Below are 112,621 nucleotides of genomic sequence, written 5' to 3'. Positions count from 1 at the left end.
GCGTCGCTGCTAAGTGAAAAGGCTGCACCTTATATTCTCAGCAGCGATTTCCGTCTTACGGAGATGGGCTGCGGTTACGCTCTGCTTCACTATCGGACGTTTTACGCTGATGGCAACCATCATGCATTACGTTCCTCTTGCTGGATTTGTGCGGATGAGGGCCAGTGGACTCTGTTTTTTCACCAGGGAACGCCGGCTGCAGGCAATGCCGGGGTTCAGGGTTAAGTTGCACACTTAGGACAGAGAGAATGTGTTTATGCGGAAGATTATTGTTGTGCCATACGTTGATAGATGGCCTGAGATGTTTGAAGCTGAAAGTTTACTGATAAAAACATTGCTCGGTGGAATGGCTAAGGATGTCCATCATATTGGAAGCACGTCAGTTCCTGGTCTCTCAGCAAAGCCTGTAATTGATATGCTACTTGAAGTTTCCGACATCAATGAACTGGATAAGTACCATTCAGCAATGGCCCACGCCGGGTATGTTGCTCGCGGTGAGAACGGGATTGCGGGGCGCAGATATTTCATTAAAGGTGGTGATCAGCGTAGTCATCAAGTTCATGCGTTTGCAGTCGGAGATATGCAGGTATTGAGACATCTTGCTTTCCGTGATTATCTTCGAAGAAACAAAGACATTGCAGAAGAGTATGCTGAGATAAAACACGCAGCTGTATTAGTCAGCAGGAACGATGCTCATCGCTATAGCGCCCTCAAAGCGAAATTTATAGAGCGTCATCAACAACTAGCGCTAGCTGTCTGAGAACGATTGAGATTGAGTTCGTTGCCGGGAGGGTATGTTCAATAACGATGAATTCACTGAGTAGTCATCAGTCAACGTCTGCTGTTCGCTGTGAGTTCAACGGGTCGATGCAACGCTATCCCTAATCAAGGGGGGCGTTTCCATGAAACGAAGAACTCGGATTAACTACACGCCAGAGCAGAAGGCGATTATCTGGGACAGATATAAGCAAGGTGATTCCCTGCATGATATCGCCAGAATGTTCGACAGATATCATTCTTCTATTATGCCCACTATCCACCAGACTGGTGGATACCGCCCCCCTGTCCGAAAGCGGCATCCGTTAGCGCTTTCACTTGATGAAAGAGAGGAAATATCCAGAGCGCTGGTAGCAAAATCAGCATCAGGGCGATCGCAAACAAACTATCGAGAGCCCCCTCAACGATTAGCCGGGAGATAAAGAGGCACGGTGGTGCAAATCAATACCGTGCATCAAAAGCGGATACTGCTGCGTGGGAAAATGCTCTGAGACCAAAACCTTGCAAGCTAATTGAAAGACCCACACTGTGTAAAATCATCGCAGAGAAGATGCATCAGGACTGGTCGCCGGAACAAATCGCCGGTTGGCTGAAAACGCTGTTATCCGGATAATCAGGAAATGCATGTGTCACACGAAACGATATATAAACGCTTTTTATACAAACCCGGGGTGCATTAAAAAAAGAACTGCAGCAATGCCTCAGAAGCGGAAGAGTCGTGCGTAGATCCAGAACATCATCGCTTAAAGGGAAAGGATTAGGGTCAATCCGGGATACGATCTCTATCAGCGAAAGACCACCTGAAGCCGCTGACAGAGCCATACCCGGTCACTGGGAAGGTGACCTGATCCAGGGCTCTAAAAACTCCTATATCGTCACCCTCGTAGAACGTCATTCCCGTTTTGTTATGCTGGCCAGGATCAGGGACAACAAGACCATAACGGTTATATCTGCACTTATCAAACAAGCCCGGGAATTACCTGCTGAGCTTTATAAAACATTAACATGGGACCGGGGCGCTGAAATGACCAGCCACACCCGGTTTACTGTAGCCACAGATATCCAGGTTTACTTCTGCGATCCTCAATCCCCTGGCAACGCGGCTCCAATGAAAATACAAACAGATTGCTTAGGCAGTATTTTCCAAAAGGAACTGACTTATCGGTTCACAGCCAGCAAAGACTAGACAGTGTTGCCAGGCAGCTCAACGAGAGGCCAAGAAAAACGCTAGACTATGAATCACCCGCAGAGCGTTTTAACCAATGTGTTGCATCTATCAGTTGAACTCACAGCCAGAAGCGGACATTTTTGCTAAAGGTGATGAGTTACTGGGTCAGGCTGTGCAGAGTAAAAGCAATGAGCAACACCCCGCCGGCAATGTTGACGTATTTTTTGAGCATTAATGGATTTGTTTTTTTTACTGAAAATATAAGTGTTTGACTGACAGCGAAAAGCCAAACGCTCATGACCACGACATGTACTGTTGCCAATGTCAGATAGTTGTAGACGCCTCCCTGTATCCCTGCGAACTGCGAAACGACTGTCAGATAAAAAATGATGGCTTTAGGATTCAAAATATTAGCTATCCAGGCCTCTCTTAAAGTCACCGAATGTTTCGTAACAGCAAGCCCGCTGGCATTTGACCTTATCCCGCTGCGGATGAGCATTGCTCCTAACCAGAGCAGATAGGCGGTTCCGAAAACTTTCAACACCGCAAAAGTTGCTGGAGACGAGATGATCACAGCGGTTATACCTAGCCCTATGAGAACCGCATGTGTGTATATACCCAAGGCTGTTCCGGCAAGCGTTCTGAATAGTCCTTTGTAACCGCCAGCCAGAGCTCCATTCATAACAAGAGTGAAGCTTACTCCGGGGGACAGTGCAACAGGGAGTAGTGCTGGCATAAAGCCATAAAGGTTTATTTCCATAGGTTTTGGATATTAATTGATGCTCTACTTGATTTCCATTAAGGCGCTTCGCCAGAAAGTGATATTTAAAGCAATTGGAATATATAAATCTTTGCCAAAAAAGGTCCGCTCTTCGCTCATAGCGGTCATCCGCCCTTTTCAGCAGGCAGTTTTTTACCAGAAGCGGAACTTGCTTACATTGCTTTGTCAGTTTGCTGGGAGCAGGTCAGATAGGTTTTTATGACCTTTTCAGACAGGGTCGTATCAGGATTAATTTCTGATACTGACAGGCGTGGTTTTTTACATCATTGAACGTCAGACTCCATCAACCAGGGAGGATGAATCCTCTCTTTTTTATTACGTCAGCTGCACCCAGTGGCACGCCACCTGATGGCCGGGGCGCATTTCGCGCAGTTCCGGAATTTCTGTGCGACAGCGTACTGTTGCCTGCGGGCAGCGGGAAGAGAAGCGACAGCCAGAGGGCGGGCGCGAAGGATCCGGAATTTCCCCCTGCACCACCGGCACGGATAAGCTTCCAGGGGCAAGCGTCGGCACCGCCGCCAGCAGCGCCTGGGTGTAGGGGTGAAGCGGCTGGCTGAACAGCGCATCGCGGCTGGCAGTTTCCACCAGTTTCCCCAGATACATAACTGCCACGTCATCACACAAATGCTCCACGACACCGAGATCGTGAGAGATGAACAGGAAGGTGACGCCATGGTCATCACGCAAATCGGAAAACAGGTTAATGATTTGCGCCTGAATAGAGACATCCAGCGCCGAGATGGGTTCGTCGGCAATAATAAAATCCGGGTTGAGAATCAGCGCTCTGGCGATGCCGATACGCTGGCGCTGGCCGCCGGAAAACTCATGGGGAAAGCGATTGTAATGCTGCGGCGCCAGTCCACAGATTTTCATTACCTCCAGCACTTTGTCGCGCAGTTCTTCTTTGCTGCACAGCGTGTGTTCCAGCATTGCTTCCCCAATTGCATCACCTATTCGAATGCGTGGATTCAGCGAGCTGTAAGGATCCTGAAATACCAACTGGATTTTCGGGCGCAGCGCGCGCATCTGTTTCGGCGTCAGATCCTGCAACTCCTGACCACGATACTTCACGCTACCTGCCGTTTTGTCATAAAGCCCCAGCAGCGTGCGTCCTACGGTGGTTTTACCGCTACCGGATTCGCCCACAAGGCCAAAAATAGTGCCAGGTCGAATGTTAAAACTGACGCCGTCCACAGCGCGTAGCTGTCCTGTTTCCTGACCAAAAAGCCCGTCGCGTAGCGAGAAATGCTTTTTCAACTCGTCCACTTCAATAACATATTGCTGGCTCATGCGATCGGCTCTGCTAACTCACTGTGAATACATGCGGCTTGCCGCGTATGCCCGATCAGCGGCGGAATGACCGCGTGGCACTGCGCGGTTCTGCGTTCGCAGCGATCATAGAACGCGCAGTACGGCGGCAGTTCGGCCAGGTCAGGCACCTGTCCGGGAATGGAGTAGAGGCGGCGTCGGCGCTCGCCCGGAACAGGGCGCGATGCGATAAGCCCTTTGGTATAAGGGTGCAGTGGGTTGTGTAGCACATCGGCAGTCGGGCCTTGCTCAACGATGCGCCCGGCGTACATCACCACGACATGTTCCGCCATCTGCGCGATAACCCCCAAATCGTGAGTGATCAGCATCAGCGCCATCTGCTGCGCCCGCGCCTGGTCGCGCAGTAAGCGCAGGATTTGCGCCTGCACGGTGACATCCAGCGCCGTGGTTGGCTCGTCGGCAATCAGCAGCTTCGGCTGGCAGCTTAACGCCATGGCAATCATGATGCGCTGCAACATGCCGCCGGAAAGCTGATGCGGATAGCAACCCATCAGACTCTCCGCACGCCCGAGTCCGACATCGGTGATCATTTGCGTGGCGTGCGTCCAGGCCGCTTTTGGTGTTTCGCCGCGATGGCGTATCAGCGGTTCACAAAGCTGCTCGCCAATGGTCAGCACCGGATTGAGCGCTGTCATCGGCTCCTGAAAGATCATCGCTAATTGATTACCACGCAGATCGGCCATTTTCGACGGCTTCAGAGCAAGCAGATCGGTGCCCTCAAAGCGGATTTCTCCGCCGTCGATACGCGCAACCTGCGGCGGTAACAGTCCCATCAGCGACATGGCGGTAACGCTTTTGCCGCAGCCAGATTCACCAACAACGCCAATGGTTTGCCCTGCCTGAATGGTAAAGGAGACATCCTGTACAGCGCGCACACGCCCCTGCTCGCTGGCGAAGGAGATGGATAAGTTATTAAAGGTAATTAGCGGCTCGCTCATTTCAGGCTCCGTTTCATCTTCGGATCCAGCGCATCGCGCAGGCCATCGCCCAGCACATTAATGGCGATGACGGTCAGAAAAATGGCAATGCCCGGCGGCATCCACAGCCATGGGCGACGCTGAAAGTCGATCAGGCTGTTGGCCGCGTCCATCATATTGCCCCATGAGGGCGTTGGCGGTACGACGCCAAGGCCGAGGTAGCTAAGCGCGGATTCCATCAGGATGGCGTTGGCCACCGCCATGGTCGCCATCACCACCAGAATGGGTATGGTGTTCGGCAACAGATGACCGAACAGGCGGCGGCGCGAAGAGAGGCCCAGGACCTGCGTCGCCAGCATAAAATCACGTTCGCGCAGTGACAGGATTTGCCCGCGCACCAGCCGCGCCAGCTTCGGCCACTCCAGCAAGCTAAGCATCACTACTACCATGTAGATGCGCGAATCAGACGAAAAATCCAGCTCAGACAACATCGCTCCGGCAACAATCAGCAGCGGCAGGCTGGGGATCGTCATCACCAGATCCGCCATGCGCATAATCAGTTTGTCCGTCCAGCCGCCGGCATAGCCGGATACCGCACCCAGCAGGTAGCCCAGAGCCACCGAAAGTAGCATGGTCATCAGGCCAATAATCAGCGAGATACGACCGGCAAGCAGCAGGCGGGTATAAATATCGCGGCCAAGAAAATCGGTGCCCAGCCAGTGTTCTGCGCCAGGCGGTTTGTTGATCATCAGCGCATCGGTGGCGTCATCTTTCCACGGCGACCACACCGGGCCCAGCACGCACCAGATGGTCATGATTACCAGCAGAACCAGGCACAGCATCGACAGATGATTGTGGCGCAGCGCTTTCCACGCCTGGTGCCACGGAGAAGGTGTGGCCTGCGCCATCGCCGGAATTACCGCCTTGCGTAAGCGGCGATTCGTAGAGAAAAGGGAACCGAACATCACGACCTCACGCGAATGCGCGGGTCGGCCCACGCGTACAATATATCGGCAATCAGGTTGCCCACAATGGTTAATACCGCAAGAAACAGGGTGAACCCCATCAGCACCGGATAATCGCGGGCGGCCAGAGAATCAATATGAATATGCCCTGCGCCCGGCCAGTTAAACACCTTTTCGGTGATGATCGCGCCGGAAAACAACCCCGGCAGCTCAAAACCTAACAGGGTGATGATTGGCAGCAACGCATTGCGCAGCGCGTGTTTAAGGATCACTGTGCGTTCGCGCAGCCCTTTAGCACGCGCGGTGCGGATAAAATCCATCTTCACTACGTCAAGCATGCTGGCACGGAAATAGCGCGTCAGGCTGCCCGCCTGCAACATCACCAGCGCCATGACCGGTAACACCAGATGCGCCGCAACCTGCATCACCCACACCCAGCCGTTATCGTCGCTGCCGGTGTTGGTCATGCCGCCCACTGGCAACCAGTGCAGATCGACTGCGAACCACTTAATAAGCAACAGGCAGAGAAAGAAGGTTGGGAAAGACATGGCAGCAAACACCGACACGCTCACCAGATGATCGAACAGCGAATTGGGTTTCAGCGCCGAGGCAATGCCCACCGCAAGCCCGATGCTCCAGTAAAACACCAGCGCAACGCTTGCCAGCAGGAACGAGTTCCAGATGTACTGGTTAAGTAGCTGACTCACCGGAATTTGGTATTGCAGCGAGAACCCCAAATCGCCGCGCAGCAACTGGCCGAGCCAATGCAGATAGCGGGTAAGGATCGGTTGATCGAGTCCATAAATAGCTTTCAGTTCGGCGGCGCGGGCAGCGGTGAGGGTAATGTTACCGTCGATAAAGTCGCCTGGCGTTTTCGCGAAAAGCATAAAAATAATCAGTGATGCGAGCAGCAGCATTGGCAGGGTTTGCAGCAGTCGCCTGAGGATAAAATTTCGCATAGCTTTCTCATGACAACTGCCGGGAGACCCGGCAGTTGTTACTGTTATTTAATGATTTTCACATCCGGCAGGCTACCGGTCAGCCCGTTGTAGATATCTGGTTTAAAGCCGGTGACGCGGGCACTACTGGCCGATAAAATCTCGCGGTTACCCAGCAGAATCACCGGCGGATCGTCCGCCAGCACTTTATACAGCTGGTGATAAATTGGTTTGCGTTTTTCCACATCCAGCACCGCATTACCTTCGTTGATCAGCTTATCAACCTGCGGATTGTTATAGCCGGACTCTTTCGCCTCCGTGCTGTAGTAATCCCACACGCCATCATGTGGATCGTTGAGTGTGCTGGTGCTGAAAGAGGCCAGGTCATAGTTACCGGCTTTACGCTGTGCCATGAGGGCGTTGAAATCCACCACCTGCGGCTTCAACAGCACGCCAATCTGCTGCCAGTTCTCTTTGGCGATGGGGATCAGCGCATCATTCAGCACTTTCTTGCTCACCAGCAGCGTCAACTCCAGACGTTTACCGTCCTTCACGCGGATGCCATCAGGCCCCGGTTTCCAGCCCGCTTCATCAAGAAGTTTCTTCGCCTGTGCCGGGTCAAATTTGTATGGATTCACGCCATCTGTGTTATACGCCCATGAAATCGGGGCAATAGGTTCAATTGCCATTTTTCCATAGCCCTGATAAACCACATCAATCAACTTCTGGCGGTCGAGACCATAAATCAGCGCCTGACGCACTTTCACGTCCTGCAACGCCGGGCGACGTACGTTGAATTCCACTTTGCTGTAGTCACTGGAGCCAAACAGGTTGATATTGGCGAAGCCCAGCATTTTCAGTTGTTCGATATCATCAGGGCGAGAAGTAAACGAGTCGTAATCGGTTTCGCCGGTCTGGAACAACTGGAAGTTAGTGGACGGGTTGGTTACGCGGTAGATAAAGCGCGGCGTCGGTGGTGTGCCACGGTAAAAATGGGTATTGGCGTGGAAACGAATCTCCTGGCCCGGAATATATTTGTCATAGACATACGGTCCGTTGCCCAGCGGTTTACCGTGCAACATGCGCAGATAGTCGAGATTGCCGCGCTGATACCCTTTCCCATAATACGCTTTCGACAACACCGGGCCGCCAATTTTCGCCAGCGTTGTCGCGCCAGGCTGCCCGGTGGTGACCTGTAATGTCAGCGGGTCGATCACTTTCAGGCCACTGACGCTATCAGCTTTTCCGGCTTTATACTCCGCGCCGCCCACAATGTTGGCGAGGGTGATGTCAGTATCGCCATCATATTTCGGGTCATGCAGCACGGTCAGGGTAAACGCCACATCTTCGGCGGTGAGGGGCGAGCCATCGCTGAAAGTCAGGTGTGGGCGCAGCTTAATGGTATAGACATTGTTATCCTGACTAACGCTCCAGCTTTCGGCCAGGCCTGGCACCAGCTTACCGTGGCTATCCCAGTCAATCAGACGTGAGAAAATCACGTTGGTGACGTTTTCGTCCCAGCCGTTAACAAAGAAATAAGGGTTAAAAATACCCTGCGGTTCAGAGATACCAGCCACCACAGTGTCTTTACGCAGCTTAGCCACTGCCGGAATCTGGCTGGCATCGGTGGCTGGTGTAATGCCCTCTTTTAAGGGTACATCGGCGAAAGAGGCTGAAGAGAAAGCCACCATACTGCTGAGTAACGCGATTTTAAGCGCCAGAGTAAAACGCGTGGGTTTTGTTTTTATGCTTTTCAGTAGGATGGACAAAATGGCTCCCTCATCAAATGTTTGTATGGAATTTACAAATCATGACGAAAGATAAAAGCCGCACCGCACCCTGTCTAACAACGAAACAATCTGGCTTATAGCAAATTATCATTAGTAGATTTATAAGAAAGCAATGCTTAATTTTATCTAAAGAAGATGAGACATTACGCGGGGCAGTCGAAGAGTTCTGATATCGTAAGGGGTTTGACAATCAATAATGTGAAAAACCACGCCAGTCAGTATCAGAAATTAATTCTGACAAGACCTTTTCTCAAAATGACCATACAAACCTATCTGCTTTGCTCCCCGTTGATACTTATATCCGGCGGTTAGGAATGTTCGCTTTTTGCCAGAGGCAGACCCTGAAACACTACGACCGTATCACTCTGCATATCAGACTGACCCGATAAAATTTTGCTAAAAAAATGGTCGTCTGATTTTCGGTTGTGCCGTTTTTGCTGAATGCTTAGATTCATTTTCAATCTAATTGAGAGGATATGGATATGAACTTCGCAGAACTCCACAACCAGTATGCGCCCCTTCTTATCGCTAACGTCTGGGATGTCGTCAGTACTGTCGCAGCGCAAAAAGCTGGCTATCAGGCTCTGGGAACGTCCAGCGCAGCAATAGCGGCCACATTGGGATATGAAGACGGCCAGGGCATGCCGTTTGATGAATTATTTTTTATTGTCACTCGTATCCGGGCAGTTAGCAGCCTGCCATTAAGTGTTGATATGGAAGCAGGATATGGTGATTCAGCCGAAGAGATAATAGTCAATCTCAAGCGCCTTGCTCAGATAGGTGTATCAGGCGTTAACCTTGAAGACAGCAGAGTCATTAATCGGGTTCGACAGCTTGATGATGTGTCTGAATTTTCGCGTAATCTGAGAGCAGTATGCGATGCGCTGAGAAGTGATGGTTATAACCTGTTTCTGAACGTCCGGACTGATGCTTACCTGCTCGGGCATGAAAGAGCGTTAGAGGAGACATTATTACGGGGTCAATATTATAGAGCTGCAGGTGCTGACGGCCTGTTTGTTCCCTGTCTGACCTCAGAGAAAGATATCAGCCTTATTGCAAATGCTATTGATCTGCCTCTGAATGTCATGTGTATGCCCGATCTTCCCTCGTTCGATAGACTGAAACTGGCCGGGGTAAGCCGCATTTCTATGGGTAATTTTGTTCATTCGGCCATTCAGTCAAAGCTGACTGATTTAATGCATGCGATCCGGTTGCATCAGACATTTGAAGGACTTTTTGTTAATGAAGGTTATCGATAAGAATCTTTGTGACGTCTGGTATCAGGCATTACTTGAACGCGCTTCAGAATATACGGGTGTGTTTTTTGCTGGCGTCAGAACGACTGGCGTATTCTGCATTTCGATATGCCGGGCGCGAAAGCCCAAACGTGAAAATGTAGAGTTTTATAAAGATGCCAAATCTGCCCTGGCGGCCGGCTTTCGCCCCTGTAAAGTCTGCAGACCTGCTGAAAACGCGCACAGCGCGCCATTATTTGTCGAACAGGCGCTTGCGCTTGTCAGGCACGATATTAAATCCCGTGTATCCGACGCGGATCTTCGTCAGCATGGAATCAGCCCGGAGCGAGTGCGGCGATGGTTCCTGCAACATCACGGCATCACTTTTCAGGCCTTCCAGCGAATGCAGCGGGTCAATATTGCCCTTCAGGAGCTGAAAAGCGGACGTGCAGCAACTGACGTCGCGCTGGACAATGGCTACGAATCCCTGAGCGGCTTTGGTTACATCTACAAGCGGCTAACTGGCGCAGCTCCGACTCGAACCACTCAGGTAATAGTCATTCACCGGTTTACTACTGCGCTGGGACCTATGTTTGTATGTGCCACAGAGCAGGGAGTCTGCCTGCTGGAGTTTACCGATCGCCGGATGTTAGAAACTGAATTTCGCGACATTCAGCGTTTACTTAACGCCAGGATTGTCACAGGAGAAAACAGTCATACCCGGCAGACAGTAAAAGAAATCAGCGAATATTTTGCCGGAACACGTCGTCACTTTGATCTCTTACTGGACGCCCCGGGCAGTAATTTTCAAAAGTCCGTCTGGGATGCACTACGTACTGTTCCTTATGGGGAGACCTCACACTATCAGGATATTTCGCTGCGACTGAATAAAACTGGCGCTGTACGAGCAGTTGCCGCTGCGAATGGTGCCAACCGGATTGCGATTGTGATTCCGTGCCACAGAATTATCGGTAAAAATAGCCAAATGACCGGATATGGTGGAGCCATATCGCGTAAAGAGTGGCTTATCGAACATGAAAGAAATCAGAGTTAAGTGAGTCAATACAGAATGCTTGCTGTATGAAACAGTCTTTTTCCGATCCTGTTACTTTTTACATGCAGTTTTAAGGTATTTGAAATCCCCACGTCCGCTTTTCGCTCACAGCGGCCGCTCATTTTTGTGACCAGTGATGATGCCGACACCAGTCGGCTTCATGGGTTGATCTAACCGCTACTAACTCACCCCGTGGCCCTTGCGCTTCCGGACTATCAGCCGGCTCTTCCTGTTGGCCAGCAGCCCGAATGGCAACCAGTCGACATTAATTGCAAAAATGCAACTCACCTGAAAACCCGCTTGAATCGAACCTCTCCACTCATTTGCATTTTTCAACCCTCCGGCGTCATTGTCCCCCTCCTTCAGCTATGCCTCCGCTGAAATATCGTATCAAGCATGAAGATCACCGAAAAATTAACCTAACAAGTGTTAGACCGGTGTTGACGTGTGTTGATTTGCCCGCTAATGTTTGCCTACCTAACGTTAGTTAGATACCCCAACCATCAACCTGTAGGATCGACCATGACTGCTAAACTTCAGCTTTTTACATCACCTTCGGCCTTTCCTAATCCACAGCGCCTGCGGCTTTTCATGCATGAAAAGGGCATCGCTGACCAGTTTGCCGAGACAATCTATGACATGTCTCCTGGAGGAGAGCAGCGTGGCTGGCGACATTTGAATATGAATCCGTGGGGCGAAACGCCTACCCTTGAACTGGCTGACGGGAGTTATATTTCTGAAACGGCTGCCATCGTTCGCTATCTTGATCAGGAGTATCCGGGCCGCAAGATTATGGGAGAAACCGCACTGGAACAGGGTCTGGATAATATGTGGGATAACCGGGTGTGGGTGCATATCCTGTACCGCATCGTTACAGCGTTCCACGTGTTGCACACCGGCCTCGGCTTTAAGCTGGAATTGACCAAAAATGAGGCCTGGGGTGAACACTGCCGTAAAGAAGCTTTGGCTCACGCCGCGCTGGTTAATCGCCATCTGTCAGACGGCCGCGAATGGCTGCTCGGCGGCGATGCGCCGACCTTCTCGGATATTACTCTGGCGACCGCGATCGCCTTCTCGAAATTCCCGGTCAATGCCACTCCACTGGACGAGCGTTTTGAGTTCTTAGATGCGTACTGGCAGCGCTGGACAAAACGTCCTGCCTTCCAGGCGGCCTACGCCGATCGCAACAGCGGCATTCCTGAGCTGGATTCGCCAGCCCGGTAATAGCGCCACTCGATGTAAACTCCGGTACGCCGGGTTCGTTATCTACTGACTTTCCCGGTGACCAGAGTGCTTATGATAGCGTCGGCTGTCGATGTTACTTGCTAAACCATGATGCAATGACGTCTGCCTGAGCACCCTGGATGCATTGAACTTACTGTTTTCCATGGCAATCACCCTGTCACCCGGTAAGCGTTTGCTGTAAATTAGCATTCTCTATTTAAGAGATCATCCCAATACCAAAGGCATCAAGATGAGCGTCAACACCAGGGAAGCCATTTTGCAGGCGGCCAGGAAAATTGCCCAATCTCAGGGCTATAACGGTTTGAATTTCCGCGACCTCGCGCAGGATGTGGGTATCAAAGCGGCGAGTATTTACTACTATTTTCCAGGCAAAGCCGAGTTGGGTATTGCCGTTGCCAGACGATACTGGGAGGACGGTGCGCTCGCACTCGAGATGATCGAATCAGAAAGCCCATCACCCATTGACGCGCTGCGTCGCTTTCCTGAAATCTTCCGAAGATCACTTGAGGCCGAAAATCGTCTCTGCCTGGGCAGTTTCATGGGCGCTGAAAAAGATACCTTACCTCCTGAAATGAATGCAGAAATACAGAAGTTTGCTGATGTGAACATTGCATGGCTGAACAGACTGCTGGTGGCTGCGAAGGTGTGCGATTCAGGTGAGAGTGAATCCAGAGCACGTGCAATTTTCACGGCCATTGCCGGTGCCCAGCTTATCGCCAGAAGTCGCTCAGATATCTCGCTTTTTGATTCACTGGTGGATTCATACAGCGCCTTCGGACCTCTGCCAGAATAGCAACTGCCCGCAATCCGATTCAGCGAATGGGCGATTTTCTGCACGCGCGCCCAATGCGGCGCGGCGTCCGGTAGCGTATGCGCTTTTCCACTCAGGAACTCACCCCTTTGAATCAATGCGCGACGGGCCAGGGTAAAAGTATTACGCCGTGTCTCATCATCACCTGCAATAAAGGAGTGAAACCTCGGTTCATGAAAGCGTTTATTTCAGCGGTTCAGGCAGCTAACAATCCACAATTTGCTGTCCGACTGCGGTTTCTTTAGCGGCTTCTGGCCAATAGTCGTGGCAATCAGCTTATCATCAACCGTAAGCGTCCCCTGCTCGGTCACCCGATAATCTTTACGCTTCTTACCTTTCAGCAATGCGGGTGATGCGGTACCCCTGAGAATACAGCAGTAAAGCCTGGCTACGGGGATCGCGTTCATCGGGGGCGGATGTCATGTTCATGCAGCACAAATACGGCCGCGACACTACTTGATCACAATAATGCGGCAGATTGCGCAGAGTTCCCCCCTCGCCTTTGATTTACGCTGTTATATCCAGGAAAAGATGTTTACATTTGTTCAGCAAAATTATCGGCCGCTTAGCAGAGCGTCACTGACCGACACGCGGATTGAACGCAGGGAAGAACAGTCGTTAACTTCATCATCAAAGTCATACCGCTAACAGAGGCAGGGAAAGAATGAGGGAGCTTGCACCCGATGGCATCACCGGGATGCCGTCACGGACGGCAGAGTATCTTTGTCGCCAGATCGCACGCCTGCTGAAAGGAGGAAGCCTGACCCCGGAAACCTGCCAGCGTATCTTTGCTTTCTGTGGAATCAGACCGTCAGATGCTCAGTGGCGTCAGTTTCTTATCCCGGTTCTTTCCTGTCTGGGATTACTGTCTCTGGTTGCCGGAGCGGTGTTCTTTATTGCCTGGAACTGGGCCTGGCTGCCGAAAATGGCGAAATTTGCCCTGGCTGAGCTGTTGATCGTCGCGCTAGCGGTGATTGTCTGGTGGCGCTGGTACAGCACGCTGGCACGCAACGCATTACTGGCGACAGGGCTAAGCTTCGGTGCCCTTTTTGCGCTGTATGGACAGATTTATCAGACCGGTGCTGACAGCTGGGAGCTATTCCGGGCCTGGTTATACGTTCTTCTGCCGCTGGCGCTGATTGCCCGGCAAAACAGCCTGTGGTTTTGCAGCTGGCTGGTCGCTAACCTGGCGTTCCAGCTCTATTACAACACCCTGCCGTCGTCACTGCTGGATCTCGCCGCGTCTGACAGTTTAGCCAGGCTCCCGACCACTGTGCTCTACGCATATCTGGCGTTGCTGGCAGCCTGCCTGATTGTCAGGGAAGCGCTGGCGTGGCGCGCGATAACGCATCAGCCCGAGAGCTGGCTGGCAAGCCGCTGGTTCTCGCGAATCATGGCGGGATTTTTACTGCTTCAGCTGACCGCCATTGTGGCCGAAAACCTCTCTGACTGGGGCGGCGGTGACCACCTTCCTTATATCACCGGCGGTTGGGTGATCACCCTGCTGGCAGGTTATTACCTGTACCGTTACCGCTATCCGGATCTCTGCATGCTGACGCTGGGCATCGCCAGCCTGACCGTGGTTGGCTGTGCGCTAATCATGCAGTTATTTCTTTTAGCCTACGATACGGGTGATCTGTTTTTGACCGGCATCCTGATGGCGTTCTGGGTGGCGGTAAATGGTTCAATTCTGCTGAAATGGCAACGCAAACTGGTTGAAAAGGGGCCAATTGATCTGGCTCCGGCCAGGCTGACCTTACTGACAGACACTTTGCGTCAGCAGGGTTTGCTGAGCGCCTCGCAGGTTGAGGAAATTAAGCAGCGCGGTCACGCATCCGACCTGCCCTGGTATCTGAGGCTGGCGCTAAGCGTCGGAGGCTGGGTGGCAGCGATCATCATTCTGTTATTGATGATACTGATGCTCTATGCCACTGATCTGCTGGAAGACCCGAATGCTGCCACCCTTATTATTCCTTCGCTGCTGCTTGCCGCCATTGCACGTGGCCTGTTAAGCAGTCAGCGTGACGGTAAACATCACCTCGGGCTGGCATGGGCGATTGCGGCAACGTGCGGGCTGATAACCGGTGTTCTGCTGCAAATTCAGAGCAATGACGTCAGCTTTATTATGCTGAGTTCACTGACTGCCTTGCCGATCCTGGCCGCAATGGCGATGGCGATGCCCGACCGCACTTTTCGGTTTATGGCCATCACTGCCCTGACCTTTTTCCTGGTGCTGGCGGGCTACTCTCTGGCCCGGATCTGCCTGTCTCCGATGGCTGCGCGACTTGCTGTGTCCGTACTGGTGGCGGCGGTTATATTTTTGTGGATGTGGACTGTCAGTCATCAGTTGAGGTTACAGGCAGGGCCGTATGCTGACGCGGTACATTCTCTGCTGTATGGCATCCCGTGTGGTCTGATGTTGCTGAGTTTCCTCGGTATAAACGCGGCTTATCTCACGGATTTCCTCTGGTCAGCATCGCAATTTTCCACGCTTCAGTCTGGGACCGGCACAGGGATCGCGGCTGGCTTAGTGCTGAGTGCGCTCAGTCAGAAAAGGCACAGAAGACAGCCGCTGTTTTCGATTATCACGCTGCCCGCTGCACTTATCTGCGGGGCTGCCGCCCTCTATGCACCGGGTATAGGGCTGGGATTGTGGTTAATTCTGATGGCACGTTATCAGGGAAGTCTGGGTTTGCTGGTGATGAGTGGCGGTTTCATGGTGCTGTATGTCATTGGCTGGTATTACTTCCTGGAGGTAATTCTGGTGCAGAAATCCCTGCTGCTGCTGGTCAGCGGTCTGGTTTTACTGGGGCTGGCATGGGGAGTCAAAAAAGTATTACCTGCACAAATCGGAGGTGCCAGTGAAAATGCATAAACAGAGCCGATGGCTGGCTGGCGCTGTGATAGCGCTGGCGCTGATAGCCGTCAATGTCAGTATCTGGCAAAAAGAGCAGTTGCTGAAGCAAGGCGCGGTCATGATTTTACCTCTTGCCCCGGTTGACCCGCGATCCCTGATGCAGGGTGATTACATGGCGCTGAATTATGCCCTCACCCGCCCGCTGGAACTGACGTTGTATCAACAGGCTGAGTCCTGTGGCGCGACCCTGTCAGCGCCATGCCTGCCCACCAGCGGAACCCTGATTGTTGACCTCGATGCGCAGCGTCATGCGACTCAGGCCCGTTTTGATCAGGGTGAACCTCTGCAGCCGAATCAGCTACGGGTAAAATACCATCAACATTATGGCTCGCTGACCGTCGGTACTAACGCTTATTTCTTTCAGGAAGGTCATGCCGACAGATTCGCGCAGGCGCGTTACGGGGCATTTCGGGTGGGAAGCGATGGCACAGCACTCCTGACGGATCTGCTTGATGAGCAGGGTAAAGCGATTCAGCCTTAAGGATGCGAGACGCTCACTGGCCTGGCGCTAAATACCCTGACAGGCGGCCTTAATGTCCTTATTGCCCGGATGCCCGTCACAGGTCGGCAAAAGGATGCTGCGCCGGAAGCCTGTTTTGCGATCAGGCCCGTGCCGAAAATTTAAGCGAGTAAGCTGCATCAATATAGCTGCTCAGACATAGAGAAAATTATGCCGAACATTATTGACGACAACTGGATTAGGATATCTGTGATATCAGCAATATTTAGTAGTGTCGTGGGTTCATTACTGGTTTTAACCTATCTTTCCTTGGGAAAAAGCAGTACACCCGTAATGGGTTTAATTTTTACTTATTTTTTCATCGTTATGGTGAGTATTATTTGCACCACGATGGGCTCAATGATAATCGGCATGCCATTAGCGATGATTTCAAAGCGATTTTATCCTGACGCTGCCCTGAAGGGGAGCTTTTTTATCGTGTGCTCTGCGCTCTTCATGTGGCTGGTTGTACTGGCATGGCCTGTTATCAGGATATGTGAAACGCCTTATTCGGATATTTTGCTTTTAAGCCCCTATGCCTTCTGTTCAGCTGCCGCACTTGCTTATCTGGTTTACTGGGATTAATGCGTATTATATCAATCAGGATCGGGGCAGTAGGACCGTTAATGAAAAGAGCTACTGGTATCATTTTTCAGCCAGACATATAGAAACAGGTGAGTCCAGGGTGTCGGAATTCCGATGCCCCCCTGTGAGCAGTTTTAATTACAGACTCATCTGGATGTTAATTAGATAATGTTTACGTGACAGCACATGATCACATTTTGCCTGCCAGATAATCATAGATTCTGCTCGAAATACTGTTTATCCATCTCGACAACTTTCTTTTGTAATCCTGTCTCACCTTCAACCACTTCGTGAAATTTACTGTAAGTATACAGATAAATACGCTCGGATGACGCAAACATAAACATGTCTGGTGAAGCCATATTTGAGAAGCGACTTATCACTTCGGACTGTAAAAAGATGACACCATTCCCAACCTGAGGAGTATTTTGCCACTGAATAAAGATAGCGCTTTTCTATTTACCCCATTTACATCGGCTTTTCCGTTAAAAAACCCCAGGAGATAATAGTATAAATTAAACCTATAGTATCTTCCGTGCCACAGATGCAAAGAGCGTACTCATAATTACTTTTACTCGTCCAGTAAATTACCACCCTATCAACTTGCATTGACTGAATTCAGTCCTTGGTACAATGAGCGCCATATGGTTTTCTGCCATGCACTGTTTAAAAACCTGCTCTTTGTAACGTCCCGCCTGTAAACCCAGCATGGTGCCGGACCGTTCCGCTGCGTTATTTTCAATGTAAGAGCCACAATTATCTTTGAACTCCTGAGGATTATCGCTATAAGACATCGACCATTTCAGCTGAGCTTTAACTGAATCATCTGATTGATGCTGGGGGACGGCTTTTACTGGTTCCAGGCCAGAATAGAGTGGATTGCCGAGTAATTTCTGTGCAAATCGTTGATTTTCTGCGGTTAAACGTCCGGTTTTACACATCTGCATATAGATCTGCGAAAGGCGTTGCTCCTCAGCATCGGCAGCATGGGTGCATTCCTCCAGGACTTGTTCATTAGTCTTAGCCGGATTTTTTTCAGTAGATCTCCAGTAACTATTTTTCAAGTCCGGAATCGTGCCTTCAGTGGTGCCAAAAGGGCAAAGTGCACTGGCGCAACCCACTAAAAACATGGGCACACACGTCAACGTCAGAACACGTAACAGGGAAAACGCTTTAAGACTGCTTTTGTTCATTTTATTTTCACTTTAGTCAGCTGCGGATATGGGGTCTGAACAATGTCATTATTTTTAATGTTCCGCTTTTCGCTCATAGCGGAAATTAGCCTGACGTCAGTCTTCCCTATACCAGCAGCGTAGGTTCGCACGCCATTAGAGAATAGCTACGCTGGGCACTCGTATGCGCTTCACTGGCAATCTTAATTGCGGAAAATGGCCAGGGAAGAAAATCCGCCCCGGCCATCTGATTTAAGCCAGTTGTAAGTGAAGATTATGTTGCATCAGGATATCAGCCAGCGAACCTTCATGGCTGGCAGAGGCATTGTGATACAGGTCGTACTGCTGACCGTTACTAATACGCTGCCCATCCTCGCTCCAGACGCCGCCTTCAATGTTACTTAGCGTAACCACATTGCCGTCCGCGTCTTTTATCGTCGGCGCCTCACTCGCATTGTCGTTCATTGGCAACGGCTCTTTTTGCCCCAGATTGACACTATTACTGCTGAAAGCGCCCAGATTAATGACCTCAGCGTTGCCTGATCTCAGCCCAAGCGTGGCAAAATCAAACGCCTCATGCGCACCATTCAGCTGAAACGAATCGTCATCGGCAGCACCGTTCAGGCTGGTGTGCAGATTTGAATATAAAAGCGAGAGCGTTTCACTGTTTACTGTTCCAGAGAGATGGAGATTGTCAGCCATATCAGGATGAAGAGACGCGTGCTCCAGTGTGATAGCACTATGGCTTTCCGAATTGCTGCCATCTTCTGTGTTGCTGCTGATCACAGTTGTGGCATTGATCAGGTTGTCCTGCGCTGCGGTTGCAATACTCAGCTTCGGCTGCGGCTCGGCCATATAAAGCTCGACGTTTTGCGAAACGTGGTTAACGTTTCCGGCAGCATCACGAATAGTTGCGGTAATCCTGTGCTCGCCCGATTCAGGCGTGAGTGCGTCCAGCGTTTCAAGCTGCACGGCCCACGTGCCTTTGCTGGTCACACTGGTTTGCCACTCGTGGTCGCCAGGCCTGACAGTAACAATATCACCGGCTTCACCCGTACCTGATACATGCTGATCATGGCTGGAGGCAAGGTTGATTTGCTGCCCGTCTGTGAGCTGCCCGTCTGTGAGGTGAGTAAAAGCGATTTTGGGTGCGCAGACATCCACCTGATAGCTGGTCGTTATCGTAGCCGTATGGCCAGCCGCGTCGCTAGCAGTCACGACAATGTCATGCTGCCCCTTGCCGAAACCTGTTTTCATCGTCCCCGGCGTCAGTGGCAGGCTCCAGTGACCGTCGTCGCTTACTGCCGCATTGTGATGTTTACCACCAATAATCACCGATACCGTCTGACCGCTGCCGGTGACGCCCGTTGTGCCGGTCAGCATCGAGCCCTCTTTTTTCTCCGCACGGTTCAGCCAGCCGTCACCAAATGGCGTATCAATTTCAGGTGCAGGCTGACCTGGAATATCGACCACTGGCGTAGTATTGCTTCCATCGGTGGGATTATCGGGGGTGACCGGTGGCAACGGATCGCCGCTGTTATCACTGACCGGAGAAGTCAGATCCGCTGTGACGTAACCACTCTGTTCAAACCAGTTTCCGGCGCCATCCAGCACGCCAAACGACAGGAAGTTGCCGCCCTGGGAAAGCTCCGACGCGCTGATTTCCGCGCGCCAGCTGCCATCTGCCTCTACCACGGCATAATTCCAGTGGAAGGTATCAGAAACCTGCACCGCAAAAGTCTTAAGCGGCAGCGGCGCTTCAAGTGTGCCGCTGATAACGTACCAGGTCTGACCGTCATGCTGTACCGCATCCGCCAGCGTAATGTCGTTAACGGTGACTTTCGGGTTGCTGCTGTTGTAGTGGGTAATCAGCAGCAGATTCTGGCTGAGGCTGGTACTGTTTCCATTCAGATCCGTTGCGCTGACCTGAATGGTGTGGTTGCCGTCCTTGATATTTTTCACATCGCTGTCAGAGAGCTGAACCTGCCACTGATTCTGATAGACACTGCCCTGCCAGGTTCTGCCGTCAAGGGTCAGTTCAACCGGCGTGCCGGAGGGAAGATGAGCGGCGGTGCCGGTGAAGATAATGCCGTATATCCCCTCCTGGTAACTGACCGCATTGTCGCCGGTGATCGGATCAAGAGTCAGCTGCGGCAACGCCTCAGTAGCGAAGATTTGCACGCCTGCTGAGGCATAACCTTTGTTGCCCGCTTCGTCGGTTGTTTCAGCAATAGCACGGTAGCTCCCTTCCTCCATTCCCTGCAGCGTTTCCGCGGGAACTGAGAACTGCCACTGGCCATTTTGATCGACGATGCCGCTCCAGTGGGAGGCCCCAAAACTAACTTCAATCGTGCTGCCGGCTTCGCCTCTGCCAGAGATCACCAGCGGGCTGCTGATTTCATGACTGTCGATCACCCCGTCCCCTGCCAGTGTATTAATCGTGACAAGAGGATCCTGCGTATCGGTAATAAACGTCGTCTCCGTGATACCGGACTGGCCCCAGCGATCGGTGGCGGTCAGCGTAACGGAATGACTCCCCTCGGCTAAATCTGCTTCCATCAGCTGCCCGGTGGAGAGTGAGACAAGCCAGTTGCCCAGACTGTCCACAGCGCCCGCATAGTGAACACCATCTATGGTCAGATCGATCTTCTGGCCCGCCCCGGTCACACCAGTGGAGCCGCTCAGCGTAACAGGCTCGAAGCGTTCATGTGCGTTCATAAACCCGTCGACAAACGGCGTGTCTATAGTCGGCTGTGGCGGGATAGCGTCTGATGGCGGTGCTGACGCCTCTACGGTAATGACTTTGTTTGCGGTGGTCGTACCGCCAACGCTGTTTTCAAAGGTTACGCTGATGTGGTTAGACCCTACCGGCAGCACCTGCAGATCGGCAGACGGCAGGGTAACACTCCAGCTGCCGTCAGCGGCCAGCGTTGTGGTATAGGTCTGACCGTTCAGCATTATGGTCAGCGTGCTCTCTGCGGCGAGGTTCGCTGTGGTGCCGCTGAACGTCTGTGGGGAGAGCTTTTCCTCAGCGCTTAACACGCCGTCACCAGTAAAACTGTTAATGGTTAAAGAAGGGGGCGTGCTGACAGGCGGAATCGGCGTGCCACCATCGGCGGGTGGCGTATTGCCACCATCCGTTGGATTGTCATCGATAACCGGCGGAACCCCATTGCCGCCTTCAACGGGCGTAATAAGGTCGGCTGTGACATTGCCACTCTGCTCAAACCAGTTTCCGGCACCGTCCAGCACGCCAAACGACAGGAAGTTGCCGCCCTGGGAAAGCTCCGACGCGCTGATTTCCGCGCGCCAGCTGCCATCTGCCTCTACCACGGCATAATTCCAGTGGAAGGTATCAGAAACCTGCACCGCAAAAGTCTTAAGCGGCAGCGGCGCTTCAAGCGTGCCGCTGATAACGTACCAGGTCTGACCGTCATGCTGGACCGCATCCGCCAGCGTGATGTCGTTAACGGTGACTTTCGGGTTGCTGCTGTTGTAGTGGGTAATCAGCAGCAGATTCTGGCTGAGGCTGGTACTGTTTCCATTCAGATCCGTTGCACTGACCTGAATGGTATAGTTGCCATCCTTGATAGTTTTCACGTCGCTGTCAGAGAGCTGAACCTGCCACTGATCCTGGTAGACGCTGCCCTGCCAGGTTCTGCCGTCAAGGGTCAGTTCAACCGGCGTGCCGGAGGGGAGATGGGCGGCGGTGCCGGTGAAGATAATGCCGTATATCCCCTCCTGGTAACTGACCGCATTGTCGCCGGTAACAGGACCAAGAGTCAGCGCCGGTAATGGAATGGCGCTGGCCTTCATAGCGTCGGAGGTGGCGAGGGCATCTGAAGCTGTTGCTGACTCAACCTGGGGCGTAAGCGTTATGGTTGAATCGGCTTCGCTGGTCGTCGCCCTCAGGGCGACAGCTGCTCCGTTTAACGGCGTGCCTGACGGGATCAGAATCTGGCTTTGTGTAGACTCTACGACTGATAACGCGGGATCTGACTCTGGACTGGCAGGGAATGGCATTGGAGATGTTGCAGAAGCTGGAGATTGCCAGACAGGTGTCAGCGTGGTGACAGTCTGAGCATCGCCGGAAACGTCTGTGCTGAACTGTGCCTCCTGAAATAAACTTCCCTGCTGGAAAAGCATTTTACTCTGCTGGCCTGCAACCTCAGTAAAGAAATTCTGATAGCGAAGCGTATCGCTCTCGTGCAGGTTAAGAATGAGATCGTCACCCTGTTTCTGAAAAGAAGAAATCTGAGAAGGTGAGCTTTGCAGCGTGATAAGAGCGGGTTCGCTCAGAATAGATTGTGATTTTCCTTCAGTGGACTGAGACAATGGGTGACCGCTTTTCAGCGATATGACCGTGGCGCGGCCCGTTCCTGAAAATGCCATGGAAATCTCCTTATATACCAGTTATTAAGTAGGCAATGCCATTGGAAATAAAGCGACGCTTTACTTATTTCAGGCACGCAACGGCCAGCGCCAATAAAGGTGCTGAGGCAGAGCCGGCACTCAACGCATTAAACGCAATTCGTAGCAACAATAAAGGGCATAACCACAGCCAGATTAAATATTCGGTTTTGAAAACAGATTATTTCTGCTGGCAAAATAAAAAGTACCATTCTTTGCAAGAGTCCGGGCATCAGCTCAATTAACCTTTACTGACTTCAACGACGTATTGTCAGGAAAAAGTGAATAGTTGATGCTGGATAGACATAAGCTAAACTTCGTTTTCATGTCTGGCTACCAGGTAAAATCTGGAAATGTCCCCTGTTAATAGCAGATGCTTCCTGATGATTTAACTGCCCTGCTGTCTCAGTTTAGTAACAACTTCCCCATCCCTGTAAGAGCAATGATGATGCTATTGCACCATTTTAAGTGGCAGGTGGGAAATTGCATTACCGATATACGTGTCCGCTTTATGCTAAAAGCGGACACTTTAATTTAAACAGGAATAAGTCAGCGTCAATCCTTATTAATCAGGTAACGACTGAACCAGTTACTTCACCACCGGGTTCTTTTTAAGTGAAAGCATGTTCATAAACTCTTCATCCAGATGCAGGTGTTGCCGGACAAGTTCAGGTGGTGTACTGGCGAGCCACTGGTTAAGCGAAATATCGGCATAGTAATCACTTTTAAAAAGCTCAAGAAAACGCAGTGGTCCCTTACCGGTGTTTTCGATGTAGTGTCCCATAGCAAAAGGAACATATCCCAAATCGCCGGCGCGGTAGTCAAAAGTCCTTGCCTGACCGGATGATGCAAAGACCCCCATCCGTCCCTCTCCTTCAAGGTAATACTGCCATTCATCATTGTTAGGATGCCAGTGCAGCTCGCGCAGTCCGCCTGGCTCAATTTCCACCAGTGCGGCAGCAATCGTTTTTGAAACCGGAAAATTGGATGAATCCGTAATCCTGACGGTTCCTCCCGGCGCGCGTACCGGATCCTGAGCCAGCATCTTGTGGGTAAAGCGGATTTTCGACTTCACCCCGCCTTTTATACTGTCTGATTCCAGGCTGCCCGGAACGTTGCCGGCAAAAATGTACTCATCATCAGGTGAAGGCAGGTGAGAAAATGAAGATACCGGAACCCTGAAGTTTTTGGCGAGAATTTCCGGGGGAATATGCCTGAACCAGTCTGACAGCAGAAAAGTGCTATCCTCATCAAAATTTCCGTCGTCAAAAGCCAGTAAAAATTCACAGCCGTCGGGACCGAGGCCCTGAATCGAATGGGGAATACCGGGCGGAAAATACCATAGGTCACCTGCAGCGATATCATCAACAAACCATCCTCCGCTGGCGTCAAAAGCGGTAATCCGCGCGTTGCCATAAGTCATGTAAGCCCACTCCCCCTCTTTATGCCAGTGCAGTTCGCGAATACCTCCGGCATTGAGGCGCATGTCTACACCCGCAATCGTCGTAGATACGCCCAGCTCCCGCTGCGTCACCTGACGCGTCCAGCCACCGCTTCCCTTGCGTACGTGCGCATCACTGAAAGAAAAGCGAAGGTTTGGCAGCGTTCCGCTGTCGGTAACGGGCGGATTTACGATGTCCGGACTTTCTGCCTCACGAATAGGATCATGTGGTCCGGGATCTCGTCCTCCGCTCCCTGCCGGAAACGTCTTTACGCCGTTGTCATGTGCCATGGCCTGACCCGCCGCAAGCGCGACCGTTCCTCCTGCAGCAAAAGCCATAAAATGTCTTCTTGTCAGTGTTTTCATATTCATCCCTCTTAAGAATCTTTTTATAAACGGTATTATTTTTGTTACCGCCATAAAGTTATAAACGGGCTGAATGCGGAGGGAAAAACAACTTTGTAACACTGTGGAAAGAGTGCAAATTTCATGCAAATAGTAAAGGCATGTGAATGTATTAAGAAAGATTAATGTTGTTTAATCAACGTATAGTTATAAAGGGATTATCCTGTGCATAAGCGCACTAATCGTCAATTAATGTGGGTCTTATTGATTTTCATTTACCCGGTGATCGGTAACTGCTGATAAGAATTTTTACGAATTGAGGGGTTTAACGAGGCCTGAGCCTTTGATCCGTGAGCTTTCACGCACGTACTCAGATAGACGAGGCGTATGTGCAGGGCCGCTCTGTTACGCCTCATTAAGCCCGAAGCATAAAGTCCCCTTCTCGCTCATAGCGGACATAGATAAATCCGCCCTGGATCACCTATTTCAGTCACTATCACTGGCACTGTTGAAACCGGAGATCAAAGTCACCCCCGATTTACTACGCTGGTTACAAGACAACATTCAGAAGCCGTTCAGCGCTCAGCGTCCAAACATGCCCTTTAGTTTTTGCTTCATGCTCCGAACATAGAATGGCGTAAACTGCGACCTGATATGTGAGTCCAGACCTTTGTCGTTCTGGCCAAGGCGCATCAGATCCACCGCCTGCCCATCCGGAGAGGTATCCGCTGCGACAAGACCCGCACCACGCATCACCTCTTGCACATCACCGCTCATTTCCACCCCCACCAGATAATGCGGTTTATCATCGACTGACGGGTCGTGCATTAAAACCAGGAATGCACGGCTGACCCCGGGACATTTTGCAAACCAGGCTGATAACTCTTTCAGAAGCCTGTCCGGAACAACGGCAGGTACTCCCACTAATACCTGTGTTTCTTCCTCAACCACCCTTGTCTGCGGCAGGCGACCCGTTCCTTCCGCCAGCATGGCTTCTATTTCTTCCGGCACAAACTCCTTTCCGTAATCCGACCTGGGATTAAGAAACACACCCTCTCCCCGCGTCATTTCAAAAAAGGCTCTGGCAGGCAACTTCATGTATTTACTTTCCTGGCTGATGGCGCGCTGCAGGGTGGCAAGCGAGCTGAATACCGGAATGACAGGCGTTCCATCCGGTTTTTCCCAGTGCTGAATCGAGATATTCTCACCCGCCTTTAGTTCGACCTCACCATCACCCGTTGCCCCTCCGGAACTACCCAGGACGTAAAGCGATGAATCTAACAGTACCCGGTAAAACTCAGGTCGTTCTGCTGGATGATCGGCCGCCAGTTTTAAAGCAGTCTCCAGTTTGATTGCCTTTTCGTCAGACATTTAACCACCTTAGGCAGGATTGGATTAGAATCAATTTAACAAGGGTTTATGAGCATAATATAGATAATTTCTACTCGCCAGATTCCTGCACGTACCGGGGGACTGCCTTTGAGGGCTCGTTATTGCGATTAAGGACATGCGTTTGAATGGGTAAATGGCAGAACAGGCACGATCTTTTCCGTTTTCCAGACGCTTCCCTTAAACTACACCGCACAGGCCTCAACTATTAAGCTTACCTGACTAACATCCTGTTCTATAAACTAGTGAGTCAGAACCGTTACCAGCGTGTTTATCAGTGTTTGTTTAAAATCATGCTCACGCTGACGTGCCTGACGGATCCAGAGAGCGATGTAACTTCAGCAAATAAAACCAGGAAAATAAGATGTTTTTACCGGAAGCACGATTCACAAAAATCTTTCTTCACTTCTCATTCCAGGCATGAGTCGTCAGCTGTTTGTTTCTCTGGATGGGCCCAAGGGAACCGGTAAAACCACCCTGCTGGAGTCCATTACGCAAGTGCTAAGAGCAGATAACAGGAAGGTGATTCGACTTAGCGAGCAAAAAAGCGATCCCTTCAGGGCGGAAACAATGGCGCTGGTTAACAGGCTCGCCAGAAATCCCTCCGTTGATCTTGAACGGGATATTTGTGAACGCTTTGCCGTTAGCCGTGCCTGGATTTCACAGAATGTACTCACTAAACAGCCCGGGAACTGCATTATCCTGATGGATCGCTGGTATCCGTCTGATGCCGCGTTTCGGCGGATGATGCCCTTTGCAGAGATTTTGCAGCGAAATATTGAACTCAATGTGCGAGCGCCAGATCTGCATGTCGGGGTGGTCACGGCACCTGAGATTTCATGGGAACGAGCCGCGGCACGATCGCGTGGGCTGGGGAGTACAGTGATTCACAAACTGGAAGAGCATGTCGCTTGCACCAGAGCGTTCGAGCAGGAGATGACCAACCACGGCTGGTTTTTATGTCGCAATGAAGGAACCATAGAAGAGGCAACGATGCAGGTGATTGCTGAAATCTATAAAACGCTTTGATGCCCTACAGTTATCCGTTTCAGGGGCTGATTCGCACTCGAAATTGCCAGTTAACAGCGCGACCTGTTCCATTTCGCTCTCCCCCGCTCGCGCTTTATGAATACCGCTTTGCAGATCACTGGTTTCGGTCTTTGACACCAGCAAATAAAACACATAACAGTCGCGTTATAATCTCTTCTTCGAAAATTCGCGCCACCTGTGGTTGTTAACTCAAAAATCTTCCACCCGAATTTTACTTGTCTGAAATCAACAATAGTCAGATTACCGCTGGCACAGATATCCCGCTTTAACTTATAAAATTGCTTTATTTTTCAGATAAGGGCACAGGGAATTGCGCTACGCATCGATACCATTTAATCACAATCAACTGGGCTGGCCTGCGGGTGAGCATTGTTTTACACCGCAGCCCATGCTGCGAGAGGATATCACTGCCGACTGGGTTATCGTCGGCGCGGGATTTGCAGGTGTTGCCTTTGCGCGCCGCCTGGCTGAAATCAATCCTGGCCTGAAAATTATCATCGTCGACGCGCACAGCACACGTGAAAGCGCATCGGCACGTAATTCCGGGTTTGTTATCGGTCTGCCTCATAATATTGGCAGCTCCACCGCTGAATTAAAAAAGGCCAACGCTTACCGTAACCTGCTTCAGGAAGGCATTCGTCAACTGGAGCAGGTTATTTCTCAGCATCATCTTCAGTGCGACTGGGAACAGGTTGGTAAATATCACTGCCAGGCTGAGCGTGGCAACGATCGCATTTTAAAGGAGTACGCCAGCCACCTCGATTTAATGGATGAGCCATGGCAGATGTCAGACAGCGAGGAGCTTTACCTTAAACTCGGTACGCGCTTTTACAGCAAAGGGATATACACATCAGGCTGTGTGCTGGTTAATCCGGCGCAGTTGGTCGCCGGGCTAAAACACTATTTGTCTGAAAATGTTCAACGCTTCGATAACACGCCAGTGCTGGGGATTCGCTACGGCAGCATGGCTGAAGTGCTGACACCGTTTGGCATCATCAAAACGCCAAAGGTGATGCTGGCCACCAACGCATTATCGCCAGAGTTGCGACCAGGACTTTCGCGGCAGGCTGCAATGGCGACCTTCGCCAGCATCACCGATCCGCTGACCGATGAACAACTGGCTACTCTGCCCCTCATGCAGAGCTGGGGGCTTACGCCGGTTAATGCGATTGCCGGAGCAACCTTCCGTTTTACCTCAGACCGCCGTTTCCTGATTCGCCAGCACGTGATACCCGCACTCAGCGGTCAGGTAAATGCCGCAGAGACCTGGCAGGCAACCCAGCTGCATCAGCGCTTATTTCATAAAGTCTATCCGACCCTCAGCAGCGTAAAGATAACCCACACCTGGTCCGGCACCATCAGCGTTACGCGAAACAGCGCGCCTGAATGGGGCATGCTGAACAAATTTATCTGTACGGCGGGTGGCTGTAACGGCGCAGGTGTTTCAAAACAGACCGTAGCGGGCAGTCTGCTGGCAGATTACATGATGAAACAGGACAACCCGCATATCGCGGATATGCTGTCGCTGGGCAAGGCCAGTTTCATGCCGCCATCGCCGGCGCTGGATATCGGCATAAAACTGTCACTGATGAAAGAGCGTTATCTGGGCCGTAAAGAGGTCTGATAATCCGTAACTGTAATGGTCGACACACTGGATATTGCAGAAGTGGCGGCGATTGAACTGATAAGGCGCGACCAGGCCAGCGAAGAATTACCGGTCGAAACGCTCAATCTCGTGGGGCCGGATACGCTCAACGGAGAAGAGGCAGCAGCAGCCTGGCAACAGCTTCTGGGCCGTCCGGTAATTTATGGCGGAGATAATCCGGATGCATTCGAAGCCAATATGGCGGAGTTTATGCCGCGCTGGATGGCGTATGAAATGCGGCTGATGGCTGAACGTTACGTCAGTGATGGGATGATTCCACAAGAGGGCGACCGGGAACGTCTGGTCACCCTGCCTGGCCGCCCACTGCATACCTATCGTGACTTTATTACCGCACTCGCCGGAGAGTAATCTGGATCTCTCAGGCTTAAGGACAAGCCTGCAGAGCAATACCGTGGACCAGATGCCTGAGCCTGAGCCAGAGCCACTATGCAAAAATATTCTCAGAACAATCTTTATCCAGAACTTCAATGCAGACAGATTATCCTTGCCGGGCGATTTAAACCGGCCAGTTTATGGCACGGTTGTTTTCGATAATATCCTGATGAGAGGGTGCATCACCCAGCGTCGCGAAACTGGCATAAAGCTGTGGCAACCGAGCCTGACCTTCTCCCTTTCTGGCCAACGCCAGAGCTCGCAGCATCACGGGCGCTTCCCAGTCACAGCAGTAACAAGGTGTGCAGGGCTGCTGACGCCATGATTCAGCGATAGTCCCAGAGAACACAGGATCAAAACCGGTGTCGTTAACCAGTGACATGGCCGTCTGCACTGCTTCAGGATGATCTCCCGCTACGGCAACCGCCAGACGACCCCGACTTCCCTGCGGCTGGCCCAGATCGGCGAGCGAGTCGGCAAGGATATTATTAAAAGCTTTAACCACAGGGTGTCCGATTTGCTCCTGAACCCATTCGCTTTCGGTCTGCCCATTATCCAGTGCAGTAATCGGTGCGTCACGCAGGCCAGGATAGTAATTGCTGGTGTCGATCACCGGGACATGGGGTGGCAGGTGATCGAAAAGCCCATCAGGCAGGCTGCTAAGTGCCGGCAGCGGAATGGAGAGAATCACGGCTTCGACGTCTGTAACCGCTCCCCTGATGTCTGTGGGTTCTGCATTAATTTCACCCGCAAAACCACGCACGCCATCAACTCCGCGTGAATTAGCGATTTTTACCTTGTGCCCCGCTTCACTGAGCTTCCGTGCCAGGGTACCACCGATATTACCTGTGCCAATTACGCCGATTTTCATATTTCGCTCCTGATTCTGTGTTGAAGTGAGATACCCTATATATTCACTGAATAAACAACAAGAACCGACAAAATAGTGGGTTACTAACCTGAAGGTAAGTATGGAAAGAGACTGGCGTTGTGATATTCCGGAGCAGCGACTGGTGTGGGCTAAGGCTACCACCGAAGCGCTGAAGATTATTGAAGGTAAATGGAAGACAATTATTATCTGTCAGCTTTTCGCCGCTAAAGGCCCGCTGCGCTTTTCCGAGCTGGAGCGCCGGATTGAGGGCGTAAATCAAAAAATGCTGATCCAGCAGCTTAAGCAACTGGAACAGGATGGCATCGTGACTCGCACGGTTTATCCCGAAGTCCCTCCGCGTGTTGAGTACTCACTTACCGATCTGGGAAAAGCGCTTGGGCCATCAATGACTGCTCTGATTGACTGGGCCTTCCTGCGTCGTGAAACGCTGGGGCTTGATGGCGCCTGAAGCTCGCATTTCAACCTAGTTATACCGATGTGGCTGAGCGCAGAAAACGCTTAAAATATCTTCTCAGGCACGTCGATTTTCTTAACATGAGTATGGGCTTAAACGCTTCAGGAACCGCGCCCAGAGTGCAAAGAGCTCGATAGTGATTGCACAGGTGAGCAGCTGCGTCAGCATGGAGATCCATCCTGAACGAATGTCACTTCACCAATCAGATGTCATCTGAACGGGTCATGCCGACTGCTGGCCACAAAAATCGCTCTTCATGCGTGCTGTCGAAATCGGGATCGGTATAGATGTGAAGCCGCTTAATTTTAAGCCCATCGAACTGGAAAACGTTACAGTAACGGCCTTCAGAGCGATCCTTTACAGGCCAGGGCGTTCCGTTAGCGCTGATTCCACTCTCAAACCCTTCAACGACAACATGATCGCCCGCAACCAGAATATTCATCCGCTCGAAGTCGTGCTCGATCTTTTGCAGGGTGCTCATCATTCCCTGAGCGGCGCGAGCCACTTCAGCTTTTCCGTATCCCACACCGAACTTTGGAAAGTAGATCTGAATGTCGTCTGTCAGAAGATCCATCATTGACGAATCGCCCGAGTCAAGTTTGCGAAAATAGTCCTTAACAACGGCAACGCGCTGGTTTTGCTGCTCTTCGTTCATGCTCTTCCCTTCTCTGTTTCGGGCCAGACGCTATCATCTGCGCCAGCAAAAAAATTTAATACTGGTCGTTACAGTATTATTAGTACAGAGTTGGACGCGGGCCGTCAATTTTTTTATAATGACCGTTATAGAATCGGAGGCTAAATGGGAAGACATCGGGAATTTGACGCGGAGGTCGCTTTAGAAGCAGCCCTGGTGGTGTTCTGGAAAAACGGTTACGAAGGCACCTCCTTTGATGACCTGACACGTGCGACGGGCGTTGCGCGTCCGAGTCTTTACGCCACCTTTGGAAACAAAGAGAGCCTTTTCCGTAAAGCGCTGGAGAAATATGAAGTCAGATATATGGCTTTTATGACCGGAGCACTCCAGGAACCAAACGTTCATGATGCGGTGCGACTCATTCTTAATGGCATGCTGGATACTCACACGCTCGGTGGTGAATGCCGGGGATGTCTCGGTATTAATGGCGCTCTGGCATGTTCAGAGGGGGCTGAGACCATTCGCCAGGAATTGATCACTCGCCGCATTGGCTCGGAGACGGCTTTGCTGGAGAGGCTCAAACGTGCAAAGCACGAGGGCGAGCTTTCTTCATCCGCTGATTGTGAAATGTTAGCTAAATACCTTATGACTGTAGCGCAGGGCATGGCTGTTCAGGCAAAGGCTGGCGTAACGAGAGAGAAACTCCAGCTGATGGTGGATTATGTCGTTTCTGGCTGGTCCCGATGATCCCGTAACAGCGCTTGCGGATAATTCGGAACCGGCCAGCCCGGTTACATCGCCATGTGCTGGGCGGATTTCAGATGCTGTTCTACAACAGGGATATGCGCGTCGGCCAGCGCCTTCACATCCGGATCCTTTATCTTCGTCGCGTCACTCTTCAGCGTCGACAGCACCATCTTATGATCCATTATTCCGGCATTTTCCATATACATTTTGTCAAAGGCACCGCCGCTCTGCTTTTCCAGCTTGTCGGCCATGGCCTTATGTTTAGCGTCTGGCGCAGTCGGTAATGTCACCTCTTTTTGCTTAGCAACCGCCTGAACTTTTGTCAGGGCACTGCCATGATCTTCGACCATCTTCTGTGCAAAGGTTTTAACTTCTGCGCTTTGTGTTTTGTTCAGCGCAATTTTGGCGGCGGCAATTTCATTGAGATTGGCCTGCGCCATATCCTTCAGTGCTTTTTCATCACCAGGGCTGAGCTTGTCACTCTTTACGGTCTGCGGTGTATTCCCGCCCTGCGGGGCGCTTGTCTGCGTCTCAGCCTGAACGCTGGCAGTGCTAAACAGAGCGACGACGGCTGATATAGCCAGCCATCCTTTATAGCTTTTATTATTTTTCATTTTGTAATCCTGAATATTATGGGAAGACCGATATCATAAAAGTTCTGCTCACAATTACCTGCTCCGTCTCATGAGTCGACATAGTTTCTGTCTCGCTTAAGGTACCTTACGTAGCAGAGTTATTAAGCGTTGTAGTAATGTCAGGTAATCGCAAGTATAAACAATGCATTGCAGCAGCATAAAAATAACGAAAATGTATTCCGCCTCGCTTAAAGCCGAAAATTTATCTATTGTTAGCAAGGGTTTCAGCATAAAATTTATACGAAATATCAAAACACCGTACAGCTTTCCTTTGATTACTTTGAGATAATTCTTAAGGTTGCTATGTGGTTGTCGGCCGTTTAATGCTGGGTAATAACTAACAGGTGACATAATAATGTGAAGAGGTTGAGCTCATGTTACCTCCTTACATCGCTTTATATTTTCTGGTTCAGATTACTGAATAATATTAAGGAAAGATCACATGCTCAAATCTCGCGCTTTAAAAGCCGCATTTGCGGTGGTGATATCTTGTACCGTGCTTGCTGCGCCCGTTTTCGCAAATCCGGGCAACGGCAACGGTGGTGGCGGTCAGGGTAATGGTAATAGCGGAAACCCGGTTAATAACGGCAAAAGCGGAGAGCACGGAAACAAGGGGCATGGTAATGCGGGTCCGAAAGAAAAACATGGAAATCGTAAGAACGCTGGACGACCCGATCACGTCGAGTCAGATATCAACTACTCTCTTGCACGTAAACTTGCCGTCAATTATGGCCTTGTCGGCTATCAGTCTTTGCCGCCAGGAATAGCTAAAAAAGTTGCGCGTGGTAAACCTTTGCCTCCGGGTATCGCCAAAAAAAGTTTGCCAGCATCAATGCTAAATGAGCTGCCCTATTACCCTGGTTACGAATGGCGAGCCGTCGGAGATAATCTTGTGCTGATAGCCCTGAGCACCGCTGTCGTGACCGCCGTAATTAATGGGGTTTTCGATTAACCTTCAAAACTTTTTCGAACGAATTTACTTTCCTGGTGGAGCGCCAGTAACACGCTTAAATGCTTTTCTGAAGGCGCTCCGACTCATATCCCAGCGCGGCAGACATGCCTGAAATCGTCTCGCCTGAATTTTGCAGACGATCGCTGGCGAGTAGCATCCTCCATTGCGTCAGATATTCTATGGGCGTAATTCCAACCGTCTGACCAAAGTGTTTTGCAAATGCAGCGCGGGACATCCCTGTCTGTAATGCCAGCATATTTAACGTCCGGCATGTCATCGCAGCACCCGTCTCCGGAGTAAAGTGCCTGACAGGCAGATTGCCACTCATGCTTTATGCACTCTGTGACAGGCTCCGTTGGTCCCGTTGATCGGGAATGCGCGCAATCACCTTTATTTCAAAATCAAATCCCGCCAGCCACGTCACTCCCACCGCTGTCCAGTTAGGATAAGGAGGCTGCGGAAAAACGCGCTGCTTTATCTGCATGATGGTTTCGAACTGATGCTCCGGATCGGTGTGAAATGTGGTGACATCGATCAGATCGTCAAAGGTACACCCTGCCGCAGCGAGCGTGGCTGCCAGATTCTCAAATGCCCGTTCTACCTGAGCAGCAAAATCAGGCTCCGGCATGCCGTCGGCACGGCTGCCCACCTGACCTGAGACAAACAGCAGATCGCCTGAGCGGATAGCCGCTGAATAACCATGCTGCTCATAGAGCGCGTGACGATTGGCAGGAAAAATGGGTTCGCGGGTGATCATAGAATTTCCTCGATAGCCTTTAGCGGATTGCAGGATGCAGCGCACACGAGTTTGATTTAATATACGCGGCGTATGTCACATTAATCACACATACGTCGCGTATGTCAATTAATATACCTCGCGTATGTGAAAGGAGAGTGTATGGCCGCTAAACGTCGCGCTGAAACAATGGAAGAGAACCGGGCAAAACTGATTGCAGCAGCACGCACAGCCTTTGCCGAAAAAGGCTTTGCCGCCGCATCAATGGATGAACTGACGGCCAGCGTAGGTCTGACACGCGGGGCGCTCTACCACAATTTTGGTGACAAAAAGGGGCTGCTTGCGGCGGTCGTCGCACAGGTTGATGGCGAAATGGCCCAGCAGGCTAAAGCGGCAGCGTCTGGGGTGAGCGATGCGTGGGAGAAGCTGGTGGCTGAAGGCATCGCCTACATCCGCATGGCAATGGATAACGAAGTACAACGTATTGTGCTGCGCGATGGCCCGGCTTTCCTGGGAGATCCCTCGCAATGGCCCAGCCAGAACAGCTGCCTGGAAGCCACGCGTGAAACGATTACCCGTATTATCGACAGCGGGATAATGAAGCCGGTCGACGCCGATGCCGCCGCTCATCTGCTGAACAGCGCGGCATTGAATGCCGCACTGTGGGTCGCTTCCAGCAGCGAGCCGGAAAAGGCGCTGCCAAAGATGATCGACGTGTTCACACAACTGGCAGGCGGCTTGCGCCATAGTGCGATTTAACCCTGAATGTTCACTGCTGCTTTCACTGATAGCCCTGAAGCTCTGAGTGCTGACGCCTGCATCTCTTTCAGGCGCGGTGTCGTTTTAATTCAGTGTGACAGCGGAATCAGGCCGCTCTCCTGATAGGTCGCAATCAGGTTATCAAAAATGGTTATATCCTGGCGCGTGCGGGCTATTAACTGCGCGCCAGCAACTGCGGTGTAGATTGCCAGCGCACGCTGCGCATTTTTCTCCGGGTTATCGGGCGACTTTTCGCAAAGGACCTCTGTCAGCCACTCGACGTTCGCATCGACAAAACACTGAACCTCACGCTTCACTTCCTCGGGCAGATCTTCATATTCCGCCGCCATAAAGCTGGAGAGACAGAGCCGGTTGGCATCTTCAAGCGACTTGCGGAAAATCTGCGGATAGCGCTGCAACGCTTCATCCGGTGAGGCACTTTGCTCGCGTATAGTCTTTAAATCCTCAGCCGTATCCTGCCAGTATCGGTTGGCAACCGCGGCTCCCAGATTGGCCTTACTGGCGAAGTGATAATAGATACTGGCATTCTTGATGCCTACCTCGTCAGCGATGCTGCGAAAATTAATCCCGTTATAGCCATGATTCTGGGCAGCACTTTTTGCTGCGGCCAGAATGGCTTCACGCGCGTTCAGGCTCATAACTCAGTTTTCCTTCAGGAGGTGAAGACGCATTATAAGGGGAAAATATTTACCTGCCAACTGGTAGACAGGGGTTGACAGGAGAAAAGTTCGGCATCACAATACACCTACCAATTGACAGGTAGGTAACTTAATCATGACTGATATCCACAATGCATCTGCAGTTCCGTCACTCCCCGCCCTGAAGATTTATGACTGGTATGATGGCCCTTATCCTGCACGGGTCAGGATTGCCCTGGCGGAAAAGGGATTAGTTTCTGAGGTCGAATTTATTCCGGTCAACCTGTGGAAAGGTGAGCATAAAAAACCTGAATTTTTAGCGATCAATTATTCAGGAACCCTGCCGGTTTTAGCGCTGAATGACGGATCGCTGATCGCTGAATGCACCGCCATTACGCAATATCTCGATGTGCTGGATGACAATCCGCTTCTGACTGGCATCACGCCGGCAGAAAAAGGCGTTATCCATATGATGACCAAACGGGCTGAGATCGAATTTCTTGATGCAGTCAGCGTCTATTTCCATCATGCCACCGCAGGACTGGGGCCGGAGGTGGAGCTCTATCAGAATCCGGAATGGGGTGCGAAGATGCGTGAAAAGGCCATCAGAGGGATGCACTACTTTGACGGCGTTTTACGCTCACAACCTTATGTCGCGGGCAATACATTTTCGATGGCGGATATCGCCGTAACCGGCGGAATGATTTTCGCGACTTTGGTGAATCTTGCTGTTCCTGACGAATGTCGCGCCCTGAAAGCGTGGTATGCAAAAATCCAGAGCCGCCCCAGCTATCAGCAATGGCAGGCAATGGTTGAAGCGGGCCGCCCTGCTGCTGCTGCATCGTCTCAGGACCGGGGGTAAGATCGCGCTGATCGTTCTGGATAACGTGGTCTGGCTGCTGTAAAAAACCCCGGAAAATCTTCCGGGGTTTTGTGATCTCAAAACATGAAATTTTCGCGCGTCAGCCTTATCAGAATGCCAATTCAGCCTGCATTACGCTCAAAGTGGCTGTTCACAAAGGCGCGGCAGCGTGGCGAGATCGGATCGAGAAACACCTGCTCCGGTGAACCGGACTCCTCAATCATGCCCTGGTGCAGAAACACCGCTTTGTTCGACACGTCACGTGCAAAGCCCATTTCATGGGTGACGATAATCATGGTACGTCCCTCTTCCGCCAGACTGCGGATCACCCGCAATACTTCGCCCACCAGCTCCGGATCCAGCGCTGAAGTTGGCTCATCGAACAGTATCGCTTTCGGCTGCTGCGCCAGCGCCCGTGCAATCGCCACACGCTGCTGCTGTCCGCCGGAAAGCTGCGACGGCCAGGCGTCGCGTTTTGCATAGAGTCCCACTTTATGGAGCAGCGCTTCTGCTTCTTCAATCGCCTCTTTATGGCTGCGCTTCTGCACATGAACCGGCGCTTCAATGATGTTCTGCATCACCGTTTTATGCGGCCACAGGTTGAAGCTCTGAAATACAAAGCCGAGCTGCATTCGCATCAGCTTGATGCGACGGCGCTGCTCGCGGCTCAGTTTTTCGTCGGCGTTATCCAGGGTGACGTTCACCTCGCCTACCGAAATTTCGCCTGCCTGTGGTACTTCAAGAAACGGGATGCAGCGTAACAGCGTACTTTTTCCCGACCCACTGGCACCAATCAGCGATATCACATCGCCATCCTGCGCGGTCAGGCTGATGTCGTGCAGCACTTCGTGTCCCGCATAACTCTTTCTGAGATGACTCAGCATGATGGTAGGGGCGGTCATGAGCGTGCTCCAAAATAGTAAGGTGATAAGCGTCGTTCCAGCATCGATACGCCTTTGCTGACCAGTATGGTGAGTATCAGGTAGATCACCGCCGCGCTCAGGAACACCTCCAGCGCCCGGAAAGTGGAAGAGACTATCGAGTCGGCAATGCCGGTCATCTCCATCAGGCTGATAGTGCTGACCAGCGACGTTGCTTTGATCATCGAGATGATCTCATTGCTGTAGGCCGGCAATGCCTGTCGAATCGCAATCGGTAAGGTGATGCGGGTAAAGATTTTATACGACGACATGCCCGAGACTTTAGCGGCCTCCAGCGACTGCTGACTCACCGCGCGCAGGCCGCCGCGCAGGATCTCCGAGGTGTAGGCGGCATCATTCAGAATCAGCGCCAGCAAGCCGCACCAGTAGGGATCGCGCAGCAGCGGCCAGAACAGGCTTTCCCGCACCGCCGGTAAACTGCCAAGGCCGTAATAGACCATAAAGATCTGGATCAGCAGTGGCGTACCGCGAAACAGCCAGACGTAGAAGCGACAGAAAACGCTGCAGACACGCGTCATGCGCAGCAGGTTAAGCAGCAGCGCCAGCACGCCGCCGCCAAAGAGTGAGAGCAGCGCCAGGTTGATGGTCAGCGGCAATCCTTTCAGCAGCGCCAGCAGCGTCTGCTGTAAAAACATCATATCCACGTGGACTCCTTACCCCTTCACGCGCTGTTGACCGCGCATCGCAAACTTTTCCACGTAGCGGAAAACCATATCGGAACAGGTGGTGATAATCAGGTAGATCACCGCCCCCACGCTGTAGAAGAAAAAGGACATCTGGGTGGAGTTGGCTGCGGTGGAGACCTGGTTCATCGTTTCCACCAGTCCGGTTACCGAGACCAGCGCCGACTCTTTGATCACCGATTGCCACTGGTTGCCCATGCCGGGCAGCGCAGTGCGTAACGCCTGCGGCACGATAATGCGACGAAACATCATCAGCCGTCCCATGCCGGTCACGGTCGCCGCTTCCAGCGTTCCGCCGGGAATGGCGTAGAAAGCGCCACGGAATACCCCGCTCTGATAGGCACCGGAGATCAGCCCGATGGCAATCGCGCCCGCCACAAAGCCGTTCACATCGAAGGGTCCCGGGAAGCCCAGCGCGGTGCCCACGGTGGAGACCACCTGTCGTCCACCGAAGTAGAAGAGGTAGATCACCAGCAGTTCCGGCACGCCGCGAAACAGTGTGATATAGCCTGCCGCCAGTCGCTGCTGCCAGCGTGAACCGGCAATCTGCATCCAGCAGAGCACGCTGCCCAGCAACGCACCCAGCAGCCAGGCGCATAACGACACGCTGACGGTGACGGCGGCGGCGTTAAGCAGCACGCCACCCCAGCCCTCATCCCCGAAGCCCAGTATCTGCCAGTCAATATTCATCAGCATCAGCGGTTACGCTTTCGGCGCGACATCTTCGCCAAACCATTTGATCGACAGTTTGCTCAGCGTCCCATCTTTGATCATGGAGTCCAGCGCCTGATTCAGCACCTGCTGCAGCTCACTGTTGCCTTTACGCAGACCAATCGCCGAGCCTGCGCCCAGCACGCCACCGGAGAAGCCATAGCCGCTGCTGCTGATCGCCTCAGCATGTTTTTTCACAAAGGCGTTGAGGTTGGTACGAGACGCCATGACGGCATCCACCCGGCCATTCATCAGGTCGGCGAAGGTTTCAGGACCCGCCTGATAGGTGCGGATAGTGGCAACGTCGCCCAGGTATTTCTGCAGGAAATCCGCCTGAATGGTGGCGACCTGCACCGCGATGGTTTTCCCTTTGAAGGTGGTTTTCAGATCGTCGATCGCTTTTTTCATGCCGGCGTCATCATCCGCCGTCACAATCGTGCCGCTGCCTGGCAGCGTGGCCAGCGGGCTTTTTTTCGCAGTCACAAAGCTGGAGACGCTGACGGTGTACTGATGGGTAAAATCGATCGCTTCAGCACGTTTTGGCGTTACGGTCACCGCATCGATCACCGCATCATATTTACCGTCGATAAGACCTGGGATCATGCCCGACCATTTCTGGGCGATGATTTCATATTTGAAGCCAGCACGTTTAGCCAGCTCCGCCACCATATCCGGCTCATAGCCGACGATTTTGCCGCTCGGGGTGGTCTGGTTGAACGGAGGATAAGCCGCTTCAGTCGCAAACTTCAGGGTGCCGAAATCTTTCGCCTGGCTGAACGCGGAAGTGGCGAGCAGCGCCACGGTCAAAGAAGCCGTGAACAGGCGGTTACGCATCATCATATAAACCTCATTTATTTATTATTAAGAGAGTAAATCAATTGCAAGGCGGGTCAGCGCCTGCGTCCCGGCGGTAATGCTGCGTTCGTCCGGCTGATAGTCGGAGTTATGCAGGTGATCGTCACGGCCCGGCGTGGCCGATCCAATATGAATCTGGCAGCCCGGTACCCGTTCCGTGAACAGTGAAAAATCTTCGGCTCCAAAGCTGGCGCTGGGCTGCGCGATGATAGGCTTATCAAACTGATGCGACAGAATCTGTTCCAGTGAATCGATCAGGCGATCGTCATTCATCAGAGGCGGCACGCCGCGATGGAAGTTAACCTCCACCCGCACGTTTTGCGCCAGCGCCACCCCTTCGCACATCCGTTTAAACGAGGTTTCCATTGCAGCGCGTACTTCCGGCGACTTAGTACGGATGGTGCCCTGAAACAGGCAGCTATCGGGAATGATATTGTGGGTGGTACCACCCTGAATGTGCCCGATGGTCAATACGGCGGAGTGAGCGGGATCGCGTTCACGCGAGATGAGGGTCTGTAGCTGGCTGATGAGATGCACGGTCGCGATGATCGGATCGGTGCCCATGTGCGGACGTGCCGCGTGGGTCGATACGCCATGCACCGTAACGTCGAATTCATCGCTGGAGGCAGTGCTGGCCCCGCGCGTCAGGGCGACTTCTCCCGCAGCCAGTTCAGGCTTGTTATGCAGGGTCACGGCCCAGTCGATGCCATCTGCCGCACCGTCCGCAATCATCGCCTCAGCGCCACTTTCTGGCGTCTCTTCCGCAGGCTGGAATATCAGCCGGACCCGGCCTTTGAGCTGTTGACGATAGTGCGGCAGGATCGTTGCGACACCCAGCATCGTTGCGGTGTGAATATCATGTCCACAGGCGTGCATTTTTCCGGGATAGCGGCTGGCAAACGGTAAACCGGTCTGCTCATGGATCGGCAACGCGTCCATGTCGGCGCGCAACAGCAGGGTCTTACCCGGCTCTGCACCGTCGATATCCACCACAACACCGCTGCGGCCAACGCCGGTGCGGGGATTGAGCCCCAGCGCCTGCAGATAGTCTGTGACCAGACTGGCGGTGCGCAGCGTATCAAAGCCTAATTCCGGATGCGCATGGATATCACGTCGAATCGCCACTAACTGCGATTCAAGTTCATTAACTCTGGCTTTTATTTCCCCGGCCAGTCGTGCTTTTTCCTGATTCATAGCAGCCCCGGCAATATGCGATCGGCACTCTGCTGCCGACCGCTATTTTAATCTCATCCTGATGACGGACGTTGATGACCGTTTATTTATTCACAGCACGCGACAGAAAGCAACGCGCAACAGCCTGCTCTACATACTTAAAAATCAATAAGATAGTGTTATTTATTGGAAACCTGTATGAGATAACAGCGGATCAGCAATAATATTAATAATCCGCCACACGACATTACTTTACCTACTGTCACTGAGGTGATATTTCGCTTTTATCCGGAGAGGGAATAAAGAAGTCTGCCAGTATTTCCGCTAATTTCTCGGGTTGTTCGTCGGGAATAAAATGGCCGCAGTTGAGAACAGTTTCACTGCTAACCTGATGCGCTACGGTGCGCAGCGGGGTGGCCATATCGGGTATCGATCCCTGGTCGGCACTGACAGCCAGCAGCGGTAAAGCCAGTTTGCCTTTTAACGCGCGCTGTCGATTCTGCTCTGCCGACTGTGCAAAAGCGCGGTAAAAAGCCAGTCCGGCCCGCAAGGCCCCGGGCTGCTGAAAAACGCGCAAATATTCATGACGGGCCGCCGCATCTATGCGATGTGGATTGGCTGACTTACGGTTAAAAAACCAGTCGAGGTAGATCGCCTCTCTGCCAGTGATCAGCGCTTCCGGTAAATCATCCACACAGTGAAATCCAAAATGCCAGGTTTTCCAGGCACTATCACCCACCATTGGCAGTAAGTCAGGCAGCGTGATACCGGGAATGCCGCCATCCAGCAGCGCGAGACGGCTAACCTTTTCGGGATGGCCTGCCGCCAGTGACCAGGCGACCCACGCCCCGATATCATGCCCGGCCAGATGAAAGCGTTCGATACCCAGCTGGTTCAGCAGCGCCAGTATGCGCTCTGCTACGCTGTCAGTGTCGTAACCACTGGCTGGAAAGTCAGAATCACCCTGCCCTGGCAGGTCGGGTGCGATCACATGAAAGCGGCTGGCAAGCAGGGGGATAACCTCCCGCCAGGCATAACTGCTTTGCGGGAAACCCGCGAGCAGAACCACAGCCTCAGCGTGTTCACTGCCTGCGCTGAGGTAGTGCAGCCGCTGCGAGTCAATGTTAATAAAGTGGTGCTGGTAGAGTGGATAAACGTGCATGAAACCTCCGGATAATAAGGAAACGATCACTTCCTTAATGAGTAAAAAATTTAGTCGAGTAACTTCAGCGCCAGGGGGATGATGCTGGCATCGGGCCGGGTCGCAGCAACTTTACCGGCGACCCGCATCCCCAGAACAATGCAAAGCATTAGCGAAGCGGTGGCGTCCCTGTCCAGTGCAGGATTGACCGAACCATCCTGCTGACCCAGGCTGATTATCTGCTGCAGATTATGCTGGTTGCGTATCAGCGCCGCGCTGACGGCTCCGGCAAGTTCCTCATCCAGAGTTTGCAGCTCCACGGCGCTGACAGCCACCAGACAGCCGCGCTCACCTTCGACATCGCGCACTGAATCCACATAAAAATTGAGTAGCGCCGCCAGTTGCTCACGGCCATTTTCACATTGCGCCAGCCGCGCGGCTAAACTGCTGTTACGCATTGAGAGATAGCGAGCAAAGACGTTTGCAAACAGCGTGCGCTTGTCGGTAAAAGCTTTATAGATGCTGCCGGTAGTGAGTTGCATAGCCTGGCCCAAATCGCCGATCGAGGTGGCGTGATAGCCCTTTTGCCGGAATACCAGCATTGCGCTGTCCAGTGCCGCATCGGTATCAAACGCCCGCGGTCGTCCCCGCTCTTTATAACGGTTATCGTTCATCGCAAACACCATTAGAGAATGATCATTTCCTTAAAGATAGACTGATTTGTCCCGCAATGAAAATCATTTTCCTGCAGCTAAACAATGCATCAAGACGCTGATACGCATTTCATAACCTTTCTCCAGACCCTTTCCCATCTGACCTGACGCAAGGCACTGAAGCTTAAGCCTCATCTATACTGCAGCTTATCTTTGCTGAAGGAGCCCAATCATGGGACTGAGCTGGTTTACCCTCTGGCCGCCGCTGGCACGCGTGCTGTTTATCCTCGCCTGTCTGACCATTATTCTGACCGGCCTTTATCTGGCAGCACCGCTGATCAATCAGGTTCTGCTGGCAATGTTACTGGCCATCATGCTTGATCCCCTGATTACCCGGCTGGAAAACAAACGCATACCGCGCATCGTCTCGTCACTGCTGGTGATTATGCTGATGCTGTTGATCATGGTGGTCACTATCCTCAAGTTAACCGTGCTGACGCCCGATTTAATGCAGCTCAGCCGCCAGGCGCCCGTGCTGCTGGCGGCCCGGCTTGAACAGCTGACGCTGGCCTTTGCACGGCTTGATATCGGTATGACGCCCGACCAGTTGCTGACCTTTGTGGATGCAGGGGCAATAGTGCGCATTGTCACTGCATTTCTGACGCAAATCCCTGGCGTCATCTCATGGTGGATCATGGTGTTCCTGATGCTGCTGTTTATGCTCTATGAGATGCCGCTGCTGAAAGCTGCAATGCAACAGCGGGTAAAGGGAAAACATCAGGCCTTTTATCTGGCGCTGCAGGAGGGAATTCAGAGCGTGATTGTGTATGCCAGAGTGAAAACGCTGACCAGTATTCTGGGCGGGTTAATCGTGGGCGTCGGTGCGCATCTGATCGGGCTGAAGTTTGCCTTTTTCTGGGGCGTGCTGATGTTCATCTTTAATTACGTGCCGGTGCTTGGCTCCTTTCTGGCCGCGATTCCGCCGGTGATCCAGAGTTACATCATGTTTGATTTACAGATCGCGCTGGCGGTAGCAGGTTTCTTTGTGGTGCTGAACCTCTGCCTGAGTTCGGTGATCGAACCATTGCTGATTGGGAAGCGACTCAATCTGGCGCTGACCACGCAGTTGCTGGCGTTTCTGTTCTGGCAGGCGTTACTGGGGATTACGGGCGGGATACTGGCTATTCCACTGACCTATCTGATTAAAAAGGTCCTGCTGGCGAGCTATCCGCAGCAGGACCCGGAGACAGAATTAACTCAGTGATGGCGTCTTCACCCGCCATGCGCGGGTGAGGCGTTTTTCAATCTCAACTATGATGAAGATCGCGATACTGACAATCAGCGAAATCAGCCAGTAGTTGATCGGCAGTGGACGGGTACCAAACAGCGTGTTCATTAATGGCACATAAATAATGATCGCCTGAAGGACAATCAGTACCAGCGTCACCAGCCAGATACCGCGATTTTTCAGCAGACCGCGATCCAGTGAGAAGCCATCAGAGTTACGGCAGTTAAGCATGTAGGCCCACTGCGCAGTCACCAGCATCTGCAGCAGCACGGTACGGATAAACTCGGCACTGTAGCCACGCGGTTGCAGCCAGGCTTCCAGCACAAAGGCACTGATTGAAATCAGCAGACCGACAAACACCACGCGCCAGATAGCGTAAGCGTCCATCACGTGCGCTTTAACATTGCGCGGTGGCCGGCGCATCGCATTGGCTTCAGCAGGCTCGAACGCCAGACCAAACGACAGCGTGGCGGATGTTGCCATGTTCATCCACAGAATCTGTACCGGGGTTAACGGCAGCAGATTGCCCATCAGAATCGCGATAATAATCAGCAGACCCTGTGCCAGGTTGGTGGGCATGATAAACAGGATGGTTTTCTTGAGATTGTCGTAGACCCGACGTCCCTCTTTGACTGCTGCAGCGATGGTGGCAAAGTTATCGTCGGCCAGAATCATATCGGCCGCCTCTTTTGTCACCTCGGTGCCTTTAATACCCATCGCAATACCGACGTTGGCCTGTTTCAGCGCCGGAGCATCATTGACGCCGTCGCCGGTCATGCCAACGATCTCGCCGCTCGCTTCCAGCGCTTTCACCAGACGCAGTTTGTGTTCCGGGCTGGTGCGGGCAAAAATGTCATAGGTTTTTGCCGCCTCGGCCAGTTCGGCGTCACTCATGTGTTCAAGCTGGTAGCCAGTGATAGCAGCCTGGCTGTTGCCGATTCCCAGCATCTGACCGATCGCCATCGCGGTTTCCTGATGGTCGCCGGTAATCATTTTGACGCGAATGCCCGCTTTCTGGCACTCGTCAATGGCGGCAATCGCCTCGGGACGTGGGGGATCCATCATGCAGGCCAGACCCAGCAGCACCATGTCACATTTCAGATCGGCATGATCCAGCGCGGTAACGGGTGCAGAGGTTCTCTTCCAGGCGGCGGCAACGGTGCGCAGCCCTTCGCTGGCGTAGGTGGTGATGGCGGCATCCCAGTACGCACGGTCTATCGGCTCTGCACCCTCCGGCGTTTGCTGCTGCTGACACAGCGTCAGCAGCACGTCTGGCGCACCGGTCAGCAGCACATAAGATTCGCCGTTGGCAACACAGCTGACCGACATATATTTATAGAGGGAATCGAACGGCAGCTTGCTCACCACCTCAACCGGCTGAGGTGTCGTCTGACCCTTCGCCGCCAGCACCTTCAGCGCGCCTTCAGTCGGGCCGCCAACAATAGTCCAGTGTCCCTGACTTTCCTGACGCAGCTGGCTTTCATTACAGGTGTCTACCGCATGCAGGAACTGCTGAAACAGCGGATCCTGTGCCGCAGAGAGTCCACTTGCGTCGCCCTGCTCAGCAACAATCTCCCCTTTGGGTTCATAGCTGTTTCCGCTGACGCGCCAGCGGCTCTTCGCCAGCACCACCGCTTTCACCGTCATCTCATTCATGGTGAGCGTGCCGGTTTTATCGGAGCAGATCACCGACATCGCGCCCAGGGTTTCAACAGTCGGCAGCTTACGGATAATCGCCTGGGTCCGCGCCATCGACTGCACGCCCAGCGACAGGATGATAGAGATAATGGCAGGCAGACCTTCCGGAACCGCAGCAACCGCCAGGCTGATGACGGACAGCGAGAGCTCGCCCAGTGGAATGTCACGCAGCAGATAGCCGAAGATAAACAGGGCGACCATCATCAGCAGGATGATGAAAAAGATCGCTTTACCGAGTTTGTCGATCTGCACCAGCAGCGGGGTTTTAACCTCTTTTATGCCGCTGATCATTTCGTTGATATGGCCCAGCTCAGTATCACCGCCGCTGGCGATCACCACGCCTGCGGCGGTGCCGGAACTGACGGTAGTGCCTGAAAAAGCCAGGTTCAGACGGTCGCCCAGCGATTTTTCACCGCTCAGCGTATCGGTGTTCTTCGACACCACCGTCGACTCCCCGGTGAGAATCGCCTCTTCAACCCGAAGATTATTGACCTCAAACAGTCGCAGATCAGCCGGGATTTTATCGCCGGGGCGTAACATCACCACATCACCGACCACAATATCGCGCGTCGCGACCGTGACCTGTTTGCCATCCCGCACCAACATCGCTTCACTGGCAAGCATGTTCTGAATACTTTTCAGTGACTTCTCGGCATTATTCTCCTGAATAAAGCCGATCAGGGCGTTAATGACGGCCACGCCGATAATGACAAAGGTATCGACCCAGTGACCCATGATCGCGGTGATCACCGCCGCGGCCAGCAGAATATAGATCAGCACATCTTTAAAATGCGCGATGAATTTGAGCAGAGCCGATTTCTCAGCTTTTTGCGGAAGGGCATTGGGACCGTGTTTCTGCAGGCGTTCCTGCGCAGTGGCGGTGGATAATCCTGCTGATGAGCTCTGCAGTTCGGAGAATATCTCTGCCACACTACGCTGATACCAGGGGCGCTCAGATAAAGCTAACGCTTTATCATGCTTATCATTATTTAGCATATATAAACCTCGTGCCATTTAGCGATGAAATAAAGGCGCAATTAAAAGACATGCATTTTGCAGGCAGCCCCTCCTGCAGGTAATGACCGATATCATATTTACGTAAGAAACGTCTGACGAATAACATAAAATGGCTAAATTAAATCTAACCTATATTATGAGAATGACAACGTTGTTTTTGTTTAGCTAAGGTTTAAGTATGCTGATGCAGTGTGCATCGGTTTATACTCTGGCTCGCAAAAGGAAACTCTGATGAAAAAACAGAGCATTATCATGCTTTGCGGTTTCGTTATTCTCGCGGTCGCCGCAACGACTCTGGTGGGCTTACTGACCTGGCTGGTGGTCTCTCAGATGGCGGCGTAATCCGATTCAGGCGAAGCGGCCCTGCCGCTTCGTTAAACTTATATGACGAAGATTAAAAATAAGTTTATCCCGGTCGCGATAAGCATCAGGGTTTATTACGCCTTAATGCTTATCAAACCGCAGTTTAAAAGCTGATGTTAAGGCGAAGAAAATGATTAAACGCAAGGTTATCCTCATTTTGCTCTGTTGTTTTTTTATGACAGCGTGCGATGAAAAAAAAGAACCGGATGCTCCCCCGCCCCGCGTAATTAAAGTTTTCACCCTTGAGTCGGACATCGCTCAAAATATCCGGGTATTTCCTGCGCGTATTCAGGCGGGTGATAATACCGATCTTGCGTTTAAACGGGCAGGCCAGCTGGTACAGCTTGATATTCGTGACGGAACGCCCGTGAAAGCGGGACAGCTTCTCGCTACCCTGAATGATGCAGATGCGAAACTACGGGTACGCGACCGCCAGACTGCACTGCAACTGGCGGAGCGACAATTTCAGCGCTTCAATACGCTGGCCCAGCGCAGCGCCGTTTCAAAGTCTGAAATGGATGTGCAGCGTGCTAATCGCGATGCCGCCGCGACTGCGCTGAAAATCGCACAGGAGGAGTTACAGTTTCTTAGCCTTCGCGCGCCGTTTGATGGCGTGATTGCAAGGGTACAGGCGCGTAATCATCAGGTCGTGGCCGCCGGACAGCCCATTGCGCTGCTGACCCGTGCCGATCTGCTCGACGTCATCTTTACGCTGCCCGAAACCCTCTTCACCAGCCTCGATATCCAGAATATTGACTATCAGCCTGAGGTGCAGTTGAACGCCCTGCCAGGCCGCTTTTTCACCGCACAATATAAAGAGCATACCAGCCAGACGGATGCCGCCACGCTGACCTATCAGGTGGTGCTGACCATGCCGCGTCCGGCTGATCTCCCTGGCGTTGCCGGCCTCAGCGGATCGGTGCGCGTCAGGCTGCATAACCTGCCAAATGCCCCTGCCCAGCCGCGTCTGGTCGTGCCTGCGGCGGCGGTGTTCAATCCCGATCGCAGCCCCACCAATCAACCGCACGTCTGGCTGGTTGAGCAGCATGGTGAGGCGCTGCGCATCAAAGATCGACCTGTCGAAGTTGGCCGTCTCACCGCCCAGGGCATAGAAATCATCAGCGGGCTGAAGCCGGGCGACCGTATCGTTGCCGCCGGTGTGGGTGAGTTGCGTGACGGTGAAGCGGTGCGCATCTGGCAGCGCGAGCGGGGTTTATAATGCGTATTCAGGAGCATTTTCTTGATAAACCCATTCGCATCTGGATGGTCATTCTGCTGCTGGGCGTGGGCGGCATCTATGCGCTGCTCAACATTGGCCGCCTCGAAGATCCGCTGTTTACCATTAAGTCGGCGGTTATTGTCACCCACTATCCCGGCGCGTCCGCACAGCAGGTTGAAGAGGAGGTAACGCTGCCGCTGGAGAATGCGCTGCAGCGCCTGCCGTCGCTGGACAATGTCACGTCCATTTCTGGCAATGGCCTGTCGCAGATTACCGTTAATATTCATACCCGCTATCTGGCCGATCAGCTGCCGCAAATCTGGGATGAGTTACGTCGTCGGGTCGGCGATGCGGCCCGGCAGTTCCCGCCTGGCGTTCAGGCCCCGCTGGTTAACGATGATTTCGGCGATGTTTACGGCTACTTCTTCGTCATTCATGGTAAAGACTTTACCAACAGCGAACTGCGCAACTATGCCGATCAGCTGCGGCGCGATCTGGTGCTGGTGCCGGGTGTGGCTAAAGTTGCGGTAGCGGGCGTCGAGCAGGAGGAGATCCGCATCGCTCTCTCCGCCAGCAAAATGACCGCCTATGGTATGACGCCGCAGCGCGTCGCCGATCTGCTGAGCCGGAATAACAGCGTTGCCAGTGCCGGAACGCTGAGGGTCGACAGCGAATCGATCCGTTTTCATCCCACCGGCGAACTGCAGACGCTGGACGATCTGGCTAATCTGCCGATTCTGCCCGCTGGCAACCCACAGAACGTGCATCTGCGCGATATCGCCACCCTGACGCGTGGCGTTACCGACAATCCCGCCAATATCTACTTTGCAGACGGTGAAGCGGCTCTAGCTATCGGCATTTCGTTCGCGCCCGGTGTCAATGTGATTGATGTTGGCGACGCGCTTTCCGCCCGAATGGCGCACTACCAGCAGGATACGCCCGCCGGTATCAGTCTGAAGGTGTTCTATAACCAGGCGCATGAGGTGAAACAGTCGGTTGATGGCTTTATCCTCAATTTCCTGATGGCGCTGGCGATTGTGGTGGGAACGCTGCTGCTGTTTATGGGCCTGCGCAGCGGCATGGTGATTGCCGCCTCGCTGGCGCTTAACGTGCTTGGCACACTCCTGATCATGTACCTGTTTAAACTTGAGCTGCAGCGGGTGTCGCTGGGCGCGCTGATTATTTCGCTCAGTATGCTGGTGGACAATGCCATTGTGGTGGTCGAAGGGGTCAAAATCGATCATCAGCGCGGGCACCCTTTACAGCAGGCCATTACCCGCATGGTGCGGCGCACTGCCCTGCCGCTGCTGGGTGCCACGGTGATTGCAATTCTCGCCTTTGCGCCGATTGGCCTGTCGCAGGATTCGACCGGCGAATATTGTAAATCGCTGTTTCAGGTGCTGCTGATTTCACTGATGCTGAGCTGGGTCACGGCGCTGACCTTAACGCCGGTGTTTATCAACTGGAGTGAGAAGCGCCGCAGCACCGCTCAGCCTGAGCAAACCGAACCCTCCACGCCTTATCAGGGCATCGTATTCCGGCTCTATCGTCAGGCGCTGGGCGGCCTGCTGCGTTTCCGCCTGACCACGCTGACGGTAATGGTGGCACTGCTGGCTCTGTCGCTGTATGGCTTTACACTCGTGAAGCAGAACTTTTTCCCCTCCTCCAGCACGCCGGTCTTTTTCACCGATCTCTGGCTGCCCTATGGCACCGATATTCATTACACCGCGAATACGGCGGCGGATATTGCCCGGTTCATTAATCAGGATCCTGAGGTCGCAGCCACGGTCACGACGGTGGGCCAGGGCGCTCTGCGCTTTACCCTGACCTATGACGCGGCACGGCAGTACAGCAACTTCGCCCAGATTATGGTGCGGGTTAAGGATGGCCGACAGTTAGATGCGCTGGCGCTGAAAACCGAGGCGTATATTGAGCAGAACTTCCCGCAGGTGAATCAGCGCATCAAACGTATCCAGTTTGGCAGCGCCAGTGACAGCGCCATTGCCCTGCGGGTGATCGGCCCCGATCCCGAAGTACTGCGCCACATCGGCAGCCAGCTGGATGCCATTTTCCTGGCGGATGGCTCAACGTTCCCGGTGCGCAACGACTGGCAGGAGCGCAGCAAAGTGATCCGCCCGGCCTATTCGGCGCTGCGTGGTCAGGAACTGGGTATCGATAAACGTGACATCGATCAGGCGCTGAGAATGAATTTCAGCGGTGACGCGGTGGGCATTTTCCGTGACGGTTCGCGGCTGATGCCGGTGATGCTCTATCCGGCTGATGAAGAGCGTCAGAGTGTCGATCACATCGAGAATATTCAGCTGTGGAGTGCCGCCCTGCAGCACTTTGTGCCCCTGAGCAATGTGATTTCCGACTTCCGGCTGGAGTGGGAGAATCCGCTGATTATGCGTCGCGATCGTACGCGCGTACTGACGGTGCAGACCGATCCCGATCCCGCTTCAGGGTTAACCTCCTCACAGGTGGTAGCGCGGGTTCAGCCACAGATCGATCAGCTTAAACTCCCGGCGGGCTACCGGCTTGAATGGGGAGGTGAGCTGGAGAGTTCACGTGAAGCGCAAAGCGGGCTGCTGAGTTCGCTGCCGGTGGGATTCCTGGCGATGTTCATCATTACCGTGCTGATGTTTAACTCGCTGCGCGACGCCGTCGCTATCTGGATTACCGTGCCGCTGGCGCTGATTGGCGTCACCTGTGGCTTTTTGTTCACCGGTATTCCGTTTGGCTTTATGGCGCTGATTGGGCTGCTGAGCCTGTCGGGCATGCTGATCCGTAACGGGATCGTGCTGATTGAGGAGATCAGGCTGTTCCGGCAGGAGAAATCGCTGCAGCTGGCGATTATTGATGCGGCGACCTCACGTCTGCGTCCTATTCTGCTGACCGCCTTCACCACGGTGCTTGGCCTGCTGCCGCTGCTGCGCGACGTCTTTTTCCAGAGCATGGCGGTGGTCATTATTTTTGGCCTCGGGTTCGCGACAGTATTGACCCTGCTGGTGCTGCCGGTCATCTATCGTTGCTTCCATGGTCGGGAGGCGCACGGTGAATAAGAGCGGACTGGCAATGCTGAAGACGCTGGCCTGTATCACCGCCGTCTCGTTTTTCACGCTTTACCAGAGCTACGACAGCTACCATTACGACATTAATCTGACGCTGAACGTGCTAAGTTTTGTTTCGACGATCGCCACGCCGCTCTATTTTCTGCTCAGCGGTTATATTGATGCCGGTGAGCTGCATACACCCGCGTGGCAGCTCGGCAAAATTCGCCGCATTCTGCTGATTTTTATCTTCTGGTTCAGCTTTTTCTGGTTTGCCGGGATGCATCATAAGGGCTATCTGATTCAGCCGTGGTTTGTAATTGCGCTGATTGTGATTTACGTGTCGCATCCGCTGATTGACCGACTCATTCAGCGGCCTGGGCTGATGGCATCGGGGATTTTACTGCTGCTGGTGTTAGCTTTTGCCTATGACCTGCTCGCCAGCCTCTACCCGGACCAGCGGGCCTTATCTCTGCTGCCGCAATACCGAATCTGGACCTGGGTGCTCTACTACCTCACGGGTCGGCTGATGGCCGCGCCGCGCGTGATGCAGTTGCTGACATCACCCAGAGTGATAAAGATCAGCCTGCTGCTGCTGCCCGCGGTTTATCTCTTTACCTGGCTGTATGAGCGTCATTACTTTCTTGCGCGCTTTCTGGCGACCCATAACGATGTGGTGCTGACGGGCTCGCAGGTTTATCTGCTGGTGGTGCTGATTGTGATCAGCATTAACACCATTCGCCTGCCGGAAAAAGTCCAGTGGCTGACGCCGTTTCTGACGACCCTTGGGAAGACCATGACCGGCGTCTATATCCTGCACTATCTGATTTTTGGCCTGCTGGCGACGGCAATCCGCATCCAGACGCTGGGCGATAAACTGCTGGTCATCGCCCTGACGTTAATCTTCTCAATGGCGCTGTCACTGCTGCTGTTGCGCATCCCCGGCGTCAGTAAGCTAATCAGCCTGTAGTCGCAGGGCGGCTCGTTCGGTTGCCGCACGACGAGTGGCAAGAAACTCAGCCATTTTCGCCCGCGCCTGCTCCACTTCCTGTGGCGATGCGGTATGCGGCGAACCGCTGGTAAACGGCGGTTCAGGATCATATTCCATCTGCAGCTGAACCGATTTCGCCACCGCGTCACCCGCAATTTCTGCCACCAGCGTCAGGGCAAAATCGATACCAGAGGTCACGCCTGCGCCGCTGATACGATTGCGGTCGCGCACCACCCGCTGACTGACCGGCTCCGCGCCCAGCAGTGCCAGCTGATCGATGGAACTCCAGTGCGAGGTCGCACGATATCCCTTTAGCAGTCCGGCGGCCCCCAGCACCAGCGAACCGGTACAGACCGACGTAACCCACTTCGCCTGTTCGGCCTGCTGACGAAGGAAATTCAGCGTGACGTCATCCGACATCAGGGCGATCTGTCCCGGCCCGCCAGGCACACAGATCACATCCAGTGGCGGACAATCTGCAAACGTAGTGGTCGGCAATATCGACAGGCCGCGATCGGAACGCACCGGCTGAAGATCTTTCCAGATGAGATGCCATTCGACACCAGGCGTGCGCGCAAATACCTCCCACGGGCCGGTTAAGTCGAGCTGAGTGACATCAGGGAACAGCAAAAGACCAATCTGTAGCGGACGATTCATGCGTGAACTCCGGGCTTGTGATGAAACGCCATCATGCCGCGATGCCCGGTCAGATATCAATCCCGGCTACCGGAAACTATTTCCAGCGTATCCACCAGCGATGAGGGTAATATCTGGCCGTGACTCTGACCGGGATAACGCGTCAGAATCAGTCTGGCACCGCTCGGGCGCAGGATGTCGGTAAGTGCACGCTCTTCCTGCTGAAGATCGTCAGAGTGGCCGGTTCGGCGTTCGGTGATGCCATCGCCCTCCATCAGATAGAGCGACAAATGTTTTAGCGGTCCGGCGTCGGCGCGTCGGGCCAGGGTAAGAATGCGCTGATGATTCCAGCTCAGCGAGGGAGCGGCCGAAAAGTAATGGCTGAACCAGGCGGCATGAAAGAAGGTATCCAGCACGAACAGTCCGCCGTAGGAGTGACCCCAGAGCGCACGCCGCTGCGGATTACTGGGCGCAAGGCGTTCTGCCCACGGGACAATTGTGTTCAGCAGCAGCTGACGAAACTGATGGCTGCCTCCGCCTTTGCGGCCATGAGGCTGAGTGACCAGAGTATCAGGCGCATCATTGGGTGGGGTGTAGTCGTAATTACGCGCCACCACATCAAAGGGCAAATGGGTGTCGTAACCCACCGCGACCAGCACTGGCGGCGTGCCGCTGCTCAGCTTTTTAAGCAGAGGTTCTGTCAAATGTGCCATCGCCGCATTGCCATCCAGTAGCCAGAGCACCGGATAGCCGCCTGGCGGCGCATCGCTTTTGGGGATAGCAAGCCACACCCGATAGTGCCGTTCCCCATCCTGTGAGACAAACTTTTTACTCTGGAAGCGATACCAGGCGGAACCTGTGTCGGCGATGTTCTTGCCCAGCGGACGCATATCGGGTCGGGCAATGGCCGGAACGGCGGTTAAACCGGCTGTCATCACGGTCAGCAGCATCAGGAGGAAACAGGTACGGATAGTGTTCATTCAGCAATCCCTGCAAGGTTATCGGGCTAATCACGCCTGAGAGAGTGCCATCCTGACAAATTTTCACCGCGATAACATCCCCGCTTTTGCCGGGGTTAATGACATCCTCAGGGCACGCCGAGAAAACGCAACAGCGCCGTCATCGCCGCCGCCCCCAGAATAATCATAATCAGCGGCGCACGACGCCACGCCAGCAACAGGGCAAAGCCCACGCCCGCCACCCGTGCCACACCGGCAAAATGCTGGCCTTCAAACAGCGTGGTGGTGGCCGCTACCGCCAGCAGCAATATCGTGGCGGCGTCGGAGAGCATCTGCTGGGTGCGCTCGCTTATCGGAAGACGGTTTCCCAGCCTGACGCCTGCAAACCGCATCAGATAGGTTCCGGCAGCCAGCAGGGCAATCCCGGCGATAATCATTCCCTGATGTGTCATTTGCGCGATCTCCATGTCAGCAGGCCCAGCAGTGAAAACAGCACCGGCATGCCCGCCGGAACCAGTGGCGTCGCCAGCAAGGAGAGCAGCGCGCCGACGGTCGCGGGGATCCGGGTGCGTCGCTGGCGCAGCGCCGGGAAGATCAGAGCAATCAGGATCGCCGGAAACACCGCATCCAGTCCGATCACCGAGACATCAGGAATAAACTGCCCGATTGCTGCCCCGATCATGACGCTGACCGGCCATATCAAGCCGATACCGATACCGCACAGCCAGTAAGCACTGCGGCGCTGCGCCAGTTGCGGCTGAGAGATCCCAAACACCACACTTTCATCGTTCATGATGTGACAGCCCAGCCAGCCTGACGGACCCTGCCCCACCAGATCCTTGACCGCGATGCCAAACGGCAAATGACGTGCGTTTACCAGCAGGCCCGCTGCGGCGGCGGTAAATGGACTGCCGCCACCGGCCACAATGCCGATAAACAGGAACTCCGACGCCCCCGCCAGCACCAGCGTTGAGAGCGCCAGCGGCACCCAGAGCGGAAACCCGTCGGCCGACGCCAGCGAGCCATAGGATAAACCAACAATTCCATCAGCCAGGCAGACCAGAAAAATCGCTTTGATCACCCCTTTGTCCAGCAACTGCATTTGCGGAAAAAGCATCACTCTGTCTCATAATGAACATATAATCCGATATAATGAACACTGCGAAAACGTTTTACAAGATGAACGTTATGTTCGATATAAAAAACATTCAGGTTATCAGGAGTGCGTTTGAATACCCCTATCAGCATTATTGCCAATGCCTTAGTACGTGAACGTCAGCGAGCCGGTCTTTCACTGGCTGAAGTGGCGCGCCGCGCAGGGATCGCCAAATCTACGCTGTCACAGCTGGAAGCGGGTAATGGCAATCCGGGCATTGAAACCCTGTGGTCGCTTTGCGTAACGCTGAACATTCCATTTTCACGTCTGCTGGAGCCGGATGCGCGTCGTCTGCAGGTGATTCGGCGTGGAGAGGGCCTGACGGTTACCGCCGATCTGGCCGATTATCAGGCCGTTTTGCTGGCCTCCTGCCCGCCCGGCGTTCGGCGTGATATCTATCTGCTGGAAGTTCAGCCCGGCAGCGAACGCATTTCCCAGCCCCATATCCCCAATACCATTGAGCATATTATTATCGCTAAAGGGCGTGCGCTGGTGGGCCCGGTCGACAGTGCGGTGGAGCTGGATGTGGGTGATTACATTACCTATCCGGGCGATGAGCTGCATATCTTTCGGGCGCTGGAAGCCGATACGATGGCGCTGCTGGTGATTGAGCACAGCTGATCACTGTTTAGTGAGCTTCTGCAGGGTTTCTGCGGGCGTGAGGTGAGTGATTAGCTGCACCTCACTGCTCAGCCTGATCTCCGGATAGTGCTCGCGCATCCCTTCCAGCAGCACCTCATCAGGCCATTCCTCCTGTTTCCCCAGCGTCGCGGCGACTTCGCTTAAGCGCAGCGTGTCGACCTGCTTCACCCACACGATTACCGCGTCCGTTTCATCGTGCTGATTCACCAGTCTCAGCGGACCCATGGTGATATCTCCCTCCTGCCAGCGAATCGTCGAGGTTTTCTCTCCGGACCTGACGGCTGGCATCAGACGCGGGACAAGCGTGAGTTGTTGCATTTCCACTCCCTTTTAAACGCTCATTGGTACCCACAACAAAAACACAAATCAGGATTGAAAACAAACTCACTAATGTTATGTTATAACGTATCTATAATCCCATTCTTACAGGTAACATCATGACACTCTCTGCTCTGACATCCGACGATCCTCGTCTGCCGGTTGCCGTTCTCTCCGGCTTTCTCGGTGCCGGTAAAACTACCCTGCTTAATCATATTCTGAACAACCGCGAAGGACGGCGGATCGCGGTGATCGTCAATGATATGTCTGAAATTAATATTGACGCTGCGCTGGTGCGCGATGGCGGCGCGCAGCTCTCCCGCACCGATGAAAAGCTGGTCGAAATGAGTAACGGCTGCATCTGCTGCACGTTGCGTGAAGATCTGCTGCTGGAGGTAAAACGTCTGGCTCAGGCCGGGCGTTTCGATCACCTGGTGATTGAGTCTACCGGCATTTCTGAACCGTTGCCGGTTGCCGAAACCTTTACGTTTGAAGATGAAGCGGGTGAAAGTCTGTCAGCCTATGCCCGGCTGGACAGTATGATCACCGTGGTCGATGGCTTTAACTTCCTGCGCGATTATCGTTCAGCCGATGATCTGCAGTCACGTGGCGAATCGCTGGGCGCGCAGGATGAGCGCTCAGTGGTTGATCTGCTGGTGGATCAGATTGAGTTTTGTGATTTGCTGGTGCTGAACAAAACGGACCTGCTCAGCCCGGCGCAGCTGCACCAGTTGAAGGGCATGCTGCAGGCGCTTAATCCGCACGCGCTTATTGTGAACAGTGAGTTTGGGCAGGTTCCGCTGGACTGCCTGCTGAATACCGGCCGGTTTGATTTTGACCGGGCAGCGCAGGCACCCGGCTGGCTGCAGACCCTGCGCGGTGAGCATCAGCCGGAATCGGAGGAGTATGGCATTCGTAACTTTGTCTATCGCGCCCGTCGTCCGTTCCATCCGCAGCGTTTCTGGCATGCAGTAAACCACCAGCTTGACGGCGTTATCCGCTCTAAAGGCTACTTCTGGCTGGCCAGTCGGCCGGAATATGCCGCAATGTGGTCGCAGGCGGGCGCGGTGGCACGTCAGGGTTATGCCGGGCGCTGGTGGGTCAGCGTGCCGCGAACTGAATGGCCACAGGATGCAGATTCGCTCAACTTTATCGCTGAACAGTGGCAGGAAGGTACCGGCGATGCGCGCCAGGAACTGGTCTTTATCGGCATTGAGATGGACGAGAAGAGCGTCCGTGCCGCGCTGGATCATGCGCTGCTGACACCACAGGAGATGGCTGCGGGGCCTGAACAGTGGATCACCCTGGCCGATCCGGTGCCCGCATGGTTCGATGAAACCACCGCCTGACGCTGCGGTTGACGTACTTCTTTGACTTCGCAATAGTAAACGAACCGGCGGGTAGCAGTTTTCCACTAATCCCTGTTCAGGAGAGACCAGATATGCCACAACGTATTGCCGTAATCGGTGCAGGCGTGCTGGGTTTAGCCGTCGCGCAATCATTGTCGCGACGGGGCGCACAGGTCACCGTCTTCGATAAAAACTATCCTGGCAGCGGAACCAGTCAGATCAGCTATGCCTGGGTCAATGCCAACGGCAAAGAACCCACCAGCTACCATGATCTTAATGCCCATGCGATAGACGAGCACAAGCGCTGGCAGGCAAGCCATCCTGCATCACCCCGATGGCTGCTGGAAACCGGCACGCTTGAGTGGGCGGCCGATGAATCATCCCTGCGCCAGCTGGCGCAGCGCGCAGCAAAGCTTACGACGCTCGATTACCCCGTAGAGAAACGTAGCCGCGCCGCACTTCTGGGTGCAATGCCCGAGTTGCGGCTTGATCCCCGCGTTCAGCACGCCTGGTCTTTCCCGTCGGAGTGTCTGCTTTATCCGAGCCTGTTTATCGCCTCTCTGCTGGCAGACCTGCGTACCAGTGGCGGGCAGCTGGTCTGCAACAATGAAGTGACGACGCTCACTGAATCGGCGCAGGATGTCCATCTTACGCTGGCCAGTGGGGATGAATGGCGCGGCGATCAGCTGGTGCTGGCGACCGGCCGCTGGGCACCGGAACTGATAAGCCAGTGCGGGCTTGAACTGGCGATGACCGATGCGAATCGAGCCGATCCTGTTGCCTGCAGTTTTCTGGCGCAGACCCAGCCTCTGCCGATCCCACTTAAATGCAATCTGATTACCCCGGAACTGAATGTGCGGCCGGATGGCGGTGGCCGTCTGATGCTGCAGGCGCTGGATCTGGATCAGCATGCCGATCCGGCGCGGCCGGTCTCGCCGGATGGACTGATTGGCAAAGAGATGCTGCGTCGATTGCGGCGGCTGTTTAAAAACACGGAAGGCGCGAGAATTGAGCGGATTGAAACAGGACAGCGGTCGCGTCCGGCAGATGGCTTGCCGGCATTAGGCTACATCAGCGAGTCAGCACGCGTTTATCTGATGGTAAGCCATAGCGGCATGACACTTGCCCCATTGCTGGGCAGGCTGGTGGCTGAGGAGATGCTGAGCGGCACAGGCTCACCAATGCTGAGTGCGTTTGCACCGCATCGGTTGCTGCGTCCGCTCAGTGCGGTCGCTAAAACAGCGCCCGCTTATCTTCCGTCGGCACAGTAAACACTAGCGACGATTCTTCCACACGGTCTGCACGTTACAGAATTCGTGCACACCAAAGTGCGACAGCTCACGGCCGTAGCCGCTTTTCTTCACACCACCGATGGTAACGCGCGGATCGGACGCGCCGTTGCCATTAATAAACACAGCACCGACTTCCAGCTGCAGCGCCAGACGATCGGCAATCTCTTCATTACCGCTCCAGACGGTGGCGCTGAGGCCAAATTCGCTGTCGTTGGCGATCTCCAGCGCATGTTGTGGATCCCTGGCGACCGCAATAGCGGCTACGGGGCCAAACAGCTCCTGCCTGAACGCGGTCATGTTGCTGGTGACATCAGCGAGGATGGTCGGCGCGTAGTAGTTACCCTGCCCTGCCACTTTCTCGCCGCCCAGTACCAGACGTGCACCTTCACGCAGCGTGGCTTTTACCTGTCCATCCAGTTCGTCACGCAGATCGGCGCGTGCCATCGGGCCCAGGAAGGTGTTTTCATCCAGCGGATCGCCCATGGTGAGTGCCTGGACCGCGGCAGTGAAGCGTTTTTCAAATTCTTCAGCGATCGGAGCTTCCACAATAAAGCGTTTGGCAGCCATACACACCTGCCCGGTATTCTGGAAACGTCCAATAACGGCTGATTTAACCGCTTCATCAAGATCGGCATCCGCCAGCACGATAAAGGGATCGGATCCACCCAGCTCCAGCACGGTTTTCTTAAGTGCTGCGCCCGCCTGTGCAGCGATCGCGGCGCCAGCCCGGACACTTCCGGTAACGGCAACGGCGGCAATGCGGTCATCTTTGATGGCTACGGAGACACCATCGTTGTCAACGTTGATCAGGTTAAAGCCGCCAGCAGGCAGATCAGTTGCCCTGAACAGCTCAGCCATCAGTGTGGCGCTTCCCATGACGTTAGGCGCGTGTTTGAGCAGATAGGTGTTGCCTGCCAGCAACATACTCACTGCGCCCCGCAGAACCTGCCACAAGGGGAAATTCCATGGCATTACAGCCAGGATCACCCCGATGGGACGGAATCGCTGCCACGCATCGGCAATCTGCGTAGGCTGATCGGCCAGCATTGCAGGGCCATGTTCCGCATACCAGTCGCATAAGTTAGCGCATTTCAGAACTTCAGCGCGTGCCTGTGCTATGGGTTTGCCCATCTCCAGGGTGATCATGCGGGAAAGATCCTGCTCACGCAGACGGATCTGTTCGCCAAGCTGACGCAATACGCGAATGCGGTCCGTCATGGTGCTCTGTTTCCATGCTGCAAAAGCAGATGCGCTTTCAGTCAGTGTCTGTTCCAGCTCTGCACTGTTCTGCAAAGGATAGCGTGCCAGAATTTCACCAGTTGTAGGGTTACGTGATAAGGCATGTTCAGTCATGGTGCCGTTTTCCTCATTCTGTCAGTGATGGAGAGACGATACGCGCTGTAGTTGATGATGAAAAATGAATAATAGTGAGGAAGTTGTTTATCGATTGAGAATGAATGCGGCTATGACCGATTAGTCGGTCAGGCAGTGGGCAGATTGCGGGCCAGTTTTTGCTGGTGGTCAACACGTCTGAAAATGATGTTACGCCTTAAGTTTTCCACTTATACAGTGACCAGATCCTAATAAACGATCCTTAATAGATCATATAGAGATCCTAAGAGATCCCCGATCGTCGCAGGCCGCACCCCACAAGGGCTGAAAGGGTGATCGCGTTCACTATAATCAGTAAAGTGTTCACTGTAATCAGTACTTTATTCACTGTACCAGGTAGAATGTTCACTGTAAACAGTGCTAATGTTCACTGTAGTCAGAAAACGATCCCTTTCATCCACAGAATGAAGATCTTACGCCATGGCAGATAAAGACAACGAAAACAAAGCGTTACTTGAACCTTTTCTGTCAGTGACAAAAAACAGCGGTGAAGTTATTCAGCTTCATCCCAACAAGAATAATACCGTTCAGCCTGTCGCTTTAATGCGTCTTGGGCTGTTCGTACCGACGCTGAAATCTACTGCACGCGGTAAATCCGGTGCTATGGCATCAACGGATGCGACGAAAGAGCTGAAGAATCTGACGCTGGTGAAAGCGGAAGGCTACGAAAAGATTACCATTACCGGCGCGCGGCTGGATATGGATAACGATTTCAAAACCTGGGCGGGTATTATTCAATCTTTTTCCCGCTATCCGACCAAAGGCGATACCGTCACGCTGCCGTTTATCGATTTTGTGAAGATGTGTGGCATTCCCTCTGCCAACTCTTCAGCTGCCCTGCGCAAGCGTCTTGATGCCTCTCTGCGCCGTATCGCGACCAATACGCTCTCTTTTGAAGGCAACGGCAAGGCCTATCACACCCACCTTGTTCAGTCTGCTTATTACGATCGCGAAAAAGATATTGTGCGCATCCAGGCCGACCCCAAGCTGTTCGAACTCTATAACTTCGACCACAAGGTCCTGCTTCAGCTCCGTGCGATATCCCGTCTGAAGCGTAAAGAGTCTGCGCAGGCGCTTTACACTTTCCTGGAAAGCCTGCCAACCAATCCAGCGCCTATCTCGCTTGCACGCCTGCGTATGCGCCTGAACCTCGGCTCTAAGACCACCACGCAGAACCATGTCGTGCGGCGCGCGATGGAGCAGCTGAAAGAGATCGGTTATCTGGATTACTCAGAAGTGAAGCGTGGCCGCTCAGTCTTTTTTATTATCCACAGCCGTACGCCTAAGCTTGATGGCATCAGTAATCTGGAGAGCATCGATTCGCTGGATGAGATCGAGTTTGATGATTAACTCCTCATGTTCACTGTAATCAGTATTCCTGCGTGGCAGTGTCACTTTCTGCGTTACCGGTGACATTGCGCCATCCACTCTTCATTCACTGTAATCAGTACTCCCCAGGGATTCACTGTGATCAGTAACGTTCACTGTAATCAGTATACGGGCCGCCGGGCAAAAGTGTGTTCTTCCCCCCTCTCCCTTCTGCGTGCCATTTTATAAGGCTTAACAAGTAAGTTAGTACTTACTCTCATATTGGTTAGCACTCACTTATACCGTGTTTACTGATTACAGTGAATGCCCTGACTTCGGTTGGCTAACCCCTCTCTGCTGATTACAGTGAATCCTTTTTACTGACTACAGTGAATGCCTTTGCTCTGGCCTGTTCTCAAAGAGCATTAACGACTGGCCAGCAAATCAGGGCTGGATGCGGTTTACCATGAGGGGTCTGCTCAGCGTGATTCACATGATACGTATGACCTGAATGACACACGTAACCAGAGAGAGCAGCGTGACACTGTTACTGATTACAGTGAATGTTTGCCGATGGGCACTACCCTCGCCTCACCATTGAATCTCTTAAACGGCTTTCCGAATCGCTACTGATTACAGTGAACGTTGTTGCCAGATGTCCGGTCTGAAGCGAGTCATAACTGCCATGGCGAGATGCTAATCTTGTACTGATTACAGTGAACGTTCTGCTGATTACAGTGAATGTTTGCTGCGGTGTACCTGAAGGCATCGTGCATTCTACTGATTACAGTGAACGTTAAAGTGAACCTGCTGACGGCATTGCTGATGTATACGATACGGGGCTGGTGCATGACTGGCTGAAGGGCGACAGAAGAAGCCGTTGCTCGCAAGGTCTGGTCACTTCATAACTCACGACCACGTCGGCACACACTGATGCAGAACAGAATCGCCTCTGTCTACTTACTGCTATCTGCTGACTCATATTACGACCCTGTCGGCACGCCCTGATGTAGAACAGAATCGCCTCTGTCTACTTACTGCTAACTACTGACTACAGTGAATGTTTGCGTGGCTGTTCTCCTTCTCATCCCTCTTCTGCTTGTGATGTTACTGACTATAGTGAATGTTTACTGCTTTCTGGATTTACTGATTACAGTGAACGTTTATGGGCTTTACGCTTCTGTATCGCAGACCAGAGTCGGTTGTGACGTTGCCGGTGTATATTCCCTCTCCAGATTCCGATGCTTTTATCATCCGCTGAGGATTTTTCAACCCATCCTTACTGACTACAGTGAACGTTTACTCTGCCCTGCTCCCTCTTCTGGCTCCTGATCGGCAAGTCTACTGATTACAGTGAACGTTGCTCTTCACAGAGCTGAACACGTAAAACGCTACTGACTATAGTGAATGTTGAAGTGATGCAGTGGCAAAGATCAGCACAGCAACCTGCAGTCACTGCCTGAAATCCATTTATCAATGTATCCATCGCTCTTTCGCCTGCTCCATAACGTCACCGAAAGAGACACAAGCTTTACTGACTACAGTGAACGTTTGATCTCAAGGTTCGTCTTCTGTGTTCTCCCCTTTCCCGCTCAATGTACCCGGTTTGTCTGATGATTTTTTAAACCTGTTTGCTCACTACAGTGAATGTTCTGCTGATTACAGTGAATGCTTACCGCAATTAACCTGCAAAATATATTCGGCGAGACGAAATAATGTGATGAAGCTCACCAAAACCCGTGTGGTTACATAAAAACGGAGATTATGTTGAGAAGATAATTTATTGCCTCACGTGCAGGATTTCTGTATAAAGTCATAAATCCTACATGTTTGGAGCAACTATGGCTAATGATGACAAGCAGGTGATGAAGGTTGCGCAGCGTTCAGAACGCATGCTGCTAAGCCTCACCGAGCAAATTCAGGCGCAAAAGCAGGAACTGCATGAAAATACCTACTATCAGGTCTATGCCAAAGCGGCGCTGGCAAAGTTGCCCAAACTGACCCGAGCCAGTGTGGATTACGCAGTCAATGAGATGGAAGAGAGCGGTTATCAATTTGATAAACGCGCGGCCGGTTCTTCCGTTAAATATGCTATGTCGATTCAGAATATTATCGATATCTATCATCATCGTGGCGTGCCGAAGTATCGCGATCGCCATAGTGACGCTTACACCCTGTTTGTCGGTAATCTGAAGGGCGGTGTCTCCAAAACGGTTTCTACCGTCTCGCTGGCACATGCGCTACGTGCACATCCCCATCTGCTTTTTGAAGATTTGCGCATCCTGGTTATCGACCTTGATCCGCAGTCCTCAGCAACCATGTTCCTGAACCATGAGCGCTCCGTCGGGCTGGTGGAAGCGACTGCGGCGCAGGCAATGCTGCAGAATGTCTCACGAGATGAGCTGGTCAACGAGTTTATCGTTCCGTCGATAATTCCGGGTGTGGATGTGCTGCCAGCATCGATTGATGACGCCTTTATCGCCTCAAGCTGGGATCAGCTTTGTGCTGAGCATCTTCCGCAACAGAACGTTCACGCCGTGTTGTATGACAACGTTATTGCCAAACTGAAAAAAGATTATGACTTTATCTTTATCGACAGCGGCCCGCATCTTGATGCCTTCCTGAAGAATGCGATTGCAGCGTCAGATCTTCTGATGACTCCGGTGCCACCGGCTCAGGTAGACTTTCACTCGACACTAAAATACCTGACACGTCTTCCGGAACTGATTGCGATTATCGAAGACTCCGGCGCTACCTGTCGGCTGCAGGGTAATATTGGCTTCATGTCGAAGCTCTCCAATAAAGCAGACCACAAACTCTGTCATAGCCTGGCAAAAGAGATTTTTGGTGGCGACATGCTTGATGCTGCCCTTCCCCGCCTTGATGGTTTCGAACGTTGTGGCGAATCCTTTGATACGGTTATCTCCGCCAATCCTTCGACCTACGTCGGCAGCAGCGAAGCGTTGAAGAATGCACGGTCCGCCGCAGAAGACTTTGCTAAAGCCGTCTTCGACCGTATCGAATTTATTCGCCTGAACTGAGGTTTGTATGAGCGCAAAAAGAATTACGATTGGCAGAACCTTCAGCCAGACTCCACTGGAAAATGACACGCCAGACAGCCAGCACAACCAGACATTCGTTCTGGCAACGGGCAAGCGCGCGTTGTTTCGTTTTGAACGCATTGCCGCCAGCGACGTTGAAAGCAAAACGTTTGTCACAATGGAAACCAACGGTCGCGATCAGGCAGGCCTGACACCTGATTCGCTGCGCGACATTATCCGGACCATTAAGCTGCAGCAGTTCTTTCCCGCTATCGGCGTGATGCGCGATGACCGCATCGAAATCCTGGATGGCTCACGTCGTCGGGCAGCCGCGCTCTATTGCAAAACCGGCCTGGACGTGCTGATCACTGACGCGGCCATCACGGCTGATGAAGCCCGCCGACTGGCGCAGGATATTCAGACGGCACGGGAACACAATCTGCGCGAAGTGGGGATGCGTCTGTTAACACTTAAAGATGGCGGTTTGTCGCAGAAGGAGATTGCTGAAAATCAGGGTTTGTCCCAGGCTAAAGTGACGCGTGCCCTGCAAGCCGCCAGCGTTCCGTCAGATTTGATTTCACTTTTTCCTAATCACGCCGAGCTGACCTATCCCGACTATAAAGCGTTGTTACAGGCAGCTGACAAGTTGAGTGAGTCCGGGCAAAGCGTTGAAGCTCTGATCAAATCCATTTCAAGGGAAATTGATGTGGTCTGTGCCCGTGAAGGTCTGGCCGAGGACGAGCTTAAAAATCATATCCTGCGTCTGATTCGACAGGGCAGCCAGACTCTGATCAAAGAACCGGAGAAAGATAAAACTCAGGCGACTGCGCTCTGGTCTTTTGCGGATAAAGATCGCTTCGCCCGCAAAAAGGTACGCGGACGGATGTTCAGTTATGAATTTAACCGGCAGTCGAAAGAGTTGCAGGAAGAGCTGGATAAAGTTATTGCGGAGACCCTGAAAAAATATCTCAACCGTTAACGTATCTGCACTCAAATCAGCCAGCGATAGACGCTGGCTTTTTTTTCGATTTTTGTAGCGAGTCGTCGTTAAAAGAGATGGTGGACACCCAAATTTCAGGCTGAAATCGCCAGATTTTTAAGTGTGAATTCCTGCTTAAGATATTGAAATATAATAAATTACCTTATTTTCTCTTGCTGAAAAACTGCATGAAATCGCCACTTCGCTGAACTCTTTCGCCAGATACCGAAGCCGCTTCCAAACCGCACAGGTCACTATAAACAGAGATAGCGGGTTTCGTCTGATGCTATCGTTGATAAATTTCATGGCCGCCAGCGCGCATCCGACGGTCAGAATATTGCAAGTAATGATTTTCCGGGGCTGGTTCATTAGTGACCAATCAACCCCCACTGAACCTCATTAACAGCGTACCGGCTTCACACACTCCGCTAAACCCTCTGCCTGGCCTTTCTCCAAACATTAGCCCGCCAGCGATATTTCGTGATTAACTGTTTGTTTTTAATATAAAAGATGCAAGAATTTCAGCCTGAAATCGCCATGCCTGCAGTTAAACGCTCCCTCGTTTCAGGCCTGAGGGCGAACGGATAAGATCAGAAAAGAGGCGTATCTTGAGAGCAGTAAAGTCCTGAACAGAGAGTGAAAAAAGATACTCAGAAACTATCCCTCACTTATCCACAGAAAAAGTGGATAACTTTTTCTGCGCGATAAAATTTTTTTTTGAAGAGGTGCGATACAAGATGCAGCTTTGGCAGGGAACTCCATTAAAACCTGATCAGCGCGAAAAGATTGTCACAGTCTGCTCATGACGGAAAGGTAGTTGCATGGCATCAGATTCACTGTATTGGGTAAAGCAGATGAAATCGGCAGCTTACGGACGAAGAGCCCCTATCGGCCTACCTGATAAAAGGCGATGGCTCACTGCACTGCTGTTTACAGTGAATTGCGAGAAATAACGTCTGTATGGCATTGAAACGGGTTATCAGTGGCTGTTATCAGCATACAGCGTAGTTGCTGATGCGCAGAGAGTGCTGACCACTGCAATCAGTAATCAGACCGATGTGAAGTGACGTAATGCAATGATGATCTTCCACGGCAGAACCGAACCTATGCAGAAGAAAACCGGGCCAGGCCCGGTTTTGATATGAATCAGGCTTCAAGCCAGGCGGTTATTTGCTTAACCATGGCATCCGTTGAGATGCCATAACGGTCATGTAGCGTCGGTAGTGCGCCTGCTGCAAGGAAAGCATCCGGCAGAGCAATCTGTTTAAAGCGCGGTGTCACATGGTTTCGCATTAACAGGCCGGCAATAGCTTCGCCTAAGCCACCGGTTATCGAATGATTTTCAGCGGTGATAACCAGCTGGTTATGATGCAGTGCTACTCCCGCCTCACGCAGGATGGTCTCTTCATCCAGAGGCTTAATCATGGGTGAGTGAACCACACCGACCTCAATCCCCTGCTTCTCCAGCGCTTCAGCGGCCTCAAGCGCCCGCATGGTCATCAATCCGCTGCTGATAATAACGGCATGCTTACCGCCGCGCAGGCGCTGAGCCTTACCGTGCTGATAGCGATAGTCATATTTATCCAGCACCAGCGGAACCTTACCGCGCAGCAGGCGCAAATAGACCGGACCCTGATGTTCAGCGATAGCCGGTATCACCTGGCTAATCTCCAGTGCATCGCAGGGATCGATGATAGTCAGGTTCGGCATGCCACGGAAGATTGCCAGGTCATCAGTCGCCTGATGACTCGGTCCATAACCGGTGGTCAGGCCCGGCAGTGCGCAGGCGATTTTAACGTTCAGATTCTCTTCGGCGATGGCCATGCAGATAAAATCATAAGCGCGGCGGGAAGCAAAGACGGCATAAGTGGTGACAAAAGGCATAAAGCCTTCACGCGCCATACCTGCTGCGGCGCTCATCAGTAACTGTTCCGCCATGCCCATCTGATAAAAGCGTTTCGGAAAAGCCTCTGCGAACAGGTGCAGATCGGTGTATTTACTTAAATCAGCCGTCAGCCCCACCACATCTGAGCGCTGCTCTGCCAGAGAGACCAGGGCATGTCCAAAAGGAGCTGAAACCGTGGGCTGGCCTTCAGCGGCGATCGAGGCGATCATGGCGGATGTGGTCAGACGTTTTTTTTGCGGTTGTGAACTCATCTCAGACTCCTTGCTCAAGTGCTGTCAGGGCTTTGTCCCACTCATCGGCATCGACCCGAATAAAGTGGGTTTTCTCACGACTTTCCAGAAACGGCACCCCTTTGCCCATTCGGGTATCGCAAATGATGACGCGCGGCTGGGGTTCGGGCCAGCTGCGAGCCGCATCAAAGGCGGCCTGCAAAGCAGAGATATCGTTGCCATCAACCCGCTGGGTGTACCAGCCAAAAGCCTGCCAGCGATCCACAATGGGTTCAAAAGCGAGAATCTCACTGCTATGGCCGTCAGCCTGCTGATTATTGACGTCGATAAGGGCGATCAGGTTATCAAGTTGCCAGTGTGAGGCGGACATTGCCGCTTCCCAGGTAGAGCCTTCATTCAGTTCACCATCTGAAAGCAGGTTATAGACTCGTGCCTGCGAGCCTTTCTGCTTCAGCCCAAGACAGGCACCCACGGCAATACCTAATCCATGACCCAGTGAACCGCCGGTAATTTCCATGCCTGGGGTATAGGCAGCCATGCCGGACATCGGCAAGCGGCTCTCATCAGTCCCATAAGTTTCCCTTTCTTCTTCAGGTATCACGCCTGCTTCCAGCAAGGCGGCGTAAAGGGCGATAGCGTAATGGCCAATCGACAGATAGAAGCGATCGCGCTCTTCCCACTCAGGTTGATCCGGCCGGTAATTCATGGCGTGGAAATAGCTGACAGCAAGCAAATCGGCGGCACCCAGCGCCTGACCGATATATCCCTGCCCCTGAATCTGCCCCATTAATAAGGCATGGCGGCGAATATTGGTGGCTCGTTGCTGCAATGAGAGCACGTGTGAAGCGTGACGAGAGTCAGTCATATTACCTCCTGATTAACGATTAACGTCCGCTGCCCGGATGCGCAGCACGCATAGCGCGCCACCCAGCAGGACGGCAGCAATAAAGTACATTCCGGAAGCGGGCGTACCGGTTGCGGTGGTGATGGTGCCTATCAGCCACGGTGAGAAAAAACCGGCCAGATTAGCAATGCAGTTCACGGCGGCGATGCCTGCGGCGGCAGAGACGCCACCTAACAGATTGGTCGGCAACATCCAGAACAGCGATGAGGCGGAAAGAATGCCCGCAGCGGCAATACAAAGGGAGAGCAGTGACAGGGAAACGCTATGGCTCAGCAGAGTTGCCAGCGTCAGTCCGGTGAGTCCGATCAGCATTGGAACAATCAGATGCCAGCGGCGTTCACGATAGCGATCGCCACTGCGCCCGGCCAGCAGCATAAAGATAATGGCGCAGAGGTAAGGCAGACTGGTCAGCAGCCCAATATGCAGCGGTTCACTGACGCCTGAGTTTCTCACCAGCGTCGGTAACCAGAACGTCAGGGCGTACTGACCCATCACCACACAGAAGTAGATCAGCGCCAGCAGCCACAGACGACGGTCGGCGACAAAGGCTTTTACCGTGCCATGACAGGCTTTCTGCTGATTATCCTCGTCCAGATCGGCACGCACGCGGCGTTTCTCATCTTCATCCAGCCACTCTGCCTGTTCAACGCGATCCTTCAGAACCAGCAGTACCACTAATCCCATAACAAGGGTGGGGATAGCTTCCAGCATAAACATCCACTGCCAGCCGGCCCATCCGTGAAAGCCTGCAAAGGTCGCCATAATCCAGCCTGAGAGCGGGCCGCCAATCATCCCTGAAAGTGGAATGGCGACAAACCAGAGCACGGTCATACGCGCGCGACGGTGTGATGGAAACCAGTAGGTCAGGTAGAGCAGTAAACCTGGCGCAAGACCGGCCTCGGCGACGCCGAGCAGAAAGCGCAGCAGGTAGAACTGCCATGCGGTTTCTACAAAGGCGAACAGGGCTGAGATGATTCCCCATGTGATCATAATGCGGGCAATCCAGCGGCGTGCGCCGACACGGTGCAGGATCAGGTTACTCGGCACCTCAAAGAAGAAGTAGCCGATAAAAAAGATCCCGGCACCCAGTCCATACACGGTTTCGCTGAGAGACAAATCATCCATCATCTGTAATTTAGCGAAGCCCACATTGACGCGATCAAGATAGGCGCAGAGATAACAGAGCATCAGCCAGGGCATCAGGCGCCAGGCAATTTTGCGATAGGTGATATCGCGCGCAGCAGAGGCTGCGCTCAGATTAAGCGTGGTCATGGTGTTCACTCCCGAGGTTACCCCGCCAGGCGTGCGGGCAGGGAAGGGCGCTATTTAATGGATCAGCATGCCGCCGTTCACATCCAGCGTGATGCCGGTGAGATAACCGGAGAGATCGCTGGCGAGAAACAGCGCAGCGTTGGCGACGTCACTGGCGGACCCAAGGCGGCCGAGCGGAATTCCGTCGAGAATGGCGTGGCGGCGTTCATCCTGTAACAGGCCACCAGTGATGTCCGTCTGGATCAGACCGGGCGTCAGGGCATTAATGCGTATCTGGTCAGGGCCAAATTCGCGCGCCATCGCTTTAGTCAGGCCCAGAACGCCCGCTTTAGCGGCACTGTAGTGCGGGCCGCCGAAAATCCCGCCGCCGCGCTGTGCTGAGACCGAGGACAGGCAGATGATGCTGCCGCCTTTCTGCTGCTGCATGGTGGGGATCACCGCCTGAGACATCAGCAGCGTGCCGCGCAGATTGACATCAAGAATACGGTTGTAATCCTCGATGCCGATTTCCAGTGTTTTAACCGGCTGAGTAATACCTGCATTGTTGACCAGCACATCAATACGGCCGAAGTGCTCAAGAACCTGGTCGATGGCACGACGAACAGAGAGGGGATCGGTCACATCGGTGGCCAGGCCGAGATGCCCCTCACCACAAGACTGTGCGCTGGCCTGGGCGGCCTGCAGATCTAAATCGAGCACCACCACGCGCGCACCATGTTGAGCAAAACAGGCGGCTGTAGCCCGGCCAATGCCGCGCTGAGAGGCGGCACCTGTAATAATCGCAACTTTGTTTTCGAGTAACATTGTCCACTCCAGAAAAATAATTATTAGTGGTTCGGTATCGCTACCGGCAGGGTCACGATCAGAATTGATAAAGCGGCTAATATTGGCAATGCAAAAAAATTCATTTGATGCTGAATGAATTTGTTGGTTTGATGCAGTTAACAATTCTGCGATTTAAAAATGGGCACACATCACAAAATTCCAGTGTGGAGAGGCGGATGGAAAAGCAGTCTGATCACTTACCTTCGATTAAATCACTGCGGGTTTTTGAGCAGGTGGCCCATTTTGGTAATGTCGCGCGTGCGGCCGAGGAATTAAGTATTACGCCTTCGGCGGCCAGTCATCAGCTGGCAAAACTGGAGCGTGAACTGGGCTGTATTCTGTTTAATCGTTCGGCAAAGGGCGTAGTGCTGACGCTGTCGGGTGAGCATTACCTCAGGGAGATTGGTCCGATACTGCTGAGTCTGACGCAGGCGACTGCACGCATCAGTAACGAGAAAGCCCGCAGCAACCTCAGGATCCACTGCGCGCCCAGTTTCGGTCTGCTGTGGCTGTTGCCGCGCATCCATAAATTTCGCGACAGCTATCCCGAGTTCCAGCTCACGCTCTCCTGCTCTTACGAGAATTTATCTTTCAGCCGCGACAATATTGATATTGCGATACGCCATGGATTCCCGGACTGGAACTCATTCGAGATTAAAACGATCCGCCACGAAAGAATGTCGGTGCTGGCCTCGCCTGAGTATCTGAAAAAACATCCTGTTCATCAGGCCGCTGATTTAATTCATCATGCGCTGATATTATCGGAGTCGCCGCTTATTCAGTGGCCGCAGTGGTTTGCTTCTCAGCAATTACCTCAGCCAGATAAAGAGTGGTTATTTCGCTTTGATCGCTCTTATATGAGTCTTGAGGCGGCGATGTTAGGCCACGGTCTTATATTTGAAAGTGAATTGCTGGCGGAGGATTATCTGCGCAGTGGAAAACTGGTCAGAGTCTTGTCCGAACAGGAGAGTCTGCCCGTCAGCGCCCATCATCTGGTCTTCCCGCGTGGATTTGCCCAGTTTCCCCGCGTCGCGCATTTCCTGAGCTGGATCCAGCAGGAACTGAAAGTGTTAACCTAATGTTAAAATAACTTTCACGACGTCATTATTGCGCTGGTTTATTTATCCGGTTAACTATCCCTGTTATAAAAATCGCATTGCTAAAGCTAACTTTTAAATACCGTCTACACTTCTTTACCCACTCGGTAAATATGTTCCATTTCTATTCCGTATGAAATTTAATCAAACGGATGTTTAACTAATTAATGGCAGGGATATTATGAGTACGAATACACCAGACTCTGGTGAAGCGGGCGATCACGCGCCTGCGGATACGGTACGCCAGCGTATTTTTTTAGTGGTACTGGTTGCCACTATGGGCGCGCTGGCTTTTGGTTATGACACCGGGATAATCTCGGGTGCGTTACCCTACATGACCTCACCACCCGATCAGGGTGGACTTGGACTGAATTCATTCACTGAAGGGCTGGTAGCCTCTTCGCTGGTGTTCGGTGCCGCGATAGGCTCTTTTCTGAGTGGTTTCTTCTCTGACCGGTTTGGCCGGCGTATTACACTACGCAGCCTGGCGGTTATTTTTGTGCTGGGTTCACTGGGAACAGCGCTGGCGCCTTCTGTCAACGTCATGGTGGCAATGCGCTTCCTGCTGGGGATTGCTGTCGGCGGCGGTTCCTCTACCGTGCCGGTGTTTATCGCCGAAATTGCCGGACCGCGCCTGCGTGCGCCGCTGGTCAGCCGCAATGAGCTGATGATCGTTACCGGACAGCTCATTGCTTATGTTGCCAGTACGCTGCTGAGCTATCTGCTGCATGATGAGCACCTGTGGCGCTACATGCTGGCAATTGCCATGGTGCCGGGTCTTTTGCTGTTTATCGGCACGTTCTTCGTTCCCGCCTCACCACACTGGCTGGTCGCGGAAGGGCGTCTGAAAGAGGCTAAAAAGATCCTGAAGTATCTGCGTGAAACGCCGCGTGAAGTGCGCCATGAGATGGCGCAGATGAAGAAGCAGGCGAGAGCGGCGGAACGTGGGCCGGATGCGAAAACCCTGATCCGTGAGAAGTGGGTGATTCGCCTGATGGTTATCGGCGTCGGTCTGGGCTTTGTTGCCCAGTTCACCGGGGTAAATGGTTTTATGTATTACACCCCGATCATCCTTAAACAGACCGGACTTGGCACCAGCGCCTCGATTGCCGCGACCATCGGTAACGGCGTGGTCTCAGTGGTGGCGGCGATTGTAGGTATCTGGGCGGTTAGTCGCTTCCCGCGCCGGACGATGCTGATTACCGGCCTGTGTCTGGTGGTAGCTTCGCAGATTATGCTGGGCAGCGTGATGACCTTTATCGCTCCCAGCCTGATGCAGAGCTACCTCGCCCTGGCCTGTATTCTGCTGTTCCTGTTCTGCATGCAGATGTGCATCTCCCCGGTCTACTGGCTGATGATGTCGGAACTGTTCCCGATGCAGTTGCGCGGCGTGTTAACCGGCGGCGCTGTCTCACTACAGTGGATCTTTAACGCGATAGTCGCCTTTGGTTTTCCACCGATAATGGAATATGCCGGCAGCACCACCTTCTTTATCTTTGCCGCGATTAACGTCGGGTCGCTGATCTTCGTGATGGCGATGGTGCCAGAGACGCGGGGCAAAAGCCTGGAAGAGATTGAGTCACACATGAAAGAGAAGTTTGGTGAAAAGCCAAAAGAGGCTGAAGCCTCCTGAGTCTCCCACCGGATTCAGCCCACCGGCTGAATCCGGTTTTACCTCCTTATCGCCTTATCTTGTTACCTCCTTATCTTCTTACTAACCGTTGCACCGCATTTCTCCGTCCTTATCCTCACTAAATCCCAGCAGACAACATTCACTGTAATCAGCAATTTTCCCTCGATTAATTTCCATACAGTTCTGGCGATTTCAGGCTGAAATCGCCAGAACCTGACTGAATAAGCTGTCGTTATTGTCTTCAGAAACTACCGGTTAAGCGAAGCATGACCGCTGACAAAGATTGCATCAGGCTCTGCGCTATACTCATTTTTCATCTGCTCCGCACGCTGACCGGTACGCACTATGAAAATTTCAACCACCACGGCAGTTTTTGCCGCATTGCTGACTGCTGCGCCATTGCATGCTGAAAACACACCAATCTCCTCCTGGTGGAATGGATTCACTGACGATGTTGCGCAGACCTGGAACGCGCCTCAGCATACCGATCTCTACCTGCCATTTATCAGCTGGCACGCCCGCTTTATGTACGACAAAGAAAAAACCGATAACTATAACGAGAATCCCTGGGGAGGCGGTCTGGGCATTTCCCGCTACAGCGACAGCGGCAACTGGAGCGCGCTTTATGCAATGGCTTTCAAAGACTCACACAATGAGTGGCAGCCGATTGTCGGTTATGGCTGGGAGAAGGGCTGGTATCCTGGTTCGAATCAGGACTTTCGTCTTGGCGCGGGATTAACCGCCGGTATCACTGCACGCGAAGATTTTGGTAACTATATTCCGCTACCGATTATTCTGCCGCTGTTCTCTGCCGGTTATAAGGCGCTGAATGTACAGTTCACCTATATTCCGGGCACGTACAATAATGGCAACGTGCTGTTCGCGTGGTTTCGCTATGCATTTTAATTTTTCAGGAAAGGATTTATGACCTGGAGGTGGAAAACCGTCACCCGCAGGCTCTGGCGTCTTGCGATTGTGTCTGGAGTATTGTTACTGCTGCTACTGATTATTCGAATCTATGAAGCGGAGCGCGGGCCGGAGTTACATCGCTGGCACACCTGGGTCCCGCATGAACTGACAGTGGAACAGCTTGATAATGCGACCTATGCCGACTACCTCAAGGCCGAAAATCATCTGTTCGACGAGATGAAGCAGCAGGTCAGCAACCGGCTGGATGCGGAAGATAAAACGCCACTCAACCGATACTATGCCGGCAGCATGATCTATCCGGGGCATTTCGCGCAGGACTGGAACCGTTCCTATATTCTGCAACCGACGGGCAGGCCGCGCGGTGCGGTGGTGCTGTTACATGGACTGACCGACAGTCCTTACAGTCTGCGGCATGTGGCAGAGGCTTACCGTCAGCAGGGTTATGTGGCAGTGGCGATACGGTTACCGGGTCACGGTACGGTGCCTGCGGGTCTGACCGATGTTGACTGGCAGGACTGGATGGCCGCCACACGCCTGGCGGTGCGGGAAGCGACCCGGCTGGCGGGCACGCAGACGCCGCTGCATCTGGTGGGTTTCTCGAACGGCGGGGCGCTGGCGATAAAATATGCGCTCGACAGCCTGGGCGATCACACGCTGCGTCGTCCGCAGCAATTGATTCTGTTATCGCCGATGATCGGTGTGACTCGTTTTGCCCGGTTCGCAGGTGTTGCCGGGTTGCCCTCTGTTTTCCCTGCCTTTTCGAAAACGGCCTGGCTGAATATCGTGCCGGAGTTTAATCCGTTTAAATACAACTCTTTTCCGGTTCACGCTGCCCGGCAGACCTATTTGCTGACGCAGGCGCTGCAGAAAGAGATCCTGCAATATGCGCGTAATCAGCAGCTCTCCGGTTTCCCGCCCGTGCTAACCTTTCAGTCGGTGATGGACTCCACCGTCAGTACGCCTTCGGTCATCCGCTCGCTCTATAATTATCTGCCAGTGAACGGCAGCGAACTGGTGCTGTTCGATATCAATCAGGCGGTCAGCGTCAGTCCGTTATTCCGCCACTCCTCATATACCGCGGTTAATCAGCTGTTGCCTGCAGCGCGTCGGAATTACTCATCCACGGTGATCACTAATGCCTCCGCCACCTCACTGGAGATGGTGACAAAAAGCGTTCCCGCGGGAGAGATGCAGGAACGGATTCAGCCGCTGGCAATTGCCTATCCTGCGGGTCTCTACTCGCTGTCGCACGTTGCGATTCCGTTCCCGGCCGAGGATGGGTTATATGGCAGTGCGCCCGCGCAGAAGAATGAGTTTGGTATCAGTTTTGGGACGTTGTCACTGCGCGGCGAGAGTGCAGTGCTGATTGTCGGGCTGGACTCAATTATGCGCGCCACCTCTAACCCGTTTTATCCTTATATGATTAACCGAATCGATCATCACATCAGTTGTAGCGACAAGCCGCAACTTGCGGCCTGCCTCAGCAGTTTCTGAATCAGTACAGCATCAGGCCCGCATCGTGCGGGCCTGATGTTAAATAGCGTTCAGCTTTTCCATCACATCATCCGACAGTTCCAGGCTGCCGCTGGCAAGATTCTCTTTAAGATGTTCCGGGGAAGAGGTGCCTGGAATCAGCAGAATATTTGGCGATCGCCGCAGCAGCCACGCAAGTGCGACCTGCATCGGCGTGGCATTCAGGGATGCAGCCACTTCATTAAGTTGATCCGACTGCAACGGAGAGAAGCCGCCCAGCGGGAAGAACGGCACATACGCAATTCCCTGCTGCGCCAGCTGATCCACCAGCTCATCATCCTGTCGATGCGCCAGGTTATACATATTCTGCACGCAGACAATCGGCGTCATCGCCTGAGCTTCTGCGATCTGCGTGGCGGTAACGTTACTCAGTCCAATATGGCGAATCAGTCCGCGTGCCTGTAACGCCAGCAGCGCCTCCAGTTGTGGCTTAAGAGAGCCTTCTTTGGGCCTGGCCGGATGCAACATACTGCGCAGGTTCACCACTTCAATCACATCCAGCCCCAGGTTGCGCAGGTTATCTTCAACTGCCTGCTTCAGCGCCTCTGGCTCCATCGCCGCCAGCCAGCCGCCTTTGGCGTCGCGTCGGGCACCCACTTTGGTGACAATGCAGAGATCCTGCGGATAGGGATGGAGCGCCTTTTTAATCAGCTGGTTGGTTTCGTGCGGACCATAAAAATCGCTGGTGTCGATATGATTAACGCCTGCCGCGACAGCATCGCGCAAAACCTGGATTGCCCGGGCTTCATCTTTTACCGGGCCGAACACGCCCGGCCCGGCCAGTTGCATTGCGCCGTAGCCGATACGGTTAACTTCACGATCGCCTAACGTAAAAGTCATGGTGGTGTTTGACATGAAAACCTCCTGCATGAATGTAGATCAATTGTAACGGTGATTCAGCTGTGCAACTATCCGGTGAAATCAGGACAGACTGTACGGGGTGATGCACAATGGCGATCGATATGGCGCTGCTGGATGCCGTCGTGGCGGTGGCAAAAGCGGGAGGGTTTCGGGAAGCGGCACGCGTCACCGGCAGCAATGCGTCACGCCTGAGCGATGCGGTACGACGGGCGGAACAACAGCTGGGCATTCGTCTGTTTCACCGCACCACCCGCACTGTGGTGTTAACCGAAGCGGGCAGGGCGCTGATGGAACGTCTGCTGCCCGCGATCAATGAAGTTAACGCCGCGCTGGATGCGGTTAATCGCTACCGTAACACCCCTGGTGGCACGCTGCGGCTGAATGTGCCGGTCAGTGCAACCCGGCTGGTGCTGCCCGCGCTGGTGCCGGAATTTTTGCAGCGTTATCCCGACATCCGGCTGGAAATTGTGGCGGAGAGCAGCGTGCAGGATGTCTTTCGAGACGGTTGTGACGCCGGAATTCGTTATGATGAGCGGCTGGAGCAGGATATGGTGGCGATGCCCATTGGCCCCAGACAGCAACGGTTCGCGCTGGCGGCTTCTCCGGCTTATCTGGCAGAACATGGCCGACCGGAACATCCGCGCGACCTGATCCATCATCGCTGTCTGCGTGGCCGTTATGCCAGCGGCATCATGGCTGACTGGACCTTCAGCCACGAGGGCGAAGAGATCAGCGTTGAAACCAGCGGGCCGCTGGTGGTTTCGGTCGGTGGCGCAATGGATCTGGCGGTGGAGGCGGCCATCGCCGGAAGCGGCGTGATATATCTGTTTGACGAGTGGCTCAGGCCAGCCCTTGACAGCGGCAGGCTGGAACCGCTGCTGCAACCCTGGTGGCTGACTTTCTCCGGTCCGTGGCTCTACTACAACGATCGCCGCCTGATCCCCGCTCCGCTTCAGGCATTTATCGACTTTGTCCGCGAAAAAAACGGGCGCGAAAACAACTCAGCTATACCAGCTAAACCCCTGTGGTACCCGTGAAAATCCGGCATGTCGCAACGCGTTAAGCAGCGGTGACTGCGAAACCGGTTCACCATCGACCTTCTCCAGCGTGAAACTCGCGGGCTTTTCACGCTTCAGTGCCAGGCCCAGCGCCGCCACCGCGATCTGCTGCAGCGCGGGATCGTCGATGAATGTCAGCAACTCTTTGCCTCCCGGCGTCAGGTAGAGTACCAGCGCGCCGCCTGCAATCACCACGCGTCCCCCCTGACGGCGGGTCGGGCGGATGCCGCTGGCGTGGAGCGGCCAGCTCAGCAACGCGCCAAACGGATTCGCCGGGTCCGGTGCGGCCAGCGCCACAGCCTCTGTCGCGGTCAGCGGCTTTTCTGCCAGCTCCCGCAGCCGCTCAATGGTGTTATGGTCGGCAAACTGCGCGCCGCCCGCACCAGCGACAAACCGGCCACGCAGCAGCCGTCCGGCATCTTCCATGCTGCGTAATACCGGCTGTAACGCCGGGAATCCGCCTGGGATCTGTTCCGATATCGCGCTACCCCGGCTGATCACCCCATAACGGTCGAGAAGATTTTCCACCAGCGACAGGGCCAGCCGGGCAGGAGCAATCTCCTGTCGGTTAACCCGCGACCAGCGACCAGCCAGCGTGTTGACCGCCGGTCGGCGTGCAGAAAGTGCGCCCGGGGCGAAGCGCTGACCAAAACGGGTGCGCAGGGTACGCGTGGGACGTGAACGGGGTGCGCCTGGCGTGGTCAGCAGCCCACGCACCGCAATCCAGCTATCGGCAGTGACATAGCCCTGCCACACCAGTTGCCACAGGGCAGCATAAATGTCGGTGGTTTGCGTTTCTGCCTCGTCCATCAGTGCCATGATCTCATGAACAAACCACGAGCCACCCCGGCTAAGGGCGTCGAGAGTCGCCTGCTGAATCGGCGTCAGAGGCTGCGTAGTGTCAATCACCGGCAGTGTTTCAGCGGCATATTCCGTGAGGTGCAGCGAGATCAACCCATCATTCTGACCCAGCGCTTTGTGTCCGCACCAGGTAACCTCGCCACTGGCTAACAGTTCATCGAGCATCGCGGGCTGATAGTCGGCTATCCTGGCGCGCAGGATTTGTGACTCCCACAGCGAGGCCGGTAGCGGCACGCCCGTAAGTTGCTCAACTACCCGCAACAGCCCGCTAACCCCGTGATGCTCTTCACGCTGCGTGTTAAGCACACCGTGACGCTCCAGCAGCAGGCTGATCCAGGCGGCAGGTAGAACAGGCCGGGTTGCTTCACGTGCTGATTGCAGTGAACGTAAGCGTAACCGTTTGAAGATCTCTGTGGAAACCCACTCCGTTTCCGATGCGCCCTCTGGCGAACCCATATTGAGCAGGTTGCCCTGCTGATGAAGGGAAAGCAGCACCTCATTCACAATGGCGATACCCAGACCAAAATGCGTGACTAGTTGTCGGGCGGTGAACAGGGTATGGGTTCGGGCGTAGCGGTTAATGAGATCGCGGATCGGATCGGCCTGCGGCTCCAGAAATGTTTCGGGCAGATCGTCAGGCAGTACAACGGCCAGTGCGTCGCGCAGGCGGGCTGCATCTTCAATGATCGCCCAGCGCTCTTCACCGGCAAGGGTGATTGGGATCATTCGCTGCGCGGCAGCAAACTGCGTTATGGCTTCCGCGATCTGCTGAGCGTTGCCACTGAAACGTGCCGCAATACCGGCAACCGCGAGCGGGCCAAGATCGCGCAGCAGATCGATAATGCCTTCGGCGTGTTGTGCCTGATAGCGGGAATCGATGCGCTGCAGTTCCTGTTCAACCTGCTCAACGACGTCAGGTGCCAGCAAATCACGCTTGCTGGTCTGGCCGAGCAGCTCACCCAGCAGGTTACTGTCGAGCGCCAGCAGTGAGGCGCGCCGTTCTGCCTGGGGGGCGTCGCTGGCGTAAATAAACTCTGCAACATAGCCAAACAGCAGCGGCGCGGCAAAAGGGGAGGGCTGTTCGGTCGTCACCTCGACCAGTTTTACCTTTCCCTGTGCCATCTGTTCCATCAGCTGGTGCAGGGCAGGCAGATCGTAGACATCCTGCAGACATTCGCGTGCGGTTTCGATAAGGATTGGGAAATCGTCATACTGTCGTGCAACTTCCAGCAACTGACCGGCGCGCAGCCGCTGCTGCCAGAGCGGCGAACGTTTGCCCGGATTTCGCCTCGGCAGCAGCAGAGCGCGTGAGGCACATTCACGGAAGCGGGCGGCAAACAGCGCCGACTGACCGACACTCTCAGTGACCTCCCGGGTCAACTGGTCAGCGTCGAACATAAACAGGTCAGCGCCGGGTAATACTCCCTCGCTGGCGGGAAAGCGGGCCACGATGCCGTCATCGCTGGCCGCAACAGAAGCATCAATGCCCAGGCGTTGCTGGATTCGGGCGGCAATCGCCAGCGCCCAGGGCGCATTGACCCGCTTTCCCCAGGGCGAATGCAGGATCACCCGCCAGTCGCCGATTTCGTCACGACAGCGTTCGATCAGCAATGTGCGATCGTCCGGCAGTACGCCGGTCGCGGTGCGTTGTTCAGCCAGCAAAGCCAGCAGATTCATGACTGCGCGGGCATCCAGCCCCAGCGCGCGCAACTGCTCCTGCGCGTCTACCGGTGAAGCCGCACTCAGATGACGCAGAAACAGCCCGAGGCTGGCACCCGATTCGGCCGTGCGGCCCACACCTTCTCCGCGCCAGAAAGGCAGACGAGCCGGACGACCTGGCGCAGGCACCACCAGTACCTGGTCGTGAGTAATCTGCTGAATCCGCCATGACGTTGCGCCCAGGGTAATAATGTCATTGACCCGCGACTCATAGACCATCTCTTCATCCAGCTCGCCGACACGACGTGAGCCAGCCTGCTCTTCGCCTTCCGGCAGGATGACGCTGAACATGCCGCGATCGGGAATGGTGCCGCCGCTGGTCACGGCCAGATGCTGAGCGCCGGGTCGCGGCGTCAGCAGTCCGCTCTGACGATCCCACACCAGCTGCGGCCGCAGCTGAGCAAAAGCGTCTGAGGGAAACTTACCCGCCAGCATATCGAGCGTGGCATCAAACAGCCGACGCGACAGAGTGCGAAACGGATCGGCCCGGCAGACCTGCGCGTACCAATCATCGACCTGTAAGGGATCCATTGCGACGGCCGCCAGGGTTTGCTGCGCCAGAATATCGAGCGGGTTACGCGGCGGAACCAGCGCATCGAGCTGGCCCGCACGCATTGACTGCAATATGACGGCCGAATCCAGCAGATCGCGTCGGGTGCGCGGAAACAGAATGCCGGTTGATACGCCGCCAACCTGATGTCCGGCGCGTCCCACCCGCTGCAGTGCGCTGGCGACTGAAAGCGGTGCGCCCACCTGGATCACCAGATCCACCGGCCCCATATCAATGCCCAGTTCAAGACTGGAAGTCGCCACCACGCAGCGCAGTCTGCCCAGCTTCAGTGCGGCTTCAATCTCGCCTCGCTGCTCCTTCGAGACGGAACCGTGATGTGAGCGGGCAATAAGATCGTCACTGTCATCGGATTCCGCATCCCGATCGCCAGCGGCTGTCTGCTGCGCCAGATAACGCGCATTGAGCCGCGCAGTCAGCTTTTCCGCCAGGCCACGCGAATTCACAAACACCAGCGTGGCGCGATGGGACATGACCTGCTGCAGAATGCGCGCTTCAATGTGCGGCCAGATCGAACCGCTGGCAGAGGTGGCTTCACCGGTCAGGTCATCGGGGCTGGCAATATCGGTCATATCTTCGACCGGCACCTCGATGGTCAGGTGCAGCGTCCGGTCGGCGGCCGGATTAACGACCTGAACGGGCTGACAGCCGCCAAGGAAGGCGGCCACCCGCTCAACCGGTCGGACCGTAGCGGAAAGCCCGATACGCTGGGCGGGCTGTGGCAGCAGCGCATCCAGCCGCTCCAGGCTCAGCGCCAGCTGGGAACCCCGCTTCGATCCCGCCACCGCATGCACCTCATCGACGATGACCGTGGTCACGCCCTGCAGCGTCGTTCGCGCTTTTGAGGTCAGCATCAGAAACAGTGACTCGGGCGTGGTGATCAGGATATCGGGCGGGCGGCGCACCAGCCTGGCGCGCTCTGCACCGGGCGTATCGCCGGATCGCATTCCGATATTCAGAGTGATCTCTGGCTCATTCAGCGCCTGCCGCTCAGCGTAAACGCCTGCCAGCGGCAGATTAAGGTTGCGCTGTACGTCCGCGGCCAGCGCTTTAACCGGTGAAATATAGAGTATGCGGGTGGTCGTTTCACGTGCAGGTGAGGGCTGCGCGGTTCGGAACTGAAACAGCGTGTCGATGGCGGTGAGGAAGGCCGCCAGCGTCTTCCCTGAACCGGTCGGGGCGATCACCAGCGCATGCTCTCCGCTGGCTATCGCCTGCCATGCCGCCTGCTGCACCGGCGTGGGTGCAGCAAAGGTGGCAGAAAACCAGCGTCGTGTGGCGGATGAAAACCGGGCTAAAACCGCATCAGAATGGGATTTCGACATCATACTCACGGTATCACGCAGCAACTGCGCCTGAAATTAATCCGTTGAGTGTAAGTGAAAATTGCCGTTTGTGGATGACGCGGCAGATATCTGGCCGCGTCGGGCGGGTTTATTAACTGGCCGCTCCGGCTAAAGCGCGACCTCTGATCGCCAGCAGCGACACCAGTGCCAGCACGATAATAGTCATGCCATAGAACCAGGCGGTCTGGTTCAGCCCGATATGGGGCGCTGCCATTCCGGCGGCAATCGCAGGCAGGGCAAAGGCGAGATAGCTTTTGATTAAAAAGGCGGAGAACAGTCCGGCGCGTTCATGACTTTCAGCTAACTGCATAATGATCTTCAGCACGCTGGAGAAAATCGATCCAAATCCCTGACCCGCAATGGCAGTGCCGAGATAGAGCCAGGCCACGCTGTGCAGAGAAAGGCCCGCAAGAGTGACGCTGACGCCCGCTATCAGCATCAGCGTACCGATAACTAATGCCCGCGCAGGCGGTAACGGGCGAAAGAGAAATACTGCTGCCGTTGCGCTCAGCATCAGCGTCGCCACAATCGAGCCGCCGATAAAAGGCGAGGTCAGGCCGGTTGCGTTCGCCACCATTGAGGGCATCAGTGAAAGGTAAAATCCGCCCAGCATCCAGGTTGCGATATTAACCGGCGTCACCATTAACAGCGGGCCCAGCGCGCGTCGCGGTATGCTGACCTGAGGTCGCAGTGCGGCCAGAACACCCGGCTGAGGCGCAATGGTTTCTGGTATTAGCGGCAACAGCGCCATGGCAACCAGCATCAGTATCAGCAGCAGCGCGTAAAGCGTCACCGTGGGAAAGGGCGCAAAGGTGACCAGTATGCCGCCCGCCAGCGTGCCCAGCGTCATCCCCAGAAAGGCGGTGAATGAGTTCAGCAGTGGCCCACGGGTTTTACTGGCGTCAATCAGGCTGGCACCAAAGGTCGGTAAGGCAATACCGGTTGCAAAGCCCTGCACCAGCCGGGCGGCGATTAAGGTGGTGGCAGAGTTGGCAGACATAAAGATCACCAGCGCGACCGCATTGATCGCCAGCGCCAGCAGCATCAGCGGGCGGCGGCCGGTATAGTCGGACACTTTACCGACCGTCAGCAGCGCGGCCAACAACGCGAAAGCATAGGCACCAAAGATCAGCGTCAGCATGGTCGGCGTCAAATGGAACAGGCTGCGATAAAGTGGGTAGAGCGGCGTTGGCGCACTGCTGGTGGCGGAAATCAGCGCCGCACCGGTAAAACTGAAAAGCGTGGTGCGGGCAGCAGCCTGAGGCGTCAATGTGGGGTTCATGAAATTACCTTAATGCAAAGTATTAGCTTTTAATAAGGTATACGGCTATCTGTGCCTTAATGCAATATCTTTGCTTTAACCTATTTTGCTGTGTGACTTAGTGTCACCCTGTGGTAAGGTTTGTGTTACTAAGTCACACATGGGAGGAGATATGGCTTCAACAAGACTTCGTCAGCAGGGCGGGGCGGTCGTGCTGACTATCCCCAGCGAGATTGCTGCCAGAGCGGGCTGGACTGTTGGCATTGAGCTGGACGTCACCGCAGAAGGCGAATCCGTGAATATTGTGCCGGTAACGCGTGTACCACGCGGTCGCCGCACAGTTGCTCAGTTGCTGGCCGGTATCGATCAGCAGGAAATTCAACAGTATAACGAAGAGGCCGCGGACGGGCTGAACGACGCGCCGCAGGGCAGGGAGCATATCTGATGGTTTCAAGGAGAGTGCCGCAGAAAGGCGAAATCTGGCACGTTAATGGCGATCCGGTTGAAGGGCGAGAGTTTAAAGGGCCGCATTATTACCTTGTTATCTCGCAACGGGAGTTGGTTGCGGCTTTGGGAACGGCAGTTTGCGTGCCGGTAACAAGTGGCGGCGGCGCATCACGCTCACAGGGCGTGACCGTTTATCTGGACGGTAACAGCACAGATACCGGCAAAGTGAGCGGCGTGGCGCTGTGCTATCAGGTGCGCTCGCTTGACCTGACTGCGCGCAGGGCAAGCTATGCCGCCACCGTTGAGCCACATGTTATGGATGAAATATTGTCTTTGGTCGTAGACCTTATCGACCCGCGGTAAATCAACACTGGCTGACAGTTAAAGCTTAATAATTATAAATTCCTGGAAAGCATAAAGGTCTGGTCCATATTGTAATTGTGTGACCTGATGCAAGCGTTACAACCCCAAATGGGGCTCGTTTATGCTAACTCACATCCGCTCTCCCTTTGCCTGCGCTTTGTCTCTCCGGGCCGCTTTCCTGCACTCTTCTCTGTCCGTTTCCTGATACGTGTTGTTATGTGCTTTGCGGGTTTTTTATCAATAATATTTCGGCGAGTCTCACTGTTAATAACAATCAGGGAGCCAGATGATGAAGATAGCTGAGATCGATCATATCCATCTCTACGTTGAAAATATTGAACAGGCAGAAAAGTGGTACAACGAGATCCTGGGCTTTGAACGCGACCCTTCCCTGTACTTCTGGTTTGAACAGGGTGGGCCGCTGGTCATAAGAAATAACAGGGCATCACTCTCTCTTTTCCTGCGAAAATCTCAGCCACCAGGCCATACGGTGGCTTTCAGCGTCAGCGACCATGACGTGTCGATGTCCGTCTATTTCAGCGATCTCAGCAATAATAAAATTGAAGTGACCTCTTACGACTACCTGCATGCAAAGCAGATACTGGAGAGCTTTGCGTAACGCTATCGCTGTTTGCGCTTAGAGGCGTGACTGCAGGCGCACTTGTGATCTCCGTTCCGAAAGTATAAGTACTTCACTTATCAGCACGCCGGATCAAGTGAAGCCTCCAGGCCCTGAACGGCGATTAGTAAAGTGAGTTCTTCAATCTCTCAGGCAGCGCTTTGTCGTAGGCATCGCCATCAATCTCTGCAATCTGTTTGAGGATGGAACCGGTGCTGGGCAGCGATTGCCGTGAGATCTGCGTTTCGGCATCCCATAATCCGGAGCGAATAATCGCCCGGCTGCACTGAAAGAAAACGCTCTCCACAGTGATGCGCAATACGGTTTTTGGCAGCTGATTGTTGATGGCAAAGCGCTCAAGCAGCGCCGGGTCGGTGCTGATTGCTGCTGTGCCGTTCACGCGCAACGTCTCGCCAATGCCAGGGATGAGAAAAAGCAGCGCTACCCGATTGTCATGCAGAATGTTGCGCAGGCTGTCGATGCGGTTATTGCCGCGTCTGTCGGGTAATAACAGGGTCTTGTCATCTTCGATTTCGAGAAATCCGGCCGGATCGCCGCGCGGTGAAACATCCAGTCCCTCGGGCCCCGACGTTGCCAGCGCCACAAAAGGCGAGGCGGCGATAAACGGACGATAGGCGGGATGAATATGATCCGTCTCTTTAGCGACAGAGGGCCGGGCGACCGTGCCGTAAAGACCTTCAAGTACGGTAAGTTCAGTGATAATGCTGCTCTGTTCAGCCATTTTTGCACTTTCCTTTCACTATTCAGATCCTCATGACGCTGAAGGTGAGACTACACAGACCCGACGCGCCAGTTTAAGCAGCACTTTAACACCCATGCAGCGTATTCAGAACCCGTGCGCCACCCTTTATGGCAATCGCCCCAGGTGAATCCGTCTTCCCGCCGCGAAAACAGCTTATTACCTGGGGCGGCAACCTCTTTCCACCCTTTACCAATATCAGAAGCACAACACAACGTAGTGACAGCCTCTGATGAGAGATCCATATTTTGCAATCAGATGAGTACAAAACCGCGGCTTGTGCTCTGAAATTAGCCACCGTTCGTTAAGAGTATTAACAGAGTTGGTGACAGCAGAAGTTGCTGATATAAAGAGTAAAGATTGCTTATTCAGCACCCAAAAGGAGCGCAGGATGGTTTGGGAATCAGAGCGGCTGCTCTACAGATATACTCTTCGCGAGGATCTTGACGACCTCTTCAGAATTTATGGCGACCCCGAAACGCATAAATTTAACCCGCGAGGTCCATGGCCCGACAGAACGTATGCCATTCAGGCCATAGAGCGCATATTACAGAGCTATCAGGAACAGGGTTTTGGCGACTGGACGATATTTGAGAAAGCCCATCCGGATAAAATTATTGGTTTTGGCGGTGTTTTCAGAAGCCAGTTTGACGGTCGTCAGACGAATAATCTCGGTTACCGGTTTGAGCCAGCTGCCTGGGGAAAAGGGTATGCCACCGAGCTTTCCCGCAGAGCCATTCGCTACGGATTCGAAGAGGCCGGGCTGAGCATCATTACGGGTGTGACGCGCGAAAACCATCTGGCTTCGCGGCGGGTACTGGAAAAAGCGGGCCTGACCTTTTTGAAAAAGGTCGACGATCCTGAGGGGTTGCCTCCCAGCCTGATGTACACCCTTACACGACGTGACTGGCTTGCGGCTGGCAACATCGTTACCGAATAAGTTTGATCTTTCCCGTTTGTGATTCAGGCGTGGCGAAATCTGCGCCACCTTTTCGCACCAGGTCCCTTTAAACCCTCTCTTATCCCGCGATTAATACTCCGCTGTGTGGATTACTTTAGCCATCTTAATCAGGGGGAGGCTTTATGGATATTCGTACAATTTTTATTTCAGCAGTTATGACAGTCAGTCTTTTATGGATAGGCGCATCAGATAACCGTTCGTCACATCTCACCGCCGAGCCGGTTAAATCTGTCCTGAGTAAGCTGCAGCCTTGATTCTCAATCCTCCGATAGCACACATTAGCGCCTGCTCAGCCTGAGATGCGGTACACTGCCGGTATCTGTTAATGCAACTTCGTTGCTTTAACCATGACGTTCAGGCTGATAAAAGCGGGAGAAAGAGATGGCGAGGGAGATGATTCGGCAGGGTGGGCGCAGCGCACGTATTCAGGCGGAAGTGCATAACACCGTTAACCGCTTGCTTGAAACGCTTGATCGTTCAGCTATTACAGTGCCGATGATCGCCGAACAGGCAGGTGTGACACCTTCCACGATCTATCGGCGCTGGGGCGATCTGTCCCAGTTGCTGGCGGATGTGGCCGTGGCACGGATGCGGCCCATTGCAGAACCGGAAGATACCGGATCGACGGCCGGCGATCTTACCGCGTTCATCCAGCAGTATGCTGAAGAGATGTCGTCCAAAGTCGGTCGTGAGCTTCTGGCTGATGTGATAGGAAGTCAGGCTGAAGCGGCGAGCCAGAAATGCTGTGGGTTTACCTATCAGCATCTTGAAACACTGAAAAGTCGGGCCGAGGCACGCGGCGAATCAGGCTTTGACGTTGATCGCATCATCGATGTGGTCGTGGCGCCGGTGATGTTTCATATTCTGTTCGGCGACCGCGACATCTCAGCAGAATACTGTTCGTCTCTGGTTCAGCGGGCATTTCAGACAGCAGTCAGCGCTGAATAAAGGGCAGGGCGGCTTGCGTGATCAGATGCTGCAAGAGTGCTCGCGCCGGATCGTTACCCTGATCTGAGCGGGCGAGCGCGATACCCAGATAGCCGGGCATTGGCAGCCGGTGTGATTCAATCACCAGCGTCTCCGGCAACCCTGCGCGGGTGCGCAGGGTGATGCCCAGCCCGGCCTGTAATGCCGCCCAGATCCCGCTAAGACTGTGGCTGGTGAACACTACCCGCCACGGAATACCTGCCTTATCCAGCGCCTCGATGGCGCGCGATCGCATGACACACGGCGCATCGAATGCCACCAGCGGCAGCGGCTCGCCGCGCTGCAGATATCCCGCCAGATCAAACGCCGGATGCTGTATCCAGGCTAACGGACACTGACCAATTAACTGCGTGCCAGCCTGCTGCTCTGCCTGCCACAGCAGTGCCAGGTCCAGCTCATGACGGGCCAGTGCCGTAAGCAGCGGCAGATTTCTGTCGACGCGTGCGGTCAGCATCACATCCGGATGCTGCCGGTTGAACGCGCCGAGAATGGCCGGCATCAATGCCTCGCCAAAATCCTCCTGCATCCCGATGCGTATTTCGCCCTGTAACGCTTCGCCTTTCACTGCCCGCAATGTCTCATCGTTCAGCGACAGCAGGCGTCTGGCGTAACTCATCAGCTGTTCACCGCTGCGGGTCAGCTGCACATGACGCCCTTTTTTCATCACCAGCGCCGTGCCGCATTGCTGCTCAAGTTTCTTAAGCTGCGCACTGACGGCCGAGGCAGACCGACACAGATGCTGTGCCGCCAGGGCAAAGCTGCCGGCATCAATGCCCGCGACGAAACTGCGTAGCGCATCCATATCGAGGGACTCCGGTACCTTATTCATTATTGTCCTGTATTTATGGATGGTAAGAGCTGATTAATTTGATTTTCAGGATTGAAGGCCTGAGTGACACTCTGTCTCACCACTGAGGAGTGTGCAATGAAAAAATCGCTTGATCGGGAAACACTGGCGCAGCGCGCGCCAAAACTGGCCGAACTGACACAGCAGGTGCTGTTTGGCGATATCTGGCAGCGCGAACTGCTGTCACCGCGTGAACGCAGCCTGCTGACGCTGGCAACGTTAACCGCGCTGGGGCGGGTCCAGCAGCTGCCGTGGCACATCGATTTCGCCCGGCAAAATGGACTGACGCAGGATGAGCTGGTGGAGAGCTTCACGCATCTGGCGTTTTACGCAGGCTGGCCCGCCGCCGTCACCGCGCTGGGTTATCTGGAGGATAATCACTGATGCCCTTTACCCGAATTACCCTGCGTCAGGGCTACAGCGAGGCGGCTCTGCATCAGATTTCCACGCTGCTTCAGCAGGCGCTGGTCGCGGAATTTGACGTTCCTGAGCATGATTGCTTTCAGGTGATTGAGATGCTGCCCGCCGGACAGCGGGTATTTGATCGTCACTATCTCAGCGGCGGGCGTAGCGATAATTTCGTGCTGTTTCAGGTGACAGCAGGCCGACCGCGAACCCGACAACAGAAGCAGCAGTTTTATCATTCACTCTGTACGACGCTTCAGGCGGAGATGGCGATCGATCCTGACGACGTGATGATCATCATTCAGTTTAACAGCACCGAAGAGTGGAGCTTTAGCGGCGGCCGGATGCTGGCACAGGAGGCGTTATGATTATCATGCACTACCGTTTTACCCTGCCCGCTGACTACGACATGGGCATCATCGAACAGCGCATCAGTCTGAACGGAGCCCGGCTTGATGGCTTTCCAGGGCTGGTGGCCAAGGCGTATCTCTACACCTGCCGTGATGATGACGGACAGAATGAAAACCGTTATGCGCCGCTCTATTTCTGGCGGGAGGCGAGTGGTATGCAGCGTTTCCTGCAAAGTCCTGGCTTTGCGACGCTGGTCAGGGATTTTGGCTGGCCGATCATCGAAAGCTGGCTGGCGCTTGAGGGGCTGACCCACATGCCGGATCTGGCCGATGCCCGCTTTATAACGCTGAACCGCTGGACGATTCCACCGCATTCAGACCTTACGACACTGCCGGTAACAACAGGGATCAGCGCCTGGGATGTGAGCCGCTGGCAGGGAGTAGACGTTAAAGCTTCACACCAGCGCCCCGCTGGCGAGCAGGAAGTCTATCGCATCGGTTATCTGGCGCGGGGCGCAGCCGCCGCGGATCTGCAGCTCTAGCATCGGGAATGTCGCTGTTTTCTACTCAGAGGGCAAAAATGGCTTCAATCTCTATGCGCAGGTCAGTGGAGAAAAGTCCGCTGACCTGTACCAGTGAGCTGGCCGGCAGATGCTCGCCGTAGTTGCGATAAAGCACTTCCCGCAACGCGGTGATCTCTGTGAAAGAGGTGATGAATATCGTGACCTTCAGCAGCGATGCGAGCGACGTATGCTCAGCCGCGGCAACCGCCCTGAGTTGATTAAAAATGGCTTCTGCCTGTTCAGCCATATCTCCCTGCTGAGCCGCCGTACCGAAAGCGGTCAGCCCAGAGACATACAGCGTTTCGCCATGTTTTACTGCGTGGACATAAGGCGCTTTTACTTCGCCCAGTTGCGGATAATTTTTGCGTTCTGGCATCGTCATATTTTCCTCTTTTAAGTGATTTCATACCATACAGGCTACTGGCATTAAAGCAGGCTGAGAGTCGATAGCGGGTTGTGTTAACAAATCGGCAATAGGCAGAAGAGGTGATTGCTGGTGGTTAAGGCGATCTTTGACGATTTCAGTCGATTTCAGACATCAACGCCGGTCCTGTGTTGCGTGCTATATACAATACATTGAATAGCATGACTACCTTCTGATTTTAAACCTATCAGGACGATGCCTTGCCATCCAGATTCAGTAACGTGGATAGGGTGGATAAATATGTACACGATTTCACTCGTAGGTTATATTCATCCTATGACCCTCGGAAAAGAGAGGGGCAGTTCAAATCTTACGGTCTGTGAAGTTTTTTAATCAACGATGAAATCTGGATGGCTCTACCGGCAATCCCTTTGATTTTACCCGTCCTGTCTAATCGGAAATCATGTATGAACTCAAATCAAACCATGTCCCAGAAGCTTGCCAGAGACAGTCTCGGAAATGCTGCCGCCTTCGAAGGAGGAGTATACGTAACAAAAAACGGCGTCTCTGAACTCTTCATCCAGACTGCTGCTGAGCGTCAGGCTGAGATTAGAGAGATCGAGCAGGAAAGAAACATAAACGCCCTTTTCAAGCTGGCCTTGCAAGCTAAAAAGGAAGTCGCTGATGGCAAAGGCATGACCCCTGAAGACGTTCTGGGAAGGTTACGTGCCGCAAGAAAATAATAGAGAGGCTTTGAGTGTCAGAACAATATCAGCTGGTAATCGCGCCTCTGGCTGAACAGTGTCTCAAGGACATTGAGTCCTATAAGAGCGGAACAGTTGGGGCGCAGCAAGCGGCTGCATTTGTCGATAATCTACTCATGGATTCAGTCGACAATATCAGTCAGGATCCTGAAAGGTATCGCTACAATGCTTATCTTTCAGAGCGCGGGCTTTTGTTACGCGAACGTCTTGATGTTGAAGGAGAGTATCGTGTTCTGTACGATTTCGTGGACAATACTATCCAGATTCTTCTTTTCGTTAGCATGAAACAGGATTTCGGAAATTTGCTCTACAGATACAACATACTGAAATGACGCTCAGGGCCCGCTAATGCGGGCTTTTTCATAATGAAAGCTTATGGACGTAAGTGCCACTGTCAGCATCCCCGTTTTAGTTTCACTCAATTTTTGAGATTTCCGGATTCTCAGCCATCAGCCCATATTCTTCCGGCATCAGGTTATCAGGGATTCATAAGCCCGCTTACCTGTTAGTCGTAGACAAAAAACACTTTAATTTCAGATGTGTAGGGATAAGCCAGGACGGGCGCGGCCATAATGATGACCAGCGCGAAATCATATGAATAACGATATGAACACGCCCGTCAGAAATCAGCGTTTCAGCAATTGCTGGCAGGCGAGGTTATCCTGCACGGCGCGCTGTTGCTCATCAGGTGTCAGTTGCTGCCAGCGAGCAATCACGCTGCTGCCCAGCCCCGGTTTATAAGTGATTTTTTGCAGCGCATAATCAGAGTTGCCGCCTTCAATGACGTTCTGCATCTGCCGGTCGAGGGGCTGCTTACTATCATGATCAATCGCGCAGAACACCGCGACGTAATACGCCTTATCTTCCTCACTGTCCTGTGGGATAAACCACCAGGCGGTCAGGGCGAGGATCAGCAGCAGGGGCAGGATATATTTTACTTTAGCCATTTTAGTCACCGGTTGAGTGCCGTTAAGTCAGCCGGGTATGGCCAGACGCAGGGCGCGTATCCTGCCACAGTTTCCGCTCACCGTTAACCTTGTTCAGCCGCTGTTGAGGCAATGTTCAGTTTGCTGGCGCTTCAATCAGCGTCGTACTGATTTGCGCACCCGGCATCATCTGCTGTAATCCCGAAACCAGATCGTCGCTGGCCTGTTGCAGCGCGGAGAGCGGCATAGCGGGCAGACTTTCCAGAATGAACCACATCTGCTGCGCACTGGCATCCAGTCGGGTTCTTACACCCTGACGCCAGTTCCAGCGGCGACAGGTCACGCCCTGATCGTCGCGCCAGATCACTTCGCCCGGTTCCGGCGACTCATAAACCACCTCGCCCTCTTTAACGGTATCGAAACGTTCACTGCCGTCAGCTATCACCAGGCGTGGCTCGCCAGCATAGGCCGCGATATTTTCACCTCCGACCGGCAGCGCATAACGAATGCTGATGGCGTTATAGAGATCGACAACCGGATCGATGGCAGGCAATGCGCCATCCCGCAGCACACGCTTACGCAATGCTTCTGTCGAACAGGGTGTACGTTTCGCTTTGGCACCAAAGGCTTTAAATACCTCAGCCCAGGCGGCGAGATGCGCGTCTGCCCACGTCGCATCATCATTTAACACCTGCTGGCATGCGCTTTTCAGTGCATCGCTGGCAACGTCTGGTCGGGTAATCGGTGTGGCTTCCACCACAATACTCATGGCACGAAAGCCGGGAGCGAGCGCGAAAACAGTGGGATCGATTGACGGATGAACAGATAACATCGGATACTCTCTCAGTGACTAATTTATTTCATAGTAATGACCGATGACCAAAAAAGTCAATATAACGACCGATGCGGGTGCCGATGTCGCCAGTGTCAATCAGGCTGTTTCGGACAGCATCAAAATCTGGCGTAAAAGTCAGAAACTCTCGCTGGATGAGTTATCACGCCGGGCTGGCGTCAGTAAAGGCATGCTGGTGGAGATCGAAAAGGGTGCCGCCAATCCCAGCATCGCCATTCTCTGTAAAGTGGCTGCCGCGTTGGGCGTCTCGGTGGCAGATATCGTCAACGTTTCGCATGCGCCTGACGCCTGGCTGATTGAGAACAGCGAAATGCCCCGGCTGTGGCAGGGTGAGCAGGGCGGTTATGCGCAGCTGCTGGCGGGAACCCGTGGGCCGGATATGATCGAGCTCTGGCGCTGGCAGATGTTTGCGGGCGAAGCTTTCCGTTCTGCCGGTCACTCCTCAGGCACACTCGAACTGTTGCATGTCGAGCAGGGCACGCTCGCCTTAACGGTGGGTGAGCAGACCCTGGTGGTGCAGCAGGGCTGTGCAGCCGTAGCGCGAACCGATATGCCGCATGCCTATGCCAGTGCCGATCACCTGCCGGTTATCTTCACCATGACAGTGGCCGAACTGCAGCGCTGACGGCGCTATTCTGCGGCGGTCGCTTCGCCTGGACACGCCAGCAGCAGCGTTTTAAGCAACCTTTCCAGTTCGGCACGCTCTGAAGCGCCAAGCGGTGCCAGCAACGCCTCCTGCGTAGCGGTATGGACGCGGAGTGCATGCTCAATCTGCTGCTGCCCGTGGGGCGTCAGCCCGACCAGCATGCTGCGCTTATCCTCTGGCGCGGCAATACGCTCAATCAGATGCTGCTGCTCCAGACGGTTCAGACGATTTGTCATCGCACCGGACGTCACCAGCAGCGCCTGGTAGAGCTGGGTGGGCGACAGGCGAAAAGGCGATCCCGCCCGTCGCAATGTCGCCAGCACATCAAATTCCCCCTCCTGAAAACCAAAAGGCTCCAGTGCCTGACTGCGCGCTTTCGCCAGATGTTTCATCAGACGCAGCACCCTGCCGAAGATCCGCATTGAAGAGGCGTCGAGATCGGGCATCGCGTCGTCCCACTGACTGACAACGAAATCAATATGGTCATGCATAAATCACCTTTAAATATTGTGGTTATGTTGTCGGGTTGTGCGCAGCCTCTTAACACCGGGGGAAATTTATCTTAACGTTAAGATAAATGGTGGCAGCCCGGTGCTGTCATCGTCAATCCTCTGTTAAGGCGTCGATGATGAAAAATAAGGTGTTGTTCCCCATTCTGTTTGCCGTGATCGCTTTTCTTATCGGGCTGAATCTGCGGCCTATGCTGGCGATTATCGGCCCGCTGTTCCCGGTGTTGCAACTGCAGGCCGGGCTGTCGGCGATGACGTTCAGTCTGCTGACCACGCTGCCAGTGGCGATGATGGGTCTGGCCGCACTCTCTGGCCCGTGGCTGATCGCCCGCATCGGGCCGGTAAAGGGAATCGCCGCCGGTTTGCTCTGTCTGACGGTCGCCTGCCTGTGGCGCGGGGTTACGCTTACTCCCTCTCAACTGCTGCTCACCGCGCTGGCGGGGGGCGCAGGGATTGGCGTGATACAGGCGCTGATGCCCGCTCTGATCCGGCAACGCTTTGCTGAGGCAGCGGCGACGCTGATGGCGCTGTTCAGCACGGGCATTATGGCGGGCGCGGCACTGACTGCTGCCGGTGCTGACCCGCTGTTTTCATGGCTGGGCCTGCAACCCGCGCTGGCGCTTTCCGGCGGGTTAACGCTGGTAACACTGCTGATCTGGCTGACTTTAGTCAGGCGATCGCCGCAGGTGAGCGTGGCCTCTGATGCAGCGACGCTGCCTGTGCGGCGTACCCTGTTGCTGATGCTCTTTTTCGGCATTGGCACGGGTGCTTATACGTTAGTGCTGGCCTGGCTGCCGCCATTCTATATTCAACTGGGCTGGAGTGCTCGCCACAGTGGCTATCTGCTCGCCGCGCTGACGTTAACCGAAGTGGTGGCAGGATTCATTGTCTCGGCGACGTTACATCGCTTTCCCGATCGCCGTCCGCTGCTGCTCGGTGTGCTGGCCCTGTTGCTGCTGGGGCTGCTGAGTCTGGTCTTTTACCCGGGCACGATGCCGATACTCTCTTCACTGTTACTGGGTACGGGCATCGGTGCGCTCTTTCCGCTGTCGCTGATCGTCACGCTGGATCATGCGCGCAGTGCCAGAGAGGCGGGCATTCTGCTGTCACGCGTGCAGGGAGGCGGATATCTGATTGCGGCTCTGATGCCGCTGCTGGCAGGCTGGGTGCGTGATAGCGGCACGTCAATGACCCAGGCCTGGCTGATCATGAGCGCTGGCGTGGTGCTGTTGATGGTGATTGCCCGACGCTTCAGACCTCAGAACAGTATCAACTGAACAAAGCCGTTGCCGATCAATGTCGATCTGGCATGCTGGAATAAAACCCCTGAACCCGGAGTGCATTGTGAAAGTCATTGGTCTGTTAGGAGGTATGTCGTGGGAGTCTACCGCGCTTTATTACCGTATTCTCAATCAGCAGGTTAAACAGCGGCTGGGCGGCCTGCACTCGGCGGAGCTGGTGCTCTATAGCGTGGATTTTCAGCGCATTGAGCAGCTACAGGCCGCGGGCGAGTGGCAGCAGGCGGGAGAGATACTGGCTGAAGCGGCACGCAATCTGGAACGGGCTGGCGCGCAGTTCATCGTACTCTGTACCAACACCATGCATAAAGTGGCAGCACAAATCAGCGCCGCAACGGGCATCCCGCTGCTGCATATCGCCGACGCCACCGGACGGCGCATTCAGCAGGCCGGGGTGCGTAAGGTCGGATTACTGGCGACGCGATTCACCATGGAACAGGATTTCTATCGCGGGCGACTTCAGCAGCAGTTTGGTCTTGAGGTGATCACGCCGGATAGAGAGGATCGGATTTTTGTGCATGAGGTGATTTACCACGAACTCTGTCTGGGCGAGATCAATCCCGCGTCGCGTCGCCGTTATGGTGAGATCATGCAGCAGCTGGTCGCGCAGGGCGCGGAGGCCATTATTCTGGGCTGCACCGAAATCACACTGCTGGTGGATGCCACGGATGCCAGCGTGCCACTGTTTGATACCACGCTTATCCACGCGGAAGAGGCTGTTACCCAGGCTCTGGCCTGACGTTTATCCTGCACTTAGCCTTGAGGGAATCGCATGAAAATTGAAAATCTGCCGTTTGGCCTGACCCAGTGGGATCAGATTGAAGAGACGATTCATCCCGGCGACCAGGGGCAGGCGACCTGGCGAACCGTGAAGTTTAACGATATCCGGGTGCGGATGGTCGACTATTCACCAGGCTATGTCGCCGATCACTGGTGCACAAAGGGCCATATTTTGCTGTGCATGGCGGGTGAGTTGCACACTGAACTGGCAGATGGTCGCCGTTTCGTGCTGACACCGGGCGTCAGCTATCAGGTGGCGGACGATGCTGAACCACATCGCTCCTTTACGTCCACAGGCGCGCAACTCTTCATCGTTGACTGAGTTCACCGTCAGCCTCTCTGGTGATCACCTGCTGGTGAATCATCGCGTCGTTGACACTTTTAAAAGTAAACTGAATCAGCTTTATAAAAATCAGCAAAATTAATGGCTTATTTCATCAGAGTTATCTGGTTCTGACAGGAATAATTTCCATCAGGCTGTATGCTGGAAGCCTTATAAGAACGTTTTGCATTCACCTGAGGTGGGGAAGCCTGTGCTGATAAAAAAGAAGAAAGTTCGTTCGCATACCGAAGATCGACTGCTGGCGCTGGTGCTTGCCACCACCGCCGGCATCCTTAATGCCATGGCGCTGGGCGCGTTTGGATTTTTTCCATCGCATATGACCGGTAACACGTCGCAAATCTCCCAGGAAGTGACCACCAGCGACCTCCATACCATGCTGTTTTTGATGGCACTGATTATTGCCTTTGTGCTGGGTTGTACCGTTGCCCGGCTGGCGGTGGTAGTGGGGATCAGACATAAGTTACGCACCATATTCTGTCTGATCATTCTGGCGGAAGGGGCGGCACTGACGGCGGCATCAATCTTTGAAATCGTGTTCTACCGGCCAAGCTTTAACGGGGAAGTGCTATTAATGCTGGGCTTTTTAATGGGGATTCATAATGCGACCTCGACGCAGCTCTCCAATGGCCGCGTCAGATCGACCCACATTACCGGCACGCTGACCGATGCGGGTATTGCGCTGGGGTCGTGGATCTTTGCCCACACGTCCCACGCCGTGCATCTTGAAACCGACGATCGTCGCTTTTTCCAGAAGGTTCTGCACACCCATCTGACTACCGTGTTTTCATTCCTGAGCGGCTGTATTGCCGGTCTGCTGCTGTTTAAAGTCTATGGCTTTAACGCCATGGTTGGACTGGGGATATTTCTGATGCTGGTGGCACTGACGGCCATCGCCATCACCGTGCAGCGTACCCGCAGAAGCCTCTACTGACAGTAAAACCGCCCGCCCGATGCACACAGCGCATCGGGCGGGTTGCTTACTGCTGCGTTCGGGTTGGCCGCACCACGATTTCGTTCACATCCACCTCTTCAGGCTGTTCAATGGCATAGCGAACGGCGCGACCAATGGCGTCCGGCTGCAACGCGATAGCGCGATAGTGCTGCATCGCCTCGGCGGCTGCCGGATCGGTAATGGTTGATGCCAGCTCGCTCTCAACCACACCGGGATGGACACAGGTCACCCGTAGCTGACTGTTCTCCTGCCGTAATCCGTCGGAAATCGCCCGCACCGCAAACTTAGTGGCGCAGTAGACAGCTGCGGTGGGCGACACGGCCAGCGCCCCTATCGACGCGATGTTGATGATGTGACCGCGCTGGTGGGCCAGCATGGTCGGCAACACTGACGCAATGCCATACAGCACCCCTTTGATGTTTACGTCGATCATCTGTTCCCACTCTTCCACCCGCAGCGACGCCATCGGTGACAAGGGCATAATACCGGCGTTATTGATCATTACATCCACCCGGCCCCATCTCTCCAGCGCATACTCAACAAACTGCGTCATCTCTTCGCGGCGCGTAACATCAAGCGCTTTGATCGCCACCTCTGCACCATTGAACTGCAGCTCTTCAGCAAGCGCGGCCAGGCGGCTTTCCCGCCGCGCACCCAGCAGCAGAATGGCATCTGTTTTCGCCAGTTCACGTGCAATGCCTGCACCGATGCCGCTTGAGGCGCCGGTAATTAAAATCACTTTCTGAGTCATTTTGTTTCTCCAGTCAGGTTGTCACTGGCGATCATACGGCGACTGGATTATAAAGATAATCCACCGAACGCTTTACGCACTGGTAACTCAATCTGACCAATGAATGCCGATAAAAATGCTCTCGAAGTTTTTGTGATTGTGGCGCAGACGCGAAATTTCCGGCTGGCCGCAGAACAATTGGGTGTTACGCGTCCGGCGATCAGCCAGAGTCTGCGGCGTCTGGAAGACCGGCTTAACATCACGCTGATGCAGCGCACCACACGATCGGTTCAGCTGACAGAAGCCGGACAGCGGCTCTATGCCGAAGTGGCGCCGGCGATCAACCAGCTCAATCGCGCCGTGACCGATATTGCCGAACTGGCTGCGGAACCTCGGGGCCAGCTGCGGCTGGCGATCTCCTCGATTGCTGAGCGGATGCTGGGGGGAGAACTGCTGGCAAGCTTTATTACCGCTTATCCGCAGGTGGAGGTGGATATCACCGTCACCGATGAGGAGTTTGATATTGTCGGGCAGGGCTATGACGCGGGTGTGCGGCTGGGGGAGGTGATTGCTCAGGATATGATTGCGGTGCCGGTATCCAATGCGCAGCGTCAGGTGGCGGTGGCGTCACCCGCCTATCTGGCTCGCGCAGGCACGCCGCAACATCCTCAGGATCTGGTCAATCATCGCTGCATCGGCTGGCGAAAAGGGCCTGGTCTGGCCCCTTATCGCTGGGAGTTCGCAGAGCAGGGACGCGAGTTTGATGTTGCCGTCAATCCGCAACTCACCACCAATGACATGGGGGTGATGATTCGCACCGCCTGCGCCGGGGGCGGCATCAGCTTTGGCATGGAAGAAACCTTCCAGCCTTACATCGCACGTGGCGAACTGGTGACCCTGCTCGATGCATGGTTGCCTGCCTTTGCCGGCTTCTATCTCTATTTTCCAAGCCGCAAAAATCTGGCCCCCAAGCTGAGGGCGCTGATCGATCACGTCAGACTTTAGCGACAGAATGCACGTCTGATTTAGCGCTGATATTGCTGATCGCTGACCTGCTCCAGCCAGTCAACCGGCGAGCCGTTCAGTGACTCAGCGATAGCAATATGCGTCATGGCGTTATCCGGCGTTGCACCGTGCCAGTGCTTCACGTTTTCCGGGATCCAGACGATATCACCGGTGTTCATCACCTGAATGGCTTCACCCTCACACTGAATCCAGCCCTGGCCATGCGTGACGATCAGGGTTTGCCCGAGTGGATGGGTATGCCATGCGGTGCGGGCACCCGGTTCAAAAGTCACCGTTGCGCCACCCACGCGGGCGGGTTCGGTTGCCTGGAATGGCGCATCAATCCGAACCGTGCCGGTAAAATATTCAGCAGGTCCCTTACGCGAAGGCAGCGATCCGTTGGCGATAATTTTCATTACTCACTCCTGTTGTTAACGTGTCATGCACAGTGTAACCGGCAAGCCGGAGCGTGATTAGCCCGCTCAGTCGGCAAACGGTTATGAGCCGGGCTCATTAATTGCCTGACAGTTTTTCAGGCTGTCATGTTGTAACGGGTGATGATGTTGATTTTAGAGTAGGGCGCGGGCGGTTCTGAGGCGGGCAAAAATCCATGAAACGCCAGCAGCGTTCTGAAAGCGTGCAGCGCATCAAGCTGTAAATTATGCTCGATTAATGCATCAATTTTACCGGCCTGCAGCAGTGCACGATTCTCACGATCGAGATCGTGACCAATAAAAGCGTTAACCGTCCGCTTTTGTTCGGCAAAAGCGCGCAGTATGCCGGGATTACCGCCACCGACTGTGTAGACCGCATCTGCATCCGGATGGCTCTGCAAGAACTGTGTCACCGACTGCTGCATCCGGGCGTCAATGCCATAACCGCCTGCTACCACGCTCACCTGATGCTGGGGCGCAAACTCCTGCATTGCTCGCTGAAATCCCTGAATTCTCTCCTGTTCGCCAATGAAATCGTGACTGCCGGTCACAGCCACAATATGCGAACGACTCACCCGCAGCCATTTTGACATCAGAAAAGCCGCCACTTTACCGGCATCAAAATTATCCATGCCGATATAGCGCAGGCGCGCGCTGCCGGGCAGGTCACTCATCATGGTGACCACCGGAACGCGTTGTTTCAGCAGTGATTCAAGGGTGGGATGAAGTTCACCAGAACAGGCTGCCTTAAGAATGACGCCGTGACTATGCAACGCTTTTTTATTCAGCAGCGCGTTAATCGCCTCCGCAGTCAAATTCGCGCCGAAGTGGAAACGCAGCTGAAGTTTAAAGGCAGTAAAACTGGCAATCTGACTGCTGAACGCCTCACGTATCAGTGGCTGAAAGCGGTCAGGTGTATGCATGATGACGTCGAAATAGATCGTTCTTCCCCTGGCGAGTCCCGCTTTTTGCATCAGTTCCAGGTCCGCTATCGCCTGCTGGATTCGGTGCTGGGTTGTGGCATGCACGTTGCCGCGCTGATGCAGTGCCCGGTCGATGGTCGCCAGACTGAGTCCCGACTGGGCAGCAATCTGTTTCAGGGTAAATTTAGCCATGTGCTGCTCGTGACACCAGAGGATGACGATAGTTTTATCATACTGCTGGCCATTGTCAGATGATCATTTAACACAGGCTGGTCAGAACATATCAGGCAGGGAAGCCTGCCGCGCAGGTTATCGCAAAAAACAGTGAGTCGAAAAAGTGTTTATAACACATTCAGCCAAAAGTCTGTTTCCGCGATATATAACTATCCAACTCTCAATATACATGGGCATAAATAGATTACAGCGGTTGCTACCACGTTTTGGCTATTTATAGCTTCAGGGCTGCATGGGGTGAAAATAAAGCAAGATAATATTCTGAGGTTGTATAGTTAATAACCTTTTTGCCGCTTCGCTTATATTTCCCGCTTGACGGCTTTTTTGTTTTTTGGCTCCCGCTAATGATAGACTGTATATGCATACACCATCGGGAGGTCGTGTGAAGTACGACAACGATAATGAAATCCGCGCGCTGGTTGGTGCGGTAGTCAGTGATTTGATCAAGGCGGGAGAGCCGGTTCATTTCCACGACATTACGGACGCGCTGTTTCGCCTGAGCGAAGAGACGCGTGACAGCAGGCTGAAAGCATTGTGTCAGGAAGCGATAAGCTTTTTCACTCGTAAGATGCATTAAGGTTGCCAGGCCTGATGCCGGGCGTTGTCCCGGCCTGTGTCATGATAGCGGCCCTGCTACCTTTGACATCGGCGAGAATAAGAGGCATTGCATATTGCTGGCAGCCATTAAAACGGATTTTTTGTGAGTCGTTTGTTTTTTATTCAGCGAGACGGTTGATGACCGCATTAAAAATGTCAGTCAGATCTTTCTGTTGATTATTCATTAGGGGTGGCGAATTTCTGATAAAGAAGTTCGCCTTTTCATTGGCAGGTCTTATTAAGCCTGAATGATCATCATCTGGCATGATTGCAAAAAAGCGTTATCGTCGGGATCAAATCCCTGCTACATCATTAACCTGCAAAAGAATTTTTATATCGGATAATTTCTGTGTGGCATATCGGGTATACAGCGAAAGTGAGGGAAGGAAACAAAAGCGGGCGAGGGGGAAGAGTATCCTGCGTTACCAGAGGTAACGCAGAATGGCGTATCAGATGCCGGTATCGTCTGGCGTGCGGCCAACCACGATTTCCAGCGTTTTGCGTAACACATCCAGCCTGACAACATCTGAAGTGCATTCCAGTTCAGCGATCAAATAGAGGATGATCGCTTTATTGGTTACACGTCCCTGATCAGCAACAATGTCACGAATCACTGCGCCCAGCAGTTCAGTTTCCGGAGCAAGCTGATCGCCTGCGCTACGGAAGTAGTCAATGATTGAAGAATCTGATGATGAATGCTGCATGATTATTCTTTCTCTGAGGAAAATGGGTCAGATGCAATGGTTGAAGTCAAAAACGAGTGTAGGCGCAGTTTTCGTTTTGCCCAGCCCGCCTTAAAAATTCTGTTCAGGTCTGCCGCTTCGCTTAAAATTAGCCGCATGTATCAGGTACGCAGTACGCTCAATCAGTGCTTTTTCGAACCTTCAGGCGGGCCATCACTGTTCATACGATGAGCCGTGTTATCACGTTCGGCACCGTCGCCCTGCACGCGTTTGCGCACGGCAACCATACCATTACGGACTTCAGTGATGGCTTTGCGAATCACTGACACTTTCACGGCGTCGTCAGCATCAGCAGCCATCAGTTCGAGCTGTGCGATTAAGGCGTTGCTGGATACCGGTTTGTCTGACTTGAGTAATGTCAGAACGGCTTCGCCGATCATAACATCTGTCAGTTTCTCATCTTCACTTCTGTACATACTGGCTTCTCTGATTGCGAATCAATGGCCATGCTGCGGGTCCGTATGCGTCAGCGGGTGCGACTTAGTGCACCCGATACGGGAAGCAGAACTGGGCTTTATTGCTAGGATAGATCTTCCTGGGTGATGGCTGAAACAGGCGTCCTGATTAACATGCACGACCGTGAGAGGGCATTAATCTTCGCGACGAAACAGCATCGCAATGAGTTCATGCAGATGACTCTCTTCTTCTGGCGTGGCAGCCAGTTCAAGGCGACTCAGCAGTTTACTGCAAATCGTTTTCCGACTAAGGCTATGACCTGCGCGCAGAATTTCCACCACAACCGAACCCAGCGTCTCCTGTTGCGACGGTGAGCTGGCCTGATTAAAGTAACGGGCAATATCGCTGATCGTTTCCGGGGCTTGTCCGTTCTGACGCATGTTGTTGTCCTCAGGTGATTTAAATGTATGCACTCTGGATGCGCAAGTTATACATCTTTGCAAAACTTGTACAGAATTTTGGGTTTTCGGGATTAATTTTTTTGTGCAAAAAGTGCTAAGGCTTTTAAAACAGGGTGTTACGAGGAGTTTGTAGCGAGGTAAAAATTGTACCAGATTCTTGTATCATTCACACCCCACCGACGCTCCGACCTGAATATTAAGGCCGGAGAGGAACGGCACACATGGATTAGTGTTTAAAGAAGATGTCATCGGCAGAGACAGGAGCAGCGGGCTCTTTGCCAGTGGTTTTGGCAAGCCAGTTCGCCGGGGCGGTGCTGCGGGAACCGATGGTTTTGAACCCCATCAGCCATTGAAGCGCATGCTGCATCTGCTCAAGGCGAGTCTCATTAACTTCAGAGTCAGCCATGACCCTTAGTTCATTAATCAGCAGTTCAACATTCACTTCCTGACCGGCATTAAACAGGTTCATTGCGGCTTCGCCAATGATGACATTCGCTTTTTCGTCGCTGGAAAAATACAAATTATCCTCCTGGGTGATTGCGGTAAGTAACATTAACTGTAGCAAAAAAATTTACGAAGCTTAATCAATTCAGCCTATCAATAAGATTATTTTAATTGTCGGTCTGCTATGCGTGTCATGTGAGTGCCGCCAGGTGTCAGAACGCTTTTCGGTCAATTGCACAGCCAGGATGGGCTTTTTGTAATCCTGTTATCGTTCCTGCGGTTTACTCAACCACAGATGAGAAAGGCGTAAAACCCGGTTATAGCTATACATCACGCTTTCCATAAACTTCCCATCATTGAAATTAAATTTCTATATATCAACAAGTAAAGCGATTCGCTTACAAAACTTCACATTCGGGCCCGGACGCTGAAGAAACTTCACAACCCTTCGCTGTTACAAAGGTATAGCCTGTGCTATAAAAAATAGCCTATGCTAATTATGTTCTGTTTTTAATCACCTCTGGAGATCGCCCTATGGTCCCGAAAAGAAAAATAACCATGATGCTACTGAGTGCGCTACTGACAACCCTGATGGCGACCAGCAGCTATGCAGCAGAAAAATTTAAGGTAGTGACGACGTTTACGGTCATCGCTGACATGGTAAAAAACGTGGCGGGCGATGCGGCCGAAGTCACTTCCATTACCAAACCGGGTGCTGAAATACACGAATATCAGCCGACGCCCGGCGATATCAAACGTGCGCAGGGTGCGCAGTTAATCATGGCGAACGGGCTTAATCTCGAACGCTGGTTTGAGCGTTTTTATCAGCATCTGGATGGGGTGCCGGAAGTGATTGTCTCTGCCGGGGTAAAACCGATCGGCATTGGCGAGGGGCCTTATAACGGTAAACCGAATCCGCACGCCTGGATGTCTCCGGACAATGCGCTGATCTATGTCGATAATATCCGTGATGCGCTGGTGAAATATGACCCGGCGCATGCGGAAACCTATCGTCAGAACGCAGCTGGCTATAAACAAAAAATCACCGCAGCGCTGGATCCGCTTCGCCAGCAGATTGCCGACATCCCGGAGGATAAACGCTGGATGGTGACCAGCGAAGGCGCATTCTCCTATCTGGCTCGCGACCTGGGCATGAAAGAACTCTACCTGTGGCCTGTAAATGCTGATCAGCAAGGCACGCCGCAACAGGTGAGAAAAGTGATCGACCAGGTGAAGAAAAATGCGATTCCGGCGGTGTTCAGTGAAAGCACCGTGTCGGATAAGCCAGCCCGTCAGGTCGCGCGGGAAACGGGTGCGCATTACGGTGGGGTGCTTTACGTCGACTCATTAAGCAACGCTCAGGGACCGGTGCCGACCTATCTGGATCTGCTCAGAGTCACCACGGAGACGCTGGCACAGGGCATTAAAGCGGGAGAGAAAGCGCAATGACAGACACCATCGTTGTTTCGGATGTCACCGTGACCTATCGCAACGGTCACACCGCGTTGCATGATGCCAGCTTCAGCGTGCCGGGCGGATCGATTGCGGCGCTGGTGGGCGTCAATGGCTCAGGCAAGTCAACCCTGTTCAAAGCGCTGATGGGCTTTGTCCGGCTCGCCAGCGGCAGCATCTCAGTGCTCGGCATGCCAACCCGTCAGGCGCTGCGTCAGAGTCTGGTCGCGTATGTGCCGCAGTCGGAAGAGGTGGACTGGTCTTTCCCGGTGCTGGTGGAAGATGTGGTAATGATGGGTCGCTATGGTCATATGGGCCTGCTGCGTCGACCGAAACCGCACGACCAGCAGATTGTCAGTGATGCGCTGGCGCGGGTCGATATGCTGGATTACCGCCATCGTCAAATCGGTGAACTCTCCGGCGGACAGAAGAAAAGGGTATTTCTGGCGCGCGCCATTGCCCAGCAGGGCAGCGTTATCCTGCTGGATGAGCCGTTTACCGGCGTGGACGTTCAGACTGAGGCCAGAATCATCAGCCTGCTGGGTGAGCTGCGCGATGAAGGCAAGACCATGCTGGTCTCAACGCATAATCTGGGATCGGTCACGGAGTTCTGCGATTACACGGTTATGGTTAAAGGCACCATTCTGGCCAGCGGCCCGACCCGCACCACCTTTACCGCCGCCAACCTTGAGCGCGCGTTCAGTGGGGTGCTGCGTCATGTAATGGTGAAAGGGCTGGACGATCAGATTATCACCGACGATGAGCGGCCTTTTATTGCGCCACGTACGGCACCTGAAGACGGAAACTGACCATGGAACTGTTACTGGAGCCTTTTAGTTATCACTACATGCTCAACGCGATGTGGGTCTCCGCCATGGTCGGCGGCCTGTGTGCGTTTCTCTCCTGCTATCTGATGCTCAAAGGCTGGTCGCTGATTGGCGATGCGCTGTCGCACTCCATCGTGCCGGGCGTAGCGGGTGCTTACATGCTGGGACTGCCCTTTGCGCTGGGCGCGTTTCTCTCTGGTGGGCTGGCGGCGGGCAGTATGCTGTTACTCAATCAGCGCACCCGCTTAAAAGAAGATGCAATCATCGGCCTGATCTTCTCCTCCTTCTTTGGTCTGGGTCTGTTTATGGTGTCGCTCAATCCGACCGCGGTAAACATTCAGACCATTGTGCTCGGCAATATTCTGGCGATTGCGCCCGCGGATATACTCCAGCTGGCGCTGATTGGCGGGCTGTCGATCATCATTCTGCTGTTTAAGTGGAAGGATCTGATGGTCACCTTCTTTGATGAGAATCACGCGCGCGCCATCGGACTGCGTCCTGAACGACTGAAAGTCCTCTTCTTTACCCTGCTGGCAGTCTCAACCGTGGCGGCGCTGCAAACCGTCGGTGCATTTCTGGTGATCTGTCTGGTGGTGACGCCAGGCGCGACGGCCTGGATGCTCACCGACCGCTTCCCGCGTCTGCTGATGATTGCCGTAGCGATTGGCAGTATCACCAGTTTTCTCGGTGCGTGGGCGAGTTACTACCTGGATGGCGCAACGGGCGGCATCATCGTGGTGGCGCAGACGTTGTTGTTCCTGCTGGCGTTTGTCTTTGCGCCCAAACATGGCTTGCTGGCTAACCGGCGTCGTGGCCGCCATCGTCCCGAAAAGGAGCCTGGCTGATGTGGATCTTTGAACCTTTCCAGTTCGCTTTTATGAACAGTGCGTTGCTGATTGCGCTGGTGGTGGCGATCCCCTGTGCGCTGCTGTCGGTCTTTCTGGTGCTGAAAGGCTGGGCGCTGATGGGCGATGCCATGAGCCATGCGGTATTCCCCGGCATCGTCCTCGCCTGGATGGCCGGGCTGCCGCTGGCGGTGGGTGCGTTTGTCGCAGGTCTGTTCTGTGCCGTTGCCAGTGGATTTGTGCAGGACAACAGTCGTATCAAGCAGGATACGGTGCTGGGAATCGTCTTTTCCGGCATGTTCGCGGTGGGATTGATCCTCTATATCGCCGTGAAGCCGGAGGTGCATCTTGATCACATTCTGTTTGGTGACATGCTCGGCATTACGGGCGCTGACATAATTCAGACCTCGCTTATCGCAGCGGTGATCGTTGGGGTCATTGCGGTGAAATGGCGTGATTTTATGCTATTCAGTTTTGATCCGCAGCAGGCACAGGTCTCTGGCTTACCCGCACGCTGGCTGCATTACGGTCTACTCTGCATGGTATCGCTGACCATTGTGGCGACGCTGAAAGCAGTAGGGATTATCCTGTCGATTTCCCTGCTGATCGCGCCCGGTGCTATCGCAGTTCTGCTTACCCGCCGCTTTTCACATGCGCTGCTGGTGGCGGTCGTGGTGTCGGTGCTGGTGTCGCTGAGTGGGGTCTATCTCTCGTTCTTTATCGACAGCGCGCCAGCACCCACGATCGTGGTGCTGTTTGCACTGGTATTTATTGTGGCGATGGTGATTTCAGGTCGCAAAACGCGGCAGCTGGAGCGCCAGCGGCTTAATGCCAGCTGACTGGCTATCGCGGCTGTCTCTCAACCGCGATAGCGCACCGCATCAATCAAACGTGTAAAGGCGCTGGTGTGCTGTCTGCGGCTGGGATAGTAAAGATAATAACCCGGAAAAGGCTCACACCAGTCAGCCAAAACCTGAACCAGACGGCCACTTTTAAGGTGTTCCGCAACGCTATCCTGCGGCACATAGCAGATCCCCATCCCGCTCAGTGCGGCATCAATGCGCGACGCGAGATGATTAAAAATTAACTGACCCTGCGTTTTGACCCTGATCTCCTTGCCATCACGCATAAACTCCCAGTTATAGAGGCCACCCAGCGTCGGCAGCCGCAGGTTGATGCAGTTATGATGCTGTAAATCATAGGGAGTCTCAGGTCTGCCGTGCTGATCAAAATAGCTGCTGGCTGCCACCACGCACATATTCCAGTCCGGCCCGATGCGTACCGCCACCATATCCTTTTCGACCTGCTCACCCAGTCGCACGCCTGCATCGAAACGGCCGCTGACAATATCGGTCAGACTGTTATCCACCGACACTTCAACATGGACATCGGGGTATTGCTGAAGAAAGGGCCTGAGCAGCGGCCAGAGTGTAGAGGTGAGCGCATGTTCGCCTGCGGTGATACGAATGTTGCCGGAGATTTTACCCTGACTGTCAGTGACATTGACCAGTTCAGACTCAATCTCGCTGAACAGCGGGGCGAGGGTAGTGATCAGCCGTTCACCGGCTTCTGTCGGGGCAACGCTGCGAGTAGTGCGCGTCAGCAACCGGACGCTAAGACGCTCTTCCAGAGCGCGAATCGCGTGGCTCAGTGCCGACTGCGACACACCCAGCTTCGCCGCTGCCCGGGTGAAGCTGCGCTCTTCTGCTACCACCACCAGATAGATCAGATCGTTAAAATTTTCTTTCAGCATAGGCCCTCTGACCTGTTTGATCGGTTATCCCGGTCGGGACAGGCCGATTTATCGACGTTAACTGCGGCTTCGCTACCCGACCTGCTATCAGACCCGAAATTGCCTTTCAGGGTTACACATTTCGCGGCAGGATTAATGAGGCGGACAGATAAACCCTATGAACGACGGCTATAAAAGCTTTTTTCAATAAAATCAATAAAATCATTTAGATGAGCGTTGTATGAACACATATTTATCCCGATTCAACCTCGCTCCGCCATTCAGATAACACTTACTTTTCCCTGCTTCCCCGCAAAATTGCCAAAAAGCTGCTAAACCTTAAAGCAGAGATACGCGCGTAAAGATTAGGGTTATCACGATTTTCCCCCGATTCGAACCCCGTCAGAAATAAACCTATAAAAAATTACATCTTTTGGCCCCCAACAATGGGAAGCAGACAATGTCGGAAAAAATATCGCTAACAATGCAGGTTAATGGTCAGTCGCAGCAGATGCAGGTCGATCCCCGTGTCACCCTGCTTGATGCGCTGCGTGAGCATCTTAACCTGACCGGCACCAAAAAAGGGTGCGATCAGGGGCAGTGCGGTGCCTGCACGGTACTGATTAATGGCCAGCGGGTGCTGAGTTGCCTGACGCTGGCGGCTCAGGCGGATGGCGCCGAAGTGACCAGCATTGAAGGGCTGGCTTCCACCGAAGGTGAGCTGCACCCGGTGCAGCGCTGCTTTGTGGAGAATGACGCCTTCCAGTGCGGCTACTGTACACCGGGTCAGATTATGTCCGCCGTCGCCTGCATCAAAGAGGGCCATGCGGGTTCAGAAGATGAGATCCGTGAGTATATGAGCGGCAACCTTTGCCGTTGTGGAGCATATCCGCACATTGTGGATGCGATTAAACAGGCCGCAGCAGAGATGGCGAAGGAGTCCGCATGAATGAATTCAGCTGGAAAGTCGCGCAGTCGCCTGAGGAAGCCGCAGCCCTGAAACAGCAGTCTGGCAGCCAGTTTCTGGCAGGCGGCACCACACAACTCGATCTGATGAAGTGCGGGGTCTTCACACCGCCGCAGCTCATCGGCATCACTGGATTGACCGGGCTTAAAAACCTGCAGTTTGACGACGATAAGATCACGGCCGGCGCGCTGGTCACCATGAGCAGCCTGGCGGATCATCCCGCCTGCCAGCAGAACGCGCCAGCCATCTACGGCAGCCTGTGGCAGGCCGCGTCACCGCAGATTCGTAACATGGCCACGCTGGGCGGTAATTTACGCCAGCGTACCCGTTGTGCCTATTACCGCGATCCGGCGACCTTTTCCGCCTGCAACAAACGCAATCCGGGTTCCGGCTGCGCCGCACTGGATGGCGTTAACAGCAATCATGCCATCCTGGGCGCCAGCGACAGCTGCATCGCGGTCTATCCCGGCGATCTGGCGGTGGCGCTGGTGGCGTTTGACGCCATCGTGGTCCTGCAGAATCAGCAGGGCGAAACCCGTCGCATCGCGATTGATGATTTCTTCCTGCTGCCGGGTCACACACCTGATCGTGAGCACGATCTGCGCGATGACGAAATTATTGTGGCCATTGAAGTGCCGCAAACCGAGTCACTGCGACACTCACACTACCTTAAAGTCCGTGATCGCAGCTCTTATGAGTTTGCTGCAGCCAGCGCGGCCGCAGGCTTCACGCTGGAGAACGGCGTGATGCGTCAGGTGCATATTGCGCTGGGCGGCGTCGCCACCAAACCCTGGCGGGTCAGGTCGGTGGAGCAGGCGCTGGAGGGCCAGCCGTTTAATGAAGAGACGGTCTTCCAGGCGGCAGAACGGATTACACAGGAGACGCAGGCGCTGACCCACAACGCCTATAAAGTAAAACTGGCGCCGCGTGTGATTGCACGTGCGCTGATGGCAGCAGGAGAAACCGCATGAGTGACGTAAATGACAAATCACGTCGGGAGTTACTGAAGGCGACGGCGGCGATCTCAGCGGCGGGCAGCCTGGGGCTGAGTATGCAAAGCGCCAGTGCCAGTGATACTGCCACGGCGGAACCAGAAACCACCGATCCGATTGAGGGACTGGGCGCCGGGCGCTCGCGGGGCGACGGCAAAGTAAAAGTCACCGGTGAGGCGCGGTATGCGGTAGAACATCAGCCGGGAAATCCGCTCTATGGCGTGGTGATCCAGTCTACTGTTGCCAGCGGCCGTATCAGCCGGATGTCTACGGAAAAGGCGCAGCAGGCCTCGGGAGTGGTGGCGGTTTATACCCATCTGAATAGCCTGAAGATCAACAAACCTACCGCGATTGCAGACGGCGGCGCGGCGCAGTCAACCTATACCCCGATTCAGGACGATGTGATTATTCACAACGGCCAGAACATCGGTCTGGTGGTGGCAGAGACGTTTGAGCAGGCAACTTATGCCGCCTCGCTGGTGGAGATCGACTATGAAACCTCGCCTGCATTGATTTTTGCCACCGATGAGGGTGTCGAACCGAAACCGGTATCGAAACAGGATATCGATATGGGCGATGCACAGGCGGCGATGCAGCAGGCCGAGGTGCGTCTGAGCCAGCGCTATACCACGCCGCGCGAATACAACATGCCGATGGAACCGCACGCCTGTGTCGCTGAGTGGCAGGATGGACGCATGACCGTCTGGGAGCCGAGTCAGTGGGTGGCAGGCGCGCAGGTGGAAATCGCCGAGTGGATGGGCATTGACGTTGAAAATGTGCGGATTATTTCGCCCTATGTCGGCGGGGGATTTGGGTCCAAGCCGGTGCCTTACACCCACGTCGCACTGGCCAGTGTGGCATCACGAGCGCTGAAGCGTCCTATCAAAGTGTCGCTGACCCGACCGCAGACCTTTACTGGTCTGGGCGGACGTCCCGCCACCTCGCAGCAGCTGGAACTGGGTGCCTCGCGTGACGGCAAAATCCAGGCGATTATCCAGCGCAGCTTCAGTGAAACCTCATTAATCGATGTATTTGCTGAGAACTGCAGCAAAGTCACCGCCCGCATGTATGCGGTGGGCAACGTCTCCGCCCAGCATCAGGTCAGGCCGATCAATACCGTGACGCCAGGCTGGATGCGGGCGCCAGGTGAAAACCCCAGCGCCTTTGGCTTGGAAGTGGCGATGGACGAGATGGCCTATGCCCTGAATATCGATCCCCTGGAACTGCGTCTGCGCAACTGGGCGGACAAAGATTATCAGCTCGATCTGCCGTGGAGTTCGCGTCGCCTGAAAGAAGCCTATCAGAAAGGGGCTGAGGCCTTTGGCTGGGATAAGCGCATTATGACGCCGCGGTCGATGCGCGAAGGGCGTGAATTGATTGGCTGGGGCATGGCCTCTGGCACCTATCCGGTCAACAAACTGCCTGCTGAGGCAAAAATCATCCTGACGCCACAGGGTAAATTTGTGGTGCAGTGCGCCGGTGCGGATATCGGCACCGGGACCTATACCATCCTGGCGCAGACCGCTGCCGACATTCTTGGCGTCGCCTCCACCACCATCGAGGTTCAGCTGGGTGATACCGAGCTGCCGCGTGCCGGTGTCGCAGGTGGATCGCAGCTGGCGGGCAACGTGACCGCGGCGGTGAACGATACCGCCAGACGAATGCGCGACCAGCTGCTGAAACTCGCCAGCGAGCTGCCACAGTCGCCACTGAATGGCACTCCGGCATCTCAGCTCACGCTGAAAGGCGACGGGGTTCAGCATAATCTGCGCAGCGGTATGGCGGTCTCATTTGCCCGGCTGGCAAGCCTGGCACCGGCGGAGAGTCTGACGGTGAAAGGCGGCACTTTCCCGGACGATCTGTCACAGAGCGAGCGCGACAAGATGGTGCGCAACCTTAATGACATGAGCCGCCCTGAAAAATTCTCGGCCCACAGCTGGAGCGCGCAGTTTGTGGAAGTGCGGGTCGATGAAGATTTCGGCACTATCCGGGTCAAACGGATGGTGGCGGCGCTCGACAGCGGTCGTCTCTACAACCCTAAACTGGCGCGCAGCCAGTGGATTGGCGGCATGATCATGGGCGTCGGTCAGGCGCTGATGGAAGAGGGCATCATCGATCCGCGCAATGGTCGGGTGATCAACAACAACCTGGCCGACTATCTGGTGCCGGTTAACGGTGACATCCCCAGCATTACTACCATTAACGTTGGCGAGCCCGATTTTGAGGCGACCACCATGGGCGGTAAAGCCGTGGGTGAGCTGGGTATCGTGGGCGTGGCGGCAGCGATCAGTAATGCGGTGTTCCATGCCACCGGCAAGCGGGTGCGCGACTTACCTATTACTCTCGATAAGATTATCTGAGCCTGTTCCTGACCTGCTGCCAGCAGGTCGATGTGAGGATATGCGGGCGCGGGCTGAAACCTGCGCCCGTTTTTCACGCCTGGTGGAGATAAAGAGTGAAGATAGCGTTGATTGTGCTGGCCGCCGGGCTGAGTCGCCGTTTTCGCCAGCAGGCGGGTGAGCATAAGCTGCTGGCCGATCTGAATGGCAAACCGGTGCTGCAACGCACGCTGGAGCAGGCCGCTGCCAGTGGTCTTGACCTGTTTGTGGTCACGCGCCCGGACGCCTCTGCGCTTAAGGCGCTCTGCTCGCAGGCTACCCTGGTGCTGTGTGACAGCGGCGGGCTGGGCGAATCGATCGCCGCAGGTGTCAAAGCCAGCCGTGACTATGACGGCTGGCTGATTGCGCTGGGCGATATGCCGTTTGTCACGCCTGAAAGTTACCGCGCCGTCAGCGCTGCGCTGGCGGACGCGCCGATCGTCAGGCCGTGGATTGACGGCAGGCCGGGCCATCCGGTGGGCTTTCAGCACCCCTGTTATCCGATGCTGAGCACGCTACAGGGCGATGCCGGGCCGCAGGCGGCGGTGAAGTCACTCGCCGTCCGGTTGCCGCTTCAGGATCGCGGCTGTTTGTGTGATATCGATCTCCCTGCTGATCTGCAGTTAATTAAGGAATTTTCATGATTACGCTGGATCAACGTGTGATTAATGCGGCACTG

General features: G+C 54.0%; 112 protein-coding genes and 1 pseudogene (2 of these 113 cut by a window edge). 61 read left to right on the top strand and 52 right to left on the bottom strand.

The features are described 5' to 3' along the window. From OK409_RS21545 to OK409_RS21535, 3 genes and pseudogenes are all read left to right on the top strand, one after another. A protein-coding gene (locus OK409_RS21545; protein ID WP_264367511.1) for a DUF4440 domain-containing protein crosses the window boundary here: on the top strand, positions 1–225 show its 3' portion. The gene continues 144 nt to the left of window position 1, outside the view; 225 of the gene's 369 nt are visible here — the last part of the coding sequence; its start codon lies off the left edge, out of view; its stop codon occupies positions 223–225. A 31-nt stretch (positions 226–256) separates the two neighbouring features. Beyond that, positions 257–760 (top strand): GrpB family protein, encoded by a 504-nt coding sequence (locus OK409_RS21540; RefSeq protein ID WP_033760036.1) that lies wholly within the window; start codon positions 257–259, stop codon positions 758–760. A 142-nt stretch (positions 761–902) separates the two neighbouring features. Beyond that, positions 903–2,061: pseudogene (locus tag OK409_RS21535) on the top strand (IS30 family transposase). Positions 2,062–2,102: 41 nt separating this feature from the next. Here OK409_RS21535 and OK409_RS21530 read toward each other — a convergent pair. The 6 genes from OK409_RS21530 to OK409_RS21505 form a co-directional block, all read right to left on the bottom strand. Next, complete coding sequence (locus tag OK409_RS21530; protein WP_264367510.1) at positions 2,103–2,705, bottom strand: LysE family translocator; 603 nt, start codon at positions 2,703–2,705, stop codon at positions 2,103–2,105. 336 nt (positions 2,706–3,041) lie between these two features. Next, entirely contained in the window at positions 3,042–4,016 is a 975-nt protein-coding gene (locus tag OK409_RS21525; protein WP_033773706.1) for an ABC transporter ATP-binding protein, read from the bottom strand. Beyond that, positions 4,013–4,993 (bottom strand): ABC transporter ATP-binding protein, encoded by a 981-nt coding sequence (locus OK409_RS21520; protein ID WP_033760944.1) that lies wholly within the window; start codon positions 4,991–4,993, stop codon positions 4,013–4,015. Before OK409_RS21520 ends, OK409_RS21525 begins: the two co-directional genes overlap by 4 nt. Then, on the bottom strand, positions 4,990–5,937 hold the full coding sequence (gene opp4C, locus OK409_RS21515; protein ID WP_033780026.1) for an oligopeptide ABC transporter permease: 948 nt from the start codon (positions 5,935–5,937) through the stop codon (positions 4,990–4,992). The genes OK409_RS21520 and opp4C overlap by 4 nt, the downstream gene beginning before the upstream one ends. After that, positions 5,937–6,896, bottom strand: coding sequence for an ABC transporter permease (locus OK409_RS21510; RefSeq protein ID WP_033760938.1), 960 nt, complete (start codon positions 6,894–6,896; stop codon positions 5,937–5,939). Before OK409_RS21510 ends, opp4C begins: the two co-directional genes overlap by 1 nt. A gap of 44 nt (positions 6,897–6,940) precedes the next feature. After that, the gene (locus tag OK409_RS21505) at positions 6,941–8,566 is read right to left on the bottom strand and encodes an ABC transporter substrate-binding protein (RefSeq protein WP_413629652.1); all 1,626 of its coding nucleotides are present in this window, start codon (positions 8,564–8,566) and stop codon (positions 6,941–6,943) included. A 581-nt stretch (positions 8,567–9,147) separates the two neighbouring features. On the opposite strand from OK409_RS21505, the gene OK409_RS21500 reads away from it, so the two are divergent. The 4 genes from OK409_RS21500 (at position 9,148) to OK409_RS21485 (ending at position 12,992) form a co-directional block, all read left to right on the top strand. Next, the gene (locus tag OK409_RS21500) at positions 9,148–9,924 is read left to right on the top strand and encodes an isocitrate lyase/PEP mutase family protein (RefSeq protein WP_264367508.1); all 777 of its coding nucleotides are present in this window, start codon (positions 9,148–9,150) and stop codon (positions 9,922–9,924) included. Beyond that, positions 9,908–10,954, top strand: a complete 1,047-nt coding sequence (locus OK409_RS21495; protein WP_033768692.1) for a bifunctional transcriptional activator/DNA repair enzyme AdaA — start codon at positions 9,908–9,910, stop codon at positions 10,952–10,954. Before OK409_RS21500 ends, OK409_RS21495 begins: the two co-directional genes overlap by 17 nt. A gap of 522 nt (positions 10,955–11,476) precedes the next feature. After that, positions 11,477–12,178: a glutathione S-transferase family protein gene (locus OK409_RS21490; protein WP_010670628.1), complete on the top strand. Its 702-nt coding sequence runs from the start codon at positions 11,477–11,479 to the stop codon at positions 12,176–12,178. Between the two features lie 250 nt (positions 12,179–12,428). Beyond that, a complete protein-coding gene (locus tag OK409_RS21485; RefSeq protein WP_045139943.1) occupies positions 12,429–12,992 on the top strand; it encodes a TetR/AcrR family transcriptional regulator in 564 nt (187 codons plus the stop codon). A gap of 348 nt (positions 12,993–13,340) precedes the next feature. Here OK409_RS21485 and OK409_RS21480 read toward each other — a convergent pair whose 3' ends face one another. Beyond that, complete coding sequence (locus OK409_RS21480; protein WP_372340244.1) at positions 13,341–13,433, bottom strand: terminase gpP N-terminus-related DNA-binding protein; 93 nt, start codon at positions 13,431–13,433, stop codon at positions 13,341–13,343. 241 nt (positions 13,434–13,674) lie between these two features. On the opposite strand from OK409_RS21480, the gene OK409_RS21475 reads away from it, so the two are divergent. From OK409_RS21475 to OK409_RS21465, 3 genes are all read left to right on the top strand, one after another. Then, positions 13,675–15,885, top strand: a complete 2,211-nt coding sequence (locus OK409_RS21475; protein WP_264367507.1) for a DUF2157 domain-containing protein — start codon at positions 13,675–13,677, stop codon at positions 15,883–15,885. After that, positions 15,878–16,408, top strand: a complete 531-nt coding sequence (locus OK409_RS21470) for a GDYXXLXY domain-containing protein (protein ID WP_061703341.1) — start codon at positions 15,878–15,880, stop codon at positions 16,406–16,408. The genes OK409_RS21475 and OK409_RS21470 overlap by 8 nt, the downstream gene beginning before the upstream one ends. A gap of 189 nt (positions 16,409–16,597) precedes the next feature. Further along, positions 16,598–17,011 (top strand): hypothetical protein, encoded by a 414-nt coding sequence (locus OK409_RS21465; protein ID WP_154210229.1) that lies wholly within the window; start codon positions 16,598–16,600, stop codon positions 17,009–17,011. 587 nt (positions 17,012–17,598) lie between these two features. On the opposite strand, the gene OK409_RS21460 is transcribed toward OK409_RS21465, so the two are convergent. Further along, positions 17,599–18,204: a hypothetical protein gene (locus tag OK409_RS21460; RefSeq protein ID WP_264367506.1), complete on the bottom strand. Its 606-nt coding sequence runs from the start codon at positions 18,202–18,204 to the stop codon at positions 17,599–17,601. Positions 18,205–18,435: 231 nt separating this feature from the next. After that, a complete protein-coding gene (locus tag OK409_RS21455) occupies positions 18,436–22,575 on the bottom strand; it encodes a BapA prefix-like domain-containing protein (protein WP_264367505.1) in 4,140 nt (1,379 codons plus the stop codon). Between the two features lie 35 nt (positions 22,576–22,610). Here OK409_RS21455 and OK409_RS21450 point away from each other — a divergent pair, with 35 nt between their 5' ends. Next, positions 22,611–22,838, top strand: coding sequence for a hypothetical protein (locus OK409_RS21450; RefSeq protein WP_033780009.1), 228 nt, complete (start codon positions 22,611–22,613; stop codon positions 22,836–22,838). Positions 22,839–23,182: 344 nt separating this feature from the next. On the opposite strand, the gene OK409_RS21445 is transcribed toward OK409_RS21450, so the two are convergent. Both OK409_RS21445 and OK409_RS21440 read right to left on the bottom strand, forming a co-directional pair. Beyond that, positions 23,183–24,400, bottom strand: coding sequence for a cupin domain-containing protein (locus OK409_RS21445; RefSeq protein WP_319633923.1), 1,218 nt, complete (start codon positions 24,398–24,400; stop codon positions 23,183–23,185). A 561-nt stretch (positions 24,401–24,961) separates the two neighbouring features. Continuing rightward, the gene (locus OK409_RS21440; RefSeq protein ID WP_187501682.1) at positions 24,962–25,750 is read right to left on the bottom strand and encodes an enhanced serine sensitivity protein SseB C-terminal domain-containing protein; all 789 of its coding nucleotides are present in this window, start codon (positions 25,748–25,750) and stop codon (positions 24,962–24,964) included. Between the two features lie 438 nt (positions 25,751–26,188). On the opposite strand from OK409_RS21440, the gene OK409_RS21435 reads away from it, so the two are divergent. The 3 genes from OK409_RS21435 (at position 26,189) to OK409_RS21425 (ending at position 28,832) form a co-directional block, all read left to right on the top strand. Further along, positions 26,189–26,797 carry a dTMP kinase gene (locus OK409_RS21435; protein ID WP_264367504.1) on the top strand — a complete coding sequence of 203 codons (609 nt, stop codon included), beginning with the start codon at positions 26,189–26,191 and terminating at the stop codon, positions 26,795–26,797. Positions 26,798–27,128: 331 nt separating this feature from the next. Beyond that, positions 27,129–28,442 carry an NAD(P)/FAD-dependent oxidoreductase gene (locus OK409_RS21430; protein WP_264367503.1) on the top strand — a complete coding sequence of 438 codons (1,314 nt, stop codon included), beginning with the start codon at positions 27,129–27,131 and terminating at the stop codon, positions 28,440–28,442. A 15-nt stretch (positions 28,443–28,457) separates the two neighbouring features. Beyond that, on the top strand, positions 28,458–28,832 hold the full coding sequence (locus OK409_RS21425) for an NmrA family transcriptional regulator (RefSeq protein ID WP_122459921.1): 375 nt from the start codon (positions 28,458–28,460) through the stop codon (positions 28,830–28,832). 148 nt (positions 28,833–28,980) lie between these two features. Here OK409_RS21425 and OK409_RS21420 read toward each other — a convergent pair whose 3' ends face one another. Further along, positions 28,981–29,727, bottom strand: coding sequence for an NADPH-dependent F420 reductase (locus OK409_RS21420; protein WP_191920236.1), 747 nt, complete (start codon positions 29,725–29,727; stop codon positions 28,981–28,983). A 100-nt stretch (positions 29,728–29,827) separates the two neighbouring features. Between OK409_RS21420 and OK409_RS21415 the strand changes: the two genes are divergently transcribed. Further along, positions 29,828–30,196: a winged helix-turn-helix transcriptional regulator gene (locus OK409_RS21415; RefSeq protein ID WP_050679222.1), complete on the top strand. Its 369-nt coding sequence runs from the start codon at positions 29,828–29,830 to the stop codon at positions 30,194–30,196. A 208-nt stretch (positions 30,197–30,404) separates the two neighbouring features. Here the strand turns inward: OK409_RS21415 and OK409_RS21410 are convergent, their stop codons facing one another. Then, positions 30,405–30,857: a nuclear transport factor 2 family protein gene (locus OK409_RS21410; RefSeq protein WP_167423250.1), complete on the bottom strand. Its 453-nt coding sequence runs from the start codon at positions 30,855–30,857 to the stop codon at positions 30,405–30,407. A gap of 144 nt (positions 30,858–31,001) precedes the next feature. On the opposite strand from OK409_RS21410, the gene OK409_RS21405 reads away from it, so the two are divergent. Further along, the gene (locus tag OK409_RS21405; RefSeq protein WP_264367502.1) at positions 31,002–31,583 is read left to right on the top strand and encodes a TetR/AcrR family transcriptional regulator; all 582 of its coding nucleotides are present in this window, start codon (positions 31,002–31,004) and stop codon (positions 31,581–31,583) included. Between the two features lie 44 nt (positions 31,584–31,627). Here OK409_RS21405 and OK409_RS21400 read toward each other — a convergent pair whose 3' ends face one another. Further along, positions 31,628–32,197 (bottom strand): DUF4142 domain-containing protein, encoded by a 570-nt coding sequence (locus OK409_RS21400; RefSeq protein ID WP_264367501.1) that lies wholly within the window; start codon positions 32,195–32,197, stop codon positions 31,628–31,630. Between the two features lie 463 nt (positions 32,198–32,660). Here OK409_RS21400 and OK409_RS21395 point away from each other — a divergent pair, with 463 nt between their 5' ends. Then, positions 32,661–33,170: an anti-virulence regulator CigR family protein gene (locus tag OK409_RS21395; protein ID WP_022624599.1), complete on the top strand. Its 510-nt coding sequence runs from the start codon at positions 32,661–32,663 to the stop codon at positions 33,168–33,170. Between the two features lie 55 nt (positions 33,171–33,225). Here OK409_RS21395 and OK409_RS21390 read toward each other — a convergent pair whose 3' ends face one another. Continuing rightward, positions 33,226–33,426, bottom strand: coding sequence for a helix-turn-helix domain-containing protein (locus OK409_RS21390; RefSeq protein WP_022624598.1), 201 nt, complete (start codon positions 33,424–33,426; stop codon positions 33,226–33,228). A gap of 75 nt (positions 33,427–33,501) precedes the next feature. Then, on the bottom strand, positions 33,502–33,927 hold the full coding sequence (locus OK409_RS21385) for a RidA family protein (protein ID WP_264367500.1): 426 nt from the start codon (positions 33,925–33,927) through the stop codon (positions 33,502–33,504). 141 nt (positions 33,928–34,068) lie between these two features. Here OK409_RS21385 and OK409_RS21380 point away from each other — a divergent pair, with 141 nt between their 5' ends. Then, positions 34,069–34,665, top strand: a complete 597-nt coding sequence (locus OK409_RS21380; RefSeq protein ID WP_264367499.1) for a TetR/AcrR family transcriptional regulator — start codon at positions 34,069–34,071, stop codon at positions 34,663–34,665. 89 nt (positions 34,666–34,754) lie between these two features. Here OK409_RS21380 and OK409_RS21375 read toward each other — a convergent pair whose 3' ends face one another. Next, on the bottom strand, positions 34,755–35,324 hold the full coding sequence (locus OK409_RS21375) for a TetR/AcrR family transcriptional regulator (RefSeq protein WP_010246772.1): 570 nt from the start codon (positions 35,322–35,324) through the stop codon (positions 34,755–34,757). Between the two features lie 136 nt (positions 35,325–35,460). On the opposite strand from OK409_RS21375, the gene OK409_RS21370 reads away from it, so the two are divergent. Then, on the top strand, positions 35,461–36,186 hold the full coding sequence (locus OK409_RS21370; protein WP_264367498.1) for a glutathione S-transferase: 726 nt from the start codon (positions 35,461–35,463) through the stop codon (positions 36,184–36,186). A gap of 122 nt (positions 36,187–36,308) precedes the next feature. Here OK409_RS21370 and OK409_RS21365 read toward each other — a convergent pair whose 3' ends face one another. The 7 genes from OK409_RS21365 to OK409_RS21335 form a co-directional block, all read right to left on the bottom strand. Next, the gene (locus OK409_RS21365; RefSeq protein ID WP_187484569.1) at positions 36,309–37,088 is read right to left on the bottom strand and encodes an ABC transporter ATP-binding protein; all 780 of its coding nucleotides are present in this window, start codon (positions 37,086–37,088) and stop codon (positions 36,309–36,311) included. Beyond that, positions 37,085–37,771 (bottom strand): ABC transporter permease, encoded by a 687-nt coding sequence (locus tag OK409_RS21360; protein WP_264367497.1) that lies wholly within the window; start codon positions 37,769–37,771, stop codon positions 37,085–37,087. Before OK409_RS21360 ends, OK409_RS21365 begins: the two co-directional genes overlap by 4 nt. Positions 37,772–37,780: 9 nt before the next feature. Beyond that, positions 37,781–38,506 (bottom strand): ABC transporter permease, encoded by a 726-nt coding sequence (locus tag OK409_RS21355; RefSeq protein ID WP_176442685.1) that lies wholly within the window; start codon positions 38,504–38,506, stop codon positions 37,781–37,783. Positions 38,507–38,512: 6 nt separating this feature from the next. After that, on the bottom strand, positions 38,513–39,361 hold the full coding sequence (locus OK409_RS21350) for a transporter substrate-binding domain-containing protein (RefSeq protein WP_022624593.1): 849 nt from the start codon (positions 39,359–39,361) through the stop codon (positions 38,513–38,515). 21 nt (positions 39,362–39,382) lie between these two features. Next, positions 39,383–40,570, bottom strand: coding sequence for a M20 metallopeptidase family protein (locus tag OK409_RS21345; RefSeq protein ID WP_264367496.1), 1,188 nt, complete (start codon positions 40,568–40,570; stop codon positions 39,383–39,385). 241 nt (positions 40,571–40,811) lie between these two features. Further along, on the bottom strand, positions 40,812–41,711 hold the full coding sequence (locus OK409_RS21340; RefSeq protein ID WP_191921735.1) for an alpha/beta fold hydrolase: 900 nt from the start codon (positions 41,709–41,711) through the stop codon (positions 40,812–40,814). Positions 41,712–41,761: 50 nt separating this feature from the next. Then, complete coding sequence (locus tag OK409_RS21335; protein WP_264367495.1) at positions 41,762–42,376, bottom strand: TetR/AcrR family transcriptional regulator; 615 nt, start codon at positions 42,374–42,376, stop codon at positions 41,762–41,764. A gap of 199 nt (positions 42,377–42,575) precedes the next feature. On the opposite strand from OK409_RS21335, the gene OK409_RS21330 reads away from it, so the two are divergent. Next, a complete protein-coding gene (locus tag OK409_RS21330) occupies positions 42,576–43,607 on the top strand; it encodes an AI-2E family transporter (protein WP_052271293.1) in 1,032 nt (343 codons plus the stop codon). Here the strand turns inward: OK409_RS21330 and OK409_RS21325 are convergent. Continuing rightward, complete coding sequence (locus OK409_RS21325; RefSeq protein ID WP_264367494.1) at positions 43,596–46,325, bottom strand: cation-transporting P-type ATPase; 2,730 nt, start codon at positions 46,323–46,325, stop codon at positions 43,596–43,598. The two genes, OK409_RS21330 and OK409_RS21325, sit on opposite strands and share 12 nt — an antisense overlap. Positions 46,326–46,839: 514 nt before the next feature. Here OK409_RS21325 and OK409_RS21320 point away from each other — a divergent pair. The 3 genes from OK409_RS21320 to OK409_RS21310 are packed head-to-tail and all read left to right on the top strand — an operon-like array spanning position 46,840 to position 51,948. Then, positions 46,840–47,928, top strand: coding sequence for an efflux RND transporter periplasmic adaptor subunit (locus OK409_RS21320; protein ID WP_264367493.1), 1,089 nt, complete (start codon positions 46,840–46,842; stop codon positions 47,926–47,928). Next, positions 47,928–50,990: an efflux RND transporter permease subunit gene (locus OK409_RS21315; protein WP_264367492.1), complete on the top strand. Its 3,063-nt coding sequence runs from the start codon at positions 47,928–47,930 to the stop codon at positions 50,988–50,990. Before OK409_RS21320 ends, OK409_RS21315 begins: the two co-directional genes overlap by 1 nt. Next, positions 50,983–51,948, top strand: coding sequence for an acyltransferase family protein (locus tag OK409_RS21310; RefSeq protein WP_264367491.1), 966 nt, complete (start codon positions 50,983–50,985; stop codon positions 51,946–51,948). The genes OK409_RS21315 and OK409_RS21310 overlap by 8 nt, the downstream gene beginning before the upstream one ends. On the opposite strand, the gene OK409_RS21305 is transcribed toward OK409_RS21310, so the two are convergent. The 4 genes from OK409_RS21305 to OK409_RS21290 form a co-directional block, all read right to left on the bottom strand. Further along, positions 51,934–52,626 (bottom strand): DJ-1/PfpI family protein, encoded by a 693-nt coding sequence (locus tag OK409_RS21305; protein WP_264367490.1) that lies wholly within the window; start codon positions 52,624–52,626, stop codon positions 51,934–51,936. The two genes, OK409_RS21310 and OK409_RS21305, sit on opposite strands and share 15 nt — an antisense overlap. 56 nt (positions 52,627–52,682) lie before the next feature. Further along, positions 52,683–53,585: an alpha/beta hydrolase gene (locus OK409_RS21300; protein ID WP_022624580.1), complete on the bottom strand. Its 903-nt coding sequence runs from the start codon at positions 53,583–53,585 to the stop codon at positions 52,683–52,685. Positions 53,586–53,692: 107 nt separating this feature from the next. Next, the gene (locus OK409_RS21295) at positions 53,693–54,016 is read right to left on the bottom strand and encodes an AzlD domain-containing protein (protein ID WP_010246806.1); all 324 of its coding nucleotides are present in this window, start codon (positions 54,014–54,016) and stop codon (positions 53,693–53,695) included. Then, positions 54,013–54,681, bottom strand: coding sequence for an AzlC family ABC transporter permease (locus OK409_RS21290; protein WP_010246808.1), 669 nt, complete (start codon positions 54,679–54,681; stop codon positions 54,013–54,015). The genes OK409_RS21295 and OK409_RS21290 overlap by 4 nt, the downstream gene beginning before the upstream one ends. 111 nt (positions 54,682–54,792) lie before the next feature. On the opposite strand from OK409_RS21290, the gene OK409_RS21285 reads away from it, so the two are divergent. Continuing rightward, on the top strand, positions 54,793–55,341 hold the full coding sequence (locus tag OK409_RS21285; protein WP_010246810.1) for a helix-turn-helix domain-containing protein: 549 nt from the start codon (positions 54,793–54,795) through the stop codon (positions 55,339–55,341). On the opposite strand, the gene OK409_RS21280 is transcribed toward OK409_RS21285, so the two are convergent. Continuing rightward, the gene (locus tag OK409_RS21280) at positions 55,342–55,680 is read right to left on the bottom strand and encodes an ASCH domain-containing protein (protein ID WP_111534292.1); all 339 of its coding nucleotides are present in this window, start codon (positions 55,678–55,680) and stop codon (positions 55,342–55,344) included. Between the two features lie 119 nt (positions 55,681–55,799). Here OK409_RS21280 and zigA point away from each other — a divergent pair, with 119 nt between their 5' ends. Both zigA and OK409_RS21270 read left to right on the top strand, forming a co-directional pair. Beyond that, positions 55,800–57,029 (top strand): zinc metallochaperone GTPase ZigA, encoded by a 1,230-nt coding sequence (zigA, locus tag OK409_RS21275; RefSeq protein WP_010246814.1) that lies wholly within the window; start codon positions 55,800–55,802, stop codon positions 57,027–57,029. Between the two features lie 92 nt (positions 57,030–57,121). Beyond that, positions 57,122–58,300, top strand: a complete 1,179-nt coding sequence (locus OK409_RS21270) for an NAD(P)/FAD-dependent oxidoreductase (RefSeq protein ID WP_163852185.1) — start codon at positions 57,122–57,124, stop codon at positions 58,298–58,300. A gap of 3 nt (positions 58,301–58,303) precedes the next feature. Here OK409_RS21270 and OK409_RS21265 read toward each other — a convergent pair whose 3' ends face one another. Next, positions 58,304–59,674: an aldehyde dehydrogenase family protein gene (locus OK409_RS21265; RefSeq protein ID WP_264367489.1), complete on the bottom strand. Its 1,371-nt coding sequence runs from the start codon at positions 59,672–59,674 to the stop codon at positions 58,304–58,306. Positions 59,675–60,133: 459 nt separating this feature from the next. On the opposite strand from OK409_RS21265, the gene OK409_RS21260 reads away from it, so the two are divergent. From OK409_RS21260 to OK409_RS21250, 3 genes are all read left to right on the top strand, one after another. Then, positions 60,134–61,063: a RepB family plasmid replication initiator protein gene (locus OK409_RS21260; protein WP_010246820.1), complete on the top strand. Its 930-nt coding sequence runs from the start codon at positions 60,134–60,136 to the stop codon at positions 61,061–61,063. Between the two features lie 1,799 nt (positions 61,064–62,862). After that, positions 62,863–64,062 carry an AAA family ATPase gene (locus OK409_RS21255; protein WP_010246822.1) on the top strand — a complete coding sequence of 400 codons (1,200 nt, stop codon included), beginning with the start codon at positions 62,863–62,865 and terminating at the stop codon, positions 64,060–64,062. 7 nt (positions 64,063–64,069) lie between these two features. After that, positions 64,070–65,041, top strand: coding sequence for a ParB family protein (locus OK409_RS21250; protein ID WP_010246824.1), 972 nt, complete (start codon positions 64,070–64,072; stop codon positions 65,039–65,041). A gap of 1,146 nt (positions 65,042–66,187) precedes the next feature. On the opposite strand, the gene OK409_RS21245 is transcribed toward OK409_RS21250, so the two are convergent. Genes OK409_RS21245 through OK409_RS21230 form a run of 4 tightly spaced genes read right to left on the bottom strand, consistent with a single transcriptional unit; the run spans position 66,188 to position 70,157 of the window. Then, a complete protein-coding gene (locus OK409_RS21245) occupies positions 66,188–67,198 on the bottom strand; it encodes a transketolase family protein (protein WP_022624574.1) in 1,011 nt (336 codons plus the stop codon). Between the two features lies 1 nt (position 67,199). Next, positions 67,200–68,042 carry a transketolase gene (locus tag OK409_RS21240; RefSeq protein ID WP_033779973.1) on the bottom strand — a complete coding sequence of 281 codons (843 nt, stop codon included), beginning with the start codon at positions 68,040–68,042 and terminating at the stop codon, positions 67,200–67,202. 12 nt (positions 68,043–68,054) lie between these two features. Continuing rightward, on the bottom strand, positions 68,055–69,353 hold the full coding sequence (locus OK409_RS21235) for an MFS transporter (protein ID WP_060679377.1): 1,299 nt from the start codon (positions 69,351–69,353) through the stop codon (positions 68,055–68,057). Between the two features lie 54 nt (positions 69,354–69,407). After that, positions 69,408–70,157: an SDR family NAD(P)-dependent oxidoreductase gene (locus OK409_RS21230; protein WP_022624571.1), complete on the bottom strand. Its 750-nt coding sequence runs from the start codon at positions 70,155–70,157 to the stop codon at positions 69,408–69,410. A gap of 197 nt (positions 70,158–70,354) precedes the next feature. Here OK409_RS21230 and OK409_RS21225 point away from each other — a divergent pair, with 197 nt between their 5' ends. The 4 genes from OK409_RS21225 to OK409_RS21210 all read left to right on the top strand — a co-directional run bounded on the left by OK409_RS21225 (position 70,355) and on the right by OK409_RS21210 (position 75,332). After that, a complete protein-coding gene (locus OK409_RS21225; protein ID WP_129063259.1) occupies positions 70,355–71,257 on the top strand; it encodes a LysR substrate-binding domain-containing protein in 903 nt (300 codons plus the stop codon). A gap of 199 nt (positions 71,258–71,456) precedes the next feature. After that, on the top strand, positions 71,457–72,908 hold the full coding sequence (locus OK409_RS21220; RefSeq protein ID WP_022624569.1) for a sugar porter family MFS transporter: 1,452 nt from the start codon (positions 71,457–71,459) through the stop codon (positions 72,906–72,908). A gap of 345 nt (positions 72,909–73,253) precedes the next feature. Next, positions 73,254–73,814: a lipid IV(A) palmitoyltransferase PagP gene (gene pagP / locus OK409_RS21215; protein WP_010246837.1), complete on the top strand. Its 561-nt coding sequence runs from the start codon at positions 73,254–73,256 to the stop codon at positions 73,812–73,814. A gap of 18 nt (positions 73,815–73,832) precedes the next feature. Beyond that, positions 73,833–75,332: an alpha/beta fold hydrolase gene (locus OK409_RS21210; protein ID WP_264367488.1), complete on the top strand. Its 1,500-nt coding sequence runs from the start codon at positions 73,833–73,835 to the stop codon at positions 75,330–75,332. Positions 75,333–75,371: 39 nt separating this feature from the next. Here the strand turns inward: OK409_RS21210 and OK409_RS21205 are convergent, their stop codons facing one another. After that, the gene (locus tag OK409_RS21205) at positions 75,372–76,226 is read right to left on the bottom strand and encodes an aldo/keto reductase family oxidoreductase (protein WP_187494798.1); all 855 of its coding nucleotides are present in this window, start codon (positions 76,224–76,226) and stop codon (positions 75,372–75,374) included. Positions 76,227–76,321: 95 nt separating this feature from the next. On the opposite strand from OK409_RS21205, the gene OK409_RS21200 reads away from it, so the two are divergent. Next, a complete protein-coding gene (locus OK409_RS21200) occupies positions 76,322–77,269 on the top strand; it encodes a LysR family transcriptional regulator (protein ID WP_062759009.1) in 948 nt (315 codons plus the stop codon). Here the strand turns inward: OK409_RS21200 and OK409_RS21195 are convergent. Then, the gene (locus OK409_RS21195) at positions 77,234–81,766 is read right to left on the bottom strand and encodes an ATP-dependent helicase (RefSeq protein WP_264367487.1); all 4,533 of its coding nucleotides are present in this window, start codon (positions 81,764–81,766) and stop codon (positions 77,234–77,236) included. The two genes, OK409_RS21200 and OK409_RS21195, sit on opposite strands and share 36 nt — an antisense overlap. A 109-nt stretch (positions 81,767–81,875) precedes the next feature. Next, entirely contained in the window at positions 81,876–83,066 is a 1,191-nt protein-coding gene (locus tag OK409_RS21190) for an MFS transporter (RefSeq protein WP_132499236.1), read from the bottom strand. A gap of 151 nt (positions 83,067–83,217) precedes the next feature. Between OK409_RS21190 and OK409_RS21185 the strand changes: the two genes are divergently transcribed. From OK409_RS21185 to OK409_RS21175, 3 genes are all read left to right on the top strand, one after another. Further along, the gene (locus tag OK409_RS21185) at positions 83,218–83,490 is read left to right on the top strand and encodes an antitoxin (protein ID WP_022624564.1); all 273 of its coding nucleotides are present in this window, start codon (positions 83,218–83,220) and stop codon (positions 83,488–83,490) included. Next, a complete protein-coding gene (locus tag OK409_RS21180; protein WP_264367486.1) occupies positions 83,490–83,855 on the top strand; it encodes a type II toxin-antitoxin system PemK/MazF family toxin in 366 nt (121 codons plus the stop codon). Before OK409_RS21185 ends, OK409_RS21180 begins: the two co-directional genes overlap by 1 nt. A gap of 289 nt (positions 83,856–84,144) precedes the next feature. Then, a complete protein-coding gene (locus OK409_RS21175; protein ID WP_264367516.1) occupies positions 84,145–84,474 on the top strand; it encodes a VOC family protein in 330 nt (109 codons plus the stop codon). Positions 84,475–84,598: 124 nt separating this feature from the next. On the opposite strand, the gene OK409_RS21170 is transcribed toward OK409_RS21175, so the two are convergent. Further along, complete coding sequence (locus OK409_RS21170) at positions 84,599–85,216, bottom strand: pyridoxamine 5'-phosphate oxidase family protein (RefSeq protein WP_264367485.1); 618 nt, start codon at positions 85,214–85,216, stop codon at positions 84,599–84,601. Positions 85,217–85,625: 409 nt separating this feature from the next. On the opposite strand from OK409_RS21170, the gene OK409_RS21165 reads away from it, so the two are divergent. The 3 genes from OK409_RS21165 to OK409_RS21155 all read left to right on the top strand — a co-directional run bounded on the left by OK409_RS21165 (position 85,626) and on the right by OK409_RS21155 (position 87,143). After that, positions 85,626–86,174 carry a GNAT family N-acetyltransferase gene (locus OK409_RS21165; RefSeq protein WP_010670580.1) on the top strand — a complete coding sequence of 183 codons (549 nt, stop codon included), beginning with the start codon at positions 85,626–85,628 and terminating at the stop codon, positions 86,172–86,174. 143 nt (positions 86,175–86,317) lie between these two features. Further along, complete coding sequence (locus OK409_RS21160) at positions 86,318–86,449, top strand: hypothetical protein (RefSeq protein ID WP_264367484.1); 132 nt, start codon at positions 86,318–86,320, stop codon at positions 86,447–86,449. 127 nt (positions 86,450–86,576) lie between these two features. Further along, the gene (locus OK409_RS21155) at positions 86,577–87,143 is read left to right on the top strand and encodes a TetR/AcrR family transcriptional regulator (RefSeq protein WP_033779949.1); all 567 of its coding nucleotides are present in this window, start codon (positions 86,577–86,579) and stop codon (positions 87,141–87,143) included. Here OK409_RS21155 and OK409_RS21150 read toward each other — a convergent pair. Then, the gene (locus tag OK409_RS21150; RefSeq protein ID WP_264367483.1) at positions 87,130–88,011 is read right to left on the bottom strand and encodes a LysR substrate-binding domain-containing protein; all 882 of its coding nucleotides are present in this window, start codon (positions 88,009–88,011) and stop codon (positions 87,130–87,132) included. The genes OK409_RS21155 and OK409_RS21150 overlap by 14 nt on opposite strands. A gap of 96 nt (positions 88,012–88,107) precedes the next feature. Here OK409_RS21150 and OK409_RS21145 point away from each other — a divergent pair, with 96 nt between their 5' ends. From OK409_RS21145 to OK409_RS21135, 3 genes are read left to right on the top strand one after another with little or no spacing between them, the layout of a single operon-like run. Then, on the top strand, positions 88,108–88,413 hold the full coding sequence (locus OK409_RS21145) for a carboxymuconolactone decarboxylase family protein (protein WP_010246860.1): 306 nt from the start codon (positions 88,108–88,110) through the stop codon (positions 88,411–88,413). Continuing rightward, positions 88,413–88,802: a tautomerase family protein gene (locus OK409_RS21140; protein WP_045139977.1), complete on the top strand. Its 390-nt coding sequence runs from the start codon at positions 88,413–88,415 to the stop codon at positions 88,800–88,802. Before OK409_RS21145 ends, OK409_RS21140 begins: the two co-directional genes overlap by 1 nt. Continuing rightward, a complete protein-coding gene (locus OK409_RS21135; protein ID WP_264367482.1) occupies positions 88,799–89,326 on the top strand; it encodes a DUF4865 family protein in 528 nt (175 codons plus the stop codon). Before OK409_RS21140 ends, OK409_RS21135 begins: the two co-directional genes overlap by 4 nt. Before the next feature lie 25 nt (positions 89,327–89,351). On the opposite strand, the gene OK409_RS21130 is transcribed toward OK409_RS21135, so the two are convergent. Further along, positions 89,352–89,729 (bottom strand): RidA family protein, encoded by a 378-nt coding sequence (locus tag OK409_RS21130; RefSeq protein WP_264367481.1) that lies wholly within the window; start codon positions 89,727–89,729, stop codon positions 89,352–89,354. Positions 89,730–90,178: 449 nt separating this feature from the next. Here OK409_RS21130 and OK409_RS21125 point away from each other — a divergent pair, with 449 nt between their 5' ends. Continuing rightward, positions 90,179–90,454 (top strand): hypothetical protein, encoded by a 276-nt coding sequence (locus OK409_RS21125; protein WP_010246864.1) that lies wholly within the window; start codon positions 90,179–90,181, stop codon positions 90,452–90,454. Positions 90,455–90,468: 14 nt separating this feature from the next. Beyond that, the gene (locus OK409_RS21120; RefSeq protein ID WP_010246865.1) at positions 90,469–90,807 is read left to right on the top strand and encodes a type II toxin-antitoxin system RelE/ParE family toxin; all 339 of its coding nucleotides are present in this window, start codon (positions 90,469–90,471) and stop codon (positions 90,805–90,807) included. Between the two features lie 294 nt (positions 90,808–91,101). Here the strand turns inward: OK409_RS21120 and OK409_RS21115 are convergent, their stop codons facing one another. After that, positions 91,102–91,422 (bottom strand): hypothetical protein, encoded by a 321-nt coding sequence (locus tag OK409_RS21115; RefSeq protein ID WP_010670571.1) that lies wholly within the window; start codon positions 91,420–91,422, stop codon positions 91,102–91,104. Positions 91,423–91,537: 115 nt separating this feature from the next. Next, complete coding sequence (locus OK409_RS21110; RefSeq protein ID WP_264367480.1) at positions 91,538–92,233, bottom strand: B3/4 domain-containing protein; 696 nt, start codon at positions 92,231–92,233, stop codon at positions 91,538–91,540. A gap of 43 nt (positions 92,234–92,276) precedes the next feature. Between OK409_RS21110 and OK409_RS21105 the strand changes: the two genes are divergently transcribed. Continuing rightward, the gene (locus OK409_RS21105; RefSeq protein WP_264367479.1) at positions 92,277–92,879 is read left to right on the top strand and encodes a helix-turn-helix domain-containing protein; all 603 of its coding nucleotides are present in this window, start codon (positions 92,277–92,279) and stop codon (positions 92,877–92,879) included. Between the two features lie 5 nt (positions 92,880–92,884). Here OK409_RS21105 and OK409_RS21100 read toward each other — a convergent pair whose 3' ends face one another. After that, complete coding sequence (locus OK409_RS21100) at positions 92,885–93,391, bottom strand: MarR family winged helix-turn-helix transcriptional regulator (RefSeq protein WP_022624551.1); 507 nt, start codon at positions 93,389–93,391, stop codon at positions 92,885–92,887. A 137-nt stretch (positions 93,392–93,528) separates the two neighbouring features. Between OK409_RS21100 and OK409_RS21095 the strand changes: the two genes are divergently transcribed. From OK409_RS21095 to OK409_RS21080, 4 genes are all read left to right on the top strand, one after another. Continuing rightward, the gene (locus tag OK409_RS21095) at positions 93,529–94,686 is read left to right on the top strand and encodes an MFS transporter (RefSeq protein ID WP_033768766.1); all 1,158 of its coding nucleotides are present in this window, start codon (positions 93,529–93,531) and stop codon (positions 94,684–94,686) included. Positions 94,687–94,753: 67 nt separating this feature from the next. After that, positions 94,754–95,446: an aspartate/glutamate racemase family protein gene (locus OK409_RS21090; protein ID WP_033760791.1), complete on the top strand. Its 693-nt coding sequence runs from the start codon at positions 94,754–94,756 to the stop codon at positions 95,444–95,446. Positions 95,447–95,479: 33 nt separating this feature from the next. Next, the gene (locus OK409_RS21085; protein ID WP_010670565.1) at positions 95,480–95,809 is read left to right on the top strand and encodes a DHCW motif cupin fold protein; all 330 of its coding nucleotides are present in this window, start codon (positions 95,480–95,482) and stop codon (positions 95,807–95,809) included. Positions 95,810–96,020: 211 nt separating this feature from the next. Further along, positions 96,021–96,761: a YoaK family protein gene (locus OK409_RS21080; protein WP_029519590.1), complete on the top strand. Its 741-nt coding sequence runs from the start codon at positions 96,021–96,023 to the stop codon at positions 96,759–96,761. 46 nt (positions 96,762–96,807) lie between these two features. Here the strand turns inward: OK409_RS21080 and OK409_RS21075 are convergent, their stop codons facing one another. Beyond that, complete coding sequence (locus OK409_RS21075) at positions 96,808–97,533, bottom strand: SDR family oxidoreductase (RefSeq protein ID WP_031591123.1); 726 nt, start codon at positions 97,531–97,533, stop codon at positions 96,808–96,810. Between the two features lie 99 nt (positions 97,534–97,632). On the opposite strand from OK409_RS21075, the gene OK409_RS21070 reads away from it, so the two are divergent. Next, positions 97,633–98,517, top strand: a complete 885-nt coding sequence (locus OK409_RS21070) for a LysR family transcriptional regulator (protein WP_010246879.1) — start codon at positions 97,633–97,635, stop codon at positions 98,515–98,517. A gap of 20 nt (positions 98,518–98,537) precedes the next feature. Here the strand turns inward: OK409_RS21070 and OK409_RS21065 are convergent, their stop codons facing one another. Both OK409_RS21065 and OK409_RS21060 read right to left on the bottom strand, forming a co-directional pair. Further along, entirely contained in the window at positions 98,538–98,933 is a 396-nt protein-coding gene (locus OK409_RS21065) for a cupin domain-containing protein (protein WP_010246880.1), read from the bottom strand. A gap of 116 nt (positions 98,934–99,049) precedes the next feature. Beyond that, positions 99,050–100,066, bottom strand: coding sequence for a substrate-binding domain-containing protein (locus tag OK409_RS21060; RefSeq protein ID WP_033768778.1), 1,017 nt, complete (start codon positions 100,064–100,066; stop codon positions 99,050–99,052). Positions 100,067–100,490: 424 nt separating this feature from the next. Here OK409_RS21060 and OK409_RS21055 point away from each other — a divergent pair, with 424 nt between their 5' ends. Next, the gene (locus OK409_RS21055; protein WP_010246886.1) at positions 100,491–100,685 is read left to right on the top strand and encodes a hypothetical protein; all 195 of its coding nucleotides are present in this window, start codon (positions 100,491–100,493) and stop codon (positions 100,683–100,685) included. A gap of 469 nt (positions 100,686–101,154) precedes the next feature. Here OK409_RS21055 and OK409_RS21050 read toward each other — a convergent pair whose 3' ends face one another. From OK409_RS21050 to OK409_RS21035, 4 genes are all read right to left on the bottom strand, one after another. After that, positions 101,155–101,409, bottom strand: coding sequence for a biofilm/acid-resistance regulator YmgB/AriR (locus OK409_RS21050; protein WP_010246887.1), 255 nt, complete (start codon positions 101,407–101,409; stop codon positions 101,155–101,157). A 161-nt stretch (positions 101,410–101,570) separates the two neighbouring features. Continuing rightward, positions 101,571–101,864 carry a hypothetical protein gene (locus OK409_RS21045; RefSeq protein WP_264367478.1) on the bottom strand — a complete coding sequence of 98 codons (294 nt, stop codon included), beginning with the start codon at positions 101,862–101,864 and terminating at the stop codon, positions 101,571–101,573. A 174-nt stretch (positions 101,865–102,038) separates the two neighbouring features. Continuing rightward, complete coding sequence (gene ycgZ, locus OK409_RS21040) at positions 102,039–102,284, bottom strand: regulatory protein YcgZ (RefSeq protein WP_010246891.1); 246 nt, start codon at positions 102,282–102,284, stop codon at positions 102,039–102,041. Between the two features lie 247 nt (positions 102,285–102,531). Further along, on the bottom strand, positions 102,532–102,825 hold the full coding sequence (locus OK409_RS21035; protein ID WP_010670559.1) for a hypothetical protein: 294 nt from the start codon (positions 102,823–102,825) through the stop codon (positions 102,532–102,534). A 482-nt stretch (positions 102,826–103,307) separates the two neighbouring features. Between OK409_RS21035 and OK409_RS21030 the strand changes: the two genes are divergently transcribed. The 4 genes from OK409_RS21030 to OK409_RS21015 are packed head-to-tail and all read left to right on the top strand — an operon-like array spanning position 103,308 to position 106,712. Next, positions 103,308–104,198 carry a metal ABC transporter substrate-binding protein gene (locus tag OK409_RS21030; protein WP_371006286.1) on the top strand — a complete coding sequence of 297 codons (891 nt, stop codon included), beginning with the start codon at positions 103,308–103,310 and terminating at the stop codon, positions 104,196–104,198. Then, positions 104,195–105,010 carry a manganese/iron ABC transporter ATP-binding protein gene (locus OK409_RS21025; RefSeq protein WP_033760777.1) on the top strand — a complete coding sequence of 272 codons (816 nt, stop codon included), beginning with the start codon at positions 104,195–104,197 and terminating at the stop codon, positions 105,008–105,010. The genes OK409_RS21030 and OK409_RS21025 overlap by 4 nt, the downstream gene beginning before the upstream one ends. A 2-nt stretch (positions 105,011–105,012) precedes the next feature. Continuing rightward, the gene (gene sitC, locus OK409_RS21020) at positions 105,013–105,873 is read left to right on the top strand and encodes an iron/manganese ABC transporter permease subunit SitC (protein WP_264367477.1); all 861 of its coding nucleotides are present in this window, start codon (positions 105,013–105,015) and stop codon (positions 105,871–105,873) included. Further along, complete coding sequence (locus OK409_RS21015) at positions 105,873–106,712, top strand: metal ABC transporter permease (RefSeq protein ID WP_022624541.1); 840 nt, start codon at positions 105,873–105,875, stop codon at positions 106,710–106,712. The genes sitC and OK409_RS21015 overlap by 1 nt, the downstream gene beginning before the upstream one ends. Positions 106,713–106,732: 20 nt before the next feature. Here the strand turns inward: OK409_RS21015 and OK409_RS21010 are convergent, their stop codons facing one another. Next, positions 106,733–107,626 (bottom strand): LysR family transcriptional regulator, encoded by an 894-nt coding sequence (locus OK409_RS21010; protein WP_010246903.1) that lies wholly within the window; start codon positions 107,624–107,626, stop codon positions 106,733–106,735. 439 nt (positions 107,627–108,065) lie between these two features. On the opposite strand from OK409_RS21010, the gene OK409_RS21005 reads away from it, so the two are divergent. From OK409_RS21005 to OK409_RS20985, 5 genes are all read left to right on the top strand, one after another. Continuing rightward, on the top strand, positions 108,066–108,554 hold the full coding sequence (locus OK409_RS21005; RefSeq protein ID WP_264367476.1) for a (2Fe-2S)-binding protein: 489 nt from the start codon (positions 108,066–108,068) through the stop codon (positions 108,552–108,554). After that, positions 108,551–109,543: an FAD binding domain-containing protein gene (locus tag OK409_RS21000; RefSeq protein ID WP_264367475.1), complete on the top strand. Its 993-nt coding sequence runs from the start codon at positions 108,551–108,553 to the stop codon at positions 109,541–109,543. The genes OK409_RS21005 and OK409_RS21000 overlap by 4 nt, the downstream gene beginning before the upstream one ends. After that, complete coding sequence (locus OK409_RS20995; protein ID WP_264367474.1) at positions 109,540–111,924, top strand: xanthine dehydrogenase family protein molybdopterin-binding subunit; 2,385 nt, start codon at positions 109,540–109,542, stop codon at positions 111,922–111,924. The genes OK409_RS21000 and OK409_RS20995 overlap by 4 nt, the downstream gene beginning before the upstream one ends. Before the next feature lie 95 nt (positions 111,925–112,019). Continuing rightward, complete coding sequence (locus OK409_RS20990; RefSeq protein WP_264367473.1) at positions 112,020–112,586, top strand: NTP transferase domain-containing protein; 567 nt, start codon at positions 112,020–112,022, stop codon at positions 112,584–112,586. Then, positions 112,583–112,621: the start of an XdhC family protein gene (locus OK409_RS20985; protein WP_033768803.1), read on the top strand. Its footprint extends 945 nt past the window's final position; only the first 39 of its 984 coding nucleotides appear in the window; the start codon lies at positions 112,583–112,585; the stop codon falls past the right edge of the window. The genes OK409_RS20990 and OK409_RS20985 overlap by 4 nt, the downstream gene beginning before the upstream one ends.

It is taken from the genome of Pantoea sp. RG18 (assembly GCF_025910075.1).
Classification (GTDB): Bacteria; Pseudomonadota; Gammaproteobacteria; order Enterobacterales; family Enterobacteriaceae; genus Pantoea; species Pantoea agglomerans.
Note: the sequence above shows the minus strand (reverse complement) of the source record. Positions and strands in the feature narration are given on the sequence as shown.

Bases quoted from the DNA above. Each gene is read 5' to 3' on its own strand.
- OK409_RS21540 (WP_033760036.1), top strand. From the start codon at position 257: ATGCGGAAGATTATTGTTGTGCCATACGTTGATAGATGGCCTGAGATG.
- OK409_RS21530 (WP_264367510.1), bottom strand. From the start codon at position 2,705: ATGGAAATAAACCTTTATGGCTTTATGCCAGCACTACTCCCTGTTGCA.
- OK409_RS21525 (WP_033773706.1), bottom strand. From the start codon at position 4,016: ATGAGCCAGCAATATGTTATTGAAGTGGACGAGTTGAAAAAGCATTTC.
- OK409_RS21520 (WP_033760944.1), bottom strand. From the start codon at position 4,993: ATGAGCGAGCCGCTAATTACCTTTAATAACTTATCCATCTCCTTCGCC.
- opp4C (WP_033780026.1), bottom strand. From the start codon at position 5,937: ATGTTCGGTTCCCTTTTCTCTACGAATCGCCGCTTACGCAAGGCGGTA.
- OK409_RS21510 (WP_033760938.1), bottom strand. From the start codon at position 6,896: ATGCGAAATTTTATCCTCAGGCGACTGCTGCAAACCCTGCCAATGCTG.
- OK409_RS21505 (WP_413629652.1), bottom strand. From the start codon at position 8,566: ATGGTGGCTTTCTCTTCAGCCTCTTTCGCCGATGTACCCTTAAAAGAG.
- OK409_RS21500 (WP_264367508.1), top strand. From the start codon at position 9,148: ATGAACTTCGCAGAACTCCACAACCAGTATGCGCCCCTTCTTATCGCT.
- OK409_RS21495 (WP_033768692.1), top strand. From the start codon at position 9,908: ATGAAGGTTATCGATAAGAATCTTTGTGACGTCTGGTATCAGGCATTA.
- OK409_RS21490 (WP_010670628.1), top strand. From the start codon at position 11,477: ATGACTGCTAAACTTCAGCTTTTTACATCACCTTCGGCCTTTCCTAAT.
- OK409_RS21485 (WP_045139943.1), top strand. From the start codon at position 12,429: ATGAGCGTCAACACCAGGGAAGCCATTTTGCAGGCGGCCAGGAAAATT.
- OK409_RS21480 (WP_372340244.1), bottom strand. From the start codon at position 13,433: ATGACATCCGCCCCCGATGAACGCGATCCCCGTAGCCAGGCTTTACTG.
- OK409_RS21475 (WP_264367507.1), top strand. From the start codon at position 13,675: ATGAGGGAGCTTGCACCCGATGGCATCACCGGGATGCCGTCACGGACG.
- OK409_RS21470 (WP_061703341.1), top strand. From the start codon at position 15,878: ATGCATAAACAGAGCCGATGGCTGGCTGGCGCTGTGATAGCGCTGGCG.
- OK409_RS21465 (WP_154210229.1), top strand. From the start codon at position 16,598: ATGCCGAACATTATTGACGACAACTGGATTAGGATATCTGTGATATCA.
- OK409_RS21460 (WP_264367506.1), bottom strand. From the start codon at position 18,204: ATGAACAAAAGCAGTCTTAAAGCGTTTTCCCTGTTACGTGTTCTGACG.
- OK409_RS21455 (WP_264367505.1), bottom strand. From the start codon at position 22,575: ATGGCATTTTCAGGAACGGGCCGCGCCACGGTCATATCGCTGAAAAGC.
- OK409_RS21450 (WP_033780009.1), top strand. From the start codon at position 22,611: ATGCCATTGGAAATAAAGCGACGCTTTACTTATTTCAGGCACGCAACG.
- OK409_RS21445 (WP_319633923.1), bottom strand. From the start codon at position 24,400: ATGAAAACACTGACAAGAAGACATTTTATGGCTTTTGCTGCAGGAGGA.
- OK409_RS21440 (WP_187501682.1), bottom strand. From the start codon at position 25,750: ATGTCTGACGAAAAGGCAATCAAACTGGAGACTGCTTTAAAACTGGCG.
- OK409_RS21435 (WP_264367504.1), top strand. From the start codon at position 26,189: ATGAGTCGTCAGCTGTTTGTTTCTCTGGATGGGCCCAAGGGAACCGGT.
- OK409_RS21425 (WP_122459921.1), top strand. From the start codon at position 28,458: ATGGTCGACACACTGGATATTGCAGAAGTGGCGGCGATTGAACTGATA.
- OK409_RS21420 (WP_191920236.1), bottom strand. From the start codon at position 29,727: ATGAAAATCGGCGTAATTGGCACAGGTAATATCGGTGGTACCCTGGCA.
- OK409_RS21415 (WP_050679222.1), top strand. From the start codon at position 29,828: ATGGAAAGAGACTGGCGTTGTGATATTCCGGAGCAGCGACTGGTGTGG.
- OK409_RS21410 (WP_167423250.1), bottom strand. From the start codon at position 30,857: ATGAACGAAGAGCAGCAAAACCAGCGCGTTGCCGTTGTTAAGGACTAT.
- OK409_RS21405 (WP_264367502.1), top strand. From the start codon at position 31,002: ATGGGAAGACATCGGGAATTTGACGCGGAGGTCGCTTTAGAAGCAGCC.
- OK409_RS21400 (WP_264367501.1), bottom strand. From the start codon at position 32,197: ATGAAAAATAATAAAAGCTATAAAGGATGGCTGGCTATATCAGCCGTC.
- OK409_RS21395 (WP_022624599.1), top strand. From the start codon at position 32,661: ATGCTCAAATCTCGCGCTTTAAAAGCCGCATTTGCGGTGGTGATATCT.
- OK409_RS21390 (WP_022624598.1), bottom strand. From the start codon at position 33,426: ATGCTGGCATTACAGACAGGGATGTCCCGCGCTGCATTTGCAAAACAC.
- OK409_RS21385 (WP_264367500.1), bottom strand. From the start codon at position 33,927: ATGATCACCCGCGAACCCATTTTTCCTGCCAATCGTCACGCGCTCTAT.
- OK409_RS21380 (WP_264367499.1), top strand. From the start codon at position 34,069: ATGGCCGCTAAACGTCGCGCTGAAACAATGGAAGAGAACCGGGCAAAA.
- OK409_RS21375 (WP_010246772.1), bottom strand. From the start codon at position 35,324: ATGAGCCTGAACGCGCGTGAAGCCATTCTGGCCGCAGCAAAAAGTGCT.
- OK409_RS21370 (WP_264367498.1), top strand. From the start codon at position 35,461: ATGACTGATATCCACAATGCATCTGCAGTTCCGTCACTCCCCGCCCTG.
- OK409_RS21365 (WP_187484569.1), bottom strand. From the start codon at position 37,088: ATGACCGCCCCTACCATCATGCTGAGTCATCTCAGAAAGAGTTATGCG.
- OK409_RS21355 (WP_176442685.1), bottom strand. From the start codon at position 38,506: ATGCTGATGAATATTGACTGGCAGATACTGGGCTTCGGGGATGAGGGC.
- OK409_RS21350 (WP_022624593.1), bottom strand. From the start codon at position 39,361: ATGATGATGCGTAACCGCCTGTTCACGGCTTCTTTGACCGTGGCGCTG.
- OK409_RS21345 (WP_264367496.1), bottom strand. From the start codon at position 40,570: ATGAATCAGGAAAAAGCACGACTGGCCGGGGAAATAAAAGCCAGAGTT.
- OK409_RS21340 (WP_191921735.1), bottom strand. From the start codon at position 41,711: ATGCACGTTTATCCACTCTACCAGCACCACTTTATTAACATTGACTCG.
- OK409_RS21335 (WP_264367495.1), bottom strand. From the start codon at position 42,376: ATGGTGTTTGCGATGAACGATAACCGTTATAAAGAGCGGGGACGACCG.
- OK409_RS21330 (WP_052271293.1), top strand. From the start codon at position 42,576: ATGGGACTGAGCTGGTTTACCCTCTGGCCGCCGCTGGCACGCGTGCTG.
- OK409_RS21325 (WP_264367494.1), bottom strand. From the start codon at position 46,325: ATGCTAAATAATGATAAGCATGATAAAGCGTTAGCTTTATCTGAGCGC.
- OK409_RS21320 (WP_264367493.1), top strand. From the start codon at position 46,840: ATGATTAAACGCAAGGTTATCCTCATTTTGCTCTGTTGTTTTTTTATG.
- OK409_RS21315 (WP_264367492.1), top strand. From the start codon at position 47,928: ATGCGTATTCAGGAGCATTTTCTTGATAAACCCATTCGCATCTGGATG.
- OK409_RS21305 (WP_264367490.1), bottom strand. From the start codon at position 52,626: ATGAATCGTCCGCTACAGATTGGTCTTTTGCTGTTCCCTGATGTCACT.
- OK409_RS21300 (WP_022624580.1), bottom strand. From the start codon at position 53,585: ATGAACACTATCCGTACCTGTTTCCTCCTGATGCTGCTGACCGTGATG.
- OK409_RS21295 (WP_010246806.1), bottom strand. From the start codon at position 54,016: ATGACACATCAGGGAATGATTATCGCCGGGATTGCCCTGCTGGCTGCC.
- OK409_RS21290 (WP_010246808.1), bottom strand. From the start codon at position 54,681: ATGCTTTTTCCGCAAATGCAGTTGCTGGACAAAGGGGTGATCAAAGCG.
- OK409_RS21280 (WP_111534292.1), bottom strand. From the start codon at position 55,680: ATGCAACAACTCACGCTTGTCCCGCGTCTGATGCCAGCCGTCAGGTCC.
- zigA (WP_010246814.1), top strand. From the start codon at position 55,800: ATGACACTCTCTGCTCTGACATCCGACGATCCTCGTCTGCCGGTTGCC.
- OK409_RS21270 (WP_163852185.1), top strand. From the start codon at position 57,122: ATGCCACAACGTATTGCCGTAATCGGTGCAGGCGTGCTGGGTTTAGCC.
- OK409_RS21265 (WP_264367489.1), bottom strand. From the start codon at position 59,674: ATGACTGAACATGCCTTATCACGTAACCCTACAACTGGTGAAATTCTG.
- OK409_RS21260 (WP_010246820.1), top strand. From the start codon at position 60,134: ATGGCAGATAAAGACAACGAAAACAAAGCGTTACTTGAACCTTTTCTG.
- OK409_RS21255 (WP_010246822.1), top strand. From the start codon at position 62,863: ATGGCTAATGATGACAAGCAGGTGATGAAGGTTGCGCAGCGTTCAGAA.
- OK409_RS21250 (WP_010246824.1), top strand. From the start codon at position 64,070: ATGAGCGCAAAAAGAATTACGATTGGCAGAACCTTCAGCCAGACTCCA.
- OK409_RS21245 (WP_022624574.1), bottom strand. From the start codon at position 67,198: ATGAGTTCACAACCGCAAAAAAAACGTCTGACCACATCCGCCATGATC.
- OK409_RS21240 (WP_033779973.1), bottom strand. From the start codon at position 68,042: ATGACTGACTCTCGTCACGCTTCACACGTGCTCTCATTGCAGCAACGA.
- OK409_RS21235 (WP_060679377.1), bottom strand. From the start codon at position 69,353: ATGACCACGCTTAATCTGAGCGCAGCCTCTGCTGCGCGCGATATCACC.
- OK409_RS21230 (WP_022624571.1), bottom strand. From the start codon at position 70,157: ATGTTACTCGAAAACAAAGTTGCGATTATTACAGGTGCCGCCTCTCAG.
- OK409_RS21225 (WP_129063259.1), top strand. From the start codon at position 70,355: ATGGAAAAGCAGTCTGATCACTTACCTTCGATTAAATCACTGCGGGTT.
- OK409_RS21220 (WP_022624569.1), top strand. From the start codon at position 71,457: ATGAGTACGAATACACCAGACTCTGGTGAAGCGGGCGATCACGCGCCT.
- pagP (WP_010246837.1), top strand. From the start codon at position 73,254: ATGAAAATTTCAACCACCACGGCAGTTTTTGCCGCATTGCTGACTGCT.
- OK409_RS21210 (WP_264367488.1), top strand. From the start codon at position 73,833: ATGACCTGGAGGTGGAAAACCGTCACCCGCAGGCTCTGGCGTCTTGCG.
- OK409_RS21205 (WP_187494798.1), bottom strand. From the start codon at position 76,226: ATGTCAAACACCACCATGACTTTTACGTTAGGCGATCGTGAAGTTAAC.
- OK409_RS21200 (WP_062759009.1), top strand. From the start codon at position 76,322: ATGGCGATCGATATGGCGCTGCTGGATGCCGTCGTGGCGGTGGCAAAA.
- OK409_RS21195 (WP_264367487.1), bottom strand. From the start codon at position 81,766: ATGATGTCGAAATCCCATTCTGATGCGGTTTTAGCCCGGTTTTCATCC.
- OK409_RS21190 (WP_132499236.1), bottom strand. From the start codon at position 83,066: ATGAACCCCACATTGACGCCTCAGGCTGCTGCCCGCACCACGCTTTTC.
- OK409_RS21185 (WP_022624564.1), top strand. From the start codon at position 83,218: ATGGCTTCAACAAGACTTCGTCAGCAGGGCGGGGCGGTCGTGCTGACT.
- OK409_RS21180 (WP_264367486.1), top strand. From the start codon at position 83,490: ATGGTTTCAAGGAGAGTGCCGCAGAAAGGCGAAATCTGGCACGTTAAT.
- OK409_RS21175 (WP_264367516.1), top strand. From the start codon at position 84,145: ATGAAGATAGCTGAGATCGATCATATCCATCTCTACGTTGAAAATATT.
- OK409_RS21170 (WP_264367485.1), bottom strand. From the start codon at position 85,216: ATGGCTGAACAGAGCAGCATTATCACTGAACTTACCGTACTTGAAGGT.
- OK409_RS21165 (WP_010670580.1), top strand. From the start codon at position 85,626: ATGGTTTGGGAATCAGAGCGGCTGCTCTACAGATATACTCTTCGCGAG.
- OK409_RS21160 (WP_264367484.1), top strand. From the start codon at position 86,318: ATGGATATTCGTACAATTTTTATTTCAGCAGTTATGACAGTCAGTCTT.
- OK409_RS21155 (WP_033779949.1), top strand. From the start codon at position 86,577: ATGGCGAGGGAGATGATTCGGCAGGGTGGGCGCAGCGCACGTATTCAG.
- OK409_RS21150 (WP_264367483.1), bottom strand. From the start codon at position 88,011: ATGAATAAGGTACCGGAGTCCCTCGATATGGATGCGCTACGCAGTTTC.
- OK409_RS21145 (WP_010246860.1), top strand. From the start codon at position 88,108: ATGAAAAAATCGCTTGATCGGGAAACACTGGCGCAGCGCGCGCCAAAA.
- OK409_RS21140 (WP_045139977.1), top strand. From the start codon at position 88,413: ATGCCCTTTACCCGAATTACCCTGCGTCAGGGCTACAGCGAGGCGGCT.
- OK409_RS21135 (WP_264367482.1), top strand. From the start codon at position 88,799: ATGATTATCATGCACTACCGTTTTACCCTGCCCGCTGACTACGACATG.
- OK409_RS21130 (WP_264367481.1), bottom strand. From the start codon at position 89,729: ATGACGATGCCAGAACGCAAAAATTATCCGCAACTGGGCGAAGTAAAA.
- OK409_RS21125 (WP_010246864.1), top strand. From the start codon at position 90,179: ATGAACTCAAATCAAACCATGTCCCAGAAGCTTGCCAGAGACAGTCTC.
- OK409_RS21115 (WP_010670571.1), bottom strand. From the start codon at position 91,422: ATGGCTAAAGTAAAATATATCCTGCCCCTGCTGCTGATCCTCGCCCTG.
- OK409_RS21110 (WP_264367480.1), bottom strand. From the start codon at position 92,233: ATGTTATCTGTTCATCCGTCAATCGATCCCACTGTTTTCGCGCTCGCT.
- OK409_RS21105 (WP_264367479.1), top strand. From the start codon at position 92,277: ATGACCAAAAAAGTCAATATAACGACCGATGCGGGTGCCGATGTCGCC.
- OK409_RS21100 (WP_022624551.1), bottom strand. From the start codon at position 93,391: ATGCATGACCATATTGATTTCGTTGTCAGTCAGTGGGACGACGCGATG.
- OK409_RS21095 (WP_033768766.1), top strand. From the start codon at position 93,529: ATGAAAAATAAGGTGTTGTTCCCCATTCTGTTTGCCGTGATCGCTTTT.
- OK409_RS21085 (WP_010670565.1), top strand. From the start codon at position 95,480: ATGAAAATTGAAAATCTGCCGTTTGGCCTGACCCAGTGGGATCAGATT.
- OK409_RS21075 (WP_031591123.1), bottom strand. From the start codon at position 97,533: ATGACTCAGAAAGTGATTTTAATTACCGGCGCCTCAAGCGGCATCGGT.
- OK409_RS21070 (WP_010246879.1), top strand. From the start codon at position 97,633: ATGAATGCCGATAAAAATGCTCTCGAAGTTTTTGTGATTGTGGCGCAG.
- OK409_RS21065 (WP_010246880.1), bottom strand. From the start codon at position 98,933: ATGAAAATTATCGCCAACGGATCGCTGCCTTCGCGTAAGGGACCTGCT.
- OK409_RS21060 (WP_033768778.1), bottom strand. From the start codon at position 100,066: ATGGCTAAATTTACCCTGAAACAGATTGCTGCCCAGTCGGGACTCAGT.
- OK409_RS21050 (WP_010246887.1), bottom strand. From the start codon at position 101,409: ATGCAGCATTCATCATCAGATTCTTCAATCATTGACTACTTCCGTAGC.
- OK409_RS21045 (WP_264367478.1), bottom strand. From the start codon at position 101,864: ATGTACAGAAGTGAAGATGAGAAACTGACAGATGTTATGATCGGCGAA.
- ycgZ (WP_010246891.1), bottom strand. From the start codon at position 102,284: ATGCGTCAGAACGGACAAGCCCCGGAAACGATCAGCGATATTGCCCGT.
- OK409_RS21030 (WP_371006286.1), top strand. From the start codon at position 103,308: ATGATGCTACTGAGTGCGCTACTGACAACCCTGATGGCGACCAGCAGC.
- OK409_RS21025 (WP_033760777.1), top strand. From the start codon at position 104,195: ATGACAGACACCATCGTTGTTTCGGATGTCACCGTGACCTATCGCAAC.
- sitC (WP_264367477.1), top strand. From the start codon at position 105,013: ATGGAACTGTTACTGGAGCCTTTTAGTTATCACTACATGCTCAACGCG.
- OK409_RS21015 (WP_022624541.1), top strand. From the start codon at position 105,873: ATGTGGATCTTTGAACCTTTCCAGTTCGCTTTTATGAACAGTGCGTTG.
- OK409_RS21010 (WP_010246903.1), bottom strand. From the start codon at position 107,626: ATGCTGAAAGAAAATTTTAACGATCTGATCTATCTGGTGGTGGTAGCA.
- OK409_RS21005 (WP_264367476.1), top strand. From the start codon at position 108,066: ATGTCGGAAAAAATATCGCTAACAATGCAGGTTAATGGTCAGTCGCAG.
- OK409_RS21000 (WP_264367475.1), top strand. From the start codon at position 108,551: ATGAATGAATTCAGCTGGAAAGTCGCGCAGTCGCCTGAGGAAGCCGCA.
- OK409_RS20995 (WP_264367474.1), top strand. From the start codon at position 109,540: ATGAGTGACGTAAATGACAAATCACGTCGGGAGTTACTGAAGGCGACG.